This is a genomic window from Caproiciproducens galactitolivorans (assembly GCF_029266045.1).
Lineage (GTDB): Bacteria > Bacillota > Clostridia > Oscillospirales > Acutalibacteraceae > Caproiciproducens > Caproiciproducens galactitolivorans.
In genome coordinates this window covers 1-115,343 of sequence record NZ_JAJUFJ010000006.1, presented here as the reverse complement: position 1 = coordinate 115,343, position 115,343 = coordinate 1, and the positions used below count along the sequence as shown (strand labels likewise).

Sequence of the window (115,343 nt, the reverse complement as noted above, 5' to 3'; positions counted from 1 at the left end):
TTTCAAAGCCTGCTTTCTGCGCGTCGCACACAGCCTTTATCGCTTCCATCGCGGTGTGCCGTCGTCCCAGAAGCCGCAGCTCGCCCTCATCCGCGGACTGCAGGCCGATGGAAATCCGGTTTGCACCCGCCGCGCGCAATTCCTCAAAAAAACCGCTTAAATCCTTCGCGGGGTTTGCCTCCGCCGTAATTTCCGCGTTTTGCAGGCCAAAGCATTCCCGCGCTTTTCCGATTAAATAGGCAAGCCGTTTCCCGCCGAGCAGGCTGGGGGTTCCCCCGCCGAAATACAGCGTGTCCACCCGATGGCTTTCCTTCCGCGCAAAGGCTCCCATCTCCTCCGCCACGCGCTCGGCGTAGCGGTCCATAGTTTCCTCATCGGCAGGCAGGGAATAAAAATCACAGTACGGGCATTTCCCGTCGCAGAACGGTACATGAATATAAAGGCCGATTGGCTCCGCGTTATTCATCCAGCTTCAACACGCTCATAAACGCCTCCTGCGGCACTTCTACGGTGCCGAGCTGGCGCATGCGCTTCTTGCCTTCCTTCTGCTTTTCCAGCAGCTTCTTTTTCCGCGTGATATCGCCGCCGTAGCACTTCGCCAAAACATCCTTGCGCATCGCCCGGACGGTTTCGCGCGCAATAATCCGGCCGCCCACACAGGCTTGAATCGGAATTTCGAAGAGCTGGCGTGGAATTTTTTCCGCAAGCTTCTCCGCCATTTTCCGCGCCCGCGGGTAGGCCTTGTCCGAATGGATAATGAAGGACAACGCGTCCACCACTTCGCCGTTGAGCATAATGTCCAGCTTGACAAGGCTGCTCTTTTTATAGCCGCTCAGCTCGTAGTCAAACGAGGCGTAGCCGCGCGTGCGGGATTTGAGCGCGTCGAAGAAATCGTAAATGATTTCATTCAGCGGCAGCTCATAGTGGATATCCACGCGGTCGGTGTCGATATAGTTCATATTTTTAAAGGTACCGCGCCGCTCCTGGCAAAGCTCCATAATATTGCCCACGTATTCGCTCGGCGTGTAAATATGCGCGTCGGCAATCGGCTCCTCTGCCATCGAAATCAGCGAAGGGTCGGGGTAATTGGTCGGGTTGTCAATAAAAACAACCTCTCCGTTTGTTTTCGTAATGCGGTACACAACGCTCGGCGCGGTAGTAACCAGGTCGAGGTTGTATTCCCGCTCCAGCCGCTCCTGGATGATTTCCATATGCAGAAGGCCCAGAAAGCCGCAGCGGAAACCAAAGCCGAGCGCCACGGAGGTTTCCGGCTCAAACGAAAGCGCAGCGTCGTTCAGCTGAAGCTTTTCTAACGCGTCGCGCAGGTCAGAATAATGCGCGCCGTCCGCGGGATAGATGCCGCAGAAAACCATCGGTTGCACCGCGCGGTAGCCGGGCAGCGCCTGCTTCGCTGGGTTGTCCGCAAGCGTAACGGTGTCGCCCACGCGCGCATCCTTTACGGCCTTAATGGAAGCGGCAATATAGCCGACCTCGCCCGCGCTTAACCCGTCGCTCGGTTCAAAGCCGGTAGCGCGCCCGTAACCGCATTCCACAACGGTGAACCGCGCGCCCGTCGACATCATAAGGATGGTGTCGCCCGGATGCACCTGCCCATCCATCAGGCGGACATGGATAATAACACCCTTATACGCGTCGTAATAGGAATCGAAGATCAGCGCCTTGAGCGGCGCGTTCTCGTCGCCCTGCGGCGGCGGCACGTTTTTCACAATCTGTTCCATTACCTGATCGATGTTGGTGCCCAGCTTCGCGGAAATGCAGGGCGCTTCGTCGGCAGGAATACCGATCACGTCTTCGATTTCCGTGCGCACCCGATCCGGCTGGGCGCTCGGCAGGTCGATTTTGTTGATAACCGGCACGATTTCTAGCCCCGCGTCCACCGCCAGATAGGTGTTGGCAAGGGTCTGGGCCTCAATGCCCTGCGACGCATCCACAACCAGCACCGCACCCTCGCACGCAGCGAGCGAGCGGGAAACCTCGTAGTTGAAGTCAACGTGGCCGGGGGTGTCGATCAGGTTGAATACGTAATCCTGCCCGTCCGCCGCGCTGTAAACCAACGTGACCGCGTGCGCCTTAATCGTAATGCCCCTTTCGCGCTCCAGATCCATGCTGTCGAGCAGCTGATTTTCCATGTCGCGCAGCGCGACCGATTTCGTCTGCTCCAAAATGCGGTCGGCAAGCGTGCTTTTGCCGTGGTCAATATGCGCGATAATGCTGAAATTCCGAATTCTCTCGCGTGGTACCGACAAATTTATCACCTAATTCAATGGATTTTTTCTATGGATAATAAGTTATTATAGCATAGAAAACAAAAAATGAAAATCGCATTTCCCACCGGAACAAAACAAAAAAAGGATGTGCGAAAGCACATCCCTCTGCGTTTTCAATATTTCAAATCCCGATAATACTTATCGTTCAGCAAGCGCTTCTTGCGCGGTTTGGAGGGCCGGCGGTAGCGTTTGCGGCCCGGGCCTCCGCGTGGCGGACGGCGGTTGCTTAACACAACGATCAGAACAACGGCGATACCCAGCGCAATACACGCCCAGGAAAGAATCCCGAGCCAGTTCATCTTCCTGTTTGCGGCAACGTCAACGGCTGGGGAACTCAGCGGATCATTTTCTACAATGCTGTCCACGCTTGGCAGGACAATTTCGCTCGACGCTTCACTGCTTTCAAGCTCGCTGGAAATATCGCTTGAAGACATACCGGAAGGGAGGGAAGAAGGGGCGGACGAAACATATTTCTTCTTCCTCTGGGTTTTCGGTTTTGACGACGCGGACGGCAGGCTAGAGGATTTATTGCCGGAGGGGCTTTGCGAAACCAAATTGCTTGCAACCTGCTGCTGTTGCTGCTGAATCGCCTTTTCTACCTGTTCGGGCGTAATTTCGGTTGCCATTGCGGTAATAGGATAACATGAAAACATAAATGTCACAAGCAATAGCATCAGCCACGACTTTTTATGTTTTTTCATGATCCGATTCCTCCGCAGCATGTTCTTGAAATGAGAATTTGAAATTATTATACCATACTTTTGCTACATTGCAAGTCTCCTGCCACGTTTTACCAGTAATTTGGTAAAGGAGGGTTTTGTCGTCGCCAAAGCCGATACGGCGCGAATTGTAGTCCACAACGGCAAGGCCGATTAACAGTATCAGCACGTAGAGGGTGCTGAAAAACGATCCCCAAAAAATTCTTCTGTTTCTTCTTTCCATTTATTTTACACATCCTAAGAAATCTGCTTATCTATGTCAGCTTATTCAAAACGGCGGCAAGTGCCTTTCCGAACAGTTCCCCGGAATACGTCGCCTCGTCAAGCGTATTGACTTCTGTTCCGAATTCCACCAGCAGGGAACCCTTCGTTAAATTCTGGTTGTACTTCCGGTTGCAGAAGTTCAGCGGGCGCCCAAGGCCGGGGTACTGGTCGGCCATGGATTGCTGAATCCGCACCGCAAGTCGCAGATTGTATTCCCAGTTCGGGTGGTTCAACGTGCCGTCGTCGTCGCATCCAGCAATAATCATCACCTGCGCGGCCTTTTTCCCGTTCACAACTGCCGTCGGCTTAATCCGCGTACCCCCGGAAGTCCCCATCGCGTCGCGGTGAATGTCCAGCGCCACCTGGATCGAGGGGTATTTTTTCAGGTTGTTCAGCACCGTCACCTTGGAGCGTTCGTAGGAACCGTTGTAACTCGGATAATCATGCAGAGTGGCGTCGTGAATGGTGTTGATGCCCGCTGCCCGGAGTTGCGCCGCGATGCGTTCGCCGACCGAGACAACGTTTTTGGAGGCGTCCCGGCTGCGCGTATCGCCTGCGAAAGCTTCGGTGGTATGCGTATGGTAAATTAAAACCTGTGGCCCGGCATTCTTTGCGATTTTTACCGCCGGCTGCTTTTTCAGCTCGCCCGGAATGTCGATTCCATGGTTTTTGTTGGAATTTTTCACCCAGATATTTTTATATTGTACGCCGGCGTTCACAATGCTCATTTCCTTCACATCCGCCTTCTGCGTTGTGGAAACCGTCCCCTGCTGCGCGTTCGCCGCGGAACTGTTTTGGCTTTTCTGCGAAGAGTTTTCCGGCACGGACGAAACCGGCCGGCTGTCCGCGCCGGACGGCGGTTCGATATGGGACGCTCCGTCATCCTCCTCGTCCTCTTCCAGAATATCGGTCCTCAGCGCTTCGGCCGCGCCGCCCGGCATTATAAACCCTGCAGCGGTAAACGCCGCGTCCCACGGGGGCAGCACCGACAGGCGCCCCAGAACGCACACAACCGCCGCGAACGTCAGTGCAGCGGAGCATAACCCCGCCGCCTTTTGTCCCCATTTTTTCATATCCTGCCCCCATTAAAATATATTCATTCTTATGCGGGCTGGACAAATTTCATGATGACTCAGGTTAAATCTTCAAAATCGGCAATCGTCATGGAAGGGTTCAAAGCCACGTTAATGCCCATTCCCAGCACCCTTGCGCCCCTTGAAATAATCAGGTCGATTTCCCGCGGCGTAACCATCATCTGCGCGCCGCGCGGCGCAATTTTCTCCTCTTTCCCGTCCATATCGCCATCCAGCAGGTCATACGCCAGCGTGGCCGCGTCGACCACAGTCGGTATCCCCATGCTGATGACCGGCACGCCCAGCGTGCTTTGGTCGATGCGTGGGCGGGAATTCCCCACCCCCGCGCCCGGGGAAATCCCCGCCGAGCAAAGCTGAATGGTGCAGCCCAGCCGCGAAGGGCTGCGCGCCGCCAGCGCGTCAATCGCAATGACAAAATCCGGTTTCAGTTCCTTTACCAGCGCCTTTAAAAGCTCAAAGGCCTCAATGCCCGTGGAACCTAAAACGCCGGGGCTTACCACCGAAACGGGGCGCAGATCCCCCAGCCCCGTTACCCTTGCCAGCTCGCCGCGGATGTGCCGCGTGGCCATGACGCGCTCCGCGACAAGCGGGCCCAGCGCGTCCGGTGTAATGTCGCGGTTGCCCAGCCCCGCCACCAGCGCGCTCCCCTTTTCGGGAACCAGCTTTGAAAGCTCCTGCGCAGTCAGCGTTAAAAGGCTGTTGTCGCTGTCGATCCGGTCGGAAATCGATTTTACCTCCAGCGTAACATAGGTATTCCCCCCTTCTTCAATGTTTGTGATTTTGCAACCTTTTTCCTCCCTGACGATATGCCTTTCGGGATCGGTATTTTCCAGCGCCAGATCCGTGCGGAAGATCATAAGAATCAACCCCTTGTTTTATTTTTTTAAATACTTGCATTTCTTGCTTTTTGATGGTATTATTATTTGTACGTGACAACACCAAAGGAGGTGGAACGATGCCGAACATTAAATCTGCGAAAAAACGTGTGAAGGTTATTGCTACGAAAACGAATATCAACAAGTCCCGTCTTTCCCGACTGAAAACAGATATAAAGAAAGCGAACCTTGCAATCGAGTCCGGCGAGGCCAGCGCGGATGCCGTGAAGGTTGCCATTAAGAGGCTGGATCAGGCCGTCGCAAAAGGAATCCTGCACAAGAATACGGCCGCCAGAAAGAAATCCAGTCTTGTGCGCAAGCTGAACGCGGCAAATGCATAACCCTGAATAACACGGTTTAAATGCAAAAGCAGAGCCCTGTGCCCTGCTTTTTTACTTATCCGAAAGCAAACAGTTTTTTCCGCTGGATTGACTTTTTGCTAAGAAATGGGTATGATAGAAATAAGATGAATACGGAGGTGCTCGTTTTGAAAAAATGTAATACGATTACGATATTAATTACGGTCGTTTCGTCTGTAATCGCGGTTTGTGCCGCTGTTGTTGCGGTTGTCCTCTTTTTCGAAAAGAAAAAGAAGGATGAAGAAGAGCTTGAGCACTACCTGGATTGTTCCATTCAATAGGAACTTCCTCCGGCGCATAACAGGATACGGGCAGGATTGGAACCCTGCCCGTTTTTCATGTGCTGGTTTTCAAAATATTTTTCATATATTTCTTCAGATAGATACGGTAATACAGTTTCCAAAGCTCCCATAGCAGAATCCCCAGTATTTGCCCGTTTATGATCCGGAAAATGCGGTAAACAATCTTCAGCCAGTAAAAAACCTTGCTTTCGCTTACCCTAGTTCTTATCTCCCGGCTTTGAAAACAAGGCAGCGACATAGCCGAAGAATACGGCCGCCGCAATTCCCGCGGCACTAGCCGCAACGCCGCCCGAGAATACGCCGATCAGGCCCTTTTCCCTGATCGCCTCCAGCGTTCCTTTCGCCATGGTGTAGCCGAATCCCGTCAGCGGAACGGTGGCACCCGCGCCGGCAAACTGCACAAGAGGCTCATACAGCCCCAATCCCGTCAGCACAACACCCAGCGTAACAAAAGTAACGAGGATTCTGGCAGGGGTCAGTTTTGTAAAGTCGATTAAAAGCTGGCCCACCGCGCAAAGTGCGCCTCCGACTAAAAACGCCCATAGATACTCCACGATTTTCACCTCGTTTCTAGTTTCGCCGGATTTGGAAACAATATACATATTAAGAAACAAAATTGTGAATGAAAGCAAGATGTTTTTCCTTGAAGGAGGGCCATCCCAATGATCTTATCTGGGAAACAGATTCGCGAAAAATTAGGGAAGGAAATCATTATCGAACCCTTTTGCGAAAGCCAGTTAAACCCGAACAGCTACAACCTGAAACTACATAATGAGCTACTTGTGTACGACGAACCTGTTCTGGATATGAAAAAAGAAAACAAATTCCGAAAAATTCTCATCCCAGAGGAAGGCCTTGTGCTGGAACCCAATAAGCTTTATCTTGGCCGAACGCAGGAATATACCAAAACCGACAAATTCGTCCCCATGATCGAGGGCCGGTCGTCAGTCGGAAGACTGGGCTTGTTTATCCACGTAACCGCGGGCTTCGGCGACGTTGGCTTCAGCGGTTACTGGACATTGGAGATCCACTGTATCCAGCCCGTCCGCGTCTATGCGGGGGTTGAAATCTGCCAGATTTACTACCATTTGATCCAAGGCGATTATGAGCGGTATTCGAGCGGAAAATATCAGAACAACACGGGCATCCAGCCCAGCTTGCTGTTTAAGGATTTTCAGAAATAAGCAGATATTTGAAAGAATCGGAAAGCAAAATGGACAACGATATAAAGACGATAGAAGAAGCTTTGTTCAATTCCATTCCCGCGCTGCAAACGGTATTGCTGGGCGGATGGGTCATCCGGCTGAATCGGAATTACACCTACCGGGCGAACTGCGTCTGCCCGCTGTACGATACGGGCGGTAATGTCACCGAAAAAGTAAAAAAATGCGAAGAACTGTTCCGCCGCAACAAACTCCCTTCGGTTTTTAAAGTGACCCCTGCCCTGCAAAGCGGCCTTTCAGATGTTCTATTATTGTTGAATTATCAAAAGAAGAAAATCATCAAAAAGGAACCTCACCGAAAAATTCGGCGCGGTTCCTTTTTTTAGGGTTTATATCGGTGTTCAGCGGTTTTAATGCACAATCGGCATGTCGCCCGGTTCGTGCGAAGCGTTGTTAAAGTAAATATCATACCATACGAGAAAGACAAAAACCGTCCAGATTTTGCGGTTGTTGTCCCGCTTCCCGGCATAATGCTCGTCCAACAGCTTCACCAGCACGTCGGTATTAAAGAACTGCCGGGCAATCTTTCCGGTAAACGCTTCCTTGACGATTTTGTAATATTTTTCTTCCCTAAGCCAGACTCGAATCGGCACCGGGAAGCCGAGCTTCTTCTTCTGCGCCGTTGTGTCCGGAAGATGGCGCATCGCGGCCTGGCGCATCGCGTATTTTGTATTTTTCTTATTTACCCGCAGCTTCCTCGGCAGGCGTGAAGCCACCTTGAACACTTCCTTGTCAAGGAACGGCACGCGGAGCTCCAGCGAATTGGCCATGCTCATACGGTCGGCTTTCAACAGGATATCGCCAACCAGCCAAACGTTAATATCGAGGTACTGCATTTTCGTAACGTCGTCTTTGCCGCGGACGCGGTCGTAATACTTTTTGGTAATCTCCTGCGGGCGGGTTACCGGGACATCCTTTTTCAGCAGCCTGCGTTTTTCCTCCATCGTAAACATACTGCAATTCCCGATAAAGCTTTCCTCTATCGGCAGCGCGCCGCGGATGAGGAAATTCTTGCCCTTAAAGGAGAACGGAAACGCTTTTGCAACCGAAGCCAGCGCACGGCGCAGGCCGAGCGGCAGCTTTTTGTAGGCCGCAAAGTCGTCCGGCTCATGATAAATATTGTATCCGCCGAACAGCTCGTCCGCTCCCTCGCCGGAAAGCACCACCTTCACGTATTCGCTCGCCATTTTGGAAACGAAGTACAGCGCAATGCAGGAAGCGTCGGCAAGGGGCTGGTCCATATGGTACTGCACCTTGCGGATATTGCCCCAGTATTCCTCCGGGGAAATCACCTTGTAATGATGATCCACCCCGACTTTTTCGGAAAGGCCCTTCGCCCAGTCAATTTCATTGTACTGTTCGCCGTAGTCAAAGCCGACCGTAAAGGTTTTCTGCCCCGCGAAATACGTGGAAACATAACTGGAATCCACCCCACTAGAAAGGAAGCAGCCGACTTCCACATCGCTTATTTTATGGGCGTTTACGGAATTCTCAAAGACCTTTTCAATTTCGTTAACCGCCTGTTCCTCCGTCATTCTTTCGTCCGCGTTGAACTTCGGCTCCCAGTAGCGGCACGTTTCCACCTTGCCGTCCTTGTACCAAAGGTAATGGGCAGGCATCAGGCAGTAAACCCCTTCGAAAAAGGTTTCGGGCGGCACGGAATATTCAAAGGAAATGTAATTGTCAAGCGCGCGCTTATTGAATTTCTTCTGAAAGCCCGGGAAATTGAGGATGCTCTTGATTTCGGAGCCGTAAACGAAATGATCGCCGACCATGGTGTAATGCATCGGCTTGATTCCGAAATAATCGCGCGCCAGAAACAGGCTTTTCTCAATGGTATCAAAAATAGCGAACGCAAACATGCCGCGCAGCTTTGTCAAAAGGTCTTCGTGCCACTCCTCGAAGCCGTGAATCAGCACTTCGGAATCCGTATTTGTATAAAACCGGTGTCCCTTTGCAATAAGCTCGTTGCGAAGGTCGCGGTAATTGTAAATTTCTCCGTTAAACGTAAGAACCAACGTCTTGTTTTCATTGTAAATCGGCTGATCTCCAGAGGAAGCCACGTCGATAATACTTAACCGCCGGAAGCCCATGGAAATATCGCGGTTTGTAAAAAAGCCGCTGGAATCCGGGCCCCTGTGGGTTATTTTATCCGTCATGGTTTTAATAATATCGTCGCGGTTGATAATATTTCCGGTAAATCCGCACAATCCGCACATATTGAATTATTCCTCCTCGCCGCGGTACACCCGCAAAATCTTTTCGGCGACGGCAGAATTCACCACCATAAATTCATCCTGCTCACAAACGCCGACGCTCTGTATAATCTCCAAGGATTTCCGGTAAACATCCAGGCGCGTGCCCTGCTGCACCGGTTCTTCCGCTCCCTGTAAACGGAAAGAAAAACCGATCCGGTTTTCCGCCTCGTCCGCATAACAGAAATACCCTTCGGTTACTATATTGCCGTGCTTTTTTGCGGCCACATCGGTAAGCGCTAGTTTTACCAGCTCAACCGCAAAATCATTCATCCCGGCTTCAAAAATTAAAATTTTTTCCTTCAGCTCCGCAGGGGACACAACAACCCGTTTTGTTACGCCGGAAAGCTGCGGAAACGCCTCGCTCACTTTTACCGGCTCAAGGCAGCGGCAGCCGCCGTTCGGCACAACATACACCATAAAGTTTCTGATCTTATCGTGGTAAAGGCAAGGATAAACAAGTTGCGCCTCGTAGCCGCATTCGGGACATTTCCAATCGAAAAGCGTTTCGTCCAGCACGCGCAGCCGGAGTTCCGGGTCCTCCTCCGCTTCCATCTCCGGATTTATCTGTGTATTTACTACTGCGCCGCAGTGCGGACAGCTCACATCCCGGTTGTCTTGGATCGCCATTTTTTTACATCCTCCTTAGCCTTTGCGTATTTGCACATTATATCACAATCTGATAAAAAAAGGAACAGGATTAAATAATACTGTTATTTTACGGGAATTTGCGATATAATAACTGCAAAGAGAAAATGCCCTAAATTAAGCCGTATTTTCGGCAGGAGGTAAGCTTATGAGTATTTTTAACAACGTATCAGAAAAACTTGCGAAAGCTGTCGACTATGTCGTTGAAAAAAACCGTAAAGCCGCGTTGATAAACCGGATTCGAATTGTCATTAAGAATGAAAGGGAAAATGAAGCGCGCGCATATATCGCGCTCGGTAAATATTATTTCCACAATTTGCGCGATGAGAACAACGAGGAAACGGAGCACCTGTGCCGCGCCGTGGAAGAGTCCGAGCGCCGCATGAAGAAAGCGTTTGAAAAGCTGGATGAAATCACTTCCTCTGGGGAAGAAGCCGAAGACGAATGTACGGACTGCGGCGACGACTGCTGCTGCCCCTGCGGCGTAGACGACGGAGAAAACGATATCCCAGTGCAGGAAAAAGACGAAGAAGAAGAGTTCACAAACTACCCCATGCATTTCCCCATCGTTGACAAAGCAAACGAACGAGGCTATGCAAGCGACGAGGCGGCGGAGGAAGCGGCGGAGGACTGCCCAGAAAATCCTTCGTTCCCGGATGAACCATGAAAAAAAGAGTAATGCTTGGCATGAGCGGCGGCGTGGACAGTTCCGTAGCCGCCCTTCTGCTTTTAAAGGCCGGATACGACGTAACCGGCGTCACCTTGCGCCTGCGTCCGGACAAATACATGCAGCAAAGCGCTGCGGGCGGCTGCTGTTCGCTCGACGATATCGACGACGCGCGCAGGGTCGCCTACAAGCTGGGGATTGACCATCTGGTTCTGAATTTTACCGAACTCTTCGAAAAAAATGTCATTGATTATTTCGCCGCTCAGTACGAGGCCGGGCTAACGCCCAATCCCTGCATCGCCTGTAACCGCCATATTAAATTTGACGCCATGCTCCGCCGCGCGCGAGAGCTGGATTTTGATTATATCGCCACCGGGCATTACGCCGTAATCGAGCAAAATGCCGCAGGGCGCTGGATTTTACGCAAGGCTCCCGCCAGCAAGGATCAAAGCTATGTCCTGTATTCCTTTACGCAGGACCAGCTCAGCCACACGCTGATGCCTCTGGGCCGCTACACCAAGCCGCAGGCGCGCGCACTAGCGGAGGAGGCCGGGCTGCCCGTTGCCCACAAGCCGGACAGCCAGGAAATCTGCTTTGTGGAAAACAACGATTACGCTGGATTTATTGAGCGCTATACGGGAAAAACCGCGCCGCAGGGCAACTTTGTCGACGCGGACGGTAATATCCTGGGCCGCCACCGCGGTATCACGCATTACACGATCGGCCAGCGCAAAGGGCTGGGCGTTTCCTTCGGAAAGCCGATGTACGTTACGAAAATCGACACGGTACATAACGAAGTGACGCTCGGCGAGGAAGGAAGCCAATACCGGTCTTCGCTTGTCGCCGCAGATTTGAATTTTATCCCGTTCGACACGCTGGAAACCGAGATGGACGTTACCGCGAAGGTACGGTATCAGGCCGCGCCCGCGAAGGCCCGCCTTATCCCGCTGGAGGGCAGCCGGATCCGCGTGGATTTCAAAGAAGCGCAGCGCGCGGTCACACCGGGACAGGCCGTTGTGTTTTACGACGGGGATCTTGTCGTCGGCGGCGGCACGATTCAAGCGGACGAATAGCGCCCTTTGGCTGTTTCCCGCGCACAGCGGGCGGTACGCATTTCTGTACGATCCGAAACAGAAAACAAGGTGCAGTCCCAACCTCCGGGAACCCCGGAGGGGCGGAAACTGCACCTTGTGTTTCGAACAGGTTAAACCTAAGCTTTCTTGCCTTCCGGTCACCCGAAAGGAAGCAAAGTACGGCGGCTTAGCTCAGCCTAGGGAAAGAATACCCCATGATCTTTCCCAGCCTCGCGCGGGCTTTTTTCAGATGCTTTGAAGCGGTTGAGGGCGTAACACCCAATATTTCGGCAACTTCGCTAACGCTCTTCTCTTCAAAATACCGGAGCCGTACACAAGCCTTCTGCCTTTCCGTCAATTCCCCCTCCATCGCGCTGCGAAGAACCCGCAGCATTTTTTTGCGTTCCGCCCCGTCGTCGTCCGTCTGGATCGGAACATTCAGCCTGTCCCCAAAAAGGTCAAGGCTTAAATTGTTTTTCCTTCTCATCGTCTCGCCCCACTTTGCGTTAAATACCGGCCGGTATGCAGACAGTCCAAGTACATATCGTTCAGCAGCGCGGCCCTGCGGTATAGCTGAGCGGCTGTTTCATGGTCCGCGGTTCGGGCCATCTTTCGCAAAGGAACCAGCCGTGCCTTCAGCTTTTCTGCTTCTTCCAAATAATTCATTCCCCACTCCTTATAATTCATAATACTCCTTTCAGTTTCCCCGGTGTGACCTAGTTGTCAACCAGTGTTCTCTAATTTTCATATTATCCAAGGAGAATCATAATTGCAATGCATTTTCTTGTGGGGATTCATTTTTCCCGGGTCGGTGTGACAAAATTGTCACACCGGTTTCTGTTTTTCCTATATTTTTGCTTTTGCGGTCTTGTTTCTTAAGAATAAAAATGGTAGAATATTGGGGAAAAACGGACGATATGGAGAAAGCGCGGAAAGGGGAAACCAGAATGGGCGGCGTGGGTTCTCTTTGCATTATAGTGGGGCTTTTGATTTTATTGCATTCCTTCGGCAGGTTTAACCGTAATCGTCAGCATTTTCGTTGATAAAAAAGAAGGGAAGTTTCCGCTTTCCCCTTTATAGAAAGAAAACCTCCGGCTACCCGGAGGTTTCTTTTTTATCTCTTAACTTTTTAAAAAAATCCCGCAGTACCTGCGCACATTCCTGTTCCAACACACCGCCTACCAGCTCGGGCCTATGGTTGTACGGCAGTTCAAACAGGTTCACAATGGAGCCGCAGGAACCGGCTTTTCCATCCTTTGCCCCGTAAACGACACGCGGAATCCGCGCGTTGATAATCGCCCCGGCGCACATGGGGCACGGCTCCAGCGTTACAAACAACTCGCACTGCCAAAGCCGCCATCCGCCCAGAAGGGTGCACGCCCTGTGAATTGCCTCCAGCTCGGCATGGCACAGCGCGTTTTTCCCGTTTTCGCGGCGGTTGCGCCCCGCGGCGATAATCTGGTCATCCTTCACAATCACCGCGCCGACCGGGACCTCGCCTTCCTCTGCCGCCGCGTATGCGTATTTTAAAGCCTCCCGCATAAAGGCTTCGTCCCTGCCCGTCATTGTGTCAGCGTATATACGGAGGACAGAAAAGCGTAAATCAGCAGGACGATTCCTCCGAAATTCAAGAACAGCGTCTTTATCTTTTCCGGCGTGCGGAACACCGGGTTCACCGCGCCGCCCTGAAAGAAGTTGCGATCCTTCGCCCAAAGATAGACCAGCGAACCGATTCCCAAAAGCACGGCCGCGCCGAACACCACATTATTTACATAGCCCATCGTAGTTTCCCCGTAAAGCCGTTGGACAACGGTGAGCACAAAGGAAATCGCATTGTTGCAGAAATGAATCAGTATGGACGGCAGAAGGGAATCCGTGCGCACATCCACCAAAGCCATCACCAGTCCGGCGATAAACGCAAACACAATCTGCACCAAATTCCCGTGGAACAGGCCGAACAGCAGAGCGGAACCCACAATGGCGAAACCGTCGCCGAATTTCCGCAGGCTTTGCAGGACAATTCCCCGGAAGATCAGCTCCTCAACAATCGGAGGGGCGACCGCTATGGTAATGAAGAACAGAACCAGTACCGCCGGGTCGTCCGTCAACGGCATGGAGAGATCGGTGTCAAATCCAAACATATTTTCAATATTAGAAATAATACTGGCGGGTATGTTCGCAAGCATGCATACTGCTACGCCGAAAAGGACACACGCGCCGGTTTTCAGAAAGCCGTTTTTTTGAAACGGGAGCACCTCCGCGGGCGGAATGCGGAAAATGGATAAATACAAGAATGCGGGGATTGCCAGCCCAGCTGAATACGTTACGCCGTTCAACAGATAATACAATACCGGCGTAAAGCCGTGGAAATCCGGGTTGGTGTAATCGGCCGTATAGCCGACCGCATTTAAATACACCCTGCCGACGATGGAAATCGCATAGAGAAAAACTGTCGATGCGATCAGCGTCCAGCACAGGGCGTTCGATGTTCGTTTTAACTGACGCTTTTCATCCTGCGCCATCATATACAGCGAAGGGTCGAAATATGGATTGTACGGACCGTAAGGTGAACCAATCATAAAATACTCCTTTATGTTATCCCTATGTTATCCCTGTTTCCACACATTTGCCGCTATAAAGCAGACCGCGCTCGGAAAACTCCGGGCGCGGACTCATACCCAGCGGGTGCCCCCTTTTTTCGGACTACCCGCGTTTTGGCGTCCCCGGCGCGATTCGAACGCGCGGCCTTTCGCTTAGGAGGCGAACGCTCTATCCTGCTGAGCTACGGAGACATATCAGAATTTCGGGTGGGGCAACGCGCCGGCTCCCCTTGTAAAAGCGGCGCTTTTGGAAAGGGGGACAAGCAAATAACTTATTTATTATAAAATATCGCAGCGGGTTTGTCAATTCTTCCTTTTCGCGGCACCCTCTGGGGTATCCATAAAAAAGCCCCGGATCAGCATGACTAAGGAAAGGAGGGACACCAGAATGATCAGATTCGGAAGAATCGTCATGGTCGCATAATCGACCATCTTTGTTTTCGCCGCAGAGTAAAAACACGCGGAAGCCGTCGCATAAAACGCACTTAAGATAATCCCGGCCTCAAAGTTTTTCCGCTCCTTCAGCACCAGAAGCAAAACGATAACCGCCGCCGGGAAAAGGCCGGCAAAAATCATATAAAACCGCGCGTCGTCGGCAAATCCCATCCCCGCGTAGCGATCCATCATGCGGAACACGCTCAGCGTTGCGTCGTCCTGGTTCTTCGCGCTCCCAATGATGGTACCCGCCGGAAGGAACAGCGCCCCGATTAAAAACAATTGCAGCAGGATAACAATTCCCTTGACCTGTTTCTTACTCATAGCGTACACCATCCCATAAAAATTCCGAAAATCAAAATTTTAATCATTCTAACATTCCTTTTAAATAAGGAACCAAGCAAAGACAGAGGCCCCATTCCGTGCTTCGCAGCACTTTTTTGGATCCTTTTTATAAGCTTATTTGTATTCATTAGCATATTCCATGTTCTTCTATTTGTCAAGCAGCGGATTTTCCCGCATACGCTCCGTCGAAGCGTGCAGTAAGCCTAAAACAAAGCGCCGGCAGGTAAAGGAGTAAAGGGGGCGTTTGAGCATGTTAAAGAGGAAGTCCTCGTTATCAATACAGAACCCCCAGCCACAGGAAATCCCGCGGTTGGGGGTTCTTCATTCCTGCCCGCTGAGCAGGCAGGGCGTATTTCAATTTAAGAAACGAGAAACTTATTTTGCTCTCTTTTCTTTAACAGCAGCCTGTGCAGCGGCCAAACGTGCGATCGGCACGCGGAACGGTGAGCAGGAAACATAATCGAGGCCGGCCTGATGGCAGAACTCGACGGAAGTCGGGTCGCCGCCGTGTTCGCCGCAGATGCCCAGGTGGATTTCGGGTCTTGTCTTGCGGCCGAGTTCAACAGCCATCTTAACAAGCTTGCCAACGCCATTCTGGTCAAGGTGTGCAAACGGATCGGACTCGTAAATCTTGTTCTCATAGTAGTAGTCGAGGAACTTGCCGGCATCGTCACGACTGAAGCCAAAGGTCATCTGGGTAAGGTCGTTGGTGCCGAAGCTGAAGAATTCTGCTTCCTTGGCAATTTCGTCAGCGGTCAGAGCGGCGCGCGGAATTTCGATCATGGTACCGACCTGATATTTCAGATCAACGCCGGCCTCCTTAATGATCTTGTCCGCTGTCTCGGTAACAACATCCTTAACAAACTTCAGTTCCTTTTCCTCGCCTACGAGCGGAATCATAATGCGTGGCTCAGTCTTGAATTCCGGATGCTTCTTATTCACAGCAATTGCTGCGTTAATAACCGCCGCTGTCTGCATCCTTGCAATTTCCGGATAGGAAACGGCAAGACGGCAGCCGCGATGACCCATCATCGGGTTAAACTCATGCAGGCTTGCGATAACATTCTTAAGGTCTGCGACGGTGATATTCAGCTCGCCGGCGATCTCCTTAATGTCCTCTTCCTTGGTCGGGAGGAACTCGTGAAGCGGCGGATCGAGGAAGCGGATAATAACCGGACGGCCCTCCATGACTTCGTAGATGCCCTCAAAGTCGCCCTGCTGATACGGCAGGATGCGTGCAAGCGCCTTTTCGCGCTCTTCCGTCGTCTTCGCAACGATCATCTCGCGCATTGCCTTAATGCGCTGGCCCTCAAAGAACATATGCTCGGTACGGCAAAGGCCTATGCCCTGCGCGCCGAATTCCTTGCCCTGCTTTGCGTCTCTCGGGGTGTCCGCATTGGTGTAAACTTCAAGCCTGCGGACAGAGTCGGCCCACTTCATAAAGCGGCCGAAATCGCCGGAAATGGAAGCTGCAACCGTCGGGATTGCTTCCGCGTAAATATTGCCGGTGGAACCGTCAATGGAAATATAGTCGCCCTCTTTAATGGTCTGGCCTGCGAGGGTGAATTTCTTTGCGTCGTAATCAACAACGATTTCGCCGCAGCCGGATACACAGCAGGTGCCCATGCCGCGCGCAACAACAGCCGCGTGGGAGGTCATGCCGCCGCGAACGGTCAGGATACCCTCTGCAACTGCCATACCTTCAATGTCTTCCGGAGAAGTTTCCAAACGGACGAGAACAACCTTCTCGCCTCTTTCATGCCATTCTTTTGCGTCTTCCGCAGAGAAGACAACCTTTCCGCAGGCAGCTCCCGGGGAAGCAGCAAGGCCCTTGCCGATTGCCTTGGCCTTCTTCAGAGCCTCGGCATCAAACTGCGGATGGAGCAGAGCGTCGAGCTGCTTCGGCTCAACTCTCAAAACAGCCTCTTCCTCGTCAATCATGCCTTCGTCAACAAGGTCAACGGCGATTTTCAGAGCAGCGGCAGCTGTTCTCTTGCCGTTTCTGGTCTGAAGCATATAGAGCTTGCCGTTTTCAATGGTGAACTCCATATCCTGCATGTCTTTATAGTGCTTTTCAAGTTTATCTGCAATTTCAGCAAACTGATTATAGACTTCCGGCATATCCTGCTTGAGGTGGCTGATCGGGAAAGGTGTGCGGATACCCGCAACAACGTCTTCACCCTGCGCGTTAATGAGGTACTCGCCGAACAGAGCTTTTTCACCGGTGGCCGGGTTGCGGGTAAACGCAACGCCTGTGCCGGACTTCTCGCCGGAGTTGCCGAAAACCATCGCCTGTACGTTAACGGCGGTGCCCCAATCGTAGGGGATTTCGTTCATGCGGCGGTATACGTTTGCACGGGGGTTGTCCCATGAACGGAAAACAGCTTTTACAGCTTCCATAAGCTGAACCTTCGGATCGCTCGGGAACTCCTCGCCCTTCTTCTCCTTATAGAACGCCTTAAACTTCTGAACGAGTTCCTTCATGTCGTTCTCGTCCAATTCAATATCCTGTTTTACGCCCTTCTTTGCCTTCTGCTCGTCGATGATTTTTTCAAACTCCGACTTCGGCAGTTCCATAACAACGTCAGAGAACATCTGGATGAAACGGCGGTAGGAGTCGTATGCGAAACGCGGGCTGTTTGTAATTTTCGCAAGACCCTCGACAACGGTATCGTTCAAGCCGAGGTTCAAAATAGTGTCCATCATGCCCGGCATGGACGCACGCGCGCCGGAACGGACGGAAACAAGAAGCGGGTTCTTCGGATCGGCAAATTTCTTGCCGCAGATCGCTTCCATTTTTTCAAGGTATTCATAAATTTGAGCCTGGATTTCCGCGTTGATTTCGCGGCCATCTTTGTAATACTGGGTACAGGCCTCTGTGGTAATTGTAAATCCCTGGGGGACAGGCATGCCGAGAACGGTCATCTCAGCTAAGTTTGCACCTTTTCCGCCTAACAGCTCTCTCATTTTGCCGTTGCCTTCGGAGAAAAGGTAGACATACTTGTGGCTCATGAAAAGTACCTCCTATAATCAGTTGTAATATCGAGCTATTTTAATATAATAATTCTTTAACAATCGCTCAAAGTGTATTATAGCAAAAACATTTGAAAATTACCATATGTTTTCTTAGAAAACCAACTGATATTTTAAATAAAATTAAACAAAATCCCAGTAACTTTCACAAATCCTGGACAAAACTTAAATTTTTCCTTGAAAATTCTATTTCTTATGAGATAATAGAGATAATAGATAGATTAAGTTAAAATGTTATTATTATGCTCTGATGCATCGCAATATATTCACGGAGGAAAGAACATGCCAGAACAATGCTGCGCTGTCATTCTTGCCGCCGGCGAAGGGAAACGGATGAAATCCAGCCGTCCCAAGGTGCTTTCGCCGGTACTTTTCAAACCCATGCTGCAATGGGTTATCGATTCCGCCGAAGAAGCCGGTGTTTCCAGCATCTGCGTCATCACCGGCTATATGCACGAAAAGGTGGAACAATACCTTTCCAGTCTTGACAATACCGGCGTAAAAATCAGCCATGCTTTTCAGGCTGAGCGCAAGGGCACCGGCCACGCCGTCATGATGGCGGAAGAGTTCCTGCGCGCGCACCACGGGAAAAGCGTATTGATTTTAAACGGCGACGCGCCGTTTGTAAACGCAAAGGTTATTGAGGAAGCGCGCCGGGCCCATACGGAGAACAGCAACGCGGTTACCGTGATTTCCGCCGTGTTGGACGACCCGACCGGCTACGGCCGCATTGTACGCGATCCCCAAACCCACCTGCTCCGCGCCATTGTGGAACAAAAGGACGCGGACCGCGAAACCCTGTCCATCTGTGAAATCAATTCGGGCGCCTACTGGTTTCAGGTAGACGACCTTCTAAGTATCTTAAATAAAATTCAAAATAACAACGCCCAGGGGGAATACTACCTTCCCGACGCGGTCAAGCTATTGATCGAAAGCGGCAAAAGGGTCGCGGCGCACACCACCAGCGAAGCCAACGCCGTACTGGGCGCAAATGACTGCCTTCAATTGAACGCCTTGAATTCCATCGCGCGCGAAGAAATTCTTTCCCGGCACATGAAAAACGGAATCGAAATTCCCTGCCGCGACGGCGTCATGATCGGCCCGGACGTAAAAATCGGCAGCGATACCTGCATTTTACCCGGCACCATTCTGCGCGGCAAAACCGTTATCGGTTGCGGCTGCACGGTGGGGCCGAATTCTTTTGTCTCAGACTGTACTGTGGGCGACGGCGTATGCCTGCGTTATGTGCAGTGTGAAAACAGCGTAATTGAGCCAAATCAGGCGGTAGCGCCTTTTTCGGTTATAAACCACTGAGAGAATATTTAGGGGGATATGCAAATGAATTTTCACGGCAAGGATATTAAAATTTTTGCTGCAAATGCGAGCCAGCGCGTGGCAAAACAGATTTCGGAGTGTTTGGGGCTTCCGATGGGAAAAAGCGACGTTAGCACCTTCAGCGACGGCGAAATTTCTCTTTCCCTATTTGAATCGGTTCGAGGCTCAGACTGCTTTATCGTTCAGTCCACATGCGCCCCGGTCAACAACAACCTGATGGAGCTTCTCATCATGATTGACGCGATGAAACGTGCTTCTGCCGCCCGTATCACGGCCGTTATGCCGTATTTCGGCTATGCGCGCCAAGACCGCAAAGCCAAGGCCCGCGACCCGATTTCAGCAAAGCTCTGCGCCGATCTGATCACGACTGCGGGTGCAGACCGTGTGCTGACCATGGATTTGCACGCACCCCAGATACAGGGCTTCTTCAACATACCTGTTGACCACCTTCTCGGCGCGCCCATCCTTTCTTCTTTCCTGAAGGAACGCATCGGCGACAAAACCGACGAATACGTCATTGTTTCCCCCGACCTCGGCTCCGTTACCCGCGCCCGCAATTTTGCAGCGCGCATCGGCTGCCCGCTTGCCATCGTGGACAAGCGCCGCCAAAAGGCCAATGTATGCGAAGTCATGAACATTATCGGGGACGTAAAGGATAAAAGGGTTATCCTTGTCGACGACATGATCGATACCGCGGGAACGCTCTGCAACGCCGCCTGCGCGATCATGGAAAAAGGTGCGAAAGAAGTCATCGCCTGCGCGACCCACGCCGTTCTTTCCGGTCCAGCCATCGATCGCATCAAAGAAAGCGTGATCAAGGAGTTTATCCTGCTCGATACGATTCCGCTGCCGCCCGAAAAGCAGCTCGACAACTTCACGATCCTGCCCGTCGCCCCGCTGTTCGCAGAAGCGATCGAGCGCATCTACGAGGACAAACCGGTTTCCCCCATGTTTGTCTGATAAATAAAAAAATATAATTTTAAAAATTGAATGGTGGGGTGGATTTTCCATCCCGCCCTATTCTTATCCCTGCGCGTTCCATCGCGCACCGCCGAAGGCGCATCCCGGCCGTCGGGAATCTCCTTTCCGCCGGCGGTTCCCTCGCCGCAAAGCGAAAAGTAGAAAGGAGCTTCCTTTTCAACCCGTCTAGGAAAGCGGCGGAACGCACGCTACTGCGTATACTGTGCGCCCGGCTCGAGGGCAAAATGAGGTGATAGCAATGTTTCCGAATCTGTTTGCAGCAAAATCCGAACCCGCCGGCCAGATCGAATACCTTATTGTAGGCCTTGGCAACCCGGGTTCGAAATACGAAAATACGCGCCATAACGCAGGGTTCATGGCGCTGGATTATATTGCGGAAAAGTTCGGCGTGCGCGTCGACCGCGTAAAATTCAAGGGGCTTTGCGGAACGGGGCTGATCGGCGGTAAAAAGGTCCTTTTGCTAAAGCCTTCGACCTATATGAACCTGAGCGGGCAGAGCGTAACGGAAGCCATGCGCTTTTACAAGCTTCCGCCCGAAAAAACAATCATCCTATACGACGACATCTCGCTTGATCCCGGACGCATGCGCATCCGCATGAAAGGCAGCGACGGCGGTCAGAACGGCATGAAAAACATCATTTACCTGAGCGGGAGCGACCGTTTCCCGCGCATTAAAATCGGCACCGGCGCAAAGCCGAGCCCTGAATGGGATCTGGCGGACTGGGTGTTGTCCAAGTTCAATGAAGCGGACCACAAGGCGGTGTATGAGGCAATCGACCATGCATGCTCCTCGGTGGAGCTGATAGTGCAGGAGAGAGCCTCCGAAGCCATGAACAAATACAATTCCTAGTATCCTGTAACACCGCTTCCTAAAGAATAGTGTTATAAGATACTGGCGAAGCATATACTATATAATAAAATCCTGTAGAAAACGGAATTTGTACCTACAAAAATCACAGCCGTACAAAGGGGATTCCATGAAATTTCTCACGAATGCAATCAGCGGGCTGAAAGAATTCCAAAGTCTTGAAGCCGCAGTAAAAACCGGCGCGCTTCCCGCTGCGGTAACCGGGATTTCCGGTATTCACAAAGCCAATATCATCTATTCGCTCTGCGCAAAATTACAGCGCAGGGCTTTTGTTGTTGCCGGCGATGAAAGCGAAGCGCAGCGCCTTTGCGACGATCTGAGCGCCATGGGCATGAAGCCGCTGTTCTACCCCGTGCGCGATTTTTCCTTCCGCGACACAGCGGGAAGCAGCCACGAGTACGAGCACCAGCGCCTGCAGCTGCTGGAACGTACGCTCAGCGGCGAATGCGACGCAGTTGTCTGCTGCCTGGACGCGGCGTTACAGTACACCATACCGCCAGACGAACTGAAAAAGCGGACGGTTTCGCTGAAAACCGGTCAATCCATTCCCATGGAGCAGATCTTGGACGCCCTGAACCGCTGCGGCTATGAGCGCGCCGATCAGGTGGACGGAACCGGGCAGTATTCGCAGCGCGGCGGTATTCTGGATATTTTCACGCCCGACGCGCCGAACCCGGCAAGGGTGGAATTCTGGGGCGACGAAATCGACACCATTTCCCTGTTTGATCTGGAAACGCAGCGCCGCACCGAAACCATTTCGCAAGTCACGGTCACGCCCGCCGTAGAAGCGCTGATCGATGACCCGGGGCTGTTGGCGCAAAAAATCGGGGAACTCGCTTCTTCCCTGCGCGGCAAGGCCGCACCGGCCGCAAAAGCTGTCTTGGCGGAGCAGGCGCAAAAGCTGGAAAACGGCCTGCACCTCGGCTGCGCCGATAAATATATTTCCCTGTTATACCCTTCGACCGCCACACTGTTCGATTACATGACGCCCGACACCCTGCTGTTTGTCAGCGAACCCGCGAAGGCAAAGGAGCGCATGCGCAGCACACTCTGGCAGTGGGGCGAAGACGTGAAAGCCCTTCTCGCGGACGGCACGCTCTGCCGTGGGCTGGACACCTTCGGCGGCGACTGGGATTACGCGCTGGAACGCTTTGCGCGCGGCGCCGTTTATCTGGACACCTTCGTGCGCGGCAGCTACGACACGCCTGTGCGCACCCTTCTGAACATGACCGCACGCCAGCTTTCCGTCTGGGGCGGCAGCACCCAGCTTCTGGGTGAGGATGTGCAGAATATGCTGGCAAGCAAATGGGCATGCGTCGTCCTTGTCGGCAATGAACGCGCGGCGCAGACCGCCGTCGCGGATTTACAGGCGCAGGGCATTCCCGCCGCCTATGTGGAGCATCCTGAAAAGGTCGAGCGCGGAACCGTAGTGGTTACCTCCGGCGCGCTTTCCGCCGGGCTGGAGTATCCGGGCGCGTTTTTCGGGCTGATTACCCATGGCCGCCTGATTTCCTCCCCGAAGAAAAAAGCAAAGCGCAGCAAGAACAGCCAGGAAATTTACAGCCTTGCCGAGCTGGTACCCGGCGATTATGTCGTTCATGCGGCGCACGGCATCGGCGTATTCGAAGGAATCCACAAAATCGATATGCACGGCGTCGTAAAGGATTATATTAAATTACGCTACGCCAAAAAAGATACCCTCTATGTCCCGGTTACCCAACTGGACATGGTCTCCAAATACATCGGCCCACGCGAGGACGCGAACATAAAGCTGCACCGCCTGGGCGGCGCGGAGTGGCAAAAGGCCAAAGCGCGCGTCCGCGCGGCGGTTAAAGACATGGCAAAAGAGCTGATGAAGCTTTACGCCGAACGGATGCAGACAAAGGGACATGCATTTCCTCCTGACAACGAATGGCAGCGCGATTTCGAGGCGCATTTTGAGTTTGAGGAAACCGAAGCGCAGCTCCGCTGTATCGAAGAAATCAAAAGCGACATGGAGCGGGAAGCGCCCATGGACCGCCTGCTCTGCGGCGACGTCGGCTTCGGAAAGACGGAAGTCGCCCTGCGTGCGGCGTTCAAATGTATCACCGACTCCAGACAGTGCGCCATGCTCGTCCCAACCACCATCCTTGCGTGGCAACACTACCAGACGATCACCAAGCGTATGGAGGGCTTCCCCGTTAAAATCGAGCTCCTTTCGCGTTTCCGCACCCCAAAGCAGCAGGAGGAAATCCTCCGCCGGTTAAGCCGCGGGGAAATCGATATGATCATCGGCACGCACCGGCTGGTTTCCAAGGACGTACAATTCCACGACCTCGGCCTCGTCATTATCGACGAGGAGCAGCGTTTCGGCGTTGCGCAAAAAGAGAAGCTGAAGGCTCTGTGTAAAAATGTGGATATCCTTACCCTTTCAGCCACGCCGATTCCGCGCACGCTGAACATGGCGCTGTCCGGCATCCGCGACATGAGCCTGATTGAGGAAGCGCCACACGACCGCCACCCGGTACAGACCTATGTCCTAGAGCACGACAACGGCCTGATCGCCGAAGCCATCCGGCGCGAACTTCGCCGGGGCGGGCAGGTTTACTACCTGCACAACGACGTTGCGACTATCGAGCGCACCGCCGCCCGTTTGCAGAAACAGATTCCCGAAGCGCGTATCGGCTTCGGCCACGGCAAGATGAACGAACAGGAGCTTTCTGAGGTCTGGCGCCGCCTGATTGAACACGAAATCGACGTTCTTGTCTGCACCACCATTATTGAAACCGGCGTGGACGTGCCGAACGCCAATACATTAATTATCGAAAACGCGGATCGCATGGGGCTTTCCCAGCTTCACCAGCTCCGCGGGCGCGTGGGGCGTTCCAGCCGCCGCGCCTATGCATACCTAACCTTCACACCCAACAAGGTGCTGACCGAAATTGCGCAGAAGCGCCTTTCCGCGATCCGTGAATTTACGGAATTCGGCTCCGGCTTCAAGATCGCCATGCGCGACCTGGAAATCCGCGGCGCGGGCAATATTCTGGGCGGCGAACAGCACGGGCATATGGAAGCCGTTGGCTACGATATGTACCTGCACCTGCTCGCCGAAGCGATCAGCCGCGAAAAGGGCGAAACGCCGCAGGAATACGATCAGGAATGCCTTGTAGACATGCAGGTACAGGCGCATATTCCCGAAAGCTATATTTCGAACCTCAGCCAGCGGCTGGAAATTTACCGCCGCATCGCCGATATCCGCACGCGCGAAGACGCGCTCGACGTAACCGACGAGCTAATCGACCGCTTCGGCGACCCGCCGGAGAGCGTAAACGGCCTGATTGAAATTGCTCTCCTCCGGAACCTTGCTTCCCAACTTGGCATCTATGAAATCAAGCAGCAGAACGACGTGCTTCTGCTTTACAAGAAGCAGATCGACATGAAGCAGGTCAGCGCGCTGATTTCCGCCCTCCATTCCCGCGTGATGCTCAACGCGGGCGCCAAGCCGTATATCAGCGTAAAAATCGAACCAGACGCCACGCCTTTGGACACGCTTACTGAAATTCTCGACGTAATTCAAAATGGCAGCTAGCGGGCTTGGTATTTTTTATCCTGTATGCAAAATGCGACAGTTTTTCGCTGGACAAGTCTATTTTATTCATGTATAATAATAAAATTGGTTATGCTAAAAAAGTTCGCGTGTTTACCATCTAGGAATTTCGCGCGCAAGCGTATGGAGGTAACTATGATAAAAATTTTGAAAAAGGGCGTTGCCGTCCTTCTCGCGTTTATTATGGCGGCAAGCACCGCAGCGTGTGCCAGCACCGACAAAAGCTGGGCAATGAAAAACAACAGCTTAACCGTTCCGATCGGCGTGTACATCTACAATCTGTATTCTGCATACCAGAGCGCGAATACCTTGAAAAAAGACCCAACCAAACCGGTTCTGGACCAGAAAATCGAAAACAAAAGCGCCGAAGAATATATCAAGGACAAGGCGCTTACCTACACCAAAATGCTTTTGGTTCTGAACGATAAAATGAAAGAACTGAATCTGTCCCTTACGGCGGAGGAAACCAAGACGATCAGTAGCGTCACCGATGCCCAGTGGGAACAGGCAAGTTCCACTCTCGAAAAATACGGTGTTTCAAAACAGTCATTTAACCTTGCCTATGCGGATTTTTACACCAAATACCAGAAGGTCTTTACCGCGCTTTACGGCAAGGGCGGCAAGAAAGAAGTTCCCGATTCTGAACTCAAATCGTATTTTGAAAAGAATTACACGGACTTCTCTTTTATTGCAAAATCTCTCTATAATACAAAATCCGACGGTAGTGTAACCCCGTTTACGGATCAGGAAAAGGCCGCCGTGAAAAAGCAGTTTGACGCTTACGCCGCAGAGGTTTCTTCCAAAAAGAAAACGATGAAACAGATTGCCGACGAATACAAGGCCGCTTCCAAACAGACCACCGAGCAGCTTCAGGAGGCAACCGAAAACCTGAACACAAGCACCAGTTACCCGGCGGATCTGAAAACCTTGCTGGATTCCATGAAGCCGGGCGAAGTAAAATCCGCTGAAATTTCCGGCGCTTTCCTCGTTGTCATGAAGAATGATATTACAAAAAAGACCAAGGACGAACTCAGCATGGAAAGCTCCCGCAATAACCTTCTGGCGGAAATGAAGGCAGAGGAATTCTCCAAGGATCTGGATAAGGCGGCGCAGTCCTACAGCAACGTCACCTTGAACCAGGCGGCGATCGATTCCTACAAGCCATCCATGTTCGTAACCGAAACGTCTTCCGCCGCTCCTGCGGCTTCCACAGCGTCCGCAGCTTCTTCCGCTGCCGGTACGGCTTCCACAGCTTCTAAGTAAAGAATAACCGCAAAGCGCCGGGGCGAAACCCCGGCGCTTATTTCTTTTTTCTTCTCGGATAAGGTTCCTTTACATCTGTCAACCCCACAAGGTAGTCGATACTGGTATTATAAAAGTCCGCTAATTTTACCAACACCGGAATCGGAATGTTTAATTTTCCCAGTTCGTAATCCGAATATTCCAATCAAATAACGGATGTTATAAACGAATTAAAGGTAGTGCATCAGGAAACCAAAGAAATGTATATTTTACAGGACAAAAGGAAAAATTGACTTTTTAATATAGCACCACCGTGCTGCCCTGGAAGGCGCAGCGGCATTCGTAGCTTTTCTGCTCACCTGTCTGCACATCATAAATAGAATTGAACTCAAACGAATCCTTTTCGTCCGAAAGGATATAGCGCGCAAGGATGAACCGGTCGTCCACACAGGCGAGGAACTCGCCCAGCTCCTTGCTGTATTTCGCGTGGATTTCCGAATTCAGGACACCGTCCACCTCGTAATTATCCTCGTCCTCGGTGATGCGGTAAACCCGTGCGCCGTTCACGTCAATATAGAAGGAAGCAGGCTTTTCGTCCCCTTTCAGGTTCAACTCCGCCGCCACCGTCTTTTTCCCGGTCATCTTGTTGTAAGCGCAGAGCCGTTGATCACCGGTGGGGAAATATTTCGCGCGGAAATACAGGTTTTCCGGATCCATTCCAGCGTAACGCACCAACCCGCAGGTTCCCGCGCTTAAAATCAGCTCCAGCGGCGCACGTTCCTCTCCGTTTTTCACAGCGATTATAAAATCGAAAAGCGGACAGAGCCAAACGTTGTCGTTCACGTTGTCGCCCAACCAGCGCCTGTTCTTATAGCATTTTTCCTTTTCCGCTTCGTCCCCATGGGGCAGAAGCACTAAAAGCTGAACCTCCCCGTCCCGTGTGAAAGGGATCAGGCCCATGCTGTCCGCATTGCAAATGCGCGGGTCGCGCACATAGTAGTACTTTTCTTCGTCCAGATCGTATAAATACGAAATCTTCGAGAAACCCGTCAGCTTTTTGTAAGCCCGGAACATATTCTGGTGCTTTTCGTTTTCTACGGTATAAAGGATGAGGTGGTCCTCATCCAGCGCTGTACAGTCCAAAAAGCTCCCGAGAAAATTCAGCTTCGCCATGGTTTTTTCCTCGCCGGTGTGCTTGTCGATGCGCAGAATCCAGGCTTCGCTTTCTCCGCTTTCCATCACAATGATGATATGGTCGGGGAAACAGAAAAAATGCTGGACAAAGGACGGATTGCTGAGTATGTAGTTGGTTACGATTCTTTCCCGCCGCGTAACCCGGTTATATTCTAAAATGAAGAGGCTGTTATGACCCTCTTCCTTTTTTTCTTCCGCATAATAAATATAATTGTCGCTGATTTCAATCAGCATGTCATTACAGTTTGCAAAGACATTGCGCAGGTCCATAACCTTCAAATTGATCCCTCCTGTTTTGTCCTTAATTATAGCATAAAAAACGGATCGGTTGCTTTCATTTTGTCGGATTGATGATATAATGATGATTGATACAATTCGTTGCCCATCCGGTCTGCAAAAACGGAAATTTTTCATAAGCTGGCGATAACATTGTTACAGGAAAGACACGGGAATCTTCTGGAAGTGAATATCCACGGTATGACCGTGGAAGAAGCAAAGCGCAGCTTGGAACAGCTTCTGAACCGGGCCGACGCAAAGGTCACAGAAATACGGGTCATTCACGGGTACAACAGCGGGCAGGCATTGCGCGACATGGTGCGCCTGCGGCTGAAGCATCCTCGCATTGCCGCGAAGCTCATCTGCCTGAATCCGGGCGAAACACGCATCCTTCTGCAGAAAAGGAAATAGCCGCGCGGGAAGCGGCAAAACGGCACTATGCGCCCGCTTTTCCCGGGAAATACACCGATTCGACCGGCTGTGCGCAGAAGAACCATTCTTCTGCGTCGGCCGGCTATTTTTTATATTCTTCAATCTTAAAGCGCGGCCGCGCCTTTACTTCGCCGTAAATCTTGCCGATATACCCGCCCACAACGCCAAGGCACAAAAGCTGGACGCCGCCCAAAAACCAGACGCCGCAGAACCCTGCCGTTATAAAGGAACGGACTACCAGCGCCCGGATCACGCCGATCAGGCTGACAAGGCAAAGAACCGCCCCCAACCCCGCAATCATCCGCAGGGGCTTTACGCTGAAGGAGGTTATTCCGTCCCATGCAAAAGCGATCATCTTTTTCAGCGGGTATTTCGACTCCCCGGCAAAACGCTCATGCCGGTCGTAATACACATAGTCGCTGCGGTAGCCGATCAGCGGCACAATCCCGCGCAGGAACAGGTTGGTTTCTTTATATTCGCTCAGCGCTTCCAGCGCGCGGCGGCTCATCAGGCGGTAGTCCGCGTGATTGTACACCACATCCACTCCCAGCGCCGCCATGAACTTATAAAATCCCAGCGCGGTGGTACGCTTGAAAAACGTATCGGTCTCGCGCTTGTTGCGGACGCCGTAGACCACGTCGCAGCCTTCCATGAACTTGTCCACAAACTGGTCGAGCACCTCAATGTCGTCCTGCAGATCCGCGTCTAAGCTAATGGCGCAGTCGCAGGATTCCTTTGCGGTCATCAGCCCGGCCAGCAGCGCGTTCTGGTGCCCGCGGTTGTGCGCAAGCTTAATCCCGCTCACCAGTTCGTTTTCTTCGCTGAATCTGCTGATCAGCTCCCATGTTTTGTCGCGGCTGCCGTCGTCCACCAATAACATACGGCTTTTCCGGTCGGCGCGCCCGGACGCGATCATGCCGTTGATTTTTTCCGTTAGCCGCCGGACGGTTTCCGGCAGAACCTCTTCTTCGTTATAGCACGGTATTACAAAATAGACTGTGGGCATAGCAACCTCCGATCATTTCGTTTTCAGATTTTCCGCTTGTGCGGCGGATCCTATCGTTCTCGGCAAGGGGCGTTTAATTCGGTATGTTTTCCGCCTGTGCGGATGCTTTTTATCGCAGCGTTTGGTCATAATCCAGTAGAAGGCAAGCAGCGCCGCGCCGCCAAGGGTTATCAGCGCCCCTTGCTTTAAGCCGGGCGTCGTATAATCAAAGCGGATCGTGGACTCGCCCGCCGGCACCTTCACCGCCATAAACCCAACGTTGACCTTCAGAATCTCCGCCTCCCTGCCGTTCACCTTGGCGCTCCAGCCGCCTTCCCACGGCACGCTGAAAAAGACCAGCCGCTCTTTGTCGGCGTTGATTTTCGCGGTGAATCCGCCGTTGTCTCGTTCAAAGGAAGAGCATGACTCGGCTTTTCGGTTCAGGCAGTCCTCGAAATAGGCCTCCTGTGAAAAATCGGATTCCAGAAAATTGTCATCATGCTTTAGAATGCCGGTTACTTCCCTCACATCCTCGTTTTCCACCACCAGCGTTTTTAGCAGAAGCAGATGCCGGTTTTCCTTTTCGACCTGCTCGTATTCCGAGCGGGTGATGTAGGAATCGTAACTGAACCCCATGGGAATATAATACTGATTCTGGTAAATCTTAAACCCGTTCTGCGAAGCGTAATAACGCCAGCCCGGCATGGCCGGTGCGTTCGTATCCGTTTCGCCTACGGCAAAGTCCTTGCCGCTCAAAGCCGGATCGAAAAGCCAGCGGCAGCTTGTCAGCCCGCGCAGGCCGTAATACTTCGTTTCCGGGCGGGAACCCACATCGCGCTGAACGCCGACAGAGGGGTAGAATTCCATGATGGAACCGGGAACAATACTGTGGAACGCCTGAATGGTCGGGATCTGCCAGAACATGGCCTGATTGTCCATCCCATCGTAAACGTCAACGCGGCAGTTCCTGGTATCGGGCAGGTGGATATCCGCGCCGCCGTTGAGCGAATAGGGGATGATTTCCTTGTGGGCGTCGTCGCTCTGGGTTTTGCCCAACGCGATGAAGAACAGCGCGTAAACAAAGGAGATTGCCGCCACGCCGCCCATGCAGCGGCGGATAAACCCTTTTTTGTCGCGTTGATAATATTTGAAGATAATCGTCAGGAGGAGCAGGCTTACCATGGCGATGGCAACATAGGACCAGAAGCGCGTCGGGTAATCCTCCAGCCCGAACGTATAGGTTTTTTTGCCGTCCTGATCGGTGGATTTCACCATCAGCCCGATCGGCAACGCGATGCCGAGGGTAATGCCCATCGTCCATTTAATTGAGCTTTTCCAGTCAATGCACGCCCGCTGCAACGCAAGAATCGTCGCGAGGCTCATCATCAAAGTCAGCATATAGAACCAGCGCGCATAATAGGAAGCGTTAAAAAGCTGGAACGCGGAATTCAGCACCGGGACAAAGGCCATCAGGTACAGGATTCCCAACAGGGTTTTCAACCAATGCTTTCTCCGCATTTTTAAAAAGCCGATTACGCCGGTCATGCTGAACAGCGGCAGCCACGCGCCAAGCGAGGCCCATTTTGCCTCTGACTTCGGGGTAAAGTTCGGCCGCGCAGGGATATCCGGCGGGAAGAAGAAACATTCTAGAATATGGACGTACCGCTGGTTCCAGTCGTAAAGCAGCGCGTTCCAGCCCTCCGGCGGGTCGTTCACGCGCGGGTTCTGGATTACGGCGAGCACGGTCGGCACTAGCAGCACACAGGCGCACAGCACCCCGATGACCGCTTCGCATACCAGCAGCAGAAAATCGCGCAGCGTAATTTTCCAGTTCCCGCTGAACAGCCGGGTAAAGCCGTAAAGCAGCGTAAAAACAACCTGTCCCACAAAAAAGTAATAATTCACAAAGCAGCAGGCAAACACGGTGACCGCGAAAAGCCCCCTGCGCCTTTTATACATGTATTCGTCCAGCGCCCACAGCATGAGCGGGAAAAATACGATGGCTTCATGAAAATGGTTAAAAAAGATATTGTAAATCGAAAATCCGGAAAACGCGTACAGCATGCCGCCGATGACCGCATAATCCTTGTCCTCCACATACCGCTGCAAATAAAGGTATCCTGTCAGCGAAGCGCAGCCGAATTTCAAGATTAGCAGCGGGCCCATCAGGTACGGCACCGCCGCGCTCGGGAACGGGATGGTCAGCCAGAAAAACGGGCTTCCCAAAAGGTAAAACGAGTACGATCCGATGAAATTCGCGCCCAGGTCCGTTGTCCAGTTCCAGCCGATGTTCCCGCTGCGGATCGCGTCGTGGCACATTCGGTAGAAGGGCACCTGCTGCACATTAAAATCGCCGTAGAATAAAAAATAGCCGTTGTCATAAAGTATAAACGGGATGAAAAAGAGAAAGGACACTGCAAGGCCGTATAAAAAAGCCTTCAGATAGTAATTCTGTTTTCCTTCGCGGGTCAGTATGCTGGTCAAACTGTCGCCTCCGTTTAACAGCAGCGCACATGAGAAAACCGCCTGTGCTGCTTATGAAGTAATCAATCCATATTATAACACACGCTTTTGTTGGAACAAAGCGAATTTAATAAAACCGACCACGCTTCTTGCAAAATTTACGTTTTATTAGTATATTATAAATAATTCGTTTACTATTTATTATCGCCGCCCATTTCGGCGGATTTCCTGTCTTCCCCACTTGTTTCGGGGTAGTTTTGCTGCAAAATCGGGAAGTATATTTAAGGATTACAGGGGGATTTCGGATGTTCCATTTTTATGCGGTGCTTTCTCGCATGAAATATATTAACCGCTGGGGCCTGATGCGCAACACGCGCGAGGAAAACCTTTGCGAACACAGCTTTGAAACCGCTGTTATCGCCCACGCGCTGGCAGTACTTCGCAACACCCGCTTCGGCGGAAATGTAAATCCGGAGCGTGCCGCGCTCCTCGCGCTTTACCACGACGCGACCGAGATCCTGACCGGCGACCTTCCCACCCCGGTAAAATACTATAACCCGGAAATCCGCTCCGCCTACGCCGAGGTGGAAAAAACCGCCCGGAAAAAGTTGCTGAGCCTTCTGCCGGCTGATTTAAAGCCAGGTTACGAAGCCATCCTTGCCGCGAACGGCGAGAGCGACCGCAAGCTTCTCCCTCTTGTAAAAGCGGCGGACAAGCTTTCCGCTGTTATCAAATGCATGGAGGAAAAAGGGGCGGGCAACAGCGAATTCGCCAAGGCGGAAGTTGCGCTCCGCCAGGCCGTTGCCGATATGCACCTTCCCGAAGCGGACTGTTTTGTAGAGGAATTCCTGCCCTCCTATCAACTCACGCTGGACGAGCAGGATTGAATTGGGAATCTGTTTACAAATAAATTCTTTTAAATAATTATTTTATCGATGCAACAGAGTATAATGAATCGGTTATCGTAACAAAAATTGCCGATTAAGGACTGATGTTGTGAAAAAGGCAGGAAAAATGCGAAAAAATGCAAAAAGTCCAAAAACCTTGATTCGAAATATAGTGATTCTTGTTTTAAGCGTGGTCATGCTGATAACCGGCATGGGTTGTGTTTACGCTGACCAAATGCTAAGCCGAATTAATTTTGTCCCGATGGAGGAAAATTCACAGGTAAATACCGGCGAACTTTTCCAAGCGGGCGCCAGCAGCACCAGCGCAAAAGCGGGGATTTTGGGCGGGCTCTACCATGATGACGCCATTACGAACATCCTTGTAATGGGCGTGGACGATTACCAGCCGAACGACCCCGGGCGAAGCGACAGCATGATGCTGGTCTCCGTTGACACGCGCCACAAAAAGCTGAAGCTGAATTCCTTCATGCGCGATATGTATGTCGCGATTCCCGGGCATGGGAGTCAGCGGCTGAACGTCGCCTATACGCTCGGCGGCCCGCAGCTCTCCGTTGCCACCATCGAAGCAAATTTCGGAACCGATATCGACCGCTTTGTACTGATCGATTATGCTTCTTTCTCGAAAATTATCGACAGGCTCGGCGGCGTAACCATGACGATTACAAAGGGCGAAGCGCAGCTTATTAACCAGAACTCCGGGGACTCGCGCCGCAACTTGACCGCCGGAACCTTCGTTTTGAGCGGGAAACAGGCGCTTTACTATTCCCGTATCCGTGCGATCGGCGACGACTTCGAGCGCACCCAGCGCCAGCGCAAGGTCTTTTCCAGCCTTGTTGAAAAATTCAAAACTGCGGACATCGGAACGATCAACCAGGCGCTCTACGATGTTCTTCCTCTTATTACAACCAACATGACCAAGAACGAAGTGCTGAACATGGCGGCAAATTCGCTGACCTACCTGAATTACCCGATCAGCCAGAACCGTACGCCGGGCAACAATGAATACACCTCCGAACGGGTCAGCTTCAACGGAACCCCGGCGGACGTACTCGTTCCCGATCTGGATAAATGCAGCAAGAGCCTGGCGGAATTCATTTATGAAAGCAACCTGCCAAGCAAAACGTATGACGGCGATTAAGAAATGCCGTAAAAAATTCTTCATCAAGGCCGTACGGTGGAAGCCGTACGGCCTTTTTCAAAGGAGTTAATCAGAATGCCCACCCCGCTTTACACCGCTTTAGTAGAACATAAGGAACGCGGACGCGCCTCTTTTCACACGCCGGGGCATAAAAACAACCCCGGCGCCCTTCCGCCCGATCTGCTTTCGCTCGATTTCACCGAGCTTCCAGACACGGACAGCCTGTTCGAAGCGGACGGCCCCATCGCCCGGGCGGAAAATCTTGCGGCGGAGCTGTTCGGGGCAAAACGGACCTGTATTTCCGCGGGCGGATGCACCCTCTGCATTCAGGCGATGTTCCGGCTTGCTGCGCCGGGCGGTGGCAAAATCGTCTGCTCCCGCGTTTTGCACCGCAGCGCGGTAAACACCATGGCGCTGCTGGATTTAACCCCCGTCTGGGCAATGCCGGAAGATGTGCTTTCCGTACTTGCAAAAACACCCGACGCAAAAGCGGTTTACGTAACCAGCCCGAACTATTACGGGCAGCTTCTCGATATCCCCGCCATTGCCGAAGCGTGCCGGGCGCGGGATATCCCCCTTCTTGTGGACAATGCCCACGGCGCGCATCTGATGTTCACCGAGCCAAAGCTCCACCCGCTTGCCCTCGGCGCGAGCATGACCGCCTGTTCCGCGCACAAAACCCTGAATGTGCTGACGGGCGGCGCGTGGCTCCATATTGCGGACAGCCGTTATACTGCGGACGCAAAGGAAGCCATGGCGCTGTTCGCTTCCACCAGCCCCGGCTACCCGGTAATGGCTTCGCTTGACCTTGCGCGCGAGTGGCTCCGGCTGCACCGCAGGGAATTCGGCCCTTTGCAGGAAAAGGTTTCGGAAATCAAAGCCGTAGCGCAAAACCGCGGCATTTCCCTGCCGGGGGGCTTAACGGACCCGACGCGCATCACGCTGAACACAGCCTCCGCCGGAATCCCCGGGATCGAAGCCGCCGACCTTTTCCGCCAGGCGGGCGTGGAGCCGGAGTTTGCCGACGGCGCACATGTGGTTTTCATCGCAACCCCGTTTAATACGGACCGCGATTTTCTCCGGCTGAAGGACGCAATTGAACGCTTACCGGTGCGCATCCCCCTTCCGCAGGCGCCGGAGCTGCCGGAGCTTCCCCCTGTAAAGACAAGCCTGCGCGAAGCGGTTTTTGCCCCGTCGGAAAGCGTGCCGCTTGAACAGGCGGCGGGGCGGATTGCCGCGCAGGCCGCCTGCCCCTGCCCGCCGGGCGTTCCGGTCGTGATGCCCGGGGAGGAAATCACAAAAGAAATCCTCCGGTTTTTGCGCGGGTATGGCTTTTTCGCAATAAAAGTGTTAAAATAATATTCATAAAAAAGGGTTCCTGATTTTGCATTTTCTGGAGGGATTCATTATGAAACTGGTTCTTGCGATTGTAAGCAACGACGACAGCGGCATGGTTTCCGCCGCGCTGACGAAAGAAGGATTCGCCGTTACCAAGCTTGCAACCACCGGCGGGTTTCTGATGGCGGGCAACACTACCTTCATCGTCGGTACCGAAGACGACAAGGTTGACCAGGTTATCTCCATTATTTCCAAGCAAAGCAGCCGCCGCACCCAGCTTGTACCGAGCGCAACCACCATGGATGTCGGCATGTATTCCTCATTTCCGGTTGAGGTCACCGTGGGCGGTTCCACGATTTTCGTTCTGAATGTGGACCGCTTTGAAAAGGTATGAGCCAGTTAAACCTGCACGCGGTTCCCGCCGGCGAAGAGGTAAAGCATTCGCTTGCGCTTTTGTTTGAGGAGGGCAGGCTTCCCCATGCGTTGATTTTGGAAGGTCCCCAGAAGGAGCGCAACGAGCTTGCCGCCGCATTGGCAAAGGCCTGTGTCTGCACCGACCCTGTGGAAAGCCCCTGCGGAAAATGCCCGGGGTGCATCAAGGCGGCAGCCGGCTCCCACCCGGATCTTTTTACGCTGGACGGCGACGCGGACCCGCGCGCTTTCCCAATTGATGCAATCCGCTCCATACGGTCCGACGCCTATATCCGGCCGAACGAGGCAAATTGCAAAGTATATCTGCTGTACGGTGCGCAGAATATGAGTGAGGTTTCGCAGAATGCCCTGCTGAAGGTCTTTGAGGAACCGCCCGAAAGCGTCCGGTTCCTGCTCACCGCCTCCAGCGCAGCGGCACTTCTTCCCACCATCCGCTCGCGGGCGCAGATTTTTTCGCTGGAAGCCGTTCGGGAACAAAGCGGCGTTGAACCGGAATATATAAAAAAACTGGCCGCGGCGGTTACCGCGGCGAACGAAACGGACCTGCTGTTCTTAACAGCGGATCTGATAAAAAATAAGGATCGGCTGCGCGCCGTCCTTTCGGAACTTTTGCTTCTTTTCCGCGACGCGGCGGTTTTGCGCGCAGGGGGCAGTACCTGCCTCTCCGGTCAGCCGGAAGCGGTCGCGTCACTTGGTGCGGGGTTTACCCGCGGAAAGCTTCTTACCCTTCTGGACGAGGTCCGGAAAGCGCAGCGCGCGCTTGACCGAAACGCGAACGCGGCGCTGCTTGTAACGGCTCTTTGCGCAAATTTGCGCGCGGCCGCCGGCAGATAATGCCAATTTATTCATGGGAGGTTCACATGGCCGAGGTTATTGGCGTTCGTTTTAAAAATGTAGGAAAAGTATATTATTTTGACCCCGACGGGAATACACTTAAGCAGGGGGATATGGTCATTGTTGAAACCGCGCGCGGCATAGAGTGCGGCGAAATCGCAATGGAAAACCGGCAGATCAGCGACGAAAGCATCGTCCAGCCGCTGAAAAAGCTGATCCGCGTCGCCACAAAGGAAGATTTGAAAAAGATGGCGGAAAACAACGCCAAGGAAAAAACTGCCTTCAATATCTGCCTGAAAAAAATTGCAGCCCACAAACTGGAAATGAAGCTGGTCGACGTGGAGTATACCTTCGACAACTCCAAAATCCTGTTTTACTTTACCGCCGACGGGCGGGTCGATTTCCGCGAGCTGGTAAAAGACCTGGCTTCCGTCTTCCGCACCCGCATCGAACTGCGGCAGATCGGCGTGCGCGACGAAGCGAAAATGCTCGGCGGGCTCGGCATCTGCGGCCGGCCGTTCTGCTGCTCAACGTTTCTGGGCGGATTTCAGCCGGTTTCCATCAAGATGGCAAAGGAACAGGGGCTTTCGCTGAATCCGGTGAAAATATCCGGCACCTGCGGGCGGCTGATGTGCTGCCTGAAATACGAGCAGGAAACGTATCAGGATCTGCTGCGCTCTATACCGACCGTCAATTCCGTAGTAATGACTCCGGACGGAAAGGGCACCGTAGTCGACTTGAATATGCTGACCGGCGTTTTGCAGGTGCGCATGGATACCGCCCCGGAAGCCGCGCCCAAGCTTTTTAAAGCCTCACAGGTAAAGCTGATTAAGGGCGGCCACGTAAGCATTGACCGAAACGAATTGGAACAGCTCAAGGAGCTCGAAAAGGATTAAATTATTTCCTCCTATTCTGTTGCATTTTCTGTCATTTATGATAGAATTATGTAGTAATTAAATATGGAGGTGTTTTTCCCAATGGCATATGTTATTAGTGATGAGTGCATTTCCTGCGGCGCTTGCGAAGCGGGTTGCCCGGTAAACGCGATTTCTCAGGGCGACGGTAAATTTGTCATCGATGCAGATCTTTGCACAGAGTGCGGCGCCTGCGCCGATGCATGCCCCGTAGGTGCTCCTGCACAGGAATAATATTGCAACCGGATAAAGGCGGAGCGTTTTCGGCGCCCGCCTTTTTCTTTTTATACGTCTTCAGAAAAGACGAAAACAGCATAAATAAAAAGCCCAGCACAAGCTGGACTTTTTATTCGGGTTATATTGTGTTTAAGACATCTTTTTTTCAATTAACGCTAAGCATACCAGTAATGCTTATGATTAATAGGCTCGGAACCTATTTTAATACTGCCAGGCCCGGCGCTTGCATAAAATCCGATTACCAGATCTGCATTTAACTCCACGGTAGAAGCATTATTGATAACATTTACATCTAATTTTTTACTATCAATTTTTATGATGGGTCTTTTGGCTAGGAGAATCAATCAAAGTTACTTTGGGAGAACCTGCACTCCTAAAATTATGACCCGAGACCGTAGCTAATACCGTTAAATGAAGTGTATATGATGAAAAGTCGTCATCGGCAGATAAAGTAATTTTCTCCGCCGGGGGAGCTTTTACAACCGCCCTATTTGTATCTTCCGTGGAGTTTACTGTTGACCGAAAAGAAGGCGTATTTTTTGTTTCTAATTTTACTTCGTCAATAACATCCAGTAAATCCTGAACGGTCTTGACGGATGTTTCCTGTACAGTATCAGCCTTTTTAAAATTGCTCTCATCAATTCCAACATATTTCAGAACATCATAGATGTTCTCTTCCGTAATTACCGTGCTGGGCGAAATAGCCTTTTCATACCCTTTTTGCGCGTCAGGCGTTGCCGCAAAAGCTGGGACTGAATTCATACACAATACGGCAAAAGCAATCAACAGACTCATGGATTTTTTCTTTCTAATCAAAATTATCGCTCCTTTTTTAATATATATTATACCATATAATTCTTAATATACAATATATATTTTTACATAATTGTAAATATTTGTGATTTTAGTTTAAAACACCTTTTGCATACTGACTTTTTAATACATGTATAGTAAAATATTACAAGTAAACAATTTGCCTGCCACGAACCATATGATTTAGAAAAACGAGGGGGAATTTTCTATTGGAGGCCGAACGCCTTGAACCGCTTTCGCGCGATTACTCCGTAATTGTTTCGCAAAGCCACCGTTTTAATACTGACACCATCCTGCTTGCCGCGTTTTCCACGCCGCGGGCGGGGGAGCTCTGCGCCGATCTGGGCACGGGCTGCGGCGCCATCCCGCTGATCTGGTGCGCGCGGGCAAAGCCGCGCAAAATATACGCCCTTGAAATCCAGGAGGAAGCCTGCGCCATGGCGCGCCGTTCGGTCGAATACAACCGGCTTTCCGAAACGGTTAAGGTCGTGCACGGGGATATCTGCGAAATTAAAAAATACGGCCTGCCCGCCGGCGAATTCGGCACCGTTGCCTGCAACCCGCCGTACAAAATCGACGGCACGGGCATACACAATCCCTCGGAGGCACTACGCGTTGCGCGGCACGAAACCGCGTGCCGGTTTGAGGACATTGCAAAAGCCGCCGCGCACCTTCTGCGGTTCGGCGGCCGTTTCTTCTGCTGTATGCGCCCGGAGCGCCTTTGCGGTGCGATGCTCGACCTGCGGAACGCCGGGCTGGAGCCGAAACGCCTGCGCTTTGTGCAGCAGCGGCCCAACCGTCCCCCTTTTCTCTTTCTTTTGCAGGCGAACCGGGGGGGAAAAGCGGGCATGACGGTCGACCCCGTCCTGTTTATTGAAGGCAGCAACGGTTTTTCCGAAGAAATGCAGCAAATATACGGCGAATACACGCTGAATAAAGGAGCTTCGGGCAAATGAACGGAAAATTAATGGTGGTGGGCACCCCGATCGGAAACCTTTCGGACTTTTCCCCCCGCGCGGTGGAAACTTTACGGCAGGCGGATTTTATCGCCGCAGAGGATACGCGCGTCACGCTGAAGCTGCTCAACCATTTCGATATTAAAAAGCCGATGATCAGCTATTTCGAGCACAACAAGCGCGAGCGCGGGCAAATCATCTGCGACCGGATCGAGCAGGGCGAAACCTGCGCCCTTGTATCCGATGCAGGCATGCCCGCAATTTCCGACCCCGGCGAACTGCTCGTCTCCCAGTGCGCGGAGCGCGGGATTCCGGTTTACGTCGTCCCCGGTCCCAGCGCGCTTGTTTCCGCGCTGGCGGTTTCCGGGCTGCCGACGGGCCGTTTTACGTTCGAAGGCTTTTTAAGCATGAACAAAAAGAGCCGCCGCGAACACTTGGAGGAACTGAAAAATGAGCGCCGCACCATGATTTTTTACGAAGCGCCGCACAAGCTCCCCTCTACCCTAAGCGACATGCTCGCCGCGTGGGGTGATCGCCGCGTCGCCCTTGTGCGGGAACTTACAAAAATCCACGAGGAAGTCATCCGCACCACGCTTTCCGAAGCGGCCCGGCGCTACGCCGACGGCGGCGCAAAAGGCGAATTCGTACTGGTGATCGAGGGCGCGCAGGCCCCGGAAAAAACAGATTTCACGCTGGAAGACGGTGCCGACATGGCGCGGGACATGATTGCTGATGGGCTTTCGCCCTCGGAGGCCGCCAAAAGGGCCGCTGCAGAAACCGGACTGAAAAAGGGTGCCATTTACAAAGCGATTTTGCAAAGCGGAAAGGAGAATCCGTAAAATATGGAAATCATTGATTTAAACACATGGCCCCGCAAGGAACATTTTGCTTTTTTCCGGCGTATGGAATACCCGCAGTTCAATATCTGCGTAAAACTGGATGTGACGCATTTTCTGCAATTTGTAAAAGAAAACGGGCTTTCCTTTTACTTCACCATGGGCTACGCGTCCGCCGCGGCCGCCAATGAAATCGAAAACTTCCGGTACCGCATCCGCGGGGAACAGGTTGTCCTGCACGAAAAGGTGCACCCGTCCTTTACCATCCTTCCGAAGGGGAAGGAGCTTTACAAAATGGTTGCCGCCGACATGACCGACGATATCCACAGCTACACCAGAACCGTACAGGAAAAGGAGCGCCGCCAGCCGGTCTTTATGGATCCGGAAGAAGAAGGGCGCGATGACCAGCTTTACTGCACCTGCACCCCATGGTTTTCCTTCACACAGGTTACGCATCCCATCATGCTCGGGTGGCAGGATTCCATCCCCCGCCTTTCCTGGGGAAAGTACCAGCGGGAAAACGGAAAGGTGCTGCTCCCCTATTCCCTACAAGCCAACCATTGCCTGATGGACGGATACCATGCCGGAAAATATCTGGAGCGCCTGCAAGAGTACATTGATGCTCTTTAATGGAAACACCCAGATTTCATTTTAAAAATTGCGTTTTTTGATGATTTCCAATTCCTGCTTCATCTGTAAAATTTCCGCTTCGCGGCTTTGTATGTACATTTCTTCTGTTTTGCATTGAACCTGTTTAAGTTCTTCGATAATATCGGTGACTTTATTAAACAGAATCGTATACATTTCTTTATAATCTACCATTTTATCACCCCCAATGCTATTTTAGAACATTATCATAAAAAAATCATATTATAGAATAATTTGTTCTAAGCTATAATTTTCTCGGTGATAAAAATGCAAGTGTATACACGTATTCGCAATCTTAGAGAGGACCATGATCTGACACAGGTGAAAGTCGGCGCCGCTGTAAACGTGACGCAAAGGGCCTACTCCTACTATGAATCCGGCCAGAGGATGATCCCCCCTAATGTTTTATGCGCTCTTGCAGATTTTTATAATGTCAGTGTCGATTATCTTCTTGGAAGAACCGATAAAAAAGAGACAAACCGTTGAATTTTGTTCCGTACCGCCCGCCGGGCGGTACTTTTTTAATTTTTGAAAATCCCTGTTGACTCTCACGTTACGTCATAGTGTATGGTATACTCAAACGGAAACAAAAAGGCAAATTGACTTCGCAGAAAAACCGCAGCCCTTCGTTCGCGTTAAAAAGCCACAAAGACCCTCCTTACGAAAAAACGCGACCGTCTGAACCAATTAATTGATCTGGCAGACAAAATCATAAAGGGGGAAACGGCCATGAGTTTTCAGGAGTTTGACACAACCGAAATTGAACACGAAAAGCACCGCCCCAAAGGGAACGGTGCTTTTCGTTTGGAAGGGTTTACTTGGAAAGGATTTTCTTGAGATCTTCGTCCGGTGTGGAAATCGGGGATATCTGAAAATTCTCCACAAGATAGTTCAGTACGTTTGGCGAAACGAACGCTGGCAAGGTTGGTCCAAGATAGATATTCTTTATCCCAAGCGACAGGAGCGTCAGCAAAATGCAGACCGCTTTCTGCTCGTACCAGGAAAGCACCAGCGTCAGCGGCAGTTCGTTTACGCCGCATTGGAAGGCGTCCGCAAGGGCAAGCGCAACGCGGATGGCGCTGTATGCATCGTTGCACTGCCCCATATCCATCAGGCGCGGCAGCCCGCCGATTTCGCCAAGGTCCAAATCATTGAAGCGGTATTTCCCGCAGGCAAGGGTAAGGATTACGCTGTCCTTCGGCGCTTTGCGCACAAATTCCGTGTAGTAATTGCGGCCGGGCTTCGCGCCGTCGCAGCCGCCGACAAGGAAGATGTGCTTAATCGCCCCGCTCTTCACCGCTTCCACAACCTTATCGGCTACGGACAGCACCGTCCCGTGGCCAAAGCCGGTTGTTACCTGTGTCCCGCCGTTGATGCCCGTCATCGGATGGTCGCTTTCATAGCCGCCCAGCTCCAGCGCCTTGTTGATAACCGGAGTGAAATCCTTCTTGTCATCAATATGTACGATTCCCGGATACTGCACCACTTCGGTGGTAAAGACGCGGTCGCGGTAGCTGTCTTTTACCGGCATCAGGCAGTTGGTGGTAAAGAGCACCGCGCCCGGAATATCCGCAAACTCCTTCTGCTGATTCTGCCATGCGGTTCCAAAATTCCCCTTTAAGTGCGGATAGGCTTTCAGCTTCGGATAGGCGTGTGCCGGAAGCATTTCGCCGTGGGTGTAAATATGGATTCCCTTGCCCTTGGTCTGTTCCAAAAGCAGGTACAAATCGTGCAGGTCGTGGCCGCTGACCACAATGAACGGCCCTTTCTCGATGGTAAGCGGCACGGTGGTGGGCACCGGTGTGCCGTAGGTTTCCGTGTTCGCCCTGTCCAGCAGCTCCATGCATTTGAGGTTGACGGTTCCGGTTTCCATCACAATGGGCAGAAGCTCGTCCATGCCCCAGTCCTCGCCAATCGCAAACAGGCCCTTGTAAAAGAAGCGGTTCACTTCCTTATCGGTATAGCCCAGCATCAATGCGTGGTAGGCATAGGCCGCCATTCCGCGCAGGCCGAACAGAATGAGGGATTTCAGGGAACGGATATCTTCGTTCTCCTCCCATAATTGCTTCATGTTGTAATCGTCGGTGCGGGAACAGGGCGAAGAGCAGCATCCGCAACCGGGAGCCAGCGCGTTTTTCTCCCTGTGGACGGCCTGAATCTGCCGGCGTACAGTTTCGCTGTCAAAGTTTACGTTGGTTATGGTGGTGAACAACCCCTCCAGCATCGCGCGGTCGGCGGAAGCGCCGGGTTCCTTTCCGGACGCCGCACGCGCAAGGCCGATCAGCGCCCCGGTCAGTTCATCCTGCAAATTGGCGGTGTCCGCCTGCTTGCCGCAGACGCCGGCTTTTCCGGTACAGCCGGTGCACCCGGCCGTTTGTTCGCACTGGAAGCAAAACATATTCGACATTCTTTATTCCTCCTGATTATGTAATGGATTTTCTAGCATTCCGCCCGCCCCTCGCATGGTTGAATGGGAGGGGCGGAAAATCGGATTTATTTATTCGGAAATACTACAATTAAAAACATTTTAAAGCGCTCCGCCGCGCAAACGGCATGCGGCGTCTTGCTGGGCATAATAATCGTTTCCCCCGCGTGAACCGTAAACTTTTCGCCGCCTACGGTAATTTCGCCTTCGCCGTCCAGCGCAACCACCATCGCGTCCCCTTCGGACTCGTGGGTGCTGATTTCCTCTCCCTTGTCGAACGCAAACAGGGTCAGGCTGAGCGCACCGTTCTGCGCCAGCGTCTTGCTGACGATCTGCCCCGGCTGATAGCTCACCTGTTCCGCCAACGGGAGCACCTGTGCGAAATCGATGTTCTTAATATACTTGTCTGCCATTTTTCTTCCTCCTTATGCTTCTTCTAAAATTTCTCCATCGGTGGATATGGTGACAACCTGCCAAGGAATCAGCTTGCCGCAGTTCATCAGCGCGCTTTTTACCGCGTTGACGATACCGCCGCAGCAGGGAACTTCCATCCGCACCACCGTAATGCTCTTGATTTCATTGTTCTTTAAAATTTCCGTAAGCTTTTCGGCGTAGTTTCCCTCGTCCAGCTTCGGGCAGCCGATTAAGGCAATCCGGTTTCTGATAAAACGGTTATGGAAATCGCCGTAAGCGTATGCTGTGCAATCCGCCGCAACCAGCAGGTTCGCGTTCTCGTAAAACGGCGCTTTCACCGGGAGCAGCTTCATCTGTACCGGCCACTGCATCAGCTGGCTTTTTGCCTGCGCCGGGGCGCTTGCCACCGCAGGCGCCGCCTCGCGCACAATGGCTTTTGCGCGGGAACCAGGGCAGCCGCCCGAATGGCAGGGGCTATTCTGCTTCATAGCCTTCTGGTGCTTTTTCACGGATTCCTCGTCGTAAGCCGCCGCTTCCCGTTCAATAAAGGAGATCGCACCGGTCGGGCAGACCGGCAGGCAGTTTCCCAATCCGTCGCAGTAATCGTCGCGGATCAGCTTCGCTTTCCCGTTGACCATCGCAATGGCCGACTCTTTACAGGCATTGGCGCAAAGGCCGCAGCCGTTGCATTTATCTTCATCAATATGGATAATCTTACGTATCATAAAAACACCTCTGTTTCAATTTTGATTTCCTTTACTTTCTGGCCCTAGTGTACTATACTTAAAAAAATATTTCTGTTGCAGGTGCAACAGAAAAAGAAAAGAAGTAATTTTTATGAACGAAATAACGATTTTAAAAAGGAATAAATTGTTTGAGAACATAAAGGAAGCGGATATCCCCGCTATGCTGAAATGCCTTGGGACACGGCGGCAAAATTTCCATAAAGGAGAATATATCTGTATGGCAGGCCGGACGGAACCTGCCGTAGGCATTCTGCTTTCCGGCGAAGCGCAGATCACAAAGGAAAACCGGCTGGGGGACGCGATGATCGTCGGCACAATCCGAACCGGCGACCTGTTCGGGGAGGTTTACGCCTGCATGGGGAAAAGCGTGCTGCCGGTTTCCGTTGTCGCGCTGGGGAAATGCGACGTGCTGCTCCTGCACGTGGAACGGATTGTCCACACGTGCCAGAGCGCCTGCCCATTTCACCAGCAGCTCATCACCAACCTGCTGCGGATTATGGCGGAGAAAACCGCAATGCTGAGCCGGAAAATGGAATTTATCGCTTACAAAACCATCCGGAGCCGCCTGGAAGCCTATTTTTACGACCGGATGGAGCAATGCGGTTCCAATGAATTCATTATCCCGCTGAACCGGAACGAGCTTGCCGACTATCTCTGCATGAACCGGAGCGCCATGTGCCGCGAGCTTTCGCATATGAAATCCGACGGGCTTCTGGATTATAATGGAAACCATTTTTACTGGCTAAAAAAAGACAGTTAAATGGCAAGGATTCCGCCGCTTTAAAAGCAAGCAGGGAATCCGCTGTGAAATATTTCGGAAAGGCCCCTTTTCCGAGGAAATCCGTTACTTTACATTTCCGCCATGCGCAGCATTTCGTCCGGATCCCCGATCCCCTGCATAAAATCGCCCCTCATCAGCTTCATGACGGTCTTTTCATCCTGAATTTCCTTCGCGGTGCGGATACCCGCGCGGCGGAGAAACGGAATGGACGGGCACCAGCCCTGAACGGCATGCTGCAAAAGGCAATACCCCACCACTCCGGTAAACAGGAAGCAGGGACATTTTCTCTTCATATATCCGGCCAGCGAAGCGGTTGTTATCAGCATCCCGGCGTTCGCTTCCAGAACCCTTTCCGTGTCCCATTCCTCATCCAGCTCTTGAATCCGGTTGGTCAGCTCCTCTTTGCTGCCGTCTTGAAGGAGATGAATCCGGCAAACGGTGCACGCCCGTATTCTTTTATTTATCTTTTCGCAGGTATGCTGCGGCACTCTCTCCGTTGTGGAAGAAACCCATTTTTTCATAAATACAATCCTTTCTTAACCCAATTTGAATTTTAAAAGTATTGTCTCCCGAAAAGGGCGGGTTATGAACGGAAAAACGGCTGCGAAAATTGCAAAGGATATCTGCAAAAAGCCTGTATAAAAATGCGGCTTCTCCATGAACCGCATTCCAAACAAAAAAAAGCGGGCAAACGCCCGCTTCTGATTTCTAAATTTTTTCTTTTGTTTCAAACGGCAGCCGGTTATTCCTCCTCCAGAACAAGCTGCCCGGTTTCGCGCGTACGGCTCATATTAATCATACGCTGGTTGCGGCTCCCCCGGAAGGCAAGGGTCAAATCCCTTTCCGCTAAAATAAAGGGGCCGTCGATCAGCACGTCGGTCTGGGCAAGGAGCGCGTCCACATCCGGGTCATGGTGGTTCACCAAATCCTCATAGAGGTAACCCGTAAAAACGGTTACACTCAGCTTTTTTTCATGAACCCGCTTTGCAAGCTCCGCAAGCGGCCGCGGCTGACAAAAAGGCTCGCCGCCGCTGAAGGTTACACCGTTTAAAAGGGGGTTTTCACAGATTTCCGAAAACAAGTCCTCAATATCCACCCATTTCCCGCCATTAAAATCATGCGTCTGGGGGTTGTGGCAGCCCGGGCAATGATGGGGGCAGCCCTGTGTAAAAACAACGTAGCGGAAGCCCTTGCCGTCTACAATGGACTCCGGCTCCACGCCGCTGATTTTCAGTTTAGAGGCCATGTTTAACCCTGTCCCTTTCCTCGGCGCGCTTCGCGTTGTTCCAGCGGTCGGTTGTGCCGACCAAATAGCCGGTGATTCTGCGAATCCGCTCGAATTTCGGGCCGCCGTCGTTTTCGCGGCGGTGGCATTTCGGGCATTCGTTGTCGATGATTCCGTTGTAGCCGCAGACCGGGTCGCGGTCAACCGGATGGTTTACCGAACCGTAGCCGATGCCGCTTTCCTTCATGCAGCGGATAACCGCCTCGAAGGCTTCCAGGTTTTTGCTGGTATCGCCGTCCAGCTCAACATAACTGATGTGCCCCGCGTTGGTAAGCGCATGGTACGGTGCTTCCAGCTTGATTTTATCAAACGCTTTAATAGGATAATAAACCGGGATATGGAAGGAATTCGTATAATACTCCCGGTCGGTAACACCCGGGATTTTTCCGTATCGTTTCTGGTCAATCCGAACAAACCGGCCAGCAAGGCCTTCCGCCGGTGTTGCAAGCAATGTAAAGTTCAGCCCGGTTTTTGCGGATTCTTCGTCCATGCGCTTACGCATATAGCCGACGATTTCCAAGCCGAGCTTCTGGCTTTCTGCGCTTTCGCCGTGATGCTTTCCGGTCAGGACTTTCAGGGTTTCCGCAAGGCCGATAAAGCCCATGCTAAGGGTTCCGTGTTTGAGAACCTCCCTTACGCTGTCTTTCGGGCCGAGCTTCTCGGAATCAATCCATACGCCCTGCCCCATCAGGAAGGGGTAATTATACACTTTCTTGGAGCATTGGATTTCGAAGCGGTGCAAAAGCTGCCGGATGACCATATCCATCCTCTCGTCCAAAAGCTCATAGAATTTCTTGAGATCGCCCTTCGCTTCAATGCCGATACGAGGCAGGTTGACGGAGGTAAAGCTCAAATTCCCGCGCCCGCAGGTAACCTCTTTTGTCTTATCGTAATTGTTGCCCATTACGCGGGTACGGCAGCCCATGTAGGCAACTTCCGAGTTATAGTCGCCCTTTTTATAGTACTGCAGATTGAAGGGAGCGTCGATAAAGCTGAAGTTCGGGAACAGGCGTTTCGCGCTGACTTTGCAGGCAAGCTTGAAAAGGTCGTAGTTTGGGTCACCTTCGTTATAGTTCACGCCTTCCTTCACCTTGAAAATCTGTACAGGAAAAATCGGGGTTTCGCCGTCTCCCAAACCGGCTGAGGTGGCTTCCAGCAGGTTGCGTATCACCATGCGCGCTTCCGGGGTGGTATCCGTTCCGTAGTTAATGGATGAGAACGGCACCTGCGCACCCGCGCGGGAGTTCATGGTGTTGAGGTTGTGAATCAGGGCTTCCATCGCCTGGTAGGTTGCCCGGTCGGTATTGCTGGTTCCAGTTTCCACCGCGTAGCGGTGTGCTTTGAGCGCCTGATCGGCGTTAATCTCCTCAAATCCGTTTTCCCGCTGGTGCTTCGGAAGGTAATTTTTCAGCTCTTCACCGTACCAGTCGGCATTGGAAAGCGTAATTTGCTCTTTTATAGCGGACCGGACTGCCGCGCACAGCGCGTCGGCATCGGCTTTTTTCATGCCGTTGGCAACCTGGAAATACTGGGACAGGGCTTTATAGTAGGCTTTGCGGAACGTTTTGGTAACGCCCGGCGCCATGGAGTAGTCGAAATTCGGTATGGACTGGCCGCCGTGCATTTCGTTCTGGTTTGCCTGAATCGCAATGCAGGCCAGCGCAGCGTAGGAACGAATATCGTTCGGCTCGCGCAGCGCGCCGTGGCCGGTGCAAAAGCCTTTGTGGAACAGTTTGATCAGGTCGATCTGGCAGCAGGTTTCGGTCAGCATATAGAAGTCCTCGTCGTGAATATGGATATCGCCGCCGATATGGGCCGCCGCGATGTCCTTCGGGAGGACATAATTATTGATAAAATACTTCGAACCCTCCGAGCCGTATTTCAGCATGGTACCCATGGAGGTATCGGCGTCGATATTTGCGTTTTCACGCTTAATGTCCACGTCCTTCGCGTCACGGAATGTCAATTCCTTGTAAATATCCATCAGGTCGCTCTGCGCTTGGCGGATTTTTGCATGCTCGGCACGGTAAAGGATATACGCCTTGGCTGTTTTCGCGTAATCGACGGCGATTAGTGCTTCTTCGACGGCATCCTGAACCTGTTCCACGGTGGGAACTGTGCCGTCTGGGAAAACGGCGGAAACCTTGTCGGTAAGCTCATTCAGAAGCTCATCGCTCATAGGTTCTTCTTTCACCGCCTGATTCGCCTTATAAATCGCATTGCGTATCTTTTGTTTGTCGAACGGAACAACGACACCATTGCGTTTTTTTATTTCCAATGCCAATTTTATGCACCCTCTCAATCTCCAAAATCTTACTGTAAACTTTTATCGAGTACTATGAATTTTACAAGATTTACTTGTGCTTGTCAAGAGCAAAATACACAATATATAGTATTTAATTTCTATATACGAGATAATAATCCCTATATCTATTATTTAACAATCTTTGGAAAAGCAGCGGAAAGCACAGAAAAAGGGTCGCGGGCCGCATTCGATAGCCCGCTTATTCCTCCTTCATTTGCCGTAGCCCCCATTCGTACATCTGCTCCAGCGACGGAATCAAATCCAGCCCGTTCTGTGTTATGCGGTATTCCACTTTCGGCGGAATCTGTTGGAACTGCCTGCGGACAATCATTCCGGAAGCCGTCAACTCCCGAAGGCTCTGGCTGAGCATCATGTCCGTAATGGAAGGAATCTGTTGTTTGATTGCGCCGTAGCGCAGATCCTCCCCGCCGCGCAATGCCCACAAAATACGGATTTTCCACTTTCCCCCCACAATGGACAGCGCGTATTCCAGCGGTTCCGACGAGGCGTCTTTCGGAAACAAGGCTCTTTCTGCCTGCGCCGCAACCTGCTGCACCTTTTTTTCCCGTTTTTTCTTTTTCTCCTTGTCCTTTTTCATAATGTTTCCTCCCATACCCCTGCCATGCCCGATTCCACGGCTGCGTTGGTACGGCTCCATCATTAACAAATCGTGAAATTAAGCCTATCATAACACCGCCATGCAGTAAAGTAAATAGAAACTTCGGCGGCCGTTTTCCCCATAATGGAACAAAAAAGTGTCTTTTTTACTCATCTTAAATCCTATTTAGAAATTTCTTTGCCTTTTCCGGAAAGTTTTCCAAGTTTTCCACGGAGTTTTCCACCGCTGTTGAAAGCTTCGTGGAAAAAACGGACAATCCATGTAAGACAAGCGTAAAAGGAATCCTTCCTGCAAGAAAAAAGTGAAAAACGGCTGAAATCAAACGAGAAATCCGTATTTTTGAGCGGACCCGTCCAATGCCGCCAGAAGGTTTTCCAAAAGAGAACCTTCTATTTTTTCCGTCGGCAAATTTGGCATTTCGAAGTCGCCGGGAACGGTTCCGCTCCTTCTTTAATCCGGAAAGTTTTCAACCATCTGCCGTTCCTATGTGGAAAAGTTTTTCACTTTTAAACGGCGGTCACGCTCTGCTTTGGAAAACACACAGCCACAGTAATCCTGACGGTAGAGATTATACTGCGCAGACAGCTCGATAGACCGCTTGTAGCCGTTGCGCTTCTTAAAATCGGAAGGCAGATACCGCACGCCGTATTTCTTTTCGAGCGCCGAGCCGATTTCATTCAGCTTCTCGGCGTTTTTATACGGGCTGATGGAAAGCGTGGTTGTAAAATAATCAAAACCGCCGGCATTTGCCGCCTGCGCAGCTTCCTCAAGGCGCAGGGCATAGCAGGCAAAGCACCGTTCACCGCCCTCCGGTTCCTGCTCATGCCCCTTTGCAAGGGCAAAAAAGCGCTCGGCGTCATACGTTCCTTCCTGAAAGCGGACCGGATATTTCACCGGAAGTTCGGAAATCAGCCGCTTAACCTCTTCCATGCGCTTCTTATATTCCGTAAGCGGGAAAATATTCGGATTATAGTAAAACAGGGTGATCTGAAAATATTCGGAGAGATACTCCAGCACATAACTGCTGCACGGCGCGCAACAGGCATGCAGCAAAAGCGACGGCGCTTTGCCGTCCAGCCCGCGAAGCAGGCTGTCCAGCTCCTTCTGATAATTCCTCTTCAAATGCGGGCCCTCCTTTTGAAAAGAACGGCAGTCCGCGCATCCGCTGGCTATATGCGGTTTTTCTGCACAGAATGCCGATCCGTTATCTGCTGTTATTGTTTTTCCTTGGTACGATTGTCATCCTTCGGAAGAATCGCAATGCCCAGTTCCGCAAGCTGCACTTCGTCAACGTCCGTCGGGGCACCCGACATCAGCTCCGAAGAAGAAGCCACCTTCGGGAAGGCAATTACGTCGCGGATGCTGTCGCAATCCAGCATCAGCATAACCAGACGGTCGAGACCAAACGCCATGCCGCCGTGCGGCGGCGCGCCGTAGCGGAACGCATCAATCAAGAATCCGAAGCGTTTCTGCGCTTCCTCCGGCGTTAAGCCCAGCGCTTTAAACATGCGCTGCTGTAGCTCGGGGTCGTTGATACGGATGGAACCACCGCCGAGCTCGTTGCCGTTCAGCACCATATCGTAGGCAATTGCTTTTACGCTTCCCGGGTCGCTTTCCAGCTTGTCAAGATCCTCAAGGCGCGGGCAGGTAAACGGATGGTGCATTGCCACAAACCGGTTCTCTTCCTTGCTGTACTCGAACAGCGGAAAATCCGTCACCCACAGGAGGCACGGCTTGCTCTTGTCAATTAAATCAAAGCGCCTTGCCAGCTCGCAGCGGAGGGCGCCGAGGGAATCAAACACAACCTTGTTTTCATCGCTGGCGACAATCAGCAGGACGTCGCCGGTTTCCGCTCCTAGTGTTTTACGTACTGCGGCCGCTTCTTCGGGGGCAAGGAATTTTTCATAGGAAGATGTTTCCCCTCCCGCCGTCAACCTTGTCCATGCAAGACCTTTTGCTCCGTAGGATTTTATCCACTCGGTCAGCTTGTCGATTTCCTTGCGGCTCAGCTTTTCCGCAAGCCCTTTCAGATTGATGCCGCGCACGCCGCCGCCGCCATCAATCGCGCCCTTGAACACACGGAACTCCGTTGACTTCAGGTCGGCTGTCAGGTCCGCCAGCTCCAGCCCAAAGCGAAGGTCCGGCTTATCGGAACCGAAGCGGGTCATGGCCTCATCCCAGGTCATGCGACGGAACGGCGTTTCCAAATCGATGCCCAGTACTTTTTTATAGACAAGCTTCATAAAGCCTTCGGCGATTTCCATAACGTCGTCGGCGCTTACAAACGACATTTCAAAGTCAATCTGCGTAAACTCCGGCTGACGGTCGGCGCGCAGATCCTCGTCGCGGAAGCAGCGCGCAACCTGCATATAGCGGTCAAAACCGGAAAGCATCAAAAGCTGCTTGTAAAGCTGTGGGGACTGGGGAAGGGCAAAGAAACTCCCGGGGAACATCCGGGAAGGAACAAGGTAATCGCGCGCGCCTTCCGGGGTGGATTTAATCAGAATCGGGGTTTCGATTTCAAAAAAACCGTTGTCGTCAAAATAATCGCGCGCTACCTTCACGATTTTATGCCTGCCGATGATCTTATCCTGTACATCGGGGCGGCGCAGGTCAAGGTAGCGGTACTTCAAACGCAAATCCTCTTTTACATTTGACTTCTCCACAATTTCAAACGGAGGGGTTTCGCTCTTCGCCAGCACACGCAGGTCGGTGACCTCCAGCTCAATATCCCCCGTCGGAAGCTCCGGGTTTTTTGAGGAACGCTCGCGCACGACGCCGGTTGCCGCTACAACATACTCGGAGCGCATGGAAAACGCCTTATCAAATATTGCGCGGTCGGTCGCGTCGTTGAAAGCAAGCTGTAAAATGCCGGTGCGGTCGCGCAGGTCAATAAAAATCAACTGTCCCAAATCGCGCTGGCGCTGCACCCAGCCGCACACGGTTACGGTCTTGCCGATATCGCTTGCGCGCAGCTCGCCGCAGTAGTTTGTCCGTTTCATTCCCGTCATGAATTCTGCCATAAATTAGCCTCCAAAGTTAATAGAATTCTGTATTTTATTATGAAGCCCTTGCGGGGGCCTGGGGCGGCGCCCCACGTTCCCAGCCTTTCAAAAAGCGCAGCAAGCAAAAACAGCCCGGCGGACGTTTCCGGGGAATCCCCGCAAGCGCCTTTCCGAAAGGTAGGAACTGCACCCGGTTTTATGTTTTCGCATCAACCAATCCGACCCATTCTTCCTGCATAGCGAAATTGTATCTGCTTTCGGTTTGTAAAGCAGGAGCAGCGGAAAATCTTGGCTTTTAAACGTGCGCGCAGGCTCCGCCTGCCGGAAAAACAGCCGAAAGGGCGCTCGGCTTAAAACGCGATATCGTCCTCGCCCTTTGCCTGCAAAACAATAAACTGCTCGACAAAGTCCTTGCTCAGGTCGACTTCTTCTTTTTCACCGGTTTTCATGTTCTTTACCATTGCTTTTTTGCTTTCCAGCTCATTGTCGCCAAGCACCAGCGTATATTTCGCGCCAATCTTATCCGCGTATTTCATCTGTGCCTTCAGTCCGCGGTCGTTCAGGTCGCAGGCTGCGATAATGGAATACTCCTGCAGGCTGTGCGCCAGCCGGAACGCTTCCACCTTTGCCGCCTCTCCCAGCGCCGCGATAAAGATATCACAGGTTTCCGGCTCGGGCATTTCAATGTTCTGCTTCTCCATAATCATGATAAGACGTTCCATGCCGAGGCCGAAGCCCAGCGCCGGCAGATGCTGGCCGCCCATTTCCTCCACCAGTCCATCGTAGCGTCCTCCGCCGCAGACCGTGCTCTGTGCGCCAAGGTCCCCGGAAACAAACTCAAACACCGTTTTGGTGTAGTAATCCAGCCCGCGCACAATAGCCGGATTCACATTGTATTCGATCTTGACTGCGTCCAGATAGCTCTTCACGCTTTCGAAGTGTTCTTTGCACTCGTCACAGAGGTAATCGAGCATGCGGGGCGCGCCCGCGGCGATTTTCGAGCAGATCGGGCTTTTGCAGTCCAGAATACGCATGGGGTTGCGCTCCAGCCTGCCGAGGCAGGTTTCGCAAAGCTGATCCTTATACCCGCTGAAATACGCTTTCAGCGCCTCGTAATATTTGGCGCGGCAGTCCGGGCAGCCGATGGAATTGATCTCCAGCCTTAAACTGCGCACGCCAAGGCGGTCAAATATGCTTTTTGCAATACTGATCAGCTCCGCGTCCGCCATCGGCGAGGGAGCACCCAGCATTTCCATTCCAAACTGGTGGAACTCACGCAGGCGCCCCGCCTGTGTGTTTTCATAGCGGTAGCAGGAAGTGAAATAATACAGCTTCTGCGGAAGACCCTCGTTGTAAAGGCCGTGCTCCAAAAGCGCGCGCACCACACCGGCGGTCCCTTCCGGACGAAGGGTAATGGAGCGGCCGCCTTTGTCGTTAAAGGTGTACATTTCCTTTTGGACCACATCGGTCGTTTCGCCTACCGAACGCTGAAAGAGGCGCGTATCCTCGAAAACCGGGGTGCGGATTTCCCCGAAGCCATGGATTTTCGCCTCGCTGCGCATCACGTCCTCAACAACCTGCCACTTGCCGGTCTGAATCGGCAGCAGATCCTGTGTTCCCTTTTGTGCTTTAATCAGTTCCATAGCGTTTCTCCTTGAAAGAAAATAGAATATAAAAACCCCCGTCCCCAAAGGGACGAGGGAAATCCTCGCGGTGCCACCCTTCTTCAAGGGCCGAAGCCCTCCTCAAAAATCCCCGATAACGCGGGGAACGTCGGCTCCCGGATGTCTTCGCTGAAAGCGCCGATGCAGGCGCGCTTACAGTCACGACGCGCCCTCCCTGGGCTGGGCTTTCAGGTACTCCTTCCGTTCATCGCCCTTATTCTTTATGCTTTGGGGTTCAAAATATTGCGCCAATCCAAATCGCCGCGCTCCAGGCCGTGAATCAGCACCTCAGCGGTTGCGATATTCGTGGCGACCGGAATATTGTGCATATCACACAGCCGCAAAAGGTTCATATCGTTCGGTTCATGCGGCTTGGGGTTCAGCGGATCACGGAAAAACAGAAGCAGGTCCACCTCGTTACAGGCAATCCGCGCGGCAATCTGTTGGTCGCCGCCCTGGGAACCGCCTAAAAAGCGCTGGATTTCCAGCCCGGTTGCTTCCGACACCATCTTCCCCGTGGTTCCTGTGGCGCACAGGTAATGCCGGCTTAAAACGCCGCAATATGCGATACAGAACTGAACCATCAGTTCCTTTTTAGCGTCATGGGCAATTAATGCGATATTCATACCATTCTTCCCCCTATTATAAGGAATAAGCTTTAAAATTTTTGCAGCGAGGCAAGGGGAACATGTTCGCCCTCCAGCCTTGCGGCAAGCCGGCCCAATGCCATCGCGCCGATCGATTTCGGCGAGACCGGCGCGCTGTTCGCGGCAGCCGCCGCCAAAAGCGGATCCTCCGGAACAACGGCAATCAGCCGGATTCCGGCGGCGTCAATAACAGAATCCAAATCGGGATAAAAATTCTGCGTGCGGAAATTGCGGGTGCTGAACCGGTTGATAATCAGCCGTTGCTGCCGTACCCCGCCCTGCTCCAGAAGCATACGGGTTTTTCTTGCGCCGTTCAGGCAAACCGGGTCGGGGGTGGAAACAACCAGCGCGCGCGGCGCCGCCGCGGCCGCGCTTTGGAACCCCCCACCAATCCCCGCGGGGCAGTCGATCAGCACATGGTCGTAATACCGGCTAAGCACGGAAACCAGCTGTTTCATAATGTCGGGGCTGATCAAATCCTCCTCCGTTGCGGGAGCAGGTATTACAAACAGCCCTTCGGCAAAAGGGCAGGGGTAAATTGCCTTCATCGGCTCCACACGGCCGGAAACCACATCCGCAATATCGAAAACTTTATTCTCTTCAATTCCAAGCATATGGTCAAGGCAGCCAAGGCCCGCGTCCCCGTCGATCAGCAGGACGCGCTTGCCCCTTTGCGACAGGGCAAGACCCAGGCCGGATGTGATCGTGGATTTTCCCACGCCGCCTTTTCCTGATGTAATTACGGTAATAGCTCCCATTTCATGACCTCATTCTCATACTACCACAAATTTTCTTGGTAGTCAAAACGTTTTTCTTGTAATATTTCAACAAATTCATTTTTTACCAATATTAATGGGAAGAGGTGGAACCGGAAGATGCGCCCGACGCCGCCGAAGAGGCGGAAGGCATTACGATATTTCCTTTCTCGTCCACCGTCTTTCCGTAGAAATAAGCGTCCAAAACATCCTTCGCAACGGAATTCGAGTACAGGCTGGTCGCGCCGTGCTCCAAAACAACCGCTACGGCGATTTCCGGATTGTCAAACGGCGCATAAGCCACAAACACAACATTGTCCGAGTGGGGGGTCTGCACCGCCGTACCGGTTTTCGCGGCGATCGGGATGCCGTAATTCTTAAACATGCTACTGGCCGTACCGGAAGTCGCAACCTTCCGCATGGCACGCTGTACGTAAGAAATGTATGTCTGGGAAACGCCCACGTTGTCCACTTCCTGCGGCTGGGTCTGCGAAATGACGTTTTTCCTCGTATAATCGGTTACTTTGCTGACAATATGGGATCTCAGCCTGGTCCCGTTATTCGCGATGGTCGCGGTATAGGTTGCGAGCTGAAGCGGGGTAAACTGGTTGTCGCTCTGTCCCACTGCGGCTTCAACGGTATCGGCATCCCACCAGGAACCGCCGGAAGCGGCACGTTCCTCGCGACCGGCCAAGATACCGGCGTTTTCGCTCAACTCAATTCCGGTTTTCACGCCCAGGCCGAAATGCTTCGCATACATGTTCATATTCGTAATTCCCAGCCGGTACCCCGTCTCGTAAAAGAAGGAGTTGCTGGACTTTTCAATCGCGTAATCCACGGTGATCATCCCGTAGTTGCCGATACTTTTCAGAATCAGCCCGGTGTCTGCAAAGCGTCTGTAAACGCTGTTTCCTTCCAGCCGGGTGGACGTGGTAATCGCACCTTCCTGCAAAGCCGCCATCGCAACATAGGGCTTTACTACGGAACCCGGGGTAAACACGCCGTTAAAGGCGCGGTTAATCAGCGGCTTTGCTTTGTTTTGAATCAGGGATGTATAATAATTCGTATCATTTAAGTATTCTGTTAAATCATAGGAAGGGTAGGTGGAAGCGGCAAGCACAGAAAAGTCCTTTACCCGCAGCACCACCGCGCCGCCCGCGACACAGTCCTCGCCGTGCCCCTTGGACGATCCCTTGTAACGCTGTGCGCAAAGCCGCAAGCCGTTCGCGCGCGCAGCCTCCACATTTTTTGCCAGCGAGGCGTTCAGCACCTTTTGAATCCGGCTGTCAATAGTTAAAAATACGGAATTGCCCGAAACCGGCGCGGTTTTTACGGTTTCCGAAGCCAGCGAACCGGAGCCGGTGGTTTCCACCAGCTTCTCCCCGGATTTTCCGCGAAGCATGTCTTCATACGCCTGTTCAATGCCGCTCTTTCCGAGCCGGTCGTTGAACGCATAGCCTTTGCTCTTGAGCTTATCGTATTCCTCCTGCGAAATCGCGCCGATGGTTCCGATAATATGCGGTGCAATGGTTCCGTCCGGGTACTGCCGCACCGTCGTGACCTTTGCCGTCACGCCGGGAAGCATGGCGGAATTCTCGCTGATAATCCCAACCGTATCGCGGCTGACGTCGGGCGCGAAGGTATAGGGGGCAGAAAGGCTGAAGCCGCACTTCGTCATATTGTAGCGGACCGAAACAATGTTTCGCGTGTCCTGCGCGGAATACCCGGAAACCTCATACTTTTTTATCATTTCCGCCATGCATTCGTCAGCGGTGGCGTACGGGTTCATATTTAGGAAATCCTTGGATTTCATAGTGGCGATTTCTTTTTCCTCGCCCTCAATAAATTCATACTTTCCCTTCGCGTTGAGCCGGATGGGCAGAATATCCGTCCATTTCTCCCCGCGCTTGGATAAAAGATGAATAAGCTGGTAAATGGTCTTGTTCTGTGTATCGGCGGGCATGTACGCCCGATCAAAAACAATGGCATACCCCGTCTTGTTTACAGCGAGGCCAACGCCGTTTACATCAACAATTTCGCCGCGGGCCGCGTCCATAACAACAGTAGAAGAACTGGAACGGTTTGCCGTTTCCAAAAAAGAAGCGCCTTTAATAAGCTGCCAGTCAACAAGGCGGAACGTATAAACAGCCATCACGGCGAGAAACAGAGCCCCACAGAAAATGGCGCGCGAGCTTTCCTTCAATTTTCCCATGGAGAACCCCCCTTTTCTGTGTACGAATCATTCTTCCTTCTCGCGAATCTGTATGGCAAGCGCCCGGTTGAAGAAATAAGTAACCGGCATAATAGCAATGGTGTAGCAAAAACGCGGGATGTAATGGGCCGTAAACGCATACCCGGCATACTCATAATTAAACAGCAGGTAGAAAAACACCCAATGCAAAACAACCAGCGCCCCTGTTACAATAACCGCGGTAAGCATCGCGGTCAGGAAATTGGTCTGGATCAGATCGGCCGCGAAAAGCCCGATCGCATAGCAGGCTGCACAAAGCAAAAGCGCATGGAAACCCAGCACGCCACCCCCGCCGAAATCGATCAGCAGACCGGCCAGCAGGCCGAAGCTCATGCCCGCGGCCTCATTTTCAAACAAGCTGATGGAAAGGACCGCAGGGATCAGCAGAACGGGCCTTGCACCGAACAGGTTCGGGAGCAAGCCGGGCGTTTCCTGTACGATAAACAGCACCAGCAATTCAATTGTATAGGCAAAGTAGCGGATAACCTTCATTTTCTGCATTTACTTTCCTCCGGAGGCAGTAGAGGAGACGGAAGAAGAAGCGGATGCGGGAAGCGCCTGCCCCTGTCCTTCAAAAGAAGTGATGACCATTACGTCACGCACGCTTTTCACGTCGACAAAGGGCTTTACCTCCGCGTAAAGCGACACGTCATACGGATCGTTTTTTACTGCCGTAACCGTTCCGATGGCAAGGTTGCGCGGGTAAACGCCGCCCAGCCCGCTGGTAACAACAATATCCCCCGCCTTCACGGTCGTTCCGGCGGCAAGATAGCTCAGCTTTAATAGGCCGCTGTCCGCTAGCTTAATGTTGCTGCTGATCACGCCGGAATCGCGGTTCACCTTGTCGATAGCGCTGATCTTTGTGTCGGCGGAAAGGATCGTGGTCACGCGGCTGTAACTGGCGTTCGCACTAGAAATCCAGCCCACCACGCCGCTTTCAGTAATAACCGGGTCGTTTACGGATATGCCAGAAGAGGTGCCCTTGTCGATCTGGAAATTATAAAACAGATCATTCGGGTCGCGGCCGATGACCGCAGCGGAAACCGGCTTGAAGTCCTGATTCTCATTTTTCAGCTCCAAAAATTTCCGGAGCTGCGCGTTTTCCTGCTGATACGTATAATACTTAATAAGTTTCTGATTCAGCTCGGCGACCTGCTTTTTCAGCGCAGCGTTTTCCGCCATCAGCTCGTCGTTGGAACGGGTGACGGACTGCGCGGCAACCGCCGCGTTGTTTGTTATAACGGTGCTGACCTTCTGCATCGGCGTCGACACAAGGCTGATCAGGTTCGCCGTGAAGGAGCTGTCGTTGCTCGCCGTAAAAAGCATCAGGCCGAACAGAAAAAAGATAACGGCTATCAAAATTTTAAAGCTTTTAGTATGGAAATAATCTTTCAAAGCAGCGCCTCCTTTCTAAGCGGCACAGCCCGCCGAAGCGGGGAAAACGGAAGAGCGCCCGTTTATGAAGTGCAAAAAGCGGAGAGTGGTAACCCTCCGCTGTATTCTTTCCGAATTTATTTTTTGTTGTTTTTGTAATAGGAGGCCGGCATATTCACTTCAAGGAGCTTGCCTGTTCCGTCCACAACACAATCCAGCGGGCTTTCGGCAATATGGACGGGCATTCCGGTTTCCTGTTCCACAAGTTTATCCAAGCCGCGGAGCAGCGCACCGCCGCCGGTAAGCATGATGCCATGGTCGATGATATCCGCGGAAAGCTCCGGAGGCGTCTTTTCCAGCGTGGATTTAATCGCGTCAATAATCAGCGCGAGCGCGTCGCCTAGTGCTTCGCGCACTTCTCCGGCGGAGATGGTCACATTCTTCGGCAGCCCGTCTACCAGGTTGCGGCCCTTAATTTCAACGGACGCGTTTTCATTGTCTTCGGTGGGGAAAGCGGAACCGATTTTAATCTTGATTTCCTCTGCGGTACGTTCACCGATCAGAAGGTTATATTTCTTTTTCACATAGGAAATAATGGATTCGTCAAATTTATCACCCGCAACACGCACGGAAACGGAGGTAACAATGTCGCCCAGCGAAATCACAGCAACTTCCGCAGTTCCGCCGCCGATATCGACGACCATGCTTCCGGTCGGCTCACTAACGGGCAGGCCCGCGCCGATGGCCGCGGCCATGGGTTCCTCAATCAGCTCCACATTGCTGGCCCCGGCCTGACGGGCGGCGTCCTCCACCGCACGGCGTTCCACCTCGGTTACACCGGACGGGATGCAGATAATAATATGCGGGCGGGAAAACGCGTTGGATTTCACCGCTTTGCGAATAAAATGCTTGAGCATAGTGGCAGTAATGTCGAAGTCGGCGATTACGCCATCCTTCATGGGACGGACCGCGACAATGGAGCCGGGGGTACGGCCAATCATTTCCTTCGCCTGCGTACCGACAGCCAGTACGGTATCGGTGCGAACGTCAACGGCGACAACGGAAGGCTCGCGCATGACGATGCCCTTCCCTTTCATAAAAACCAGCGTGTTCGCGGTACCTAAATCGATCCCTATATCCTTTGAAAACATACGTTTATATTCCCCTTTCAAGACCTTGGCAAAATTCAATCGTTCTTATTATAACCTTTATAAATACATTTCTCAACTGTTAAATTTGTGAATAGGCAATATTTCTTTATTTTCCGTCCCCGGATGATTTTATACCAGCCAGAATCCGATTAATTTTGCCAATCGGAAGCCCCATTACATTGTAATAGTCCCCGTCGATGCGCTTGATAAACAGCGCGCCCCGGCCTTGAATCGCGTATGCACCGGCTTTGTCCATTGCTTCACCCGACGCAACATAGGAATCGATTTCGCTTTCCTTTAACGGATAAAATTCAACGGACGTGCTTTCGTGGCCGCGCAAATATTTCTTGTTGTTGATAATGCAGTACCCGGTGTAAACCTGATGCACATTGCCGGCAAGCAGCTTGAGCATTGCTTTCGCTTCTTCCTCGTTCTTCGGTTTGCCAAGCACTCGCCCCTTCAGAACGACAATCGTGTCGGCGCCAAGGACAATGTCCTGCGGATAGCGTTTTGCTACTGCCTCCGCTTTGCGGGCAGCAAGAAGCTCAACGATCTGTATCGGAGGCGTCCCCCGGAGATACCCCTCATTCACATCCGCGGGGACGACATTAAAATCATATCCTGCCATTTTCAAAAGCTCGCTGCGGCGCGGCGATGAAGACGCTAACAGCAACATGTATTCTTCCTACTCCTTCACTTTAATTTTTATATAAGCCAGTATTGCGGCAAGCAAAAGAATTGCCTGCGCAACATTGATACTGACAAGCATTCCAAGCGTAAATTTTACGACGGATAAATCCAGTTCAACGGGCGAAAGCCCGAATTTTGCGGTAGCGCCCAGCCAGGAAACGTTTTTTATCCCGGCGCAGGACGTACCAATAATCTGCCCCAAAACCACGGCCAATACAAGCAGAATAATCAACAAAAGCGTTCGGATTCCATCCTTTTTCATTTTTGAATCTCCCGTTTTCCGGTCGACCCAAAACCGCCGGCTCCGCGCGCCGTTTCACCCAGTTCGTCGGTTTCCTCCAAAACCGGAAGGAGCACCGGCATAACGACAAGCTGCGCGCAGCGTTCGCCCGGCTGAATCGTATAGGGCTTGTCGCTGCAATTGGTGATCCCCACTTGAAGCTCGCCGCGGTAATCGCTGTCGATTACTCCGACCGCGTTTGGGAGCGTAATGCCGTGCTTTACGCCTAGCCCGCTGCGGGCAAAAATCAGCCCAACGGTATTTTTGCCCGGCAGTTCTATCGCGATCCCGGTCGGGATTTTGTAAAGCCCGCGCGGTTCAATCGTAACGGGTTCGTCCAGACAGGCGTACAGATCCAACCCGGCCGCCCCTTCGCTTGCCCGCGTCGGCAACACGGCGTTTTCACGCATTTTTTTTACTTTTAATGTTTCCATAAGCCACCCCAGTTTATGTATCAGGAAAGAACTGCCTCTTTCCGTAAAAGTCAAGCCGAGAAACGCAAAGGGTGCGCCCTACTCAATCCCCCGGTAATACAGCCCGCGCGTGTACTCGCCTTGCGTCGGCTCGCCTGTCAGGTACCGGCCGATAATTTCTTCCGCTTCCTCCTTGGTTTCCATCGTGAAGCGCAGTACGCCGAAATCCTGATTGCAAATCTCGTGGAGGCGGTCCGCCATGTCGAGCGGCACCGAATTCAGAACCTCGCTGCACGCCCCGCCGCACTGGACAGGGAAGCGGATTCCCTTCCGGTCAGTTAAAAACGGCGCGGTTTTGCAACTTTGGCATCCGCCCGCGTTCGCCGCGGGACAGTTCCGCGTAAGCATCAGCGGCAGCCTTCCGTAAAGAAGGAGCCCGCGCGGCAATTCCCCGCCGATTTCCGCAGCCTGCCCAAGCGTCAGCTCAAACGAAAGCTCCGCGTCGGACAGGCCGTATTGGCGGTACCATTCGATGGCGGCCGTATTCGTAATGTTGAGGGAAAACCCGCCGTGCACCGTAAGCCCAAGTTCCTTCCCGAGCTCCGCCGCACCGAGGTTCCCGGCCCAGACGTCGGTGATTCCGGCTTCTTTCGCGGCGGCAAGCCGAGCGCGCAGGGCGCTTTCCATTCCGAACATGCCACGCGGGATTTCAAGGGCAATGGGGAACCCGTTTTCCCTGCACTCTTTTATCTTTTTTAAATCCGTATCATAGGGAATATATACTATTTCACAATTTTTTGCAAGTGCCGGAAGCTGCGCATTTGCAAAACGCGCACGGAGCTTCCTTTCGCCCGCCGAATACGTACCCGGCTTCGGGATTTCGCACATCTGAAACGGAACCGCTTCCCGCGCGGCGCGCGCCTGTTCCAGCTTTGCCAGCGCTTCCCGGCGAAGGCGGTTCAGCGCGGAAACTGGGACGGAAAGCCCCTCCCCAACCGTACAATCAATCCGCTCGGCGTAAAACGGCGTACCGCCCGTCTTTTTCAGCTGTTCCGCACAGCGCTCCGCGTCAATTGCGCGGTGGATCGCCGGCTGGGGCGTTTCCTCCAGCGAAACGGAAACCGTATGGTTTTCCCTGTCCGAAGCGGTAAGGGAAACGGGTTCGCCCTGTTGAACCGTGAGCGAAAACACAACGGGTATCCGCTGATATTCGTCTTTATAAAGGCTGCGCAGTTCCGAAAAAACGGCATTCGTCGCGCCGGTCACATCCTCCCGCGAACGGATGCCGAACATATCCCGGCCCCGATGCGCGTCGATGTAGCCGGTGGTAAAGCCGGAGCGCGAAAAAACTGCTCCCAGATTCTTCAAAAGCTCTTCCGGGACCGGCTGTCCGTCCGCCGCAAGGCGGCAGGCGCGCGTTGCCGCGGCAACGTATTCTGGGCGCTTCATCCGCCCTTCGATTTTCGCGCTGACAATCCCCGCGTCAGCGAGTTCGCCGATCCGGCATATCATAGATAAGTCCTTTAAACTCAAATCATGCCCCGTCCCGCCTTCAACGGAAAACGGCAGGCGGCAGGGCTGGGCGCAAAGGCCGCGGTTGCCGCTGCGGGAACCCAGCACGGAGCTGAAATAGCACTGCCCGCTGACCGACATGCACAAAGCGCCGTGGACAAAGGTTTCCAGCTCCACCGGAACCGCCGCATGGATTTCGGCGATTTCCGCAAGAGAAAGCTCGCGCGCGAGCACAACCCGCCGAATTCCCGCATTGTACAGCGCCCGCGCGCCCAGCGGCGTATGGACGCTCATCTGCGTGGAAGCATGCAGGCGAAGCTGCGGCGCGCAGGCTTGGAGCAGCAAAAGAAGGCCCGTGTCCTGCACAAGCACGGCATCAACCGGCAAAGTACAGGCATAGGAAACCAATTCCAGCGCCTTTTTCAGTTCCTCCTGCAAAAGCACCGTATTTACCGCTAGGTAAACCTTCACCCCGCGGACATGGCAGTAAGAAACAGCTTCCTTCAGCTGGTCATCGTCAAAATTTTTGGCGTTAGCCCGCGCGCTGAATGCGCTGCCGCCCAGATACACCGCGTCCGCCCCCGCGCGCACCGCGGCAAGAAGGCTTTCCGGCGAGCCGGCGGGGGCCAGCACCTCTATCGCATTACAATTCATCATTTTTCTTTTCAAAGAAGTTTATAAAATCTTCCTGCTCAGCGGTTGTCCCTTCCTGAACGCGGGAATAGCTCCCGGCCTGCGGCTTTTGCACCGGCGCACCCACAGCAATTGGCTTTTGTACGCGCAGCTCCTCATGGGGCTTGTCCTTTTCATGCCCTTTGTTTTCCGCCAACCGCCCGCGAAGGGTCTGGATTTCTTGTTTCAGGCGCTCCACCTCTCGCTTTGCCTCCTCGGCTTCCATTCTGGCGTGGGAGGCATCTTCCAGATAATCCTTGATCTGCGAGCGGAGGTTGTCGGCTCCGCCGGCAGCCTTCTGCGCTTCGTCACAGAAACGCAGCGCCGTAATAATGGCGGCCATCGTAATGGAAACTCGTTCGTTTTTTCCGGTGATATCCTCTATGGCTTTTTCCACCTGTTCGCCGAGTGAACGGACGTAACTTTCGCTGTCATCCGACCCGATTACGCATTCGCATCCACAGATATTGAGCCGAACTCTATTTCTACTCATGAGGCCATTCCCCTTTCATTAAATTCAAAATATTTTTGACCTTCCCCGCCTGCCGGCCGGAGTAGCCTGATCGTCTTCGGTTGTATCAAACTGTTTCTTTTCATTATAATCTATTTTATAATAAGATGAAAGGTCTTTACGGATTTTTTACACTCTGTTTTTAAGAGCGTTTTTTGGCGAATTCTGTAAACTGTTTGTTTTGACGGCAAAACTCCTTCTGCTATTTATAAAAAAGTTCAGTTTTGTGTATAGTGCACAAATTATTGAAAAAAATACATGGTAATAAAAAGTGGAATCCTTTTTTATCTTAAAATCCCGAAAACTGCGCTCAGCCTTTAAAAACGGCCGTTTTTAAAGAAAAGGGTGACAACCGCCTATTATTCTTGAAAATAAAGGATTATTGGTATATAATATACACAACTTGATGAATTGCATTTTCCGAATGAAAACAGGTCAAGATAATATTCAAGATAATATATTGATATTCGGGGCATCGTAATACACGGTGCTATCCCGCCTTTGGAGGACGGTTTATGAACTACAAGCAGCCGATCGGCAAGATTAAAGAAACAATCGAAACCACATTGGACCGTGTTTTCGGCGTAAGCCTTGAAAATGCGACAGACGAACAATGCTACAAAGCCGTTGCGCTGACCGTCCGTGACCTGATGGCAAGGGGACGCAGCGAGTTTATGGCACAAGCCGAAAAAAGCCACGCCAAACAGATCTATTACCTCTGCATGGAATTTCTCCTTGGCCGTTCCCTGCGGAACAATCTTTACAACCTCGGCATTGAGGAAGACTACCGCACCGCTCTGAGTGAAATGGGACTGAAGCTTGACGCGCTTTACGACCAGGAGCCGGACGCGGGCCTTGGCAACGGTGGCCTTGGCAGGCTTGCCGCCTGCTTCCTGGACGGCCTTGCCACGCAGGGCTACCCCGCGACAGGCTATTCGCTCCGCTATGAATACGGCATCTTCCGCCAAAAGCTGGTGGACGGGTGGCAGACCGAGCTGCCGGATTTCTGGCTACCCGGCGGGAAAATCTGGATGCAGGCCGTTCCGGAAAAGAGCGTGGAAGTCCACTTCAACGGACATATTGAGGAATACTGGTACAACCAGTACCATGTGGTTAACCACAAGGATTACACAAAGGTTCTTGCCGTGCCGTACGACATGTATGTGTCTGGCATGGACGGGCGCGGCATCAGCCGCCTGCGCGTCTGGGCGGCATGCTCCCCCGAATTTGACATGAAGCTGTTCAACTCCGGCAATTATCTGCGCGCCATGGAACAGAACGCCATGGCGGAAGTCATCACGAAGGTTCTCTACCCTGAGGATAACCATTTGGAAGGCAAGAGCCTGCGGCTTTCCCAGCAGTATTTCCTGGTTTCCGCAACCATACAGGACATCATCCGCCGCCACCTGTTCCGGTACAGCACGCTTGACAACCTGCCGGATTTAGTCGCCATCCATCTGAATGACACGCACCCCGTACTGGCCATTCCAGAAATGATGCGCATTATGCTGGACGAATGCGGCTACGGCTGGGACGCGGCCTGGGATATTGTAACCCGGACAATCGCCTACACCAACCATACGGTGATGAACGAAGCGCTCGAATGCTGGAACGTCGAGCTGTTCAAATCGCGCCTGCCCCGTATTTACCAGATCATTGAGGAAATCAACCGCCGCTTCTGCGCCCAGATGCACGAGCGCGGCGTGGACGGCTACAAGGTGGGCCGCATGGCGCCGCTGAACGACGGCTATGTGAAAATGGCGAACCTCGCCGTGGCAAGCTGTCACAGCGTGAACGGCGTTTCCCAGCTTCACAGCGACATCTTAAAAGACCGGGTTTTCCACGATTTTTACACCGAGCTTCCGGAAAAGTTCACCAATGTGACAAACGGCATTGCGCACCGCCGCTGGCTGAATCAGGCGAACCCGTCGCTCGCGGCGCTGATTACCGACCTGATCGGGGACGGCTATATCCACAACGCGCAGGAGCTTGAAAAGCTGAAAAAATTCCAGGACGACGCCGCTGTTTTGAAAAAGATGGCGGAGATCAAGCGCGGAAACAAGGTCCGCCTTTCCAATTATGTAAAAAAGGAACTGAATCTTTCGCTGGACCCGGATTCGATTTTCGATATGCAGGTCAAGCGCATGCACGAATACAAGCGCCAGCACCTTAACGCACTGCACATCCTTTCCGTTTACCAGCGCCTGCGGGAGAACCCGGGCGAGGATTTCACCCCGCACACCTATATTTTCGGCGCAAAGGCAGCACCGGGCTACTACTTCGCAAAGCAGATGATCCGCTTCATTGTCAACCTTGGCAATACCATTAACAACGACCCGCTGGTCAACAAGAAAATGAAGGTAATCTTTCTAGAGGATTACCGCGTATCCCTCGCCGAGTTGATGATTCCCGCCGCCGACCTGAGCGAACAGATTTCCCTTGCGGGAACCGAGGCCTCCGGAACAAGCAATATGAAATTCATGATTAACGGTGCGGTAACCATCGGCACGCTCGACGGCGCGAATGTGGAAATCCATGACTCCGTCGGGGACGACAACATCATCCTGTTCGGCATGACTACTCCGGAGGTAGAGGCATTAAAGCGCAATTACAATCCCCGCACGTTCTTTAACAGCAATCCGGTTATCCGGAAAGCGGTAGACGCGCTCAACGGGGGCTTTTCGGGCGTATCCTTCAGCGATATCGCCGATTCGCTTCTGAACATCGACCCCTACATGGTACTCGCCGACTTTGATTCCTACGCGCGGGCGCAGAAAAAAGCGGAAACCCTTTACGGTGACCGGTGCACCTGGAGCCGCATGTGCCTGATCAATACTGCAAACGCGGGGCGCTTCGCCGCCGACCGCGCAATACGGGAATACGCCAGCCAAATCTGGAACGCCGAGCCCGTACCGGAGAAAGGGGCCGCAAAACACTCCTCTGCTCGGAAGTAAACCTGTTCCGCAGACGGCCGGTATGACATTCTCAAAAAATGGGTATTCTAAAAAGGGCGGGTTTTGGCCCGCCCTTTTGATTCGCTTGGAGGAATTTTCATGTTTAATTCCCGTAATCCGGTATACCGCTGCCCCACCGGGGCGGTTCAAAACGGGATTCCTGTTCATTTTAAAATCACTATGCCCCGCGACCTGCATTGCAGCGCTGCGCGCCTGATTGTGCGGAACGACCAGACCGGCGGGGAACAGGTCCTCGGCATGTTCTGGTGCGGAATGAACGGCGACAATTACGAATGGTGGGAATGCCATTTCTGCCCTAGTGAGCCTGGGCTGTATTTCTATTGGTTCAGCGTGGACACCTGGCGCGGAACGCTGAAAATGACGCGCGGCTTCGGCGGCGAAGGGATTCTTCAAGAGTCCGCCCGCGTGTGGCAGCTTTCCGTTTACGACCGGAACTTCAAGACCCCCGACTGGCTTGCCGGCGGCATTATGTACCAGATTTTCCCTGACCGCTTCGCCCGTTCGGACAAACCGAAAACCGGCGTGCCCGCCGACCGCAAACTGCACGAAAACTGGAACGAAACGCCCGACTGGGAGCCGGACGAAGACGGAAAAATCACAAACAGCGATTATTTCGGCGGCGACCTTTGCGGGATTGAGGAAAAGCTCGGCTACCTGAAATCCCTCGGTGTAACCTGCATCTACCTGAATCCGATTTTTGAATCGCATTCCAACCACCGTTACGATACCGCAGACTACTCCAAAATCGACCCGCTTTTGGGGGACGAGAAAGATTTTTCGCGCCTTTGCACCGCTGCGCGCCGAATGGGAATCCGCGTGATTCTGGACGGCGTTTTCAATCACACCGGAAGCGACAGCGTTTATTTTAACCGGCATAACCGCTACGCGGAAAAAGGCGCGTACAATTCCAAAAATTCGCCCTATTTTCCGTGGTACACCTTCCACAGTTGGCCCGACCAGTACGAATGCTGGTGGAATTTCGTCACGTTGCCGAGCGTGAACGAACTGAACCCGCAGTACAATGAGTACATCAACGGTCGCGACGGCATTGTTAAAAAATGGCTTAATTTGGGCGCGACCGGCTGGCGGCTGGACGTTGCCGATGAGCTTCCCGACGCGTTTATTGAGCGGCTGCGCATCGCGGTAAAAACCCGCGACAACAACGCGTTGATTCTGGGCGAAGTCTGGGAAGACGCCTCCAATAAAATGGCGTACGGGAAAAGGCGCCGGTATTTCTGGGGCAATCAGCTTGACAGCGTCATGAATTACCCATTCCGAAACGCGATCCTCGGTTTCCTTACGGGCGCAAACCCCGCCGATATGATGGAAATTATTCTGACGGTGCTGGAAAACTACCCACCGCAGGTAATCCGGCTTTTGATGAACCATATCGGCACCCATGACACCGAACGCGCGCTAACCGTTCTTGCGGGCGAACCGCTGGGCGGGCACGGGCGCCGCTGGCAGAGCGCCACCCACCTTTCCAAGGAGCGCCGCAAGCGCGGGCTCCGGATGATGCGCCTTGCTTCTTTGATGCAGTTCACCCTGCCCGGCGTACCCTGCATTTATTACGGCGATGAAGCCGGGATGGAGGGCTACCGCGACCCGTTCAACCGCGCGTGCTACCCGTGGGGCAACGAAGAAACGGAGCTGATCGAATGGTACCGGAAACTCGGCGCAATCCGCGGTGCCTGCTCCTGCTTAAAGGAAGGCTCCTTCCATCCGCTCGTTTCCATTGACCACTGCCTTGCGTATATCCGGAAGGACGAAAACGACAGCCTCCTCTGCGCACTAAACGCGGGCACGGAAGGCCGCAGTATCTCCGTACCATACGAATGGCGGTACGCGGAGCCGTTAATCGGCCCGGCGCCCGACACAAACAACGCGCTTTTTCTGGAACCGGAAAGCTGCACCCTCCTGCGTCTGAAAGAAAAACCGGTCACCGGCCAGAACGCTGAAAGCGCTGAAGAGCCTTCACAACCGGTAATGTAATCAGAATTATGCCGATCGTTTTGTAAAGCGTCGTCGTTGAAATCGCCGTAATAATCAGGCTCAGCGCGGGTTGTCCTGATTTTTCGAAAATCTGCTGGGCATAAATTATGTACAGCATGAAATAAACGCCGAACGTGTTGGTAAGGTTCCCGACCGCCGCCGCGACGATGATGGCGATGTTTTCCCCTTGACGCAGGTTTTTCAACGCCTTGTGCAGCCCCTTATACGTAAAGTACGCTGTTACCGGAATCAGCGCTCTGGGCAGCACCGATATTAGGGGGTTCACAAAAAACGGATCCAGTATGGAGCCCGGCGCACTAATTGCCAGAAAAAGGCTGGAAAAGCCGAATGTCAGCGCCACGACGAAGCCTTCGGAAAGCCCCAGCACCAGCGCGGCAATAATAGCTGGAACGTGCGCTATGGTGATGCTGACCAGCGGCAGGCGGATCATTCCGATAGGAGTGAACGCCAAAATCAAGGTCAGCGCGACCATTACGGCGGTAACCGTAAGCGTTTTTGTTGAAAAACGTTTTTGCGCAATTGCAGTCATAATGAAATCCTCCTGTTCCAAGATCAGTTTCTCCGATCTACTTTGACATTATTTTAACACATTTTGGGAAAATTTCCATACTTTGCGGACATAAATATTCCAAAAAAATATTTTCTTTTTTCGCTACCCAATTAAAAAGGCTTTGTCAAATTTCATAAAGCAATTCTTGTTTTTTTATTAAAAATAATTCATCTTCCTGTTTTCTATACTAATGTTTTTATAAAATCAGACGATAACTGTAAAAAGCAAGAAATTCCAAGAAATTGCTAGATTCAAATCGGATCGGATCGAAAAAAGAGAGGAACGTTGGAAGATGAAGAAAAAAAGCTTACTGCGAAAGATGCTGGTATTCATCGCTATTCCGGCAGCCATTATTTTTTGTATAACGGGTGCCATCGTTTTAAATAGTGTAAAGCAGTCGGTCACCGACCTGACAAACAAACAGCTCACCGCGCAATCCCAAGCGGCTTCATACCAGGTAAACAATTATTTCTCAAAATACATTGAAGTTGCCCGACAGATGGCCGCAAACGCCCAGTTAGAGGACGCTTTTCTCAAGACAGCTCCGGGCAACCCTCTTTCTTCGGTGGAAAACTTTCCCGTGATCAAGCGCAGCTTGGACAATGTGCAGAAGTCCGACCCGGACAATATTGTCGTTTCCTGGATTGCAGACCTTGATTCCAGCCAGTTTATCCGCTCCGACGGGGCCGTTTCCGCCGCCGACTGGAAGATTACGGAGCGGTCGTGGTACAAGGAAATGCTTAAAAAGTCGACTGTAATCCTTACCGAACCCTACCAGGAAGCTGCAGGGAACACTTTGATTGTGAGCGTCGTCGCGCCGGTGTATCAGCAGGGAACGAAAAACCTAATCGGCGTCGCCGCCCTGAATATCAGCCTCGACCATTTGTATTCCATGGTGCAGGGCTACAAGCTCGGAAACACCGGGTTCTATATTCTGACCACAGGTGCAGGCCAATTGATTTACCATCCGGACAAGAATCTTATGAATAAGAATGTTTCGGAATCCGGAATGTCCAAAAACATCATTACCGCGATTCAGAACAAAACAGCGGGCGCGATTACATACACGGCTATGAACAGCACGAATTACGGGTACGTATCGCCCGTAGGCGACACAGGCTGGACTATCGCGACCGGACTGCCCGAAAAAGAGTTCCAATCCTCCTACGACGCGGCGCAGACTTCCGTATTCATCATCTTTATCGCCGCCCTTCTTTTGTTGGTTGCGATTCTCGCGCTGGTTTCGAAAAGCATTGTTACGCCGCTTAAAAAGCTCACCGTCGCAGCGAGCGAAATCGCGGACGGCAATCTGGACGTAGAAGTCAATATTCAATCTTCCGACGAAACCAGCATGGTGGCAGACGCGATTTCCAGAACCGTCGACCGGCTGAAGCAATACATTCAATATATTGACGAGGTATCCGCGGTTTTGGATCAAATTGCCGTTGGAAACCTAGTTTTCGAACTTCGCTGTGATTACGTTGGCGAATTTTCCAAAATCAAGACCTCGCTAGAAAACATCAAATTCACCCTTGTAAAAACCTTTGAAAGCATCACCAGCTCCGCAGAGCAGGTGGCAAGCGGCTCCGACCAGGTAGCAAGCGCCGCGCAGGCTCTTGCACAGGGCGCGACGGAGCAGGCCAGTTCCATTCAGCAACTGTCCGCTTCGATCACCGAAATTTCGAATCAGGTTCGGCAAACTGCGGACAACGCAGCCAACGCAAGCCGTATTTCCAGCGAAGCCGCCGCCGAATTGCAGCGCGGAAACGAGCATATGCAGAGCCTTATGGAAGCCATGGCGGAAATGAGCAGATCTTCCAATGAAATCAGCAAAATTATTAAAACAATTCAGGATATCGCCTTCCAGACAAATATTCTCGCGCTGAACGCTGCGGTAGAAGCGGCGCGCGCAGGCTCTGCGGGGAAGGGCTTCGCCGTCGTCGCAGACGAGGTAAGAAATCTTGCCAGCAAGAGTGCAGAGGCCGCAGAAAATACAACTGTTTTAATTGAGAATACCGTAAATTCCGTACAAAAGGGCACAAAAATTGCGGATGAAACCGCACAGGCTCTGACCGCAATTTATGAAAGCGCGTCCAAGTCCGTTCAACTGGTTGACGAAATCTCGAAAGCATCGAGAGACCAATCTGTTTCCATCGGCGAAGTAACTACGGGAATCGACCAGATTTCTGCGGTTGTTCAGACCAATTCCGCTACTTCGGAAGAGAGCGCGGCTTCCAGCGAAGAACTGAACGGACAAGCGCAGTCGCTGAAATCCCTTGTTTCGAAGTTCAAGCTGAAACCCGCCGCCGGCGATACTCCCGCGGCAGGCAATCCGCTGCCGGTAAACGACATCGCGGAGAAATACTGATCCTATTGCCTACAAGACCTTCTCATAACTTTTTGGCTGCCGGTTGACCCCCTTTCTTCGCAAATTCAAACCCTCCCAAGGGCGAAGGGGCGTTCCTTATAAGGCAGCAAATCCCCATCCTTTATGGAAGTACGCAGCGGGAATTTCCGCTGCGTACTTCTTCTATCCCGGCAGAAAATCGCAAAGAAACCGATCTTCCCTGCGTATATAACGATGGAACGGCTGTCACGTGAAGCTTGCAGGCTCCCTCAAAACCGTCCTGCAAACCCGCTCATCCACAGGAAGAACAAGAAACCTGCCCATGGATACGGATTCGCGTGCAGCCGTTCCCCTTTTTCTGCGTGCCAACAAGACCAGCTATCGTGACCGCTCTTCGCCTGCTATGTTTTAAAGGGCTACAGCCTTCCATAGAAGGGACAGGGTCGGAGCGGGCATGCCCTATGAAAAAAAACAACGACCCGGGCTTTTGCCCGGGTCGCCGCCACGCAAATACAACGAACTATTTTATAGAAGTAGGAAAGAACGTAATTTACATTCCGCTGTGCTTATTGGTTACGCATCTTAACCAACAGTAGCAACGAAAATCCTGGTGCCGTTTACATAAATTCCAGCCTGTGTGCCTTTTGCGCTATCGGATGTAATCTTGTAGAAATAATTGTTGCCGTTTTTGGAAACGAGATTCAGCTTAAAGGCAGCGGATCCAACACAGACAGTCGGAGCTTCCGCAGACGTAATTTGGAACTGATAAGCGCCCTTAACGGTCAGGTTCATTGTTGTATCACTTGTGAAAGCAGGCGCTTTTACAGTAGCAACAAAGATCTTCTTTCCGTTGAGGTAAATGCCGGTAGCAGCACCTACGGAGCCATTTGCAGTAAACTTGTAGAAGTAGTCATTGCCATTTTTGGAAACAAGCGCGATGGAAACGACGCCGCCTGTGCCGGCTGTAACAACCGGAACCGTTGCGGAAGTGACTTTCATCTGATAGCTTGCGCCCTTAGAAATGGACATGTCCGCATTTGTGTCGGAAACAGCCTCCGGAACCTCAATCGCTGTGATTTCGCACTTCGCCGGCGCGTAATCGTCGAGCTCATACCCATCTTCATCATAAAGGGTTGCAGTCAATGTGGTTTTGTTCTCGGATGCAAAGGTAGAATCAATGCTGTTTACCTTAACCGTTGCGGTATTGCCGGAAGAAGTTAATGTAAAGACATCGCTGCTGCCGCCGTCAAGCGTCCACTGGATTGTGCAGCCGCTCGGGAGGGATGTGCCGCCCGGATAAGCGGAAGCTGTGAATGTTTCGGAATAGCCCTTCGCAATGCTGGAGGCATCCTTGTTGATTGCGATACCCGCGAAGGAAAGGGCATCAATCTTAAAGGTATCAACCGCAGAGCCTGCGCTCTTTGTAAGAGTAAAGCCGTAGGTATCGAAGCTGTCAACGTCAACCGCGTCGGCATCCGCCTTGAATACTACTGTGCCGGGAACGAGCGTTTTGTCGGAAAGCTTCAGGGTAACGCCGGAAGCGCTGCTGGAAACATACAGCTTGCCGGCAGCAATCTTCATTGCACCGTCGCCTTCAATTGTCTCAGCTGTTACAGCGCCGTCAAAAGCAAGATTGGTATCGGAATCCAAAGAAATGGTATCGATCTTTACCGTGCCGCTGACGGTTGCATTGGTGTCTTCGTTTGTTGTATCAATTTTGCCGTTTTCCGCATTGGTCGGAGCCGGGATTTTGCCTGTGAAGGCATTGTCTTCGTCGCCGAGGTTCAATGTAGTTTCGCGGTAATCAAAGTCAATTGCGCTGACATTCGTATCATTGCCCAGGAAGGTGATGGTACCGTCGGCACTTGCCTTAACGCCAGCAACCGTAACTTTCGCTTCATCGGAGAACAGGGAAATCGTCGGGGCAGTAATCTTGCCTGTAACAACAGGAGTGTCCGCATCTGTTGCAGCAACCGTTACGGTGCCGTCCGCATCGATGGTTCCGACTGTACCGGCGTTAACCGTTACGTTGCTGTCTGTGTCATTATCCACATCCGTTACATCGATGTTGCCAACCTTACCGCCACTGACCAGAACAGAATCGTCGCCTGCGGCAACGGGTGCACCGTCGGTTGTAATGTTGCCGACTTTACCGTCTGTTACGTTTACGGTACCATTGTCAATATCAATGGAGCCAACGTTCGCATCGCCAATTGTAAGAGTGCCGACTGTGCCGGAAATCTTCTTTACATTGGTGTTTTCATTGACGGAAACGCTGGTGGTGCCGGCCGGGAATACGACTTCGCAATCTGTTACAACTGCAGAAGCAGAAGTTGCGTCGCCTGTCAGAACACTCTTGCCGTCTGTCTTGGAGATGGAGAATGCAGTACTGCCCGGTAAAACGGTTGCAACGTCGCATTTCTTTTCAATCTTTGTTTTCAGAGTATACTTATCGTCAGAATCAGTAGAAGCTTTGTAGGTTGAACCACTTGCAACAAGCTTCTTAACGGTAACAGTTACATTGCCGGTGGAAGCGTCCTTTGTATACTTGTCAATCTCAAAACTTTTACCGATCGTAGCTACCGGGAACTGTGTGAATGTAGAAGTTGCGTTGACTACCGAAACATGAACATCCGTGCCGGTAATGCTGAAGCTGTAAGCATTCTTGTCCGTGATTCCGGAGGTTGCCGTCGTTAAGTCTGCCGGAAGGTATGTAGCTAAAGCAGAAGTGGCGGCCGGCACTACCCTGTAGATACCAAGGGTCTTCGTGCTGTTGGCGGTCTGCGCAAATGTTTCGAAATCATCGAAGCCTGTGCCGGAATCCTTTGTGGCATAATTGGGATCATACTCGCCGTATACGATCTGATCCTTGTCATAAACATATACCGTCAGGTCGCGTCTCGCCTTAACCGTATAGTCATTGCCGTCTTCGTCGGTATAGCTGCCTTCGTAAAGAACAGAAATAACTTCCTTACCGGAAGCGGAGCTACTCTTCAGTTTGAGCGTAGCTACATCCGTAGAACTGTTCACACTTAATGAAACAAGCTTATCACCCGATATATGAGAAATTGCGTTGATTTTCTCGTCTGTAACAGTATGGTGATCGACTGTCTCAAATTTAAAATTGCTGCCTCTGCTAAGCAGAAAATCTGTGAGGTTCGCTGTGGTTACCGCACCGCCGTTAACGAGATAAATCGCATCTTCGTTCGTGTCGGTGATCACTCCGGACATCGTCTTGGTGGACGCTTGAGCGAAGCTGACTGAAAAGCTGGAAACGACAAGCGCTAACGCAAGCACAAGCGAAACAACTTTTCCTGTGATTTTTTTCATCCTGTTTGTCCTCCTTAATTAAAATAAGCACCGTGAAATAACTTTTCTGCGGATTTTAAACCTTTTTGTCCCTTAAATGGTTAGTTGTACGTATTTGCATGTGCTATGAGAATGAAAACATACATACTCGCCATAGGCGTTAACAAAGCTTGCACAGATTCGAATAGCTAGAACAAGACGCACACCCAAAATCCATACCGCGCCCTGTACACCGCGGCGGTTTGACCCTGCTTACGAAATAAATCTCAACCGGACAAAAAGCTGCAGCGCCGGTATCCTGCCATTGAGCATAACCGATATAAAAATCCTATAATGCATTTTTACGGGACCGTATGTTCCCTTTTGGCATAAATGTATAACGATACCTCTTTCTGCAAATTTTATTAAAAAAATCCAACAAATTATTCCACTTTGTGCTGTGCTCATTATATAATATTTTTGTGTTGTGTCAATAATATACTGTACTATTTCCAGTAATTTCTATATAATTTTACCATATTTTAGAAAGGTTTTTTCCAAATAATTTTTTAATTTCTTATTGGATAAATATACAAAATAATATTATTTATTTAGAAAAATCTGAGTCTGGCCGGGAAAGCATTCGTAAAATACTTCCAAAGGAATTATAAAATCTTTCCTGCCAAACCTTTTAGCCGGAAACGAGATGATTGTATTTACAACCCGCTGTTGACAAATTCCTTTTATGCAATAAAATAAATATATTCCCGATTTCCAGCCGGGATGTGCCAACCGCGTTTTTATTTGTACTTTTCAGACGCCAAGGCAAAAAATGCAGAAAATTCTGTAAAACAGCCGCGATCCCAAGAAAAAAGCTTGACTTTTTCGAACATATCGAATATAATAGTTAAGCTGTCAATTGTGACAGCGAAAATTGCGCTCGTAGCTCAGCTGGATAGAGTGCTTGACTACGAATCAAGAGGTCGCGGGTTCGAGTCCCTCCGAGCGCGCCAGAAAGAAAACGCACTTCACTTTTTCGTGGAGTGCGTTTCTTTTTTTCGAATCTTCCCGGGCTCGGAGGGCGAGAACCCTCCGGCGCAAGCTGGGGGAAACACTATCGTATTTTTTCTGAATCTCCCGGGGGGCTCGCGGAACGCGGGCTGGAACCGCACCACCTTCGAGTCCCTCCGAGCGCGCCAGAAAAAATTTGAAAAACCGCATTAGATAGCCGTTTCTGGCTTCCTAATGCGGTTTTTGCTTTATTTCTAAATGCTTATCAAAAACGCTGGAAAATATAGCTGTCGATATCGACTTTAAAATCCGTATGCCCATAATTGCAATGAAATCTTCCTCTTGCGCGCCTGATTTGGACACCATAGTTGCGCAAGTTCGGCGGCAGGCGTGCGGGGTTTTAATCTGCTTTGCTCTGCACCATACAATAGAAGCAGCCCGGAAAATCCGGCCTGCTTCTTGTTTTCTTTTATACTATTTCATTCCTCAATTTGAACCTTTGGGCCAGTTCTTTCATGGTTTCTGCCTGACCGGAAAGTTCTTCGCTCGCCGCTGCACATTCTTCCGAGGTTGCCGAATTGGTCTGAACCACACTGGAAATCTGGTCGATGCTCATGGTGATCTGGTTAATCGAGCTTGCCTGCTGCTCGGAAATCTGTGCGATCTTCTCGACCTTATCCGCCGCTTCCTCCGTTTCCTTCACAACTTTTTGCAGCGCTTCCGCGGTGTTGTCGGCAATCTTCATCCCGTTTTGCACCTCTTCAATGGAGTGCTGGATAAGTCTGGTTGTCTCCTTTGCCGCGTCCGCACTTTTGCTCGCCAGGTTTCTGACTTCATCCGCCACAACAGAGAAGCCTTTCCCGGCCGTGCCCGCTCTTGCGGCTTCCACGGCAGCGTTTAACGCCAGAATATTGGTTTGGAAAGCAATGTCCTCAATGGTTTTGATAATCTTGCTGATTTCGTTGGAAGAACTGCTGATCTTACTCATGGCCCCCAGCATTTCCTGCATATGCCGGTTGCTGTTTTCCAGTTCCGCCGTCACATTGCCTACATTTTGGCTCGCGGTTACGGCATGGTCCGCATTCAACTTTACGTTTTCCGATATTTCCGTAATTGTTGAGGAAAGCTCCTCAATGGAGCTAGCCTGCTCGGTAGCCCCCTGCGCCAATGCCTGTGCGCTTGTGGACACCTGGTCGGAACCCCCGGAAACCTGTTCCGCAACCTCCCGAAGCCGGGTAAGCATATCGTTTAGCGAATAGACAATCCGAACCATCGCATCTTGAAGCGGAAGAAAATCGCCCTTAAATTCAACGGTGCGCTTCATGCGAAGATCCCCCTGCGCCAGTTTCTCAAGATTCCCGCTTAAGTCCGTTATGTACGCCTTCAGATATGCGTTGGTTTCTTGCAAAGCGGTGCCAAGCTGGCCGATTTCATCCTCAGAGTGGTCGGAAATCGTTACGCTTAAATCCCCATCCGCCATTCTCTTCGCCGCGTTCGTTACCTCATTGATCCGTTTGCCCATTTCCTTAGACAAATACAAGGCAAGCAGCACGGATACAATAAAGGAAACAAACAACGTAGCACCCTGGATAATAATCGCTAGTTTCAAATTTGACGGATCCATCATCTGTGCCGACTGGCCGAGCCTCTTCGTCTGGAAGATACTGTATACGCTTCCAATGCTGGAAATTATCGTCACGGTAAGAAAAGCAATCAACAATTTCCTTCTCAGTTTCATGTTCTTTAACATCGATGCATTTTTCCTTCCTTTCTAAAATGTTTGCTGCAAGTTTAGCCTATTACAATATCCAGTCACATTATAATAAGTTTGAAGGTCAAAATTTTGAAAAAGAAGCAAAATAAAACCGAAAATTGGTTAAATCAGGTATTTGTTTTCTGCTTTTAATGAAAAAAGATCCGGCTATTTTTCCGAAAAGAAATTCTTCTTTCATTCCGCGCTTCGCGCTGGCTGGCAGGGCAAAAATCACTTTGCATACCAATGGGGCCGCTGAACCGGGCAGCGTTTGGCAGGATAAAAGACAAAAGGCAGGAACCGGATTTGCGCGGCCCAAAAACCGATTTCACCCGAAAAAAACCGCAGATGCCGGTTGTATCCGGTTCGCAGGTTTTCTCTTTTAATATTTTTATGATTATTTAAGATTATAGAACGCTTTCATTCGCGGATAGACCGCTGTGCGGCCGAGATCCCTTTCAATCCGGAGCAGACGGTTGTATTTGGCCACCCGTTCGCTGCGGGAGGGCGCGCCCGTTTTGATCTGTCCCGCGTTCATGGCGACAGACAGGTCCGCAATGGTGGTATCCTCCGTTTCGCCGGAACGGTGCGAAACCACCGCCGTATAGCCAGCCCGCTGTGCCGTGCGGATGGCTTCCAGCGTTTCTGTCAGGGTGCCGATCTGGTTCAGCTTAATCAGGATGGAGTTCCCCGTCCCGGTGATAATTCCCTTTTTCAGCCGCTGGGTATTCGTAACAAACAGGTCGTCGCCCACCAACTGGATTTTGCTGCCCAGCCGCCCGGTCAGGGTTTTCCAGCCGTCCCAGTCCTCTTCGGCAAGGCTGTCCTCCAAAGAAATAATCGGATACCGGGTAGCCAGCCCCTCCCAATACGCGATCAGTTCCTCCGAAGTCATCTTTTTGTTTTTCTTCGGCAGCAAATACGTTCCGTCCTTCTGGTACCACTCGCTGGAAGCGGGGTCCATCGCGATTTTAAACTGCTCGCCGGGGCGGTATCCGGCCTTTTCAACCGCTTCCATAATCGCTTTCAGCGCTTCTTCGTCATCGTTCAGATTCGGGGCAAAACCGCCCTCGTCGCCAACCGCCGTGGAAAAGCCACGTCTGCCGAGGACATTTTTCAGGCTGTGGAATACCTCAGCGCACCAGCGCAGCGCCTCCGCAAAGGTGGGCGCGCCCACCGGCATAATCATAAATTCCTGAATATCAACGTTATTGGAGGCATGAACGCCGCCGTTCAGAATATTCATCATCGGAACGGGAAGGATGCGCGCGTCGCACCCGCCCACGTATTTATAGAGCGGAAGGCCGTAGTTCCGGGCGGCGGCTTTCGCGCAGGCCAGCGAGACCGCCAGAAGTGCGTTTGCGCCCAGCTTTGCCTTGTTTGGCGTACCGTCCAGTTCTTGCATTAGATGGTCAATTTCCGCCTGTCTGGAAACATCTATGCCCTTGAGGCACTGATGGATTTCCGTATTGATATTTTCTATGGCATTCTGCACACCTTTTCCCATATAGCGGTTTTTGTCGTTGTCGCGCAGCTCAACCGCTTCAAAGGCGCCGGTCGAAGCACCGGAGGGAACCGCGGCGGTACCGACCGTACCGTTTTCCAGTATGACCTCCGCTTCCACCGTGGGGTTGGCCCGGGAATCCAAAATCTCCCTTGCCCGGATTAACGCAATCGTACCTGATTTCATATGAATACTCCCTCTTTTCTTTTTTGTCCTTTTCTGCCTTAACAAAAAAACTCTGGTAATAAATATTTCCGAATAACAATTGTTTATACTCCCACCCCGTTTCCTGTATTCCTAAAGCCTTGTCCGAGGGCCGGAACTCCCTTCTGGTCAGCCGCCCGCCATCCTTACTACGATAATGGGAAGCTTATTCTGGTTCAACCCGCCGTCTATAATTTGGATCGCATAGGGCGCCAGCCCCGTCGCCCTTCTGAAACTCGCTCTTTGCTTTCGTAAGCTGCGCATACTCCTCTTTCCCATCAACATTAATAACCGGCCCGGAAACAGGCGCTACGGAATCATCCGCACCACCGGCCTTTTCCCTACTGTATGCGCTGCAGCCCGTAGCGGCGAAACGTACGGATAAGTATAGCCTTTTTCTGTTATTCGACAATATAAAAAGACAATAAAGAAAAGAATTTGCAACAAAAACTTTTCTATTTTTTAAATTGCCGGTTTCAATTCCATTTTCCCTGCGGCAGGCTGAACCTGCGCGCGGGTTTCCTTTAGCCCTTTGTTTCCGGCGGGGAGCACTGATGAAACCACATGGCAAGCGTGTATCGAAAGGGTATTCGGGGATTTCCGGGCACGGGGGATTGCCGCCCGAATCTGCGGCTTTAAAATTTTATCTCCTCACAAAACGCAGTTTTGAACATATTTTATAATTGCAGGGAATTCTCTGAAAGCCTGCCGCCGGACAATGGAACCGAAAAAAGCGAGGGGGTGCTGCGATGGACGTGCTGGAAGTGCGGGATATTATGGAAACGTATCAATCGGACAACGGGGAAACCATCGCGCTGAAAAATATCAGCTTTTCCGTTCAAAAGGGGCAATTCGTCAGCATCGTGGGGCCGAGCGGCTGCGGGAAATCCACCCTGCTTTCCATTATCGCCGGGCTGATGAAGCCAACGGCAGGGGAAGTGTTCGTAAACGGGGAGAAAATCTCGGGAACTTCGCCGCATATCGGTTACATGCTCCAGCGCGACAACCTTCTAGACTGGCGCACGATTTACAAAAACGTGCTGTTCGGCCTGGAGGTGCGGAAAATGCTTACGCCGGAAACCAAAGAGCGGGCGGTAAACCTTTTGAAAAATTACGGCCTGTATGAGTTCCGCGACAAATCCCCCGCCCAGCTTTCGGGCGGAATGCGGCAAAGGGCGGCGCTGATCCGCACGCTGGCGATTAGCCCCGACATTCTGCTGCTGGACGAAGCCTTTTCCGCGCTGGATTACCAGACGCGCCTGACCGTTACCGAAGACGTTTACCGAATTTTGAAAAAGGAAAAGATCACAACGGTGATGGTAACCCATGACATCCCCGAAAGCATCAGCATGGGCGACCGGATAGTGATTCTGAGCGCCCGCCCCGCCGTTGTTCAAGAAATACTGGATATTGATTTTGAAGACCCGAACCGTACGCCGCTGAATTGCAGAAACAATCCAAAATTCAGAACATACTTCGATCATATATGGAAAGAGCTGTCATCCAATGAAACCAATACCGGCCTCTCCGGAACGAATTCAATACCTGAAAAAGAAGACACGCAGGAAATGGCAGATCCACTTGTGCAGGATCGGAATTTTGGTCGTATTTAACGTCATCTGGGAGCTTTCCGCCCGGTTCGGGCTGATCGACAGCTTTATTTTAAGCCAGCCCTCCCGCATCTGGAACACCTTCCTCGCCATGGCGCAGAACGACCTGTTCATGCATGTCGGCATTACGGTTTACGAAACGCTGGCGGGATTCCTGCTGGGCGTTGTGTTCGGAACCCTGCTGGCGGTCATCCTGTGGTGGAGCAGCTTTATCTCCAAGGTAAGCGAACCGTATCTGGTGGTGCTGAACAGCCTGCCGAAAATCGCGCTCGGCCCTGTAATCATCGTTCTTGTGGGCGCCGGCACCCGGGCCATTGTGTTTATGGCGCTCGCCATTTCGCTGATCGTCACCGTACTGGAAATGCTCAACGGCTTCCGCGGCACCAACCGGGAATATATCCGCATGGCCGCCACGTTCGGCGCGAACAAACGGCAGATCTTTACAAAAATCGTCTTCCCCTACAATATTTCCACCCTGTTCAATTCCCTGAAGATCAATATCGGGCTGTCGCTGGTCGGCGTGATCGCGGGGGAATTCCTTGTTTCCAAGGCGGGGCTGGGGTATCTGATTGTGTACGGCGGGCAGGTTTTCAAGCTGGATCTCGTCATGGCCAGCGTCATCATTCTTTCCATCGTTGCCGCGCTGATGTACGAGGCAGTGGCGCTCCTGCAAAAGCTGGTTTTAAAATGGTACGGACACTAAAACGGGAAACTTCCTTTCAGAAAGGGGTAAAAACATGAAGAAACTGCTCTCCATTACCGCCGCCGCGCTGAGCCTCGCCCTGCTGCTGGCGGTGACCGCCGGGTGCAAAAAAAACGGTAAGAAAGAGGCGGATACGGTCCGCGTCTGTGAAGTGACGCACTCGGTCTTTTACGCGCCGCAGTACGCGGCGATCAATCTGGGCTATTTTGCCGATGAAGGCATCGACCTGACGCTTACCACCGCGGAGGGAACCGACAAGGTGATGTCTACGGTGCTTTCGAACAACGCCGAAATCGGCTTTGCCGGGCCGGAGGCATCCATCTATGTTTACAATGAGGGCAAGGCGGACAGCACGCAGATTTTCGCACTGCTGACCCAGCGCGACGGTTCGTTCCTGGTCGCACGCAAGCCCGATCCGAATTTTACATGGAAAAAAATCCGCGGCAAAAGCGTCCTTCCGGGACGCAAGGGCGGCGTGCCGTACATGACCCTGCAGTACGTCATCCGCAAAAACGGGCTGGACCCGGCAAAGGACGTGAAGCTGGACGACAGCATCCAATTCGCCCTGATGGCAACCGCGTTCGCGAACGGCACAGGGGACTACGTTACCCTGTTCGAACCGACGGCTTCCATGCTGGAAGCGCAGGGCAAGGGCAGCATTGTCGCTTCCATCGGCAAGGAAAGCGGAAAAATTTCCTACACCGGCTATTTTGCTAAAAAGAGCTTTATCGAAAGAAATCCCGTATTAATCGAAAAATTTACGCGCGCGGTGTACCGCGGGCAATTGTGGGTTGCTTCACACAGCCCGGAGGAAATCGCAAAAACGATTGCGCCATCCTTCCCGGCGGCGGATGTGAACTTGCTGACAACGGTTGCAAAGCGCTATAAGAACATCGGCGTGTGGAGCCCCGACCCCGTTCTGCGGAAAGAGGAATTCGCCCTTCTGCAAACGGTGATGTCGCAGGCGGGCGAGCTGAAACAAAACGTACCGTATGACAAAATCGTAAACACCCAGTTTGCCGAAAAAGTAATACAGGAAGTCCGATAAAAATATTCTATTTAAAATAAAAATCCTTCTATATAGCTACTCCGGTGATGAAGCACGCCGCAAGACTGATAAAAAGGAAAGCCGCGATTCTCCGGGAATAAAGAAATCGGGCGAACGCTGGAGATATTGTTTCATACACACCAAGAGTGTGAACAAGGTGCTTTCAGTCGGGCGGGGAAAAATTGAGCCTAGGGCAAAAGGATCCGAATTGGATACGGTGCCGCTGCCCGATTGTAAGGCAAAAAACGTTGTACACGGATTCTTCGTCCATATATAATGCTACTGCACAATGCGAAATTCAAAAGTACCTCTATAAAAGGAACCACGCCGAAAATTCGGCGCGGTTCCTTTTTTCGGTTTATATGCTGCGGTTTAAGCCGCCTTGCTGTGCGATCTGGCAAAGCTGAAAAGGAAGCCGAGCGCCAGCCCAGCCAGCATGGGGAAAATCCATCCCATACCGATATTGAAAAAGGGTATGAAATCTTTGAAAAGCCGCAGGAAACCCTGTACGGCAGGCAGGGACGCTGCCTCTTTTGGAAATGCGTTCAGAAAGTCCGCGACCGCATCAACCAGCGTAAAGGCTACTGTCAGAAGATAGACGCACCGGCGGCCCTTGATCAGCGGCGAAAGGAGCGCCAGAAGAATCAGCGCGATTGCCAAAGGATAAAGGAACATCAGAACCGGGATAGAGTACGAAATAATCTGCGTCAGCCCAATATTGGCGATCAAGCAGGACACTACTGTGAATACAACGGCATACGCGTTATACCCCAAAAATCCCGGGAAAAGCTCAAAAAATGTTTTCGAGCAGGCAGTAATCAGCCCCACCGCGGTTTTCAGGCAGGCGAGCGTCACTATTACCGCCAGAAGGACTGTGCCCCAGCTTCCGAAATAATAGCGGGCGATCTGCGCTAGGGCAATGCCACCGTTTTCCGAAAGCGCCAGCTTTCCCATGCTGGACGCGCCGATATAAGCCAGGCAGCCATAGATCACGCCCATCAAAAGCACGCTGACGAAGCCGGATTTAAGGGTGCCCACAGCAATGCTTTTCGGGCTGTTTACGCCAAGTCCGCGCAGCGCCTGCACAACGATAATGCCGAACGCAAGGGAAGCCAACGCGTCCATGGTGTTATAGCCCTCAGTAAATCCCTTAAAGAAGGGCGCCGACGCGTAGGCATTCTGCACCTGCGCCGACGCGGGGTCGCCCATGGGCTTTACAAAGCTGACGACAATTAAAACCGCAAGAAAGGCAAGGAACAGCGGGTTCAGAATTTTGCCGACCCAAGTCAGGATTTTATTCGGCCGCAGGGCGAAAAACAGGGCGGCGACGAAAAAAAGAACCGTAAAGCAGGCAAGTCCCAACGCCTGCCGGTTTTCCGGAATGAACGGGGTAAACCCGATTTCATAGGATACAGTAGCGGTTCTCGGCAGGGCGAAGAACGGGCCGATGGTCAGGTAGAGCAAAACGGTCATCGCGTAGCCGAATGCCGGATGTACGCGGCTCGCAAGGTCAAACAGGCCGTTGCTGCCGGATACGCCGATCGCCACAATTCCCAAAAACGGCAGACCGATGGCGGTTGTTAAAAATCCTGCCGCCGCCGCAAAAACGGAGCTTCCCGCTTCCTGCCCCATGTGTACGGGGAAAATCAGATTCCCGGCACCGAAAAACAATCCGAAAAGCATAGAGCCGATAAAAATATAAGATGATGGTGATAAACGCTTCTTCTCTTCCAATCGCTGTACTTCCTCCAACTATAATAAGGTAAAAGGGCTGAACGGTTGATCAGCCGCAAAACATGTATCATTATACACGGAAATATCCGGAAAAGGAACACCCTGCGCCTAAAAATGCGCGCCCGCCGGTTCAGCGGGACTGCCGAACACCGGCTTTCCCGTTTTCCGGAAACGCAAATTCCATTAAGCGGGAAAACGCCCAAACAACCCTTGCCGGCAAAAATTTTGAGAAATACCGGTAAAACGGATTGACATTCTCGAAAAAAGAGGTATAATACAGTTGAACAGATAATCAACTATGCAATTGAAAGAAGGCAGGCTGCAATGAATTCGTATATTCCGGAAATTGATAAATGCGACTGTTCCGTTATCCACGAGGATGTTGTCGCCGAAGTCCGCCGACATATGCCGGACGAAGAAAACCTTCTGGACCTTGCGGATCTGTTCAAGGTGTTCGGGGATTCAACCCGGGTAAAAATACTCTGTGCACTATTCCATTCCGAGATGTGCGTCTGCGACATCGCCGCGCTTCTCGGCATGACGAAATCCGCGATTTCTCATCAGCTTCGCGTTTTAAAGCAGTCCAAGCTGATCAAAAACCGCAGGGACGGCAAAGTGGTTTACTATTCCCTTGACGACGAGCATGTAAAAACCATTTTTGACCAAGGTTTGGCCCATGTGACGGAATAAAATTTTTCTTAAACAGTTGATCAATTGCTCAATTAATCATATTATAAGAGTAAAAAAAGACTGGAGACGGGGGCGCTTATGAAGAAACAATACGAGCTCGAAGGGCTTTGCTGCGGACATTGTGCGGCGAAAATCGAAAAGGAAATTTGCTGTCTGGACGGAGTGGCAAAGGCGAACGTTGATTTTGCATCAAAATTATTGACAATTGAACTTACAAACCATGCCGCGCCGGAAACGGTCGCCGAACAGGCGGAAAGCATTGCTAAGCGGCATGATTCGGATATCGAGCTGAAGGAGCGCGACATTCCCGAACCCGGGAAGCGAGCCCTGTATTTGCTCGGGCTGAACTGCGCCGACTGCGCCAAAAAAATTGAAACCGCCATCCAGGGAATGGACGGCGTGGAATCGGCCCGCCTTGACTTTGCTACCCAAAAGCTTACGATAGAAGCGGCGGAAAAGGCGAAACTCCCGCTCCTTGTCCGGCAGGCTTCCCAAATCATTCGGGAAATAGAGCCGGACGTGGAAATTTCCTACACCGGCAAAACCGTGGAAACGGGCGCTGGGAAACGCACCCTTCACAGGATTAGCATGCTGATCGGCGCGGTCCTGTTCGCCGTCGGCATGGCTGTCCCGCTCCCGCATACGGCGGAGTTTTCGGTGTTCCTCCTCAGCTTTGTGCTGATCGGCGGCGAGGTGGTGCTGAAGGCATTAAGAAACATTGCGAGAGGGCAGGTTTTCGACGAAAACTTCCTAATGGCAGTTGCGGCTGTCGGTGCGTTTGCAATCGGCGAATATGCGGAGGCCGTAGCCGTTATGCTGTTCTATCAGGTCGGCGAATTCTTTCAGGATATGGCGGTTGACCGCTCCCGCAAATCCATCTCCGCCCTGATGGATATCCGCCCGGACTACGCCAATCTGAAAACCGGCGGGGAAGTGCGGAGGGTTTCCCCCGAGGAAGTCGCAATCGGTGATCGGATTCTGGTCCGCCCCGGCGAAAAGGTTCCGCTGGACGGAAAGGTCGTGGAAGGCGTTTCCTCCGTAGATACCGCTGCGTTAACCGGCGAATCCTTTCCGCGCGATGTGGAACCGGGAAGCGAGATTCTCTCCGGCTCCGTAAACAAAAGCGGCCTACTGACGGTGGAAGCAACGAAGGAATTCGGGGAATCCACGGTTACGAAAATACTCGACCTGGTGCAGAACGCAAGCAGCCAGAAAGCGCCCGCAGAAAACTTTATTACGAAATTTGCGCGGTACTATACACCCGCTGTGGTGTTCGCCGCCGTTGCGCTGGCGGTCCTTCCTCCGCTCTTCCTCCCGGGTGCGCCCCTTTCCCAGTGGATAAACCGCGCGCTGACCTTCTTAGTTGTTTCCTGCCCCTGCGCGCTGGTCATTTCCATTCCGCTCAGCTTTTTTGGCGGAATCGGCGGCGCGTCCAAAAACGGCGTGCTGATTAAAGGGAGCAACTATCTGGAAGCTCTCAACCATGTGGATACCGTTGTATTTGATAAGACTGGCACACTCACAAAAGGGAACTTCAAGGTAACACAGATTCAGCCGGAAGAGGGCTGGAGCGAAGGTGATATCCTGTATTACGCCGCACATGCGGAGCTCCATTCCAGCCACCCGATTGCCGTTTCCATCCGGGAAGCCTATCAAAAGGAGCCGGATGCTTTGCAGCTTGCGGATTACGAGGAACTCCCGGGAAAAGGCATACGGGTAAAGGTAAACGGAAAAACCGTGCTTGCCGGGAACAGCAGGCTGATGGACGCGGAAAACATCCGGCATCCGGCATCCGGCGCAGCGGGAACCGCCGTATATCTTGCCGTTGACGGCGCGTTTGCCGGGCTGATCATGATTAACGACGAGGTGAAGTCGGACAGCGCGCGGGCCATCCGGGAACTGAAAGCCGCGGGTGTCCGCCGGACGGTCATGCTGACCGGCGACAGCAAAAAGTCCGGCGAAGAAGCGGCTCGCGGGCTTGGACTTGACGAGGTTTACACAGAGCTTCTTCCCCAGCAGAAGGTCAAGCAGATGGAAAAGCTGTGCAGCCAGGCCGCAAAGGGCGGCAAGCTGGTGTTCGTGGGCGACGGGATCAACGACGCCCCGGTTCTGGCCCGTGCGGATGTCGGCGTGGCCATGGGCGGCCTGGGCTCCGACGCGGCAATCGAAGCCGCCGACGTGGTGCTGATGACGGATGAACCATCCAAGCTGGTCACCGCCATCCGAATTGCGAAAAAGACGCGGCGGATCGTATGGCAGAACATCGTTTTCGCCCTTGGCGTAAAGCTCTTGATTCTGATCCTGGCAGCTTTTGGAATCGCCACCATGTGGGCGGCTGTTTTCGGGGACGTCGGCGTCGCGATTCTCGCGGTGCTGAACGCCATCCGCGCCTCGCGGATAAAAAACGAAGAATAAAATACGAAATCATATCCGCTTTTCTAAAAGCGCCGTTTGCGGCGCAAAAATGCCGTCCGGAAAACCCCGGGCGGCATTTTGCTTTCACAGGAGGGGGCTCGTTTTATTTGGAACGACGATGCAATCTGGTTAAGGAACGGTAAGGACACACTTGCACAGCGGCGTTTGTCCCGGTACCGTTACGTAAATCCCGGTGCTTCCCTTACCGGCCGCCTTTACCTTGACGTAATAGGCGTTTCCCTGTTTGAATACGGAAACTGTTTGCACGACTTTGCTGTCGCCGGTGGTGAATACCGGGACTTTGTCCACCGCAGTCAACGTGAATTTAAACTGATAGGAAGCGTCCTCCTTTATCCGGTACCGGTAAGGCGTGTCGGAAATCAGCCCGCCGCAGTCGTCCGAATGCACGGTAAAAGAGGTGGTATCCCCGTTCGCGGCCGTCGTAACAATGGTTGCGCTGCCGTCGCCGACCTGGACAATCCGGTACAGATACCCATCGGGAAGCTTCTTCACAAACTCTACGGTTACCGCCGACGGATTGGTGGAAACGCCTTTCGGGGGAACGCTGTCCGACGTTGTAATTTTATAGAAATACGTGCTGTTTCCGCGGAACCGGTACGGAGCGGTCGTGTCGCTTTTTAATTTTTTTGCCGGGGCGGGCGAGGAAGGATCCGGCTTGTTTGCGGTATTGCCCGGCTTGTGGCCGGAGCGGTGCGAGCCGCCGCCCTGTGCGGTTAATCCGTTTTTCGTGGAGAGCAGGGCTTCCGCCGCCGCGTCGATCTCGCTTTGCTCCTCTTCTTTATTATTCAGAACGGATTTTGCGAAATCTAGTGCGCTGAGGAAGCTGTTCCAGCTCGACTCGGTGTAATTTCCCTTTTGAATCTTTTCACATTCGCCGACCAATCTTTGCAGCTTGCTGAAATCACCGCTACCGGAGGTGCTGCTGGGAACCGAAATCTTTGTCGGATCCCAACGGTCGTCTCCGGAAAGAATTCCTGCGATCGTGTAAGTCTGGGCTTCCTGCTGTGTAAGCAGCTTTGCCCAGGGCGCACGCTTGCTCAGATCCAGCGGTTTGCCGTTTAAATCCACCGAATTGTATTCGGAGTAGCGGGCGGTCGCTTCGTTTTCGTTTTTGCCCCAGTTGTCCCAGCCGAACGAGCTGATGTGGAGGTCCATGGCGCAGTTGATGTAAGACACGGCGGAGTAAGGCCGCCACGGACGGCCAAGCTTTACGGACGGGTTCTTTTTCAGCAAGGCTTCCCCGGTCAGCTTACAGTTCAGGAAAACATAACCGTAATCCTGTTCCGCCGGGGTGGAAGCTGCGGTGATATAGCCGCCTAAGCGCGAATGAATTTCGCAGTCATCGAATACGGCCTTTCCAGGGCCGAAGATAAAGTCCACCGATCCGGAAATAAAGCACTTGTTAAAGTAGGAGCGGTAAACGTGCGAGGTCTGCTGATCGGGTACGTTGCCGCTTGAGGAACTGGTGCCGTTGCGCGTCAGCAGAGTGTCTTGATAGCCGAGCAGGCGGCAGTTTGTGAAGCGGGCTCGGTCGGCGTTTAAATCAACCGCGACGCACTGCCCCACCGTGGATCCGGCAGCGTTTTCCACCGTTAAATCCTGCGCAGTAAAATCGCTCCCCGTAACTTGTAAGGTAAAATCATTAAACGTACCAAGGGGCTTGCCGTTTTCGTCCTCCTTCATGGGACTGTCGTCGTACGTTACGCGGGTTCCGTCCGCGCTTTCCCCCGCAAGAGTGATGTAGGGGCGGTCCACAACGAGCTTTTCGTCGTAGATTCCGTTTTTAATAAACACGACGCGTCGTTTCGGGTTCTTTGCCGGAATAGAGCGGATGGCTTCCCCGATTGTCCGGAAATCCCCGGTTCCGTCTTGTGCCACGACGATGGGGGAAACGTTCGGCACAATCGTGGGCAGAACCGACACGTGCGCGGTCGCCGTGCAACTTGTGCCCTTGATTTTCCCCGTTACGGAGAAGCCGGGAATGTTGATGCGGCTGTACAGTTGGCTGTTGACCGCATCCCATGTAACCGGAAGGTTCGCTTTTGTGCCGTCGTTGTACACGATCGGAACAGAGGCCGGCAGGGGCAGCTTTCCAACCGCCGCTTTTACGGAAACGAGCGGCACATGGTGGATTTTGCGGGTTTCCACCGTAACGGCGGCCTGCACCCTTCTCCCCGTATCCTTGACCGTACCCGAAACCTGGAAGGTTCCGGCCCGGTTGTACTGCGCAGGGCTAACGGCATCCCACGCCACGCGGTAAGGCACGACGGACCCGTCGCTGTAATTCAGGTACACATACTCCGGCAGGACCGGGGCCTTTCCAACAGCGGTTGAAACATTGGCCTTTGCAACCCCCTGTTCGCTGTCCTGCCCGGTGATGGTCAACGGCAGAACGCCGAGGATGGCCTTGTCGCAATTCAAGGTCGCCACCGCGATGCAGGAACCGTTTTGAACCGCAGTCACCACGCCGTTATGATCGATTTTAGCAATATTGGTATCGGAGAAATCCGGATTTTTTACCGACCAGCTTACGGACTTATCCGCCGCGTCGTCCGGAGAAACTTCCGCCTGAAGCGGGAGTCTGCCGTTTTTGTCGGCAATAAAATTCCTCGTGGCCTTAATTTGCAGCCCGGGTATTTTTTGCAGTGTTTTCACGTAGGAGAGTGAAAAATCGTCCACATCCATCACAACCGTGTCTTTGTTGTTGTTCGGCGAGTGGAATTCAAAAACGGAGGGGAACCCCGCCGCCGGGTCGTAATACCCTTCATAGGCGGAATCCGAAAAGGCGACCCTTTCCTCCCCATTGTATACCTCCGTCTTCTTGGTGTCCGTGTGGAGGACGATTTTAAGCGTATACCATTCGTCGCCCTTCACCTCCGGAATGACCGGGGCTTTTTCGCGGTCGGTATTTCGCTTTTCCTTTGCAAGGCTGGCGGTATTTCCCGAAACCTGCAACGGGAATTGCGCGATCACCTTGTTGCCCGCGTCCTTTAACGCGAATATGCTGTTGCCCGCGGCGGACGACAGGGACGGGAAACGGAAACGGAATTTCACCGTTACATCGCCGGACTGGGGGGCGAAGCGGTTGGTTACCGTCACATAGCCCGGACCGGTATCGGTTGCAGAAAGATAATGGTTCCCATTTTCGGTCTTGATTTCCGCTTTTCCGGCGGGATTGCTGTTTAAGGTCCAGTTTTCGGGTAGAGCAGCACCCGCTTCACAGCCCTCAAAGTCTTCGCTGATATCCCTCGGTTTTGTGTCATCCTCCGTATTCTGGACCCCTTCCTGCACGTTCACGCAGTTTGCTTTTGTGGAAGGCTGTGCAAACCGGCAGTTGTTGAAGAAGATATTCTGGCAGGTATTCAAGCTTGCGTGGTGGAAATCGCAGTTGGTAAACTGCAGGTTCCGCAGGTAAGAGGACGATTTTCCGAAATCGGAACCGTTTAAATCCAATATATTGTTTCCGTTTGTGGTGCTGTTGGGTGCTTTGACGTTAGTAAACTGGAAATTCGAAATATCCGGAAGCGGCACGCCCGGGGCAGCGCCCTTCTGCTTGTCGTAATTGGTGATAACCGATATTTTGTTGCAGACGGAATCCCTCAGCTGAAGGTTGCGGATATACCCGCCGCGCGAAGGGCTGACTTTCACGCGGACACCGGGGTTGACCGCTCCGTTTTGCACGTCGACCGGGACAAGCGTGCAGTCCTCTGCAAAAATGTCGCTGATGCCGCCCGACATTTCGCTGCCGATGGTAAGGCCGCCGTGGCCGGCATGGAACACACAACCGCGGTAGTAAATGTGATGGGACGGGCGGCCGATATCGCGCCCTTCCTTGTCCTTTCCGGATTTAATGGCGCTGCAGTCGTCGCCGGTTGAAAACTGCGTGCCAAGAATGTAGGTGTTTGTTGCGGAATTCGGGTCAAACCCGTCGCCGTTGTGGACCGTTGTGTTGATATCCAGCCCGTAAGCGGTGATGTCATCGCAGTAAACCGGCACAATCGTCCACATCATGCCGTTGCGGATATGGAGCCCGTCCATATAGACGTTGCCGCAGTTTTTCAGGCTGATCAGGCTGCCGCCGCCGATATGGTATTTCTTTTGAATGTCTTCCTGGCTGACGCCGGTCTCGGCAATCTTCTTGTACCGCTCCGCACAGTACTTTTCGTATTCCTCGCGCAGCTTCAGGCCGTTGTCTTCGTCCCCGATGGTGCCGGGGCCGAGGATCCGGATATTGTGCGTCGTCGCACCCTTCTTATTGTCCATGGTGCCCGCGTTGAGCAGGCTTGCAAACGCCGGGTTACCCTTGAACGGGTCGTTCGGGCGGTAAATATCCTCTATATCGTGCCTTGCGCTGGTGAAGGGATAGTCCTTTAGGTCCGTGCTGGGCTTTAGCTGCGCACCCGCGTCCACATAAAATGTCATGCTGCTGTGAAGGTTCAGCGCGCCACTCAAGTAAACGCCGGCCGGAAGGTATACGGTTCCGTCGGCCGGGCAGGTGTCGATTGCCTTTTGGATCGCTTGGGTGTCTTTTGCCTTTCCGTCGCCTTTTGCGCCGTAATCCTTAACATTATATACCTTGCCTTCCGGCAGCATATGGATAGTGGCGGCGTTGCTGGAAGGGGATTCAAAGCCCTCTTTTTTGCGGGTCTTTACGGTAAACGTATACTTGGTATCCGGTTTGAGCCCGCTTGCTTTAAAGTATGTATAACGGGTCGTGCCGATCAGCTGCCCGTTGCAATAAACTGCGTAATCCGTAACCATGGAATAATTTTTCGGCTTTTCCCAAACCAGTACGGTCGAATTACTCCCGGTGGAAGCGGGCGCTGTGCGCAGGTTCTGCGGTGCGTAAAACCGTTCGGCCTGCAGTTCGGTTGTGGTTACCTCCGCCGAAGAACCGTTTGAAGAGGCCGCCCCGGTCGCGTCCGCCGCTTCTACCTTAAATCTGTATTTGGTGGAAGGCTTCAGCCGCACGGCGGTGTAGTTGTTCTGCCCTGCGGGAAGCACAGCCACGGGTGCGCCGTTCTGGTAAACAATGTACTGAACGACGCCGGTGTTGTCGGAAGCGTCGCTTTCCTGCCAATACAGGCTTACGGTGTCATTGCTTACGTTGGTTGTCTTTAAGGCGGCGCCGGATTTCCAAACAGGCGGCTGTGCCGCGTTTTTCGAAACATCGGTCATCGTTGTTTTTCCGGTAAATTTCAAACCGTTTGCATTCTGAATATCCCATGGATCCTTAATATGGGAATCGAACACAACGTTTTCAAACAAGCCGTTTTCAAAATAGCGGATGCTTGCCGGTTTTGTATTTTTAAAGATAACATTTCTAAATTGAATTTGATTATGGCTTTTTTCCGGCAGGCCTTCCACGTAAATTGCACTGCTCTTTGCGCTGTCAACGGAGCAGTTCTGCACCAGGATATTCTGGAACGCTGGTGCTTCTTCCGCCGGGTCGCTGATGGTACCGCCGTTATAGTTGCTTGTGAAGATGAACGGCTGCCCGCCGTTGTCGGTAAGGTTCCTCATTGCGGTGTCCCGGAACACGATGTTTCGTGCGCCGCCGCCCGTTCCCTTGCTGGTTTTGCAGCGAAGCCCAGTTCCCGTTCCGTTCAGGACATTGTCCTCGGCAAGGATTTTTTCTATCCATGCGGCAGTATGGCTTCCGCAGACCACCGCGCCGTGGCCGCGCTTGAAATAGTTGTTAAAGATCCAAATATCCGAGGTGGGCGCTTTTTGGGTGTCTGCCTTGCCGCGGCCCGCGTTAAACGCAATATTGTCGTCGCCGGTGTCTAGCACGCTGTTTAAAACAACCAGCCCCTTACCGCCGGAAAGGCCGGTACCGTCGCCGTTATTGCAGTTGAAAGTTTCCAGCTTCACGCTGTTTAAAACAACGTCGTTACAACCGCCGTTTATTTCCGTATGCTGGGCAGGGTTTTTCAGCGTAAGCCCGTCGCCGATGTAAAGATGGTTAATCCCCCTCATTTCGATCAGATTAGAGCGCGTGCTGTAGGCGTCACTTTCTGAAAAGCCGTAGTTGCGCAGGGCTTTTTGGTATTGGGAGGCCGCAAGCACGCCGTTTTTCTCTACTGTTTTCTGGCTGCTTTCCTTCGACACGAAGAAATGGTCCGGGTCGTTTGCCGAGGAATCCTCCTTCCATCCGTTTCCGTCGATGACTCCCTTGCCGACAATGCGGATGTTTTCGCCGGTTTTGCCCTTACTGTTGATAAGCGCTGCGGCTTTGCTTACAGCCTTCGGGTTGCTGTAAGGGTAATCGTCCGCATTTTCGGAACCCAGAAGGGTGCCCTCCACTTCCAGCGTCATATCGCTTTTCAGGTAAAGAGAACCGCTTTTAAAGATTCCTTCCGGAATCCGCACGACTCCCCCTTCGGGGCAGTCGTCGATCGCTTTTTGAATCGCCTTCGTATTCACCTTGGTTCCATCGCCGACCGCGCCATAACCGCTGTCCTTGATGTTGATGATTTTCGGCGTTTTCTTTGTCTTTACTTCCGTTTCATATTTGGAATCCAACTGGATTTCCTTTCCGCTTTTATCCACCGCTTTTACCGCAAAACGGTACTGCGTTTCCGCGCGGAGCCCCGTAACAATATAGTTGTGCATGGAGACTCTCACCATATCGGAATTTGCGGGAGTACTGTAAAATTTATCGAAAAATTTCTGTGACAGGGCTTCCTTGTTTTGGTCGGACTGCCCGATCAACCGATTATTTTCATAGATATTATAGTATTGGATATTCGTATCATTTTCAGGTTTGCTCCACACAAGCGTAAGCTTTTTGTCTTCCAAAGACAATGGTAAAACCGCAAGCCCCTTCGGGGTTACCGTCGGAAACTGGATTCCTTTTTCCGCCGTAGCCGCTTTTGCGGAAGCCTCCGACGGAACACCGGTAACAATCATGCCAAACAGGATTGTTAAAGCCAGTAGAAAAGAAAGCAGCTTTTTGGGCGCATATTTTTGCCAGATCAATACAATACTCTCCTCTCAAAATGAAGTTGCCTGTTTTTTCATTTTCGCATCGCCCCAAGGGCTTTTCCTCTTCAAATAAAGAAGCCTCCCTCTCACCTCCTAAGGGAGACGGCAAAAAAGCCGCCGGTCGTCGTGGGGTTTTTTACCATTTTCTTCCTAATATTTGGTAAACAAATGGAAAAATACTCTAAAATCCAGTATAAAGTTTAAAATTTTAATTTAAATAAGCAAATTTACGATTCCAGTTTGTTTTATTATGATCCCTTTAGACGGCTTTGTTTTTTGCCTTGCCTAAGGAGAAAGCGCTTCATTCCGCGGCGCCCACAGTTTAAAATTGTCTATTTGGAATAAAAATCAAGATAAAAAACAAGAAAAACAAACAATTATGATAAAAAAACAAATTTACTGACGCGTGCTTTCAAATTATACTTTTGTATAAACTGAATAAATTGAGGAGGATATGAATGGGAAAAAAGGTTTTGGCACTCATTTTAGCAGCAGCCATGGCATTGAGTGCGGCTCCCGCCGTCCAAACGGACGCCTTCGCGGAAGTAAAGGACTCGAAGGACTCCGGCAGGCGGGAGGATTCCGGCCCGATCATGGAATCGCGTGTAAGCGACGGCCTCAGCGTGATCCCGCTGTCCGTTGACGATCAAAGCTTGACTTTGGTGTGGAGCAAGCCGGAAAATTACGCGGATATCCAGGATTATTCCGTATATGCGAACGGCAAAAAAATTGGAAGAGCGAGCAAAAACAAAAATTCACCCGCGCAGGTTTTCTTCGACCGGTTCTATCAGGATAAAGAGAACACCGACGCGACCCGAATCAACTTCCACAATTACATGGTGACCGGGTTAAGCCCGAAAACGGATTATACGTTTACGGTCAAAGCGGTCATGAAGGACGGAAAGGAAAAGGATCTGGGCGGAAAGTACACAACGGACGCGACCACCTTGGAAAAGCCAACTGTAATCGACGTAACTTCCGCGGGCTACAACGCGGACAAGACCGGGAAAACAGTCTGCACCGCCGCGATTCAGAAAGCGATTGACGACTGCCCCAAGGGCGGGACGGTATTGCTACCCGAAGGGGGGAAATTCCTTTCCGGTTCCCTGAAGCTTCACGAAGATATGACCTTCCGCGTGGACGGAACGCTGATTTCTTCCACCGATCCCATGGACTGCGGCGGACAGAACTATCTGGACGCAAAGGAGAAAATGGATAAAGGCGATAAAAAAGCAAAATTCCCGAAAAAATTCGACCCGTTCATCAGCTTCGGCAGCAGCGCCAAAAAGCGCGTTGCGAATGTCCGGCTTGTCGGCAAAGGCGTAATCGACGGGCAGGGCTGGAAGCTGGAGGACTCGTCGCCCGACGTGGAGTACAGCAAAGGCGATATGATCCAGTCCAAAACCAGCAATCCCGATACCATTCTGGAAAACGGCATTTTAGCCGCGAACCAGTATAAAATGGCAATTGATCTTGGAATGGACCCAAAAACCGCTTACGGAACAAGGTCCCAGCTGGTGGAGGGCCGCCAGGTCAGCAATATTTACGTCGGCAACGGCCTTACGCTGAAAAACCCCAGCAACTCCGTTCTGGGCATGTCCTATGTAGACAATTACGTTGTAAACGGCCTGATTACGCAGTCCTTCAACATCAATAACGGCGACTGCATCAATGTTGCGCGCTTCCAGGGCTTCACCGCGTTGAATAACGTGGTAAATTCGGGCGACGATAATATCGTCATGAACGCGGGAAGCGGAAACGACCCGCTTTCCGGAAGCGCATGGATATTCAATAACTACATTGCGCGCGGCCACGGCGGCGTGGCGTTCGGCAGCGGGACAACCCGTGATATCGACAATGTTATGGCAGAAGACAATATCCTGGTGGGAACCAGCGACGGCCTGCGCTGCAAGTCGAAGCCGGGCTCCGGCGGCGGCGTAAACCATGTGGTTTTCCGCGATACTGCTATGCGGAACCTGACCAATCTGGTGCATGGCAAGGTGGACGGAAATACCATTGGCTATCAGATGGACGGCTGCCCATTCATTTTCACGACCAATTATCCGGGCGAAATCCAAAAGATCGGCTGGCCCGTATTCCGCAATTTCGATATTTACAACTGTTCGGTAAACGGCGCAACCACCCACGGGATTATCGTTGATGGAAGCCACAACGAAGAGGATGTTAAGGCCGCCGGAATCGAGTTTAAGGCCTGTTACAACCTTCACTTTAAAAACATCCGGTTTAAAAATACCAGAGCGCCAAAAATCGACTATCTGGAAGACAGCAGCTTTGAGAATGTAATTTTTGAAGGCGTCAAGGATCCATGGGCGGCGGAAAACCTTACCCATTGCAATAACATTCTCATTACCAACGAAAACGAAGAAAGAACTCCGGACGATAAGGACAAGAACAAAGACAGCAATAAAAAAGCAAAACATAATCATTCAAAAAAGCACGGCGGCACGTCTTACCGGGAAACCGGCCCGGCTTCCGGGACTCCAAAAGAAACCAAGGCGCCCCGCGTGCTGAAAAGCGATACAACCAAGCGGTATTCGTTCAAGGCGAATAAAACCTATTTCTATCTTGTGAAAACAGACAACCCGCAGGTGCCAACCGCGGTTTCCTCCAATCCGTCCGCCGTTTCGGTTATCTTTGAAAAAAAAGTTGACGGCGGTTACCTTTACAAAATTACGAATGTAGGTCCCGGTACGGCTGTTATTACAACCACAGCCGCCAACGGTGAAACCACTTCCTTTACCGCAACAGGCCGCCTGAACGGGATTTACTCCGACACAAACGCTCCGTTTGCCCTGAACAGCGGCAAATCCTACGTTATGAAATTCACGGCGGAAAATCCGGATCTGAATCCGGTCTTTACGGTTGGGAACGGAAATGTCCTGAGCATCTCCAGTATTGTAAAAAGAGGAAACGATTATTTTGTTACGGTAAAAGCAATTGGAACCACAAAAACGAGTAGCGGCGTTTATTGTACGCTCCCGTCCCAAAGGGCGGCGCTCCAATGTATCGTGAATATTGCATAACCTTTTTGGAAAGGTTTCCAAATTTTATCCTGCGTTCTTCTTAGATAAAATAGATGTTTTTGCCCCTCCCCCGCAAAAGCCGGGGCAAATTACAGCAAAAGGACCGGAAAGCCGAGATATCGGCTTCCGGCCCTTTTGCTTTGGCTAACTTCTATACGAATCATGAATCCGCCTGCTGGTAATCGAACCAGTCAAAATCGGAAAAAACGCCGTCGCCGCGTAAATCCTGGCAGCAGATTCCGACCATAGCTCCGGTGAAGCCGTTTCCGTCTACATGTTCATCCGAAAGGACCCGCATGTTGAGGACAGGCCCCAGCTTTTGATACTGTTCGCCGTCAACGGAGTAAGAAAACTGGAGGGCCGCACCGTCGATCGCTGCCCGGAGATAGACGGGGCCGTCCTCCGGAACGGGAACCGGCTCGGTTTCCGTTATCGTCCGGTTATCCACCGACGTTATGGAAACGCTTTTGCCCGCGGTTTCGTCATAGCTGATTTTGGCGTAATGATAGTTGTCGTAATTATAATAGCATACCAAACCGGCCATATGGTGAAAACTGCGCGGCGTAAATTCCACGCTGGTGCCGATTGTGCAATGCAGGCTTTGCAACCGGCGGGCAAGCAGCCCCTGCCGATACTTTGAGCAAAGGGAATTCCCACCGCGGATCCGCACATAGCCCTTCCGCTCCGTAAGGCTGATGCCGCAGCTTTGGGCAGACTCGCGGAGCGTTAAAAACGCGCGCGGCAGTTTAGGGCCGTCGAAGTCCTCCCGCACGGGCGGATCCTGCACCGAAAAGACGGGCAGGTCGGGAACCTTAAATTCCGTAAGCGGGAGCTTGTTTTCCGCTCCGGGAATATAGAACCAGCCGTCGTTTGTCCATTCGATATTTTGAACCGCCGTTTCACGCCCCAGTATGCTGTAACCGTCCAGCGGGCGCGAACACAGATGGAACATAAGCCACCGGTGGTCCTCTGTTTCCACCAACGAACCGTGCCCGGCGCGCTGGATGGGGTAATTTTCCGCTCCCTTGGAGGACAAAATCGGGTTCTGCGGGTGCACTTCATAAGGCCCGAAGATGGTTTTGCTGCGCGCAACCGTACAGCAGTGCCCGAATTCCGTGCCGCCCTCCGCGCAGAGCAAATAATAAAAGCCGTTATGCTTATATAGGTTGGGGCCTTCCGTTTTTCCGAGCTGCGTTCCTTCGAACACTTTATAAACCGGCCCGGTCAACCCCCTTTTTTCGTGGCTGTATTCCTGCAGCACGACGCCGCCGAAACGCTTCCGGTAGGCGCGCTGGTCAATCGTCATATTGACCAGCCACATTTTCCCGTCATCGTCGTGAAACAGGGACGGGTCAAACCCGGAACAGTTTAAATAGACCGGCTTTGACCACGGGCCGTGGATATCGGACGCGGTAATGAGGAAATTGTGCGTGTCCTTAAAGCGGGACCGGTCGGTATAGACGATTGTGTAAAGAAGGTAATAAATGCCGTTGCTGTAAGACAGGTTGGGCGCCCATATGCCGCAGGAGGTATCGATTCCTCTCAAATCCAGAACGGAATCGTCCGAAAGGGGCGGCTCGATGGTCTCCCAGTTTTCAAGGTCGCGGGAATGCAGTAGTGTGACGCCCGGGAACCATTCAAAAGTGGAAGTGGCAAGGTAGTAGTCGCTTCCCACCCGCAGAATGGAAGGGTCTGGATAAAATCCGCGCAGGATGGGGTTTTTAATCTTTTTCACGCCGATTGCTCCTTATGAACAGGGGGTTTTGCCGCAACCAGCAACCCCCGTGGTATTTTTAAATTTAAAAGCCGAAGTACTTTTTTACGTTATTGTAGGAGATATCCTGCACCAGCTTCCCAAGGGCAGGAAGATTGCAGGGCACTTCCCCGTTTTCCACCCAGCCGCCGATTAAATTGCAGAGGATGCGGCGGAAGTACTCGTGGCGGGTATAGGAAAGGAAACTGCGCGAATCGGTAAGCATTCCGATAAAATTCCCCAGAAGGGAAAGGCTGGCAAGGCTTATCATCTGCGCTTCCATTCCATGCTTGGTATCGTTGAACCACCACGCCGCGCCGTGCTGGATTTTTCCGGCGGCCTCGGTTCCCTGAAAACATCCGATGATAGTGTCCAGCATGGCGTTGTCGTTTGGATTCAGGGAATACAGAACCGTTTTCGGAAGCGTATTAGAGGAGTTCAAATCGTTCAGGAAGGCGGCAATCTGTTTCGCGTCTCCGGAAGCTCCGATACAGTCAAAACCGGTATCCGGCCCCATCTTTTTATACATCGGGGTGTTCGCGTCACGCAGCGCGCCGTAATGCAGTTGCATCACCCAGCCGCGCTTTGCGTATTCGCGGGCAAGAAAAGACAGGACGGCATATTTATACGAATCGATTTCCTCCTGTGAAAGCGGTTCCCCGGCTAAACCCCTTTCAAAAATCTCCTGCACCCTTTCCCCTTCGGCCGGGCGGTATAGAATGGCATCCAGCCCATGGTCGCTCGCGCGGCAGCCCATGCTGTGGAAAAAGGCAAGCCGGCCGGAAAGAGCGGAATAAACGTCGTCCATGCTGCGGATTTCCGTATTCGAAGCTTCAGACAGCACTTTTACATATTCCGCAAAATCCGGTTTTCCAATGTTCATAATTTTGTCCGGCCGCCACGCCGGAAGGACCTTCACTTTGCAGGAAGCGTCTTCGCGGATGGCCTTGTGCCAGCGCAGGTCGTCCGCCGGATCGTCCGTTGTAACGATGGTCTCCACGCGGGAGGATTCAATAATTTTCCGCACGCTGAGGCTTTTCAGCTTTTCGTTGCATAAATTCCATACGGTTTCGGCAGTCTCGCCGTTGAGCTCGCCATGGTAGCCGAAATAGCGCTGCAGCTCAAGGTGCGTCCAGTGATAAAGCGGGTTGCCGATCGCCTTGGGCAAAGCCTCGGCAAACATTTGGAATTTTTCCCGATCCGAAGCGGAACCGGTTATTTTCTCCTCGTCGATGCCGTTCGAGCGGATCATCCGCCATTTATAATGGTCGCCCCCAAGCCAGACCTCGGTAATATTGTGAAATTTACGGTCCTGCGCAATCTCCTGCGGGGGTATATGGCAATGGTAATCGATGATCGGCATTTGTTCCGCATATTCGTGAAACAAGGTTTTTGCTGTTTCGTTCGATAATAAAAAATCTTTATCCATAAAAGCTTTCATTTTTCAACATTTCCTCTCGTTTCGGTTGAAAAAGTATCTCTTTCAACTAGTCTGGAAGAAATCATTACGCGATTGGAAATCGGTTTTCCCTGTATAAAATCCATCAAAAGATTAACTGCGGTTGGGCACAGCGTGTCGAGCATGCTGTCCACGCTGGTGAGCGCGGGTGTGGCGCTCTGCGCAAAAACGGAGTTGTTAAAGCCAATGATCGGCAGGGAAAGATTTTGTTCCGCCAGCGCTTTTTGGGCCCCAATGGCAATGATATCTTCCGAAGCGATAACTGCGTCAAAGCGTACGCCGTCTTGGAGCAGGCTTCGTACCTTCTCCCGGGTTCCCTCAATGTTTTTAGGAACCTTTATGGTTAAATTTTCCGGATGTTCGCAGCCAAAAGCCAGGCACCCCTCGCGGAAGCCGTTTAATTTCTGCCTTCCGCTGTAGGTAAGGATGTCGTACAGGTACAGAATTCGTTCGCAGCCGCAGCTGTGGAGCAGGCTGGTATTTTTCATCATGGCATTTTTATCATCGCACAGCACGCAGATCACCCCGGGCAAATCCACAAGCCCGTTGATAATCACGACGGGAACCTGCTTTGCGGCCTCCTCAATATGGGAGTTGTCTGTATCTTCCTTAAATGCGGAGCCGATGAGGACCACGGCGTCCACCCTTTTCTGAAGAAGGAGCTTCAGGTATTTCTTCTTATTTTCAAGCTGGTTCCCGGTGCAGCAAAGCAAAACGTCCAGCCCGTGCGCGCGCAGGCAGCTTTCCACAAGGGACACCGCCTTTGCATAATAGATGTCGGAAACGTCCGTACACAGGATACCAACCATTTTTATGGAATTTAGCCCAAGGCCGCGCGCGAAAATATTCGGCGTATAGCCTTCTTCCTTCATAACCGCCAGAACCTTTTCCTTGGTTTTGGCGCTGACATTTTTCCCGCCGTTCAACACGCGCGACACCGTCGCAATGGAAACGCCGCTGCGCTTTGCGATATCATAAATATTCATATTCATCTCTCCGTTGTAAGCACTTTCAAATATATTATAATGGATTTTTTGAAATATACAATTGTTTTCGGAAAAATTACGCAAAAAAAATAAAAATTTAGAAAGTTGTTGACTTTTTCAAAACGAATGATACAATGAAAAATTGTAAGCACTTACAATTAGCCGAAAGCCCATTTCATCCTCGCGAGAAACTATTAAAGGGGGAAATCTTTTGAAAAGAATAGAAGAACTGTACCAACCGGTCGAGCGCCCGATCAAAATCGTTCAATTCGGAGAAGGAAATTTTTTAAGGGCGTTTGTCGACTATATGACGGACGTTGCCAATGCGTCGGGTGTTTTCAACGGGAATATCGCAGTTGTAAAGCCGATTCCGTTCGGCAGCCTGGAGCGGTTTCAAAAGCAGAAAAATCTTTACACCGTGTCGCTGCGCGGCAGGAAGAACGGGGAAGCCTATGTTGAAAACCGCGTGATCACCAGTATTTCACGCTGCGTGGACTGCTATGAGGATTTCGCGTCCTTTCTGGAACTGGCGCGCCTGGATTCCCTGGAATTCGTCGTGTCCAACACAACGGAAGCCGGCATCGCCTATGACCCGTCGGATCGGTTCGACATGGCGCCGCAGTCTTCCTATCCCGGAAAGCTGACCCGGTTCCTGTACGAGCGTTTCCATGCTTTTTCGGGCTCCGCGGAAAAAGGGCTGGTTATCCTGCCGGTGGAGCTGATTGAAAACAACGGCGGGAAACTGAAGGAATGCGTTTTACAATATGCGGCGCAGTGGGAACTGAAGCCGGAATTTAAAGACTGGCTTCAAAACTCCTGCGTGTTCTGTTCCACGCTGGTGGATCGCATTGTTACCGGCTATCCGAAGGGTGAAGCGGAACAAATCTGTGAAAAGCTCGGCTACCAAGACGAGCTGCTGGATACGGCGGAGCCCTTCGGACTGTGGGTGATTGAAGGCCCGAAGGACATTTCAGAACGCCTACCCTTTCCGAAGGCCGGGCTGCCGGTTGTCTTTACAGAAAACCAAAAACCCTACCGCGAGCGGAAGGTGCGGATATTAAACGGCGCCCACACCGCAACGGTTCTGGCCGGTTATTTAATGGGCAGGAACATTGTCCGCGAGTGCATGCACGACCCGCTGATCCGCAAATTTATGGAACAGGTTGTGCTTGAGGAAATTGTACCGACGGTAAAGCTCCCCCACGAGGAAGCAGTCGCTTTCGCCCAGTCCGTATTTGAGCGGTTCGACAATCCGTTTGTGGACCACGCGCTCCTTTCTATTTCCCTCAACTCCGTTTCCAAGTGGAAAGCCCGCATCCTGCCGACCTTTAAAGATCAATACCGGGCAGCGGGGAAACCGCCGAATCTCCTGACCTTTTCGTTCGCCGCCCTAATGGCATTCTACCAATCGGACGAGTGGAAAGAGCACGCGCTGATCGGCCGCCGAAACGGGGAAAGCTATGAAATCCACGACGACGAAAGCGTATTAAATTTCTTCCGGTGCAATAGCAGGAAACCGGTAAATGAATTTGTGCGGGCGTTCGCGTCCGAAACATCCTTCTGGGGGGAAAACCTTACAGAGTACAACCGGTTTGAGGAAATGGTCTGCGGCTATCTTTCCGACATACTGGAAAAAGGCATGGCAAAGGCCATGGAACACGTTCTTTCGAGTGAGGGGTAACGATGGAAGACAGTATCCGTATCCACAAGGACGACAACGTCGCGGTGGCTCTGCATGAATTGAAAAAAGGGGACTGCGTCTTCGCCAGCGGTTTCAAAATTGCCGCGTCAGAAACCATCCCTGCGGGGCATAAGATCGCGCTGGCGGAAATTCCGCAGGGAGCCCCCGTTATCAAATACAGGTTCCCGATCGGCTCGGCTTCGGTACCCATTGCGCAAGGGGCATGGGTTCATACCCATAATGTGAAATCCCGGCTGGGAAATCTGCTCGAATACCGATATCAGCCTGATTTTAAAGAGCTGGCGAAAATGCCCGCCGCTCCCTTTTTGGGCTACCGTCGGGAGAACGGGCGGGTTGGCATCCGCAACGAGGTATGGATTATCCCGACGGTCGGCTGCGTGAACGCCGTGGCAAAGCAAATTGAGGATCACGTGCAAAAATTCCTTTCCCCCGAAATCGACGGAATCTTCAGCTACAGCCATCCCTACGGATGCTCGCAGCTCGGGGACGACCAGCGCAATACGCAGAAAATCCTATGCGGCCTGATCAACCATCCGAACGCCGCCGGCGTGCTGGTGCTGGGCTTGGGCTGTGAAAATAACAGCATTGCCGAAATGAAAAAGGTTCTCGGCAATTACAACGCGGACCGCGTAAAATTTCTAATCTGCCAAGACTGCGTGGACGAGGTGGAGGCCGGTACGAAGCTGGTCGGGGAGCTTTGCCGCTACGCGCGGGAATTCCGGCGGGAGCCTTTCGGCGCGAACGAGTTGGTAGTAGGGTTAAAATGCGGCGGTTCGGACGGATTCTCCGGCATTACCGCCAATGCCGTGACCGGGGCTTTTTCCGACCTTCTCGTTTCGCAGGGAGGAACGACGCTTCTCACCGAGGTGCCGGAAATGTTCGGCGCGGAGCAGATTCTGATGCAGCGCTGCCGCAATGAGGAAGTCTTTGAAAAGACCGTTTCTTTAATTAACGGTTTTAAAAGCTATTTTAAGCGTTACGGCCAAAAGGTGGACGAAAACCCGTCGCCCGGAAATAAAGCGGGCGGCATCACCACGCTAGAGGACAAATCGCTCGGCTGTGTGCAGAAAGCGGGTTCCGCGCCGGTGGAGGATGTTCTGGACTACGGGGAGCGCGTGGAACGGCACGGGCTGAATCTGCTGCAGGGTCCGGGCAACGACCTTGTCGCCGCCTGTGCGCTAGCCGCCAGCGGCGCAAATTTGATTCTGTTTACAACCGGACGCGGCACACCCTTCGGCTGCCCGGTCCCGACGGTGAAAATAGCGAGCAATTCCGCGCTGGCCGCCCACAAGAGCCATTGGATTGACTTCGACGCGGGCAGGCTGCTTTCGGGGGAATCCCTTCCCGCGCTGTCGCAGGAGCTTTTCGAGCTCGTCCTATCCATAGCCGCAGGGACGGTTCGGACCAAATCCGAAGCTCTTGACAAGCGGGAGCTGGCCATTTTCAAAGACGGCGTTACGCTGTGAAATAACGCTTTTAAAAAGCGGAATGTGGAGGTTATGGAATGAAGAAAATCATGCTGGCAGGGGAACCGATGGGCTTGTTTATTGCAAAGGAAGAAGGGCCCTTGGAAGCAGTTTCTACTTTTTCCGCCGCGGTTGCCGGGGCGGAATTCAATGTTGCGGTGGGGCTTTCCAGGCTGGGGCATGAAGTCGGATACCTGACAAAGCTCGGCAACGACCCCCTTGGAAAACGGATTGTGCGCCTCATGGAAGAAAATGCGATTGCAACGGACCTTCTTTCCTGGACGGACGACAGGCCAACCGGATTTATGCTGAAAGGCAAGGCGAAAAAAGGCGACCCGGATATTTTTTACTTCCGGAAAAACTCGGCAGCCTCTACCATCAGCCGGGAGGACATTGATAAAATCGATTTTTCAAAGTATGGGATTTTACATATAACGGGCATTCTCCCTGCGCTTTCGGAAACGGCGCGCGACGCTTCTTTTTACCTGATCCAAAAGGCGAAGGAAAACCGGACGATGATTTCCTTTGACCCGAATATCCGCCCGCAGCTTTGGCCGAACCGCGAAACAATGGTTTCCATTATGAACCGCATTGCTGAACAGTCGGATTATTTTCTCCCCGGCGTAAAAGAAGCCGAAATCATGATGCAAAGCAGCAGCCCCGAGGCGATTGCAGAGTATTACCTTTCCAGAGGGGTAAAAAACGTCATTGTGAAAATCGGGAAGGACGGCGCGTATGCGGCAAACGGGAAGGAGAGCTTTACATGCCCCACTTACCAGGAAGAGCGGATTGTCGATACGGTCGGCGCAGGGGACGGATTCGCTGCGGGGATTCTGAGCGCGGTCAACGAAGGCCTTTCGCTCATAGATGCCGTCCTTCGCGGGAACGCGATCGGAACCATGCAGCTTCAGAGCGAGGGGGACAACGAGGGGCTCCCCACCCGCGTGAAGCTGAACGCGTTCATGCGAACCCACGCGTTGAAAAAGACAGGAGGCGGAAAATGAAAACCCTATTTGACAAGCTTTACGAAATTGGAATTGTCCCAGTTGTGAAAATCCAGGACGCGGCAAAAGCCGCCGATATGGCAAGGGCACTACAAAAGGGCGGTATCCCCGCGGCGGAAATCACATTCCGCACCGAACAGGCTGCGGACGCCATCCGCCGGATAGCAGAAGAAGTGCCGGATATCTGCGTGTGCGCCGGAACGATCCTTACCGAAGCGCAGGCGAAGCAGGCCGTCGCGGCCGGGGCGAAGGCAATCATTAGCCCGGGAAGCAATCCCGGCGTCATCGACTGGTGCCTTGCGCATGCGGTTGAGGTCATCCCGGGCTGCGCTACCCCCTCCGAAATTGAGTTCTGCATCCGCAAAGGGCTGAAAGCCGTCAAGCTGTTTCCGGCGGAAGTGATCGGCGGCGTAAGAATGCTGAAAGCGCTGTCCGGCCCCTACCCGGAAATGTGGTTTATGCCGACCGGCGGAATCAGCGAGGAGAATCTGCAAAGCTACCTTGCGCTTCCGAATGTCCTTTGCTGCGGCGGAAGCTGGATTGTCCCCGGCAAGCTGCTGGAAAACGGCAACTTTATGCAAATAGAAGTTTTGGCGGCAAAGGCAAAAGCCAGAGCTAAGAGAGCTTTTTAAGCGTTCAGAAAAAAATCCGCAGGAATTTAAAAATCGTGATCGTAAAAAAACAAACAAAACAATAGAAAAATCCTTATTGGAAGGGCTTACAAATTTTACTATAATGATAAAAACAAAGACATAAACCAAAAGAATCTATCAACTTTGTTTAGGAGGAACTTCTATGAAAAGTAGCCCAGGGGTGCTGGCCACCAAACCGCCTGTAGAAAAACGCGGGCGAAGGATAAGCGATAAAGTTTTCCCTTATCTGCTTATCGCGCCGACGGCAATACTCATTCTGCTTGTTATGGTTTATCCGATTTTCCGCGTTTTCTATCTCAGCTTCCAGAATTATGACCTTACCAATCCGTTTATGGACGGGTTTGCCGGAATTTCCAATTTTGTCAAACTGTTCACAGACGATCCCCTCTTTTTTTCATCCATTGGAATCACTTTCAAATGGGTTCTGCTGCAGGTGGTGTTTCAGCTTCTGCTGGGTCTGATTGTCGCACTAATCCTCAACGCGAAATTCCGCGGCCGCGGGGTCGTAAGAGCCATATCGCTGGTTCCGTGGGCCGTTTCGGGTGTTTTAATCACCATGCTGTGGTCGCTGATGTATGACCAGAACAGCGGTTTGTTTAACGACCTTCTTATCCGGATGGGCATTCTGAAGGGGCACATCGCCTGGCTGGCGGATAACCGCACGTTTTTCGCGGCAATTATCGTAGCGGAACTGTGGAGGGGCATTCCGTTCTTTGCCATCACGCTCCTTGCTTCTCTGCAAAGCATTCCCGAAGATATTTATGAATCCAGCGCGATTGACGGCTGCGGCGCGGTAAGGAATTTGATTTATATTACTTTGCCATTCTTAAAGGAAAGCATCATCTTTGCCACCCTGCTCCGCGCGATCTGGGAATTCAACTCGATTGATATGATCTTCACCATGACGAACGGCGGACCGATGGATCAAACCACGACGCTGCCGATTTACATGATGAAGACGGCGATTATACAGGGCAATTACGGCTACGGCTCGGCAATCGGCGTCGTCTCCTTCCTTTTCCTGATGCTGTTTGCCGCACTATACATAAAAATCAGCGGTTACGGAGGTGAGGACGCATGAAGAAGAAAATCCGCATAAAAAACATTCTGGCCCGGACTTTCCTGCTTTACATCCCCATTGCGATTATTTTAACCTGCGTCCTGATCCCGTTCCTGTGGGCGCTGTCGACTTCCTTTAAGACGCAGCAGGAATTTTTGTCCCCAACGGTACGGTATCTGCCGAACGCGCTGAATTTTGAAAATTACAGCTATGTGTGGCAGGAAAGCCATTTCGGAACCTATTTCCTGAACAGCCTGATGGTTTCCGGCATATCGGTTGTTTTCATTATCATTTTCTGCATTTGCAACGCTTACTCGCTAAGCCGGTACCGCTTTAAGGGAAAGAAGTTTTTTACCATGTTTTTGCTGGGCACACAGATGATGCCGGTTATTCTATTCATCATCCCGCTGTTTTCCGTTTTTAAAAACATGCACCTGATCGACACCCCATGGGCGTTGATCGTTTTCAATATCGTACTGCAAACGCCGTTCAACACCCTTTTAATGCGCAGCTTTGTCAACGGGATTCCAAAGGAAATCGACGAGGCGGCAAGCATTGACGGGGCGGGCCGCGCCACAATCATGTTTAAAATCCTGATTCCGATGCTCCTTCCCGGCATTGTGGCGGTCAGCGCGTTTGCGTTTATCGGCTGCTGGAACGAATTTGTCGTCGGTTTTACAATGATTCAAACTAATGCCAAGTACACCATCCCGGTCGGCCTTAAATTTATGATCGGGCAGTACAGCGTCAATTACCCGGCGCTGGCCGCGGGAAGCATCATTGCGCTGATCCCGCCGGTAATCCTCTTCGCGTTCATTCAGAAACACTTGATCTCCGGATTGAGCTCTGGCGCCGTAAAGGGCTAGTGCTGAATCAAAAATATAATTTTTAATTGGAGGAGTATTTTATGAAAAAGGCAATTTCTGCCATTCTGGCAGCTACCATGCTATTTAGCACGGTAGTTACCGGCTGTGGCAACGGTCAGCAGGCTTCCACGTCGAGCGGCGCGGAAGGCCAGCAGAAAACATCCGGCAAGACGGTCGTTACCTTCTGGGGCGCTTCCGTTTCTGCGGACAGGCAAAAGTTCTTCGACTATTTCACCAAAAAAGTGTCCGAAACCTATCCGGACATCCAGCTGGAATTCCTCGGCGTTCCGGGCAACCTGCAGGATTACCGCCAGAAGCTGGACGTAGCCATCCAGGCGGGAACCGCGCCGGACATTACGAACGATTTCCGCCCCGCGCTTGTGACAAACGGCTATTATCAGGACCTTACTCCCTACTTTGAAAAATGGAAGGACAAGGGCGAAATCAACGAAGAGCTGATCAAAGCGAACAAAACGTATGATCCCCGCGGCAAGGGCCTTTACGCTCTGCCTTACAGCTCGCAGACTTGGAACATGTGGGTCCGTCCGGACTGGCTGAAGGAAGCCGGCATGAAAACGCCGGAAACCTGGCCCGACTTTTTCTCGGCTGTACATAAAATGACCGACAAGAGCAAATCCCGTTACGGGCTTGCTATCCGCGGCGGCGGCGGCAGCGCCAACACCCTGGAGATGCTGATGTACTCCTACTCCGGTATTGACCACTATTTCACACCGGACGGTAAGGCGACGATCAATGACCCGAAGCATGTCGAATTTTTGAACAAGTACCTCGGCTGCTATAACGTCGATACCGCGCAGGACGACCTTACAAAGGGCTGGACAGAGCTTGCCAACGCGTTCCAGTCGGACAAAGCCGGTATCGTGGTTCACAATCTGGGTTCCGGCGCATCCATGGCGAAAGCGTTCAACAACGATACGTCCAAATTCCAGGCAGCCCGTTTCCCGAAGAGCGAAAAGGGCTATGTGCTCCATCCGGGACTTATGCCGCTGGGCTTGTCTATGTCCTCCTCTTCAAAGAACAAGGACGCCGTGTGGAAGGTTATCACGCTGTATTTGAGCGAAGAAGTAAATACGGAATATTGCAAGCTTTACGGCGAAATTCCGGCCAACAAGAAAGCCGCCCAAAACAGCTTCTTTAAGGATACCCAGTATATGAAGGTCGGCGTTGATCTTTTGAACTCCAACGACGTTAAATTCAACGACACTCCATACTACATGCCTGCATACGCCAATGTTCAGAGCCAGATGGAATCTTCCATTCAGAAGGTTATGACCAAGCAGATGTCTGCAAAAGACATGCTTGACCAGTGGGCACAGCTTTTGGAAAAAGCACGCTCGAATTATCTGGCGCCGCTGAACGGATAATTTATTTCATAACAAACCATATGAAAAAGGGAGGGGCGGCAGCCCGTCCCTTTTTCACCATATACAGCCTTCCTTTCTACTTCCGGGGATTTGCATGCAGGGCATGAAAAAGGACGGTCCGCTTTTCCCAATTCGTTTTTTGAAATGCAAAAATATGTTATACTATTTTATAAACAGAATGTGTAAATTTTTCCTCCGCCAAGCCGGAAAAGGTGTCTGCGCGGAGGGTTCGTCCAACGTTATCGACCGGAATTTTTTTGGAAAAGAGGGACGAATTTGTTTCTGAAAAAAATATCGGAATTCGTGTCGCGGAAACCGTTGAAGCGCCAAATGATCGTCCTGTTTTTACCCGTTACCGTCGTCATTTTAATTACGATCGGAATCTGCTCCTACATATTTGAACTGGTTCAGGTGAAAAGCAACGCGGCCTACCAGATTGAAAGCACGCTTTTTCATACGGCCAGCATTCTGGACGACAAGCTTTTTACCATATTCAGCCAGCTATCCAAATTCTGCGACAGCACACCCGCGGGCAACCTGATTATCGACAATTACGATGAGGCTTCAAAAAGCAATAAATTCAACGATATTATTGCCTGCTACCGCTATATGGACAACATTTATTACACGTATAACGAAGTAATCCATTCCTTGTATTTCCGCACGAATGGCGGCACGCTCGTACAGGTGTACAAGGATCTGTCCCCGGCCGACAATTCGCTGGACATGAAAAAATGGTTTGAAACCTACAAAGGCTCCCCTTACGGCTATTACTGGCGGAACCTGCATAAGGACGAGGTATTCAAAACGCCGGACGGGGAAAACGTCCTGTCCGTCATACGGAATATCGGGAACGAGCATACGGAAAAGAAAGCCGTTGTCGTGTTCAATTTAAAGCCGTCCTATTTCCTTCGCGCGATTGAAAACGCAAAAATCAGCGAGCACGGCTATCTCATGCTAGTCAGCAACGACGGCTTTATGATGCCCCAAAACAGCGGTGCTGAATATCGGCTGAAGGCACAGGATCTGCGTGCCCTCCAGGCAAAAAAATCGCGCAGCGGCTCGTTTGAATGTGTAGGCACAAAAAACCATTTGCTGTCCGTATCCTACCGTAAGCTGGAAACAAACGGCTGGATGATCGCAGCGGTGGCGCCCGAAAGGGACTACGTGGCCATTTTCAGCAAATTCCGTTATGTGCTGATGCTGATCATCCTGTTTATCATCTGTATTTATACCGTATTGTGCAATTTGTTTGCGGAAAGCATTGCCAAGCCGATCACCGCATTGTCCAGCCGGGTGAAGCGTTTTGAAAACGGGGACGACCAAGTCGACCTGTTTGACGGTTTCCCGTCCGAAAATGAAATCGGGACGCTTGCGGCGGGGCTGTCCAGCTTAAGGCAGTCGGTGAACAATTTGCTGGAACAGGTAAAGCAGGAACAGATTCAAAAATCAAAAGTCGAGCTTTTGGCGCTGCAAGCCCAGATAAAACCGCATTTCCTCTACAACACGCTGGCTTCCATCCGGCATCTAGTGGCATTGGGGGATATGGAGCAGGCGGGGAAAATGTGCGCGGCGCTGGAAAACTTCTACCGCATCGGCATTAGCGACGGACGCGAAATCATAACCGTCTGGGAAGAAGCCGAGCATGTGGAACACTACCTGAGCATCCTGCAAATGCGGTACAACAAGGATTTTGACTACAATATTGAAATCGACGAGGACCTTTTATCCGCGAAAATCCTCAAGCTTACGCTCCAGCCCATTATCGAAAACGCCGTTTACCATGGAATCAAAGCAAAGGAAGGAAAGGGCACCATCATCTTGACTGGAAGGAAGGAAGGGGAAACCGCCGTCTTTCAAATTTACGACGACGGGGTTGGCATGACCCCGGAGCAGCTTTCCTCGCTGAGGCGGTCTCTGGCCGGGGACGGGAAGGAAAGCTTTAAAAACTTTGGAATCCGGAATGTAAGCCAGCGCCTGAAGCTGTACTTCGGAAGCAGCGCGTCGCTGGAAATTGAAAGCGCGGTTGACGTTTACACACAGGTAACGATTAAAATACCATGGATATCGGAGGTGGAAGACAATGCACAGGCTATTGATTGTGGACGATGACGAAATCCTTAGAACTGGTATTGAAAAAAATATTGATTGGCGCGGCAACGGGATCGAGGTGGTCGGGACGGCTTCCAACGGAAGGGAATGCATGGCAATGCTGGAAACCGCGCTTCCGCAGATCGTACTGACAGACATCAAAATGCCGTTTATGGACGGAATTCAGCTTTCGGAAGCGATTTACCATCTTTACCCCAATATAAAAATCGTATTGCTCACCGCATACAACGATTTTGAATACGCCAAAAAAGCGCTGAGCTTTAAAGTGTGCGATTATGTCATGAAGTACGAGAACAACGATATGATCCTGGCAGCGGTGAAAAGGGCGGCTTCGGAATACGATAAAGTAAAATACAACCGGGATATTCTTCAAAGAAGCTCCCAGCTTCTAAAAAACCACTTTTTTCAAGTGCTGGTGCAGCAGCCGTATGACGAGTGGAAAATCCGGCAGCTGATGCGCCAAGCCAAGCTGGACTTTACTAGTCCCGGTTTCCAGATTATCTGCTTCCAGATTACCGCCGGGCAAAATGAAACAGGCGCTGTTTTCTGGAAAAACGAAGAGCTGTGCGAGCAGTACGGCAGCCTGTTTGTCGACTGCATTAAAAATGAAAACCGCAAGGGTTACGGGTTTATTCTGAAAGAGCAGCTCAACGTGCTTCTAAATGCCGATACGGTGCCCGCGGAAGAAGATATTCTCTCCGTGATCCAGGGAATCGAGAAGGTGCTGAACGTCTCCATCTGCGCGGGCGTCGGGAATTTTTACACCGGGCTGGAGAAAATCGCGCAATCGTATCAGGAGGCGGCGCAGGCGCTGCTTCAGAATATCGAATATCCGGACAGCAGCCATCGGAAGCTTTCGTATTATTCCGAGCATCCCGATACCTGGAACTCGCAGTATATGGTTTTAAAAACCATCAAGCAGTATGTGGAGGAGAATTTCGGGAACCAGCAGCTTTCGCTGAACGTGATTGCCAAAGAGGTGCACCTGACTCCCAATTACCTCAGCTCCTTGTTCAAAAAGTACTGTCAGATCAATATTATCGACTATATTACGAAAATCCGGATCGCAAAAGCAAAGGAGCTTTTGAAATCCACCGACTTAAAGGTGTATATGGTTGCGGAATACGTGGGGTACACCAATTCCCAATATTTCAGCGTCCTGTTTAAAAAGAGCACGGGGATGACACCCTTCGAATACAGGCAAAAAAATTTCCACGAAAAGAATTCCGAACCGGCAGGGGGAAATCCGCTTTCGGGTGGCTTCCTTTCCCCCGCTTCGCCGGCAGTACGAGGATAAGGGACGACAGTACGCCGTTTTCCCGCGCCGTTTGCGGTACTCCTCCAGCGGAAGGCTTCAAATCAATGGAAAACTTGAAAGTTTGCAGAGTCTGGGGTAACATTCCGCATACTTAGCCACCCCAAAGCGCAGGGAGAGTCCCGGATTGTTCCTGCGCGGGAAACCCTTTCCGGTGATTCCCAAAAAAGACAAGGCTCAACCTGCCGCGGGTGGGAACGTCGCTATGCGCCTCCGCTTTTTATACATAAAAACAGCATACTTAAAAACAAATTTATAAATATTGACAATTCAAATCCGTTGGGCTATACTATATGTAAAGTTTGTTGTGCTCGTGCACAAAAGAATTATATTTAGTAATTTTTATTTGCGGCATTATGTGCTCGTGCACGAAAGGGTGGAAAAACATGTCGGCTACCATAAAAGACATTGCCCGCGCAGCGGGGGTTTCCCGGGGAACGGTTGACCGGGTGATCAACGGACGGGGCGGTGTAAAGCCAGAAGTGGAACAGAGAATCAAACAGCTCATCGTCGAGATGGATTACAAGCCCAACCGGGCGGGTAAGGTTTTGGCGGGACTGAAAAAGCCAATGAAAATCGGCTGCATGCTACCCGCAATTGACAACCCCTTTTATTCCGACGTCATTTGCGGTTTCAAGCAGGCGGAATGGGAGCTACACGATTTCGGCGTATCGCTGGAATTCGCGCAGGTTAAGGGATTTGATCCGGCCGAGCACATCCGCGCCATAAAGGAACTGGCGGAGAAAAACGTATCTGCCCTCTGCGTGTCAACAGTAGATGTCCCCGAGGTTCAGGAAACGCTGAACAATTTTATTGAAAAGGGGATTCCCGTAGTATCTGTCAACTCCGATGTGAGCAACACAAACCGCCTTTGCTATGTGGGGTGCAACTATACGGAAAGCGGGAGAGCCGCCGCGGGCCTTCTGGCCCTAATCCAAAACGAGCCGCTGGAAGCCCTAATTATCACAGGGTCGCTGAAAATGCAGGGACACAACCAGCGGATTGACGGATTCATCCAGGCGCTGAAGGACCGGAATATCCGGTTCCACGTTGCCGATGTGGTCGAATCCATGGATGACGACGGCACCGCCTATACCCGCACACGCGACGCGCTGGAAAAGCACAAACAGGTGAACTGCGTTTATATAACAGCCGCCGGTGTTGCCGGGGCCTGCTGCGCGGTGAAGGAACTAGGGCAGGAAAACAAACCCACCGTCCTTACGTTCGACGACGTGCCCGCCACGCGGGAACTGGTGCTTGAAAACGTGATCGCGGCAACAATCTGTCAGGAGCCCTTCAAGCAGGGGTATGAATCCGTTAAAATCCTATACGACTATTTTGTGAACGGAACAAAACCCAAAAAGGCCCATTACTTTACGGACACCGTTATTAAAATCAGAGAAAATATTGAACCGCATCCCCCTCGACGGGGGAATTTTCAATAACGCATTGGAAAGGAATTTCATTATGACGATTTATCCTGTTCAGAGTGAACGTTTTTTTCAGTACGGCCAGATTTTAAAGGGCTATGACTGCAGCGAGCTTCTGCAAAAGATGGCGGACACCCCGCTGCCGGAAAACCATACGAT

At 52.0% G+C, this 115,343-nt stretch carries 94 protein-coding genes, 2 tRNA genes and 1 pseudogene (1 of these 97 running past the window's edge); 44 read left to right on the top strand and 53 right to left on the bottom strand.

All coding sequences use genetic code 11. The features are described from left to right. The 6 genes from hemW to gpr form a co-directional block, all read right to left on the bottom strand. Positions 1–466 carry the 5' portion of a radical SAM family heme chaperone HemW gene (gene hemW, locus P9B68_RS06285; protein ID WP_135658701.1) on the bottom strand. It extends 650 nt beyond the left edge of the window, so the window shows 466 of its 1,116 coding nt (coding positions 1–466); it begins with the start codon at positions 464–466; the stop codon falls past the left edge of the window. Next, entirely contained in the window at positions 459–2,267 is a 1,809-nt protein-coding gene (gene lepA / locus P9B68_RS06280; RefSeq protein WP_135658698.1) for a translation elongation factor 4, read from the bottom strand. Before lepA ends, hemW begins: the two co-directional genes overlap by 8 nt. Before the next feature lie 134 nt (positions 2,268–2,401). After that, positions 2,402–2,989, bottom strand: coding sequence for a hypothetical protein (locus P9B68_RS06275; RefSeq protein WP_135658695.1), 588 nt, complete (start codon positions 2,987–2,989; stop codon positions 2,402–2,404). Continuing rightward, positions 2,976–3,230 (bottom strand): hypothetical protein, encoded by a 255-nt coding sequence (locus P9B68_RS06270; protein WP_135658692.1) that lies wholly within the window; start codon positions 3,228–3,230, stop codon positions 2,976–2,978. Before P9B68_RS06270 ends, P9B68_RS06275 begins: the two co-directional genes overlap by 14 nt. A gap of 31 nt (positions 3,231–3,261) precedes the next feature. Beyond that, a complete protein-coding gene (gene spoIIP / locus P9B68_RS06265; protein ID WP_277668684.1) occupies positions 3,262–4,344 on the bottom strand; it encodes a stage II sporulation protein P in 1,083 nt (360 codons plus the stop codon). A gap of 59 nt (positions 4,345–4,403) precedes the next feature. Continuing rightward, complete coding sequence (gene gpr / locus P9B68_RS06260; RefSeq protein WP_277668683.1) at positions 4,404–5,222, bottom strand: GPR endopeptidase; 819 nt, start codon at positions 5,220–5,222, stop codon at positions 4,404–4,406. A gap of 98 nt (positions 5,223–5,320) precedes the next feature. Here gpr and rpsT point away from each other — a divergent pair, with 98 nt between their 5' ends. Both rpsT and P9B68_RS06250 read left to right on the top strand, forming a co-directional pair. Continuing rightward, positions 5,321–5,581, top strand: coding sequence for a 30S ribosomal protein S20 (gene rpsT, locus P9B68_RS06255; RefSeq protein WP_135658685.1), 261 nt, complete (start codon positions 5,321–5,323; stop codon positions 5,579–5,581). A gap of 146 nt (positions 5,582–5,727) precedes the next feature. Next, positions 5,728–5,880 carry a hypothetical protein gene (locus P9B68_RS06250; RefSeq protein ID WP_167875167.1) on the top strand — a complete coding sequence of 51 codons (153 nt, stop codon included), beginning with the start codon at positions 5,728–5,730 and terminating at the stop codon, positions 5,878–5,880. Positions 5,881–6,098: 218 nt separating this feature from the next. Here the strand turns inward: P9B68_RS06250 and spoVAE are convergent, their stop codons facing one another. Continuing rightward, on the bottom strand, positions 6,099–6,455 hold the full coding sequence (gene spoVAE / locus P9B68_RS06245; RefSeq protein WP_135658682.1) for a stage V sporulation protein AE: 357 nt from the start codon (positions 6,453–6,455) through the stop codon (positions 6,099–6,101). 108 nt (positions 6,456–6,563) lie between these two features. Between spoVAE and dcd the strand changes: the two genes are divergently transcribed. Both dcd and P9B68_RS06235 read left to right on the top strand, forming a co-directional pair. Then, positions 6,564–7,085 (top strand): dCTP deaminase, encoded by a 522-nt coding sequence (dcd, locus tag P9B68_RS06240; RefSeq protein ID WP_135658678.1) that lies wholly within the window; start codon positions 6,564–6,566, stop codon positions 7,083–7,085. Positions 7,086–7,114: 29 nt separating this feature from the next. Further along, the gene (locus tag P9B68_RS06235; RefSeq protein WP_277668682.1) at positions 7,115–7,450 is read left to right on the top strand and encodes a hypothetical protein; all 336 of its coding nucleotides are present in this window, start codon (positions 7,115–7,117) and stop codon (positions 7,448–7,450) included. A gap of 24 nt (positions 7,451–7,474) precedes the next feature. On the opposite strand, the gene asnB is transcribed toward P9B68_RS06235, so the two are convergent. Further along, positions 7,475–9,343, bottom strand: a complete 1,869-nt coding sequence (gene asnB / locus P9B68_RS06230; protein WP_277668681.1) for an asparagine synthase (glutamine-hydrolyzing) — start codon at positions 9,341–9,343, stop codon at positions 7,475–7,477. Between the two features lie 6 nt (positions 9,344–9,349). After that, positions 9,350–10,009: a CpXC domain-containing protein gene (locus P9B68_RS06225; RefSeq protein WP_135658668.1), complete on the bottom strand. Its 660-nt coding sequence runs from the start codon at positions 10,007–10,009 to the stop codon at positions 9,350–9,352. Positions 10,010–10,175: 166 nt separating this feature from the next. Between P9B68_RS06225 and P9B68_RS06220 the strand changes: the two genes are divergently transcribed. Continuing rightward, positions 10,176–10,694 (top strand): hypothetical protein, encoded by a 519-nt coding sequence (locus tag P9B68_RS06220; protein ID WP_277668680.1) that lies wholly within the window; start codon positions 10,176–10,178, stop codon positions 10,692–10,694. Then, positions 10,691–11,767 (top strand): tRNA 2-thiouridine(34) synthase MnmA, encoded by a 1,077-nt coding sequence (gene mnmA / locus P9B68_RS06215; protein ID WP_277668679.1) that lies wholly within the window; start codon positions 10,691–10,693, stop codon positions 11,765–11,767. The genes P9B68_RS06220 and mnmA overlap by 4 nt, the downstream gene beginning before the upstream one ends. Before the next feature lie 187 nt (positions 11,768–11,954). On the opposite strand, the gene P9B68_RS06210 is transcribed toward mnmA, so the two are convergent. From P9B68_RS06210 to ppdK, 7 genes are all read right to left on the bottom strand, one after another. After that, positions 11,955–12,254: an RNA polymerase sigma factor gene (locus tag P9B68_RS06210; protein ID WP_135658659.1), complete on the bottom strand. Its 300-nt coding sequence runs from the start codon at positions 12,252–12,254 to the stop codon at positions 11,955–11,957. Beyond that, the gene (locus P9B68_RS06205) at positions 12,251–12,433 is read right to left on the bottom strand and encodes a hypothetical protein (protein WP_243112952.1); all 183 of its coding nucleotides are present in this window, start codon (positions 12,431–12,433) and stop codon (positions 12,251–12,253) included. The genes P9B68_RS06210 and P9B68_RS06205 overlap by 4 nt, the downstream gene beginning before the upstream one ends. 429 nt (positions 12,434–12,862) lie before the next feature. After that, on the bottom strand, positions 12,863–13,333 hold the full coding sequence (gene tadA, locus P9B68_RS06200) for a tRNA adenosine(34) deaminase TadA (protein WP_135658655.1): 471 nt from the start codon (positions 13,331–13,333) through the stop codon (positions 12,863–12,865). Continuing rightward, positions 13,330–14,346 carry a CPBP family intramembrane glutamic endopeptidase gene (locus tag P9B68_RS06195; protein ID WP_277668678.1) on the bottom strand — a complete coding sequence of 339 codons (1,017 nt, stop codon included), beginning with the start codon at positions 14,344–14,346 and terminating at the stop codon, positions 13,330–13,332. The genes tadA and P9B68_RS06195 overlap by 4 nt, the downstream gene beginning before the upstream one ends. Positions 14,347–14,482: 136 nt before the next feature. Beyond that, positions 14,483–14,559, bottom strand: a tRNA-Arg gene (locus P9B68_RS06190). Between the two features lie 111 nt (positions 14,560–14,670). Then, the gene (locus tag P9B68_RS06185) at positions 14,671–15,126 is read right to left on the bottom strand and encodes a hypothetical protein (RefSeq protein ID WP_135658650.1); all 456 of its coding nucleotides are present in this window, start codon (positions 15,124–15,126) and stop codon (positions 14,671–14,673) included. Positions 15,127–15,522: 396 nt separating this feature from the next. Continuing rightward, positions 15,523–18,159 carry a pyruvate, phosphate dikinase gene (ppdK, locus tag P9B68_RS06180; RefSeq protein WP_135658647.1) on the bottom strand — a complete coding sequence of 879 codons (2,637 nt, stop codon included), beginning with the start codon at positions 18,157–18,159 and terminating at the stop codon, positions 15,523–15,525. 303 nt (positions 18,160–18,462) lie between these two features. Here ppdK and P9B68_RS06175 point away from each other — a divergent pair, with 303 nt between their 5' ends. From P9B68_RS06175 to P9B68_RS06155, 5 genes are all read left to right on the top strand, one after another. Next, entirely contained in the window at positions 18,463–19,494 is a 1,032-nt protein-coding gene (locus tag P9B68_RS06175) for a sugar phosphate nucleotidyltransferase (RefSeq protein WP_135658644.1), read from the top strand. A 24-nt stretch (positions 19,495–19,518) separates the two neighbouring features. After that, the gene (locus tag P9B68_RS06170; protein WP_135658642.1) at positions 19,519–20,475 is read left to right on the top strand and encodes a ribose-phosphate diphosphokinase; all 957 of its coding nucleotides are present in this window, start codon (positions 19,519–19,521) and stop codon (positions 20,473–20,475) included. Positions 20,476–20,734: 259 nt separating this feature from the next. Further along, entirely contained in the window at positions 20,735–21,346 is a 612-nt protein-coding gene (gene pth, locus P9B68_RS06165; RefSeq protein ID WP_277668677.1) for an aminoacyl-tRNA hydrolase, read from the top strand. A gap of 127 nt (positions 21,347–21,473) precedes the next feature. Then, positions 21,474–24,932, top strand: a complete 3,459-nt coding sequence (gene mfd, locus P9B68_RS06160; RefSeq protein WP_277668676.1) for a transcription-repair coupling factor — start codon at positions 21,474–21,476, stop codon at positions 24,930–24,932. 153 nt (positions 24,933–25,085) lie between these two features. Beyond that, positions 25,086–26,213: a peptidylprolyl isomerase gene (locus P9B68_RS06155; RefSeq protein ID WP_135658633.1), complete on the top strand. Its 1,128-nt coding sequence runs from the start codon at positions 25,086–25,088 to the stop codon at positions 26,211–26,213. A 37-nt stretch (positions 26,214–26,250) separates the two neighbouring features. Here P9B68_RS06155 and P9B68_RS06150 read toward each other — a convergent pair. Both P9B68_RS06150 and P9B68_RS06145 read right to left on the bottom strand, forming a co-directional pair. After that, positions 26,251–26,391: pseudogene (locus P9B68_RS06150) on the bottom strand (helix-turn-helix domain-containing protein); the annotation flags it as partial. A gap of 98 nt (positions 26,392–26,489) precedes the next feature. Next, positions 26,490–27,656, bottom strand: a complete 1,167-nt coding sequence (locus P9B68_RS06145; RefSeq protein ID WP_243112955.1) for a hypothetical protein — start codon at positions 27,654–27,656, stop codon at positions 26,490–26,492. Positions 27,657–27,815: 159 nt separating this feature from the next. Between P9B68_RS06145 and P9B68_RS06140 the strand changes: the two genes are divergently transcribed. Next, complete coding sequence (locus tag P9B68_RS06140) at positions 27,816–28,073, top strand: Smr/MutS family protein (protein ID WP_135658624.1); 258 nt, start codon at positions 27,816–27,818, stop codon at positions 28,071–28,073. A gap of 103 nt (positions 28,074–28,176) precedes the next feature. Here P9B68_RS06140 and P9B68_RS06135 read toward each other — a convergent pair whose 3' ends face one another. Next, complete coding sequence (locus P9B68_RS06135; protein ID WP_135658621.1) at positions 28,177–29,100, bottom strand: glycosyltransferase family 2 protein; 924 nt, start codon at positions 29,098–29,100, stop codon at positions 28,177–28,179. Between the two features lie 12 nt (positions 29,101–29,112). Next, positions 29,113–31,563: a YfhO family protein gene (locus tag P9B68_RS06130; RefSeq protein ID WP_135658618.1), complete on the bottom strand. Its 2,451-nt coding sequence runs from the start codon at positions 31,561–31,563 to the stop codon at positions 29,113–29,115. Positions 31,564–31,847: 284 nt separating this feature from the next. Here P9B68_RS06130 and yfbR point away from each other — a divergent pair, with 284 nt between their 5' ends. The 7 genes from yfbR to P9B68_RS06095 all read left to right on the top strand — a co-directional run bounded on the left by yfbR (position 31,848) and on the right by P9B68_RS06095 (position 37,340). Next, complete coding sequence (gene yfbR / locus P9B68_RS06125) at positions 31,848–32,429, top strand: 5'-deoxynucleotidase (RefSeq protein WP_135658615.1); 582 nt, start codon at positions 31,848–31,850, stop codon at positions 32,427–32,429. 127 nt (positions 32,430–32,556) lie between these two features. Next, the gene (locus P9B68_RS06120; protein WP_135658612.1) at positions 32,557–33,588 is read left to right on the top strand and encodes an LCP family protein; all 1,032 of its coding nucleotides are present in this window, start codon (positions 32,557–32,559) and stop codon (positions 33,586–33,588) included. Positions 33,589–33,663: 75 nt separating this feature from the next. After that, entirely contained in the window at positions 33,664–34,947 is a 1,284-nt protein-coding gene (locus P9B68_RS06115) for an aminotransferase class I/II-fold pyridoxal phosphate-dependent enzyme (protein ID WP_135658609.1), read from the top strand. Positions 34,948–34,996: 49 nt separating this feature from the next. Then, positions 34,997–35,320, top strand: a complete 324-nt coding sequence (locus tag P9B68_RS06110) for a cyclic-di-AMP receptor (RefSeq protein ID WP_135658602.1) — start codon at positions 34,997–34,999, stop codon at positions 35,318–35,320. Further along, positions 35,317–36,192 (top strand): DNA polymerase III subunit, encoded by an 876-nt coding sequence (locus tag P9B68_RS06105; RefSeq protein ID WP_135658599.1) that lies wholly within the window; start codon positions 35,317–35,319, stop codon positions 36,190–36,192. Before P9B68_RS06110 ends, P9B68_RS06105 begins: the two co-directional genes overlap by 4 nt. Positions 36,193–36,218: 26 nt before the next feature. Further along, positions 36,219–37,088: a PSP1 domain-containing protein gene (locus tag P9B68_RS06100; RefSeq protein ID WP_135658597.1), complete on the top strand. Its 870-nt coding sequence runs from the start codon at positions 36,219–36,221 to the stop codon at positions 37,086–37,088. An 81-nt stretch (positions 37,089–37,169) separates the two neighbouring features. Then, positions 37,170–37,340, top strand: coding sequence for a DUF362 domain-containing protein (locus P9B68_RS06095; protein WP_135658595.1), 171 nt, complete (start codon positions 37,170–37,172; stop codon positions 37,338–37,340). 309 nt (positions 37,341–37,649) lie between these two features. On the opposite strand, the gene P9B68_RS06090 is transcribed toward P9B68_RS06095, so the two are convergent. Next, entirely contained in the window at positions 37,650–38,159 is a 510-nt protein-coding gene (locus P9B68_RS06090) for a hypothetical protein (RefSeq protein WP_277668675.1), read from the bottom strand. A 206-nt stretch (positions 38,160–38,365) separates the two neighbouring features. On the opposite strand from P9B68_RS06090, the gene P9B68_RS06085 reads away from it, so the two are divergent. From P9B68_RS06085 to P9B68_RS06075, 3 genes are read left to right on the top strand one after another with little or no spacing between them, the layout of a single operon-like run. Continuing rightward, positions 38,366–39,112 carry a tRNA1(Val) (adenine(37)-N6)-methyltransferase gene (locus tag P9B68_RS06085; RefSeq protein WP_277668674.1) on the top strand — a complete coding sequence of 249 codons (747 nt, stop codon included), beginning with the start codon at positions 38,366–38,368 and terminating at the stop codon, positions 39,110–39,112. Beyond that, a complete protein-coding gene (rsmI, locus tag P9B68_RS06080; protein ID WP_135658591.1) occupies positions 39,109–39,951 on the top strand; it encodes a 16S rRNA (cytidine(1402)-2'-O)-methyltransferase in 843 nt (280 codons plus the stop codon). The genes P9B68_RS06085 and rsmI overlap by 4 nt, the downstream gene beginning before the upstream one ends. 3 nt (positions 39,952–39,954) lie before the next feature. Continuing rightward, complete coding sequence (locus P9B68_RS06075; RefSeq protein ID WP_135658589.1) at positions 39,955–40,578, top strand: chloramphenicol acetyltransferase; 624 nt, start codon at positions 39,955–39,957, stop codon at positions 40,576–40,578. A 21-nt stretch (positions 40,579–40,599) separates the two neighbouring features. Here P9B68_RS06075 and P9B68_RS06070 read toward each other — a convergent pair whose 3' ends face one another. Beyond that, positions 40,600–40,770: a hypothetical protein gene (locus P9B68_RS06070; RefSeq protein ID WP_167875166.1), complete on the bottom strand. Its 171-nt coding sequence runs from the start codon at positions 40,768–40,770 to the stop codon at positions 40,600–40,602. 93 nt (positions 40,771–40,863) lie between these two features. Between P9B68_RS06070 and P9B68_RS06065 the strand changes: the two genes are divergently transcribed. Beyond that, positions 40,864–41,082 (top strand): helix-turn-helix domain-containing protein, encoded by a 219-nt coding sequence (locus tag P9B68_RS06065; RefSeq protein ID WP_135658587.1) that lies wholly within the window; start codon positions 40,864–40,866, stop codon positions 41,080–41,082. 328 nt (positions 41,083–41,410) lie between these two features. Here P9B68_RS06065 and hcp read toward each other — a convergent pair whose 3' ends face one another. The 3 genes from hcp to P9B68_RS06050 form a co-directional block, all read right to left on the bottom strand. Beyond that, positions 41,411–43,003 (bottom strand): hydroxylamine reductase, encoded by a 1,593-nt coding sequence (hcp, locus tag P9B68_RS06060; RefSeq protein WP_207669551.1) that lies wholly within the window; start codon positions 43,001–43,003, stop codon positions 41,411–41,413. Between the two features lie 86 nt (positions 43,004–43,089). Then, positions 43,090–43,434, bottom strand: coding sequence for a cupin domain-containing protein (locus P9B68_RS06055; RefSeq protein ID WP_135658585.1), 345 nt, complete (start codon positions 43,432–43,434; stop codon positions 43,090–43,092). 12 nt (positions 43,435–43,446) lie between these two features. After that, positions 43,447–44,160: an ATP-binding protein gene (locus P9B68_RS06050; RefSeq protein ID WP_135658583.1), complete on the bottom strand. Its 714-nt coding sequence runs from the start codon at positions 44,158–44,160 to the stop codon at positions 43,447–43,449. Between the two features lie 112 nt (positions 44,161–44,272). Between P9B68_RS06050 and P9B68_RS06045 the strand changes: the two genes are divergently transcribed. Continuing rightward, complete coding sequence (locus P9B68_RS06045) at positions 44,273–44,941, top strand: Crp/Fnr family transcriptional regulator (RefSeq protein WP_135658581.1); 669 nt, start codon at positions 44,273–44,275, stop codon at positions 44,939–44,941. An 89-nt stretch (positions 44,942–45,030) separates the two neighbouring features. On the opposite strand, the gene P9B68_RS06040 is transcribed toward P9B68_RS06045, so the two are convergent. The 18 genes from P9B68_RS06040 to P9B68_RS05955 all read right to left on the bottom strand — a co-directional run bounded on the left by P9B68_RS06040 (position 45,031) and on the right by P9B68_RS05955 (position 64,078). Beyond that, complete coding sequence (locus tag P9B68_RS06040; protein WP_135658579.1) at positions 45,031–45,483, bottom strand: YgaP family membrane protein; 453 nt, start codon at positions 45,481–45,483, stop codon at positions 45,031–45,033. Between the two features lie 221 nt (positions 45,484–45,704). After that, positions 45,705–46,208: an anaerobic ribonucleoside-triphosphate reductase activating protein gene (nrdG, locus tag P9B68_RS06035; RefSeq protein WP_135658577.1), complete on the bottom strand. Its 504-nt coding sequence runs from the start codon at positions 46,206–46,208 to the stop codon at positions 45,705–45,707. Then, positions 46,198–48,531, bottom strand: a complete 2,334-nt coding sequence (locus tag P9B68_RS06030; RefSeq protein WP_135658575.1) for an anaerobic ribonucleoside triphosphate reductase — start codon at positions 48,529–48,531, stop codon at positions 46,198–46,200. The genes nrdG and P9B68_RS06030 overlap by 11 nt, the downstream gene beginning before the upstream one ends. Positions 48,532–48,751: 220 nt before the next feature. Continuing rightward, positions 48,752–49,150 (bottom strand): winged helix-turn-helix transcriptional regulator, encoded by a 399-nt coding sequence (locus P9B68_RS06025; RefSeq protein WP_135658573.1) that lies wholly within the window; start codon positions 49,148–49,150, stop codon positions 48,752–48,754. Positions 49,151–49,654: 504 nt separating this feature from the next. Beyond that, on the bottom strand, positions 49,655–50,293 hold the full coding sequence (locus P9B68_RS06020) for an epoxyqueuosine reductase QueH (RefSeq protein ID WP_277668673.1): 639 nt from the start codon (positions 50,291–50,293) through the stop codon (positions 49,655–49,657). A 92-nt stretch (positions 50,294–50,385) separates the two neighbouring features. Continuing rightward, positions 50,386–52,194: an aspartate--tRNA ligase gene (gene aspS, locus P9B68_RS06015; RefSeq protein ID WP_135658569.1), complete on the bottom strand. Its 1,809-nt coding sequence runs from the start codon at positions 52,192–52,194 to the stop codon at positions 50,386–50,388. A gap of 332 nt (positions 52,195–52,526) precedes the next feature. Next, complete coding sequence (gene hisS, locus P9B68_RS06010; protein WP_135658567.1) at positions 52,527–53,819, bottom strand: histidine--tRNA ligase; 1,293 nt, start codon at positions 53,817–53,819, stop codon at positions 52,527–52,529. A 242-nt stretch (positions 53,820–54,061) separates the two neighbouring features. Then, positions 54,062–54,466, bottom strand: coding sequence for a methylglyoxal synthase (locus tag P9B68_RS06005; protein WP_135658565.1), 405 nt, complete (start codon positions 54,464–54,466; stop codon positions 54,062–54,064). 32 nt (positions 54,467–54,498) lie between these two features. Then, a complete protein-coding gene (locus P9B68_RS06000; RefSeq protein ID WP_277668672.1) occupies positions 54,499–55,245 on the bottom strand; it encodes a nucleotide-binding protein in 747 nt (248 codons plus the stop codon). 91 nt (positions 55,246–55,336) lie between these two features. After that, on the bottom strand, positions 55,337–57,454 hold the full coding sequence (locus tag P9B68_RS05995) for a penicillin-binding transpeptidase domain-containing protein (RefSeq protein WP_277668671.1): 2,118 nt from the start codon (positions 57,452–57,454) through the stop codon (positions 55,337–55,339). Positions 57,455–57,481: 27 nt separating this feature from the next. After that, positions 57,482–57,994: a rod shape-determining protein MreD gene (gene mreD / locus P9B68_RS05990; RefSeq protein ID WP_135658559.1), complete on the bottom strand. Its 513-nt coding sequence runs from the start codon at positions 57,992–57,994 to the stop codon at positions 57,482–57,484. After that, on the bottom strand, positions 57,995–58,888 hold the full coding sequence (gene mreC, locus P9B68_RS05985) for a rod shape-determining protein MreC (protein ID WP_135658557.1): 894 nt from the start codon (positions 58,886–58,888) through the stop codon (positions 57,995–57,997). 116 nt (positions 58,889–59,004) lie between these two features. After that, the gene (locus P9B68_RS05980) at positions 59,005–60,018 is read right to left on the bottom strand and encodes a rod shape-determining protein (RefSeq protein ID WP_277668670.1); all 1,014 of its coding nucleotides are present in this window, start codon (positions 60,016–60,018) and stop codon (positions 59,005–59,007) included. 106 nt (positions 60,019–60,124) lie between these two features. Then, positions 60,125–60,694 (bottom strand): Maf family protein, encoded by a 570-nt coding sequence (locus P9B68_RS05975; protein ID WP_135658553.1) that lies wholly within the window; start codon positions 60,692–60,694, stop codon positions 60,125–60,127. A 9-nt stretch (positions 60,695–60,703) separates the two neighbouring features. Further along, on the bottom strand, positions 60,704–60,970 hold the full coding sequence (locus P9B68_RS05970) for a DUF4321 domain-containing protein (RefSeq protein WP_277668669.1): 267 nt from the start codon (positions 60,968–60,970) through the stop codon (positions 60,704–60,706). Next, positions 60,967–61,422, bottom strand: a complete 456-nt coding sequence (gene dut / locus P9B68_RS05965) for a dUTP diphosphatase (protein WP_135658549.1) — start codon at positions 61,420–61,422, stop codon at positions 60,967–60,969. The genes P9B68_RS05970 and dut overlap by 4 nt, the downstream gene beginning before the upstream one ends. 78 nt (positions 61,423–61,500) lie before the next feature. Further along, positions 61,501–63,582: a U32 family peptidase gene (locus P9B68_RS05960; protein WP_277668668.1), complete on the bottom strand. Its 2,082-nt coding sequence runs from the start codon at positions 63,580–63,582 to the stop codon at positions 61,501–61,503. Continuing rightward, positions 63,557–64,078, bottom strand: coding sequence for a cell division protein ZapA (locus P9B68_RS05955; protein WP_277668667.1), 522 nt, complete (start codon positions 64,076–64,078; stop codon positions 63,557–63,559). The genes P9B68_RS05960 and P9B68_RS05955 overlap by 26 nt, the downstream gene beginning before the upstream one ends. A 533-nt stretch (positions 64,079–64,611) precedes the next feature. Here P9B68_RS05955 and P9B68_RS05950 point away from each other — a divergent pair. Together P9B68_RS05950 and P9B68_RS05945 are read left to right on the top strand one after the other, a co-directional pair. Further along, positions 64,612–67,050, top strand: a complete 2,439-nt coding sequence (locus tag P9B68_RS05950) for a glycogen/starch/alpha-glucan phosphorylase (RefSeq protein ID WP_135658545.1) — start codon at positions 64,612–64,614, stop codon at positions 67,048–67,050. A 99-nt stretch (positions 67,051–67,149) separates the two neighbouring features. Beyond that, positions 67,150–69,063: a glycoside hydrolase family 13 protein gene (locus P9B68_RS05945; RefSeq protein ID WP_277668666.1), complete on the top strand. Its 1,914-nt coding sequence runs from the start codon at positions 67,150–67,152 to the stop codon at positions 69,061–69,063. On the opposite strand, the gene P9B68_RS05940 is transcribed toward P9B68_RS05945, so the two are convergent. Next, positions 69,011–69,613 carry an ECF transporter S component gene (locus P9B68_RS05940; protein WP_135658541.1) on the bottom strand — a complete coding sequence of 201 codons (603 nt, stop codon included), beginning with the start codon at positions 69,611–69,613 and terminating at the stop codon, positions 69,011–69,013. The genes P9B68_RS05945 and P9B68_RS05940 overlap by 53 nt on opposite strands. 313 nt (positions 69,614–69,926) lie before the next feature. On the opposite strand from P9B68_RS05940, the gene P9B68_RS05935 reads away from it, so the two are divergent. Continuing rightward, the gene (locus P9B68_RS05935) at positions 69,927–72,002 is read left to right on the top strand and encodes a methyl-accepting chemotaxis protein (RefSeq protein WP_277668665.1); all 2,076 of its coding nucleotides are present in this window, start codon (positions 69,927–69,929) and stop codon (positions 72,000–72,002) included. A gap of 561 nt (positions 72,003–72,563) precedes the next feature. Here P9B68_RS05935 and P9B68_RS05930 read toward each other — a convergent pair. After that, the gene (locus tag P9B68_RS05930; protein WP_277668664.1) at positions 72,564–75,311 is read right to left on the bottom strand and encodes an autotransporter outer membrane beta-barrel domain-containing protein; all 2,748 of its coding nucleotides are present in this window, start codon (positions 75,309–75,311) and stop codon (positions 72,564–72,566) included. Positions 75,312–76,205: 894 nt separating this feature from the next. On the opposite strand from P9B68_RS05930, the gene P9B68_RS05925 reads away from it, so the two are divergent. Continuing rightward, positions 76,206–76,282: transfer RNA gene (locus tag P9B68_RS05925), tRNA-Arg, on the top strand. A gap of 467 nt (positions 76,283–76,749) precedes the next feature. Here the strand turns inward: P9B68_RS05925 and P9B68_RS05920 are convergent. From P9B68_RS05920 to P9B68_RS05910, 3 genes are all read right to left on the bottom strand, one after another. Next, positions 76,750–77,997, bottom strand: a complete 1,248-nt coding sequence (locus P9B68_RS05920; RefSeq protein ID WP_277668663.1) for a methyl-accepting chemotaxis protein — start codon at positions 77,995–77,997, stop codon at positions 76,750–76,752. A gap of 433 nt (positions 77,998–78,430) precedes the next feature. After that, on the bottom strand, positions 78,431–79,723 hold the full coding sequence (eno, locus tag P9B68_RS05915; RefSeq protein ID WP_277668662.1) for a phosphopyruvate hydratase: 1,293 nt from the start codon (positions 79,721–79,723) through the stop codon (positions 78,431–78,433). A gap of 147 nt (positions 79,724–79,870) precedes the next feature. After that, positions 79,871–80,005, bottom strand: a complete 135-nt coding sequence (locus P9B68_RS05910) for a hypothetical protein (RefSeq protein ID WP_277668661.1) — start codon at positions 80,003–80,005, stop codon at positions 79,871–79,873. 485 nt (positions 80,006–80,490) lie between these two features. On the opposite strand from P9B68_RS05910, the gene P9B68_RS05905 reads away from it, so the two are divergent. From P9B68_RS05905 to P9B68_RS05895, 3 genes are read left to right on the top strand one after another with little or no spacing between them, the layout of a single operon-like run. Continuing rightward, on the top strand, positions 80,491–81,354 hold the full coding sequence (locus P9B68_RS05905) for an ABC transporter ATP-binding protein (RefSeq protein ID WP_135658531.1): 864 nt from the start codon (positions 80,491–80,493) through the stop codon (positions 81,352–81,354). Continuing rightward, the gene (locus P9B68_RS05900) at positions 81,248–82,054 is read left to right on the top strand and encodes an ABC transporter permease (RefSeq protein ID WP_135658529.1); all 807 of its coding nucleotides are present in this window, start codon (positions 81,248–81,250) and stop codon (positions 82,052–82,054) included. Before P9B68_RS05905 ends, P9B68_RS05900 begins: the two co-directional genes overlap by 107 nt. 34 nt (positions 82,055–82,088) lie before the next feature. Then, positions 82,089–83,102 carry an ABC transporter substrate-binding protein gene (locus P9B68_RS05895; protein ID WP_135658527.1) on the top strand — a complete coding sequence of 338 codons (1,014 nt, stop codon included), beginning with the start codon at positions 82,089–82,091 and terminating at the stop codon, positions 83,100–83,102. 372 nt (positions 83,103–83,474) lie between these two features. Here P9B68_RS05895 and brnQ read toward each other — a convergent pair whose 3' ends face one another. Beyond that, positions 83,475–84,836 carry a branched-chain amino acid transport system II carrier protein gene (brnQ, locus tag P9B68_RS05890; protein ID WP_243112950.1) on the bottom strand — a complete coding sequence of 454 codons (1,362 nt, stop codon included), beginning with the start codon at positions 84,834–84,836 and terminating at the stop codon, positions 83,475–83,477. Positions 84,837–85,160: 324 nt separating this feature from the next. Between brnQ and P9B68_RS05885 the strand changes: the two genes are divergently transcribed. Together P9B68_RS05885 and P9B68_RS05880 are read left to right on the top strand one after the other, a co-directional pair. Next, positions 85,161–85,526, top strand: a complete 366-nt coding sequence (locus P9B68_RS05885) for an ArsR/SmtB family transcription factor (protein WP_135658525.1) — start codon at positions 85,161–85,163, stop codon at positions 85,524–85,526. A gap of 78 nt (positions 85,527–85,604) precedes the next feature. Then, positions 85,605–87,941 carry a heavy metal translocating P-type ATPase gene (locus tag P9B68_RS05880; RefSeq protein ID WP_277668660.1) on the top strand — a complete coding sequence of 779 codons (2,337 nt, stop codon included), beginning with the start codon at positions 85,605–85,607 and terminating at the stop codon, positions 87,939–87,941. A gap of 129 nt (positions 87,942–88,070) precedes the next feature. On the opposite strand, the gene P9B68_RS05875 is transcribed toward P9B68_RS05880, so the two are convergent. After that, positions 88,071–94,943: a pectinesterase family protein gene (locus tag P9B68_RS05875; RefSeq protein WP_277668659.1), complete on the bottom strand. Its 6,873-nt coding sequence runs from the start codon at positions 94,941–94,943 to the stop codon at positions 88,071–88,073. Positions 94,944–95,407: 464 nt separating this feature from the next. Here P9B68_RS05875 and P9B68_RS05870 point away from each other — a divergent pair, with 464 nt between their 5' ends. Then, entirely contained in the window at positions 95,408–97,993 is a 2,586-nt protein-coding gene (locus tag P9B68_RS05870) for a glycosyl hydrolase family 28 protein (RefSeq protein WP_277668658.1), read from the top strand. A gap of 160 nt (positions 97,994–98,153) precedes the next feature. Here P9B68_RS05870 and P9B68_RS05865 read toward each other — a convergent pair whose 3' ends face one another. The 3 genes from P9B68_RS05865 to P9B68_RS05855 all read right to left on the bottom strand — a co-directional run bounded on the left by P9B68_RS05865 (position 98,154) and on the right by P9B68_RS05855 (position 102,191). Then, positions 98,154–99,728 carry a glycoside hydrolase family 43 protein gene (locus tag P9B68_RS05865; protein WP_277668657.1) on the bottom strand — a complete coding sequence of 525 codons (1,575 nt, stop codon included), beginning with the start codon at positions 99,726–99,728 and terminating at the stop codon, positions 98,154–98,156. Positions 99,729–99,792: 64 nt separating this feature from the next. Beyond that, the gene (uxaC, locus tag P9B68_RS05860) at positions 99,793–101,187 is read right to left on the bottom strand and encodes a glucuronate isomerase (RefSeq protein WP_135658515.1); all 1,395 of its coding nucleotides are present in this window, start codon (positions 101,185–101,187) and stop codon (positions 99,793–99,795) included. Continuing rightward, on the bottom strand, positions 101,184–102,191 hold the full coding sequence (locus P9B68_RS05855; RefSeq protein ID WP_135658513.1) for a LacI family DNA-binding transcriptional regulator: 1,008 nt from the start codon (positions 102,189–102,191) through the stop codon (positions 101,184–101,186). Before P9B68_RS05855 ends, uxaC begins: the two co-directional genes overlap by 4 nt. 211 nt (positions 102,192–102,402) lie before the next feature. Between P9B68_RS05855 and P9B68_RS05850 the strand changes: the two genes are divergently transcribed. The 10 genes from P9B68_RS05850 (at position 102,403) to P9B68_RS05805 (ending at position 115,199) form a co-directional block, all read left to right on the top strand. After that, positions 102,403–103,872 carry a tagaturonate reductase gene (locus P9B68_RS05850; protein ID WP_277668656.1) on the top strand — a complete coding sequence of 490 codons (1,470 nt, stop codon included), beginning with the start codon at positions 102,403–102,405 and terminating at the stop codon, positions 103,870–103,872. A gap of 2 nt (positions 103,873–103,874) precedes the next feature. Continuing rightward, positions 103,875–105,359, top strand: a complete 1,485-nt coding sequence (locus tag P9B68_RS05845; protein ID WP_277668655.1) for a UxaA family hydrolase — start codon at positions 103,875–103,877, stop codon at positions 105,357–105,359. Between the two features lie 38 nt (positions 105,360–105,397). Continuing rightward, positions 105,398–106,363 carry a sugar kinase gene (locus tag P9B68_RS05840; protein WP_135658507.1) on the top strand — a complete coding sequence of 322 codons (966 nt, stop codon included), beginning with the start codon at positions 105,398–105,400 and terminating at the stop codon, positions 106,361–106,363. Further along, a complete protein-coding gene (eda, locus tag P9B68_RS05835) occupies positions 106,360–106,995 on the top strand; it encodes a bifunctional 4-hydroxy-2-oxoglutarate aldolase/2-dehydro-3-deoxy-phosphogluconate aldolase (protein ID WP_135658505.1) in 636 nt (211 codons plus the stop codon). Before P9B68_RS05840 ends, eda begins: the two co-directional genes overlap by 4 nt. Positions 106,996–107,158: 163 nt before the next feature. Further along, positions 107,159–108,097, top strand: a complete 939-nt coding sequence (locus P9B68_RS05830; RefSeq protein WP_135658503.1) for a carbohydrate ABC transporter permease — start codon at positions 107,159–107,161, stop codon at positions 108,095–108,097. Beyond that, on the top strand, positions 108,094–108,942 hold the full coding sequence (locus tag P9B68_RS05825) for a carbohydrate ABC transporter permease (RefSeq protein WP_135658501.1): 849 nt from the start codon (positions 108,094–108,096) through the stop codon (positions 108,940–108,942). The genes P9B68_RS05830 and P9B68_RS05825 overlap by 4 nt, the downstream gene beginning before the upstream one ends. Positions 108,943–108,983: 41 nt before the next feature. Then, the gene (locus tag P9B68_RS05820; RefSeq protein WP_135658499.1) at positions 108,984–110,327 is read left to right on the top strand and encodes an ABC transporter substrate-binding protein; all 1,344 of its coding nucleotides are present in this window, start codon (positions 108,984–108,986) and stop codon (positions 110,325–110,327) included. Between the two features lie 276 nt (positions 110,328–110,603). Next, complete coding sequence (locus P9B68_RS05815; RefSeq protein ID WP_135658497.1) at positions 110,604–112,439, top strand: sensor histidine kinase; 1,836 nt, start codon at positions 110,604–110,606, stop codon at positions 112,437–112,439. Continuing rightward, positions 112,411–113,736 (top strand): response regulator, encoded by a 1,326-nt coding sequence (locus P9B68_RS05810; protein ID WP_277668654.1) that lies wholly within the window; start codon positions 112,411–112,413, stop codon positions 113,734–113,736. Before P9B68_RS05815 ends, P9B68_RS05810 begins: the two co-directional genes overlap by 29 nt. A 404-nt stretch (positions 113,737–114,140) precedes the next feature. Then, positions 114,141–115,199 carry a LacI family DNA-binding transcriptional regulator gene (locus P9B68_RS05805; RefSeq protein ID WP_277668653.1) on the top strand — a complete coding sequence of 353 codons (1,059 nt, stop codon included), beginning with the start codon at positions 114,141–114,143 and terminating at the stop codon, positions 115,197–115,199. Positions 115,200–115,343 lie beyond the last annotated feature (144 nt).

Coding starts and splice junctions, on each gene's coding strand:
- P9B68_RS06075 (WP_135658589.1), top strand. CDS start 39,955: ATGGAAATCATTGATTTAAACACATGGCCCCGCAAGGAACATTTTGCT.
- P9B68_RS05885 (WP_135658525.1), top strand. CDS start 85,161: ATGAATTCGTATATTCCGGAAATTGATAAATGCGACTGTTCCGTTATC.
- mreD (WP_135658559.1), bottom strand. CDS start 57,994: ATGCAGAAAATGAAGGTTATCCGCTACTTTGCCTATACAATTGAATTG.
- P9B68_RS06045 (WP_135658581.1), top strand. CDS start 44,273: ATGAACGAAATAACGATTTTAAAAAGGAATAAATTGTTTGAGAACATA.
- P9B68_RS06050 (WP_135658583.1), bottom strand. CDS start 44,160: ATGATACGTAAGATTATCCATATTGATGAAGATAAATGCAACGGCTGC.
- P9B68_RS05905 (WP_135658531.1), top strand. CDS start 80,491: ATGGACGTGCTGGAAGTGCGGGATATTATGGAAACGTATCAATCGGAC.
- dcd (WP_135658678.1), top strand. CDS start 6,564: ATGATCTTATCTGGGAAACAGATTCGCGAAAAATTAGGGAAGGAAATC.
- P9B68_RS05880 (WP_277668660.1), top strand. CDS start 85,605: ATGAAGAAACAATACGAGCTCGAAGGGCTTTGCTGCGGACATTGTGCG.
- aspS (WP_135658569.1), bottom strand. CDS start 52,194: ATGGCAGAATTCATGACGGGAATGAAACGGACAAACTACTGCGGCGAG.
- P9B68_RS05805 (WP_277668653.1), top strand. CDS start 114,141: ATGTCGGCTACCATAAAAGACATTGCCCGCGCAGCGGGGGTTTCCCGG.
- P9B68_RS05910 (WP_277668661.1), bottom strand. CDS start 80,005: ATGCGCAGCTTACGAAAGCAAAGAGCGAGTTTCAGAAGGGCGACGGGG.
- P9B68_RS06270 (WP_135658692.1), bottom strand. CDS start 3,230: ATGGAAAGAAGAAACAGAAGAATTTTTTGGGGATCGTTTTTCAGCACC.
- P9B68_RS06155 (WP_135658633.1), top strand. CDS start 25,086: ATGATAAAAATTTTGAAAAAGGGCGTTGCCGTCCTTCTCGCGTTTATT.
- P9B68_RS06235 (WP_277668682.1), top strand. CDS start 7,115: ATGGACAACGATATAAAGACGATAGAAGAAGCTTTGTTCAATTCCATT.
- P9B68_RS05945 (WP_277668666.1), top strand. CDS start 67,150: ATGTTTAATTCCCGTAATCCGGTATACCGCTGCCCCACCGGGGCGGTT.
- P9B68_RS05975 (WP_135658553.1), bottom strand. CDS start 60,694: ATGTTGCTGTTAGCGTCTTCATCGCCGCGCCGCAGCGAGCTTTTGAAA.
- P9B68_RS05955 (WP_277668667.1), bottom strand. CDS start 64,078: ATGAGTAGAAATAGAGTTCGGCTCAATATCTGTGGATGCGAATGCGTA.
- pth (WP_277668677.1), top strand. CDS start 20,735: ATGTTTCCGAATCTGTTTGCAGCAAAATCCGAACCCGCCGGCCAGATC.
- P9B68_RS06070 (WP_167875166.1), bottom strand. CDS start 40,770: ATGGTAGATTATAAAGAAATGTATACGATTCTGTTTAATAAAGTCACC.
- P9B68_RS05895 (WP_135658527.1), top strand. CDS start 82,089: ATGAAGAAACTGCTCTCCATTACCGCCGCCGCGCTGAGCCTCGCCCTG.
- tadA (WP_135658655.1), bottom strand. CDS start 13,333: ATGACGGGCAGGGACGAAGCCTTTATGCGGGAGGCTTTAAAATACGCA.
- P9B68_RS05830 (WP_135658503.1), top strand. CDS start 107,159: ATGAAAAGTAGCCCAGGGGTGCTGGCCACCAAACCGCCTGTAGAAAAA.
- dut (WP_135658549.1), bottom strand. CDS start 61,422: ATGGAAACATTAAAAGTAAAAAAAATGCGTGAAAACGCCGTGTTGCCG.
- mnmA (WP_277668679.1), top strand. CDS start 10,691: ATGAAAAAAAGAGTAATGCTTGGCATGAGCGGCGGCGTGGACAGTTCC.
- P9B68_RS06100 (WP_135658597.1), top strand. CDS start 36,219: ATGGCCGAGGTTATTGGCGTTCGTTTTAAAAATGTAGGAAAAGTATAT.
- P9B68_RS06025 (WP_135658573.1), bottom strand. CDS start 49,150: ATGAAAAAGGACAAGGAGAAAAAGAAAAAACGGGAAAAAAAGGTGCAG.
- P9B68_RS05810 (WP_277668654.1), top strand. CDS start 112,411: ATGCACAGGCTATTGATTGTGGACGATGACGAAATCCTTAGAACTGGT.
- P9B68_RS05855 (WP_135658513.1), bottom strand. CDS start 102,191: ATGAATATTTATGATATCGCAAAGCGCAGCGGCGTTTCCATTGCGACG.
- ppdK (WP_135658647.1), bottom strand. CDS start 18,159: ATGAGCCACAAGTATGTCTACCTTTTCTCCGAAGGCAACGGCAAAATG.
- mfd (WP_277668676.1), top strand. CDS start 21,474: ATGAAATTTCTCACGAATGCAATCAGCGGGCTGAAAGAATTCCAAAGT.
- P9B68_RS06055 (WP_135658585.1), bottom strand. CDS start 43,434: ATGGCAGACAAGTATATTAAGAACATCGATTTCGCACAGGTGCTCCCG.
- P9B68_RS06175 (WP_135658644.1), top strand. CDS start 18,463: ATGCCAGAACAATGCTGCGCTGTCATTCTTGCCGCCGGCGAAGGGAAA.
- uxaC (WP_135658515.1), bottom strand. CDS start 101,187: ATGAAAGCTTTTATGGATAAAGATTTTTTATTATCGAACGAAACAGCA.
- hcp (WP_207669551.1), bottom strand. CDS start 43,003: ATGTCGAATATGTTTTGCTTCCAGTGCGAACAAACGGCCGGGTGCACC.
- yfbR (WP_135658615.1), top strand. CDS start 31,848: ATGTTCCATTTTTATGCGGTGCTTTCTCGCATGAAATATATTAACCGC.
- P9B68_RS05930 (WP_277668664.1), bottom strand. CDS start 75,311: ATGAAAAAAATCACAGGAAAAGTTGTTTCGCTTGTGCTTGCGTTAGCG.
- P9B68_RS06000 (WP_277668672.1), bottom strand. CDS start 55,245: ATGGGAGCTATTACCGTAATTACATCAGGAAAAGGCGGCGTGGGAAAA.
- eno (WP_277668662.1), bottom strand. CDS start 79,723: ATGAAATCAGGTACGATTGCGTTAATCCGGGCAAGGGAGATTTTGGAT.
- P9B68_RS05950 (WP_135658545.1), top strand. CDS start 64,612: ATGAACTACAAGCAGCCGATCGGCAAGATTAAAGAAACAATCGAAACC.
- gpr (WP_277668683.1), bottom strand. CDS start 5,222: ATGATCTTCCGCACGGATCTGGCGCTGGAAAATACCGATCCCGAAAGG.
- P9B68_RS06105 (WP_135658599.1), top strand. CDS start 35,317: ATGAGCCAGTTAAACCTGCACGCGGTTCCCGCCGGCGAAGAGGTAAAG.
- P9B68_RS06135 (WP_135658621.1), bottom strand. CDS start 29,100: ATGCCCACAGTCTATTTTGTAATACCGTGCTATAACGAAGAAGAGGTT.
- P9B68_RS05995 (WP_277668671.1), bottom strand. CDS start 57,454: ATGGGAAAATTGAAGGAAAGCTCGCGCGCCATTTTCTGTGGGGCTCTG.
- P9B68_RS05840 (WP_135658507.1), top strand. CDS start 105,398: ATGAAGAAAATCATGCTGGCAGGGGAACCGATGGGCTTGTTTATTGCA.
- P9B68_RS05870 (WP_277668658.1), top strand. CDS start 95,408: ATGGGAAAAAAGGTTTTGGCACTCATTTTAGCAGCAGCCATGGCATTG.
- P9B68_RS05900 (WP_135658529.1), top strand. CDS start 81,248: ATGAAACCAATACCGGCCTCTCCGGAACGAATTCAATACCTGAAAAAG.
- eda (WP_135658505.1), top strand. CDS start 106,360: ATGAAAACCCTATTTGACAAGCTTTACGAAATTGGAATTGTCCCAGTT.
- P9B68_RS06225 (WP_135658668.1), bottom strand. CDS start 10,009: ATGGCGATCCAAGACAACCGGGATGTGAGCTGTCCGCACTGCGGCGCA.
- P9B68_RS05935 (WP_277668665.1), top strand. CDS start 69,927: ATGAAGAAAAAAAGCTTACTGCGAAAGATGCTGGTATTCATCGCTATT.
- P9B68_RS06145 (WP_243112955.1), bottom strand. CDS start 27,656: ATGGACCTGCGCAATGTCTTTGCAAACTGTAATGACATGCTGATTGAA.
- P9B68_RS05825 (WP_135658501.1), top strand. CDS start 108,094: ATGAAGAAGAAAATCCGCATAAAAAACATTCTGGCCCGGACTTTCCTG.
- spoIIP (WP_277668684.1), bottom strand. CDS start 4,344: ATGAAAAAATGGGGACAAAAGGCGGCGGGGTTATGCTCCGCTGCACTG.
- P9B68_RS06005 (WP_135658565.1), bottom strand. CDS start 54,466: ATGAATATCGCATTAATTGCCCATGACGCTAAAAAGGAACTGATGGTT.
- P9B68_RS06185 (WP_135658650.1), bottom strand. CDS start 15,126: ATGAGTAAGAAACAGGTCAAGGGAATTGTTATCCTGCTGCAATTGTTT.
- P9B68_RS06275 (WP_135658695.1), bottom strand. CDS start 2,989: ATGAAAAAACATAAAAAGTCGTGGCTGATGCTATTGCTTGTGACATTT.
- P9B68_RS06110 (WP_135658602.1), top strand. CDS start 34,997: ATGAAACTGGTTCTTGCGATTGTAAGCAACGACGACAGCGGCATGGTT.
- P9B68_RS06210 (WP_135658659.1), bottom strand. CDS start 12,254: ATGAGAAGGAAAAACAATTTAAGCCTTGACCTTTTTGGGGACAGGCTG.
- P9B68_RS05820 (WP_135658499.1), top strand. CDS start 108,984: ATGAAAAAGGCAATTTCTGCCATTCTGGCAGCTACCATGCTATTTAGC.
- rsmI (WP_135658591.1), top strand. CDS start 39,109: ATGAACGGAAAATTAATGGTGGTGGGCACCCCGATCGGAAACCTTTCG.
- P9B68_RS06115 (WP_135658609.1), top strand. CDS start 33,664: ATGCCCACCCCGCTTTACACCGCTTTAGTAGAACATAAGGAACGCGGA.
- P9B68_RS06120 (WP_135658612.1), top strand. CDS start 32,557: ATGCGAAAAAATGCAAAAAGTCCAAAAACCTTGATTCGAAATATAGTG.
- rpsT (WP_135658685.1), top strand. CDS start 5,321: ATGCCGAACATTAAATCTGCGAAAAAACGTGTGAAGGTTATTGCTACG.
- P9B68_RS06195 (WP_277668678.1), bottom strand. CDS start 14,346: ATGATTGGTTCACCTTACGGTCCGTACAATCCATATTTCGACCCTTCG.
- P9B68_RS06170 (WP_135658642.1), top strand. CDS start 19,519: ATGAATTTTCACGGCAAGGATATTAAAATTTTTGCTGCAAATGCGAGC.
- hisS (WP_135658567.1), bottom strand. CDS start 53,819: ATGGAACTGATTAAAGCACAAAAGGGAACACAGGATCTGCTGCCGATT.
- P9B68_RS06095 (WP_135658595.1), top strand. CDS start 37,170: ATGGCATATGTTATTAGTGATGAGTGCATTTCCTGCGGCGCTTGCGAA.
- asnB (WP_277668681.1), bottom strand. CDS start 9,343: ATGTGCGGATTGTGCGGATTTACCGGAAATATTATCAACCGCGACGAT.
- P9B68_RS06205 (WP_243112952.1), bottom strand. CDS start 12,433: ATGAATTATTTGGAAGAAGCAGAAAAGCTGAAGGCACGGCTGGTTCCT.
- nrdG (WP_135658577.1), bottom strand. CDS start 46,208: ATGGCCTCTAAACTGAAAATCAGCGGCGTGGAGCCGGAGTCCATTGTA.
- P9B68_RS06065 (WP_135658587.1), top strand. CDS start 40,864: ATGCAAGTGTATACACGTATTCGCAATCTTAGAGAGGACCATGATCTG.
- P9B68_RS05940 (WP_135658541.1), bottom strand. CDS start 69,613: ATGACTGCAATTGCGCAAAAACGTTTTTCAACAAAAACGCTTACGGTT.
- P9B68_RS05970 (WP_277668669.1), bottom strand. CDS start 60,970: ATGAAAAAGGATGGAATCCGAACGCTTTTGTTGATTATTCTGCTTGTA.
- P9B68_RS06040 (WP_135658579.1), bottom strand. CDS start 45,483: ATGAAAAAATGGGTTTCTTCCACAACGGAGAGAGTGCCGCAGCATACC.
- P9B68_RS05980 (WP_277668670.1), bottom strand. CDS start 60,018: ATGTTTTCAAAGGATATAGGGATCGATTTAGGTACCGCGAACACGCTG.
- P9B68_RS06220 (WP_277668680.1), top strand. CDS start 10,176: ATGAGTATTTTTAACAACGTATCAGAAAAACTTGCGAAAGCTGTCGAC.
- P9B68_RS05845 (WP_277668655.1), top strand. CDS start 103,875: ATGGAAGACAGTATCCGTATCCACAAGGACGACAACGTCGCGGTGGCT.